This window comes from Halomonas sp. KM072, assembly GCF_050710315.1.
Taxonomy (GTDB): domain Bacteria; phylum Pseudomonadota; class Gammaproteobacteria; order Pseudomonadales; family Halomonadaceae; genus Vreelandella; species Vreelandella hamiltonii.
Map to the genome: position 1 here is coordinate 2,268,376 of NZ_CP136132.1, position 115,343 is coordinate 2,383,718.

The 115,343-nt window shown below is 58.2% G+C and carries 90 protein-coding genes and 3 pseudogenes (1 of these 93 running past the window's edge); 38 read left to right on the forward strand and 55 right to left on the reverse strand.

Features of this window, described 5'->3' with window-relative positions:
* Positions 1-25: 25 nt before the first annotated feature.
* Positions 26-412, forward strand: coding sequence for a nitrite reductase small subunit NirD (gene nirD, locus RVM26_RS10830; RefSeq protein WP_287808639.1), 387 nt, complete (start codon positions 26-28; stop codon positions 410-412).
* A 15-nt stretch (positions 413-427) separates the two neighbouring features.
* On the opposite strand, the gene RVM26_RS10835 is transcribed toward nirD, so the two are convergent.
* Positions 428-943, reverse strand: coding sequence for a GNAT family N-acetyltransferase (locus RVM26_RS10835; protein WP_498938589.1), 516 nt, complete (start codon positions 941-943; stop codon positions 428-430).
* Between the two features lie 119 nt (positions 944-1,062).
* Between RVM26_RS10835 and RVM26_RS10840 the strand changes: the two genes are divergently transcribed.
* On the forward strand, positions 1,063-2,001 hold the full coding sequence (locus tag RVM26_RS10840; RefSeq protein ID WP_193460850.1) for a cation diffusion facilitator family transporter: 939 nt from the start codon (positions 1,063-1,065) through the stop codon (positions 1,999-2,001).
* Between the two features lie 99 nt (positions 2,002-2,100).
* On the opposite strand, the gene RVM26_RS10845 is transcribed toward RVM26_RS10840, so the two are convergent.
* The 4 genes from RVM26_RS10845 to RVM26_RS10860 form a co-directional block, all read right to left on the reverse strand.
* Entirely contained in the window at positions 2,101-2,868 is a 768-nt protein-coding gene (locus RVM26_RS10845) for a metallophosphoesterase family protein (protein ID WP_498938591.1), read from the reverse strand.
* Between the two features lie 43 nt (positions 2,869-2,911).
* Positions 2,912-3,715, reverse strand: a complete 804-nt coding sequence (locus tag RVM26_RS10850) for an alpha/beta fold hydrolase (RefSeq protein ID WP_139525221.1) — start codon at positions 3,713-3,715, stop codon at positions 2,912-2,914.
* 63 nt (positions 3,716-3,778) lie between these two features.
* Entirely contained in the window at positions 3,779-5,119 is a 1,341-nt protein-coding gene (locus RVM26_RS10855; protein ID WP_323133918.1) for a thiamine pyrophosphate-dependent enzyme, read from the reverse strand.
* Between the two features lie 75 nt (positions 5,120-5,194).
* Entirely contained in the window at positions 5,195-5,491 is a 297-nt protein-coding gene (locus tag RVM26_RS10860; protein WP_288101585.1) for a thiamine pyrophosphate-binding protein, read from the reverse strand.
* 574 nt (positions 5,492-6,065) lie between these two features.
* Between RVM26_RS10860 and RVM26_RS10865 the strand changes: the two genes are divergently transcribed.
* Entirely contained in the window at positions 6,066-6,188 is a 123-nt protein-coding gene (locus RVM26_RS10865) for a hypothetical protein (protein WP_255303821.1), read from the forward strand.
* 54 nt (positions 6,189-6,242) lie between these two features.
* Here the strand turns inward: RVM26_RS10865 and speG are convergent, their stop codons facing one another.
* Together speG and RVM26_RS10875 are read right to left on the reverse strand one after the other, a co-directional pair.
* Complete coding sequence (gene speG, locus RVM26_RS10870; RefSeq protein WP_228169051.1) at positions 6,243-6,797, reverse strand: spermidine N1-acetyltransferase; 555 nt, start codon at positions 6,795-6,797, stop codon at positions 6,243-6,245.
* A 124-nt stretch (positions 6,798-6,921) separates the two neighbouring features.
* Complete coding sequence (locus RVM26_RS10875) at positions 6,922-8,154, reverse strand: NAD(P)/FAD-dependent oxidoreductase (protein WP_498938595.1); 1,233 nt, start codon at positions 8,152-8,154, stop codon at positions 6,922-6,924.
* Between the two features lie 124 nt (positions 8,155-8,278).
* On the opposite strand from RVM26_RS10875, the gene ltaE reads away from it, so the two are divergent.
* Entirely contained in the window at positions 8,279-9,289 is a 1,011-nt protein-coding gene (gene ltaE / locus RVM26_RS10880; protein WP_054641357.1) for a low-specificity L-threonine aldolase, read from the forward strand.
* 40 nt (positions 9,290-9,329) lie between these two features.
* Here ltaE and RVM26_RS10885 read toward each other — a convergent pair whose 3' ends face one another.
* From RVM26_RS10885 to fhuB, 3 genes are all read right to left on the reverse strand, one after another.
* Positions 9,330-9,941: a LysE/ArgO family amino acid transporter gene (locus tag RVM26_RS10885; protein WP_054645171.1), complete on the reverse strand. Its 612-nt coding sequence runs from the start codon at positions 9,939-9,941 to the stop codon at positions 9,330-9,332.
* Positions 9,942-10,095: 154 nt separating this feature from the next.
* Entirely contained in the window at positions 10,096-10,884 is a 789-nt protein-coding gene (gene fhuF, locus RVM26_RS10890) for a siderophore-iron reductase FhuF (protein ID WP_058578658.1), read from the reverse strand.
* Positions 10,881-12,872: a Fe(3+)-hydroxamate ABC transporter permease FhuB gene (fhuB, locus tag RVM26_RS10895; RefSeq protein WP_058578659.1), complete on the reverse strand. Its 1,992-nt coding sequence runs from the start codon at positions 12,870-12,872 to the stop codon at positions 10,881-10,883. The genes fhuF and fhuB overlap by 4 nt, the downstream gene beginning before the upstream one ends.
* Positions 12,873-13,070: 198 nt before the next feature.
* Between fhuB and RVM26_RS10900 the strand changes: the two genes are divergently transcribed.
* Both RVM26_RS10900 and RVM26_RS10905 read left to right on the forward strand, forming a co-directional pair.
* Entirely contained in the window at positions 13,071-14,015 is a 945-nt protein-coding gene (locus tag RVM26_RS10900; protein WP_058578660.1) for a siderophore-interacting protein, read from the forward strand.
* The gene (locus RVM26_RS10905; RefSeq protein ID WP_054641356.1) at positions 14,008-14,631 is read left to right on the forward strand and encodes a cytochrome b; all 624 of its coding nucleotides are present in this window, start codon (positions 14,008-14,010) and stop codon (positions 14,629-14,631) included. The genes RVM26_RS10900 and RVM26_RS10905 overlap by 8 nt, the downstream gene beginning before the upstream one ends.
* Positions 14,632-14,872: 241 nt before the next feature.
* Here RVM26_RS10905 and RVM26_RS10910 read toward each other — a convergent pair whose 3' ends face one another.
* From RVM26_RS10910 to RVM26_RS10920, 3 genes are read right to left on the reverse strand one after another with little or no spacing between them, the layout of a single operon-like run.
* The gene (locus RVM26_RS10910) at positions 14,873-15,148 is read right to left on the reverse strand and encodes a type II toxin-antitoxin system RelE/ParE family toxin (protein ID WP_054641355.1); all 276 of its coding nucleotides are present in this window, start codon (positions 15,146-15,148) and stop codon (positions 14,873-14,875) included.
* Complete coding sequence (gene relB / locus RVM26_RS10915; protein WP_054641354.1) at positions 15,145-15,342, reverse strand: type II toxin-antitoxin system RelB family antitoxin; 198 nt, start codon at positions 15,340-15,342, stop codon at positions 15,145-15,147. The genes RVM26_RS10910 and relB overlap by 4 nt, the downstream gene beginning before the upstream one ends.
* A 29-nt stretch (positions 15,343-15,371) precedes the next feature.
* Positions 15,372-17,060, reverse strand: a complete 1,689-nt coding sequence (locus RVM26_RS10920; protein ID WP_063744345.1) for a cyclic peptide export ABC transporter — start codon at positions 17,058-17,060, stop codon at positions 15,372-15,374.
* Between the two features lie 212 nt (positions 17,061-17,272).
* Between RVM26_RS10920 and RVM26_RS10925 the strand changes: the two genes are divergently transcribed.
* The 4 genes from RVM26_RS10925 (at position 17,273) to RVM26_RS10940 (ending at position 23,039) form a co-directional block, all read left to right on the forward strand.
* Positions 17,273-18,385 carry a GNAT family N-acetyltransferase gene (locus tag RVM26_RS10925; RefSeq protein WP_058578661.1) on the forward strand — a complete coding sequence of 371 codons (1,113 nt, stop codon included), beginning with the start codon at positions 17,273-17,275 and terminating at the stop codon, positions 18,383-18,385.
* Between the two features lie 23 nt (positions 18,386-18,408).
* Positions 18,409-19,701, forward strand: a complete 1,293-nt coding sequence (locus RVM26_RS10930) for a lysine N(6)-hydroxylase/L-ornithine N(5)-oxygenase family protein (RefSeq protein ID WP_054641353.1) — start codon at positions 18,409-18,411, stop codon at positions 19,699-19,701.
* A gap of 119 nt (positions 19,702-19,820) precedes the next feature.
* Complete coding sequence (locus tag RVM26_RS10935; protein WP_058578662.1) at positions 19,821-21,989, forward strand: TonB-dependent siderophore receptor; 2,169 nt, start codon at positions 19,821-19,823, stop codon at positions 21,987-21,989.
* Positions 21,990-22,151: 162 nt separating this feature from the next.
* A complete protein-coding gene (locus RVM26_RS10940; RefSeq protein WP_058578663.1) occupies positions 22,152-23,039 on the forward strand; it encodes an ABC transporter substrate-binding protein in 888 nt (295 codons plus the stop codon).
* Positions 23,040-23,175: 136 nt separating this feature from the next.
* Here the strand turns inward: RVM26_RS10940 and RVM26_RS10945 are convergent, their stop codons facing one another.
* The 10 genes from RVM26_RS10945 to RVM26_RS10990 all read right to left on the reverse strand — a co-directional run bounded on the left by RVM26_RS10945 (position 23,176) and on the right by RVM26_RS10990 (position 55,223).
* Entirely contained in the window at positions 23,176-37,002 is a 13,827-nt protein-coding gene (locus RVM26_RS10945) for a non-ribosomal peptide synthetase (protein ID WP_498938602.1), read from the reverse strand.
* Positions 36,999-43,511 carry a non-ribosomal peptide synthetase gene (locus tag RVM26_RS10950; protein WP_172415974.1) on the reverse strand — a complete coding sequence of 2,171 codons (6,513 nt, stop codon included), beginning with the start codon at positions 43,509-43,511 and terminating at the stop codon, positions 36,999-37,001. Before RVM26_RS10950 ends, RVM26_RS10945 begins: the two co-directional genes overlap by 4 nt.
* Before the next feature lie 58 nt (positions 43,512-43,569).
* Positions 43,570-46,746 (reverse strand): non-ribosomal peptide synthetase, encoded by a 3,177-nt coding sequence (locus tag RVM26_RS10955; RefSeq protein ID WP_498938604.1) that lies wholly within the window; start codon positions 46,744-46,746, stop codon positions 43,570-43,572.
* Positions 46,747-46,771: 25 nt separating this feature from the next.
* A complete protein-coding gene (locus RVM26_RS10960) occupies positions 46,772-51,379 on the reverse strand; it encodes a condensation domain-containing protein (protein ID WP_172415972.1) in 4,608 nt (1,535 codons plus the stop codon).
* 45 nt (positions 51,380-51,424) lie between these two features.
* A complete protein-coding gene (locus RVM26_RS10965; RefSeq protein ID WP_498938606.1) occupies positions 51,425-52,342 on the reverse strand; it encodes a Fe(II)-2OG oxygenase family protein in 918 nt (305 codons plus the stop codon).
* Positions 52,343-52,436: 94 nt separating this feature from the next.
* Positions 52,437-53,159 (reverse strand): 4'-phosphopantetheinyl transferase family protein, encoded by a 723-nt coding sequence (locus RVM26_RS10970; protein WP_054641601.1) that lies wholly within the window; start codon positions 53,157-53,159, stop codon positions 52,437-52,439.
* Positions 53,137-53,877 (reverse strand): thioesterase II family protein, encoded by a 741-nt coding sequence (locus RVM26_RS10975; protein WP_475317960.1) that lies wholly within the window; start codon positions 53,875-53,877, stop codon positions 53,137-53,139. Before RVM26_RS10975 ends, RVM26_RS10970 begins: the two co-directional genes overlap by 23 nt.
* On the reverse strand, positions 53,867-54,112 hold the full coding sequence (locus tag RVM26_RS10980; protein ID WP_230446157.1) for an MbtH family protein: 246 nt from the start codon (positions 54,110-54,112) through the stop codon (positions 53,867-53,869). The genes RVM26_RS10975 and RVM26_RS10980 overlap by 11 nt, the downstream gene beginning before the upstream one ends.
* 252 nt (positions 54,113-54,364) lie before the next feature.
* Positions 54,365-54,571: a FecR/PupR family sigma factor regulator gene (locus RVM26_RS10985; RefSeq protein ID WP_054641602.1), complete on the reverse strand. Its 207-nt coding sequence runs from the start codon at positions 54,569-54,571 to the stop codon at positions 54,365-54,367.
* 142 nt (positions 54,572-54,713) lie between these two features.
* On the reverse strand, positions 54,714-55,223 hold the full coding sequence (locus tag RVM26_RS10990) for an RNA polymerase factor sigma-70 (RefSeq protein WP_054641603.1): 510 nt from the start codon (positions 55,221-55,223) through the stop codon (positions 54,714-54,716).
* Positions 55,224-55,439: 216 nt separating this feature from the next.
* On the opposite strand from RVM26_RS10990, the gene RVM26_RS10995 reads away from it, so the two are divergent.
* Complete coding sequence (locus RVM26_RS10995; RefSeq protein ID WP_498938610.1) at positions 55,440-56,789, forward strand: glycerophosphodiester phosphodiesterase family protein; 1,350 nt, start codon at positions 55,440-55,442, stop codon at positions 56,787-56,789.
* 177 nt (positions 56,790-56,966) lie between these two features.
* Positions 56,967-57,734 (forward strand): ABC transporter ATP-binding protein, encoded by a 768-nt coding sequence (locus RVM26_RS11000; RefSeq protein WP_228168706.1) that lies wholly within the window; start codon positions 56,967-56,969, stop codon positions 57,732-57,734.
* A gap of 46 nt (positions 57,735-57,780) precedes the next feature.
* Here RVM26_RS11000 and RVM26_RS11005 read toward each other — a convergent pair whose 3' ends face one another.
* A complete protein-coding gene (locus tag RVM26_RS11005) occupies positions 57,781-59,436 on the reverse strand; it encodes a multidrug ABC transporter permease/ATP-binding protein (protein ID WP_287807420.1) in 1,656 nt (551 codons plus the stop codon).
* Between the two features lie 155 nt (positions 59,437-59,591).
* On the opposite strand from RVM26_RS11005, the gene RVM26_RS11010 reads away from it, so the two are divergent.
* Positions 59,592-60,458 (forward strand): LysR family transcriptional regulator ArgP, encoded by an 867-nt coding sequence (locus tag RVM26_RS11010; protein ID WP_153842196.1) that lies wholly within the window; start codon positions 59,592-59,594, stop codon positions 60,456-60,458.
* A gap of 160 nt (positions 60,459-60,618) precedes the next feature.
* A complete protein-coding gene (locus RVM26_RS11015; protein WP_286701864.1) occupies positions 60,619-62,412 on the forward strand; it encodes a 7TM diverse intracellular signaling domain-containing protein in 1,794 nt (597 codons plus the stop codon).
* Positions 62,413-62,432: 20 nt separating this feature from the next.
* Here the strand turns inward: RVM26_RS11015 and RVM26_RS11020 are convergent, their stop codons facing one another.
* Entirely contained in the window at positions 62,433-62,990 is a 558-nt protein-coding gene (locus RVM26_RS11020; protein ID WP_153842194.1) for a cytochrome b, read from the reverse strand.
* A gap of 88 nt (positions 62,991-63,078) precedes the next feature.
* Positions 63,079-63,951, reverse strand: coding sequence for a LysR substrate-binding domain-containing protein (locus RVM26_RS11025; protein ID WP_287806221.1), 873 nt, complete (start codon positions 63,949-63,951; stop codon positions 63,079-63,081).
* A gap of 134 nt (positions 63,952-64,085) precedes the next feature.
* Between RVM26_RS11025 and RVM26_RS11030 the strand changes: the two genes are divergently transcribed.
* On the forward strand, positions 64,086-64,964 hold the full coding sequence (locus tag RVM26_RS11030) for a DMT family transporter (protein WP_287806218.1): 879 nt from the start codon (positions 64,086-64,088) through the stop codon (positions 64,962-64,964).
* On the opposite strand, the gene RVM26_RS11035 is transcribed toward RVM26_RS11030, so the two are convergent.
* The 3 genes from RVM26_RS11035 to RVM26_RS11045 form a co-directional block, all read right to left on the reverse strand.
* Complete coding sequence (locus RVM26_RS11035; protein WP_287806216.1) at positions 64,947-65,435, reverse strand: NUDIX hydrolase; 489 nt, start codon at positions 65,433-65,435, stop codon at positions 64,947-64,949. The two genes, RVM26_RS11030 and RVM26_RS11035, sit on opposite strands and share 18 nt — an antisense overlap.
* Positions 65,436-65,573: 138 nt before the next feature.
* On the reverse strand, positions 65,574-66,362 hold the full coding sequence (locus RVM26_RS11040; protein ID WP_498938615.1) for an RsiV family protein: 789 nt from the start codon (positions 66,360-66,362) through the stop codon (positions 65,574-65,576).
* Positions 66,363-66,478: 116 nt separating this feature from the next.
* Positions 66,479-67,918: a hypothetical protein gene (locus tag RVM26_RS11045; RefSeq protein ID WP_287806210.1), complete on the reverse strand. Its 1,440-nt coding sequence runs from the start codon at positions 67,916-67,918 to the stop codon at positions 66,479-66,481.
* Positions 67,919-68,232: 314 nt separating this feature from the next.
* On the opposite strand from RVM26_RS11045, the gene RVM26_RS11050 reads away from it, so the two are divergent.
* Positions 68,233-68,625, forward strand: a complete 393-nt coding sequence (locus tag RVM26_RS11050) for a septal ring lytic transglycosylase RlpA family protein (protein ID WP_039176927.1) — start codon at positions 68,233-68,235, stop codon at positions 68,623-68,625.
* A 177-nt stretch (positions 68,626-68,802) separates the two neighbouring features.
* Positions 68,803-69,801, forward strand: a complete 999-nt coding sequence (locus RVM26_RS11055; RefSeq protein ID WP_287806242.1) for an NADP-dependent oxidoreductase — start codon at positions 68,803-68,805, stop codon at positions 69,799-69,801.
* 102 nt (positions 69,802-69,903) lie between these two features.
* Here the strand turns inward: RVM26_RS11055 and RVM26_RS11060 are convergent, their stop codons facing one another.
* Complete coding sequence (locus tag RVM26_RS11060; protein WP_498941735.1) at positions 69,904-71,901, reverse strand: TonB-dependent receptor family protein; 1,998 nt, start codon at positions 71,899-71,901, stop codon at positions 69,904-69,906.
* Between the two features lie 157 nt (positions 71,902-72,058).
* On the opposite strand from RVM26_RS11060, the gene RVM26_RS11065 reads away from it, so the two are divergent.
* Positions 72,059-72,232, forward strand: a complete 174-nt coding sequence (locus RVM26_RS11065) for a YqaE/Pmp3 family membrane protein (protein ID WP_498938618.1) — start codon at positions 72,059-72,061, stop codon at positions 72,230-72,232.
* A gap of 111 nt (positions 72,233-72,343) precedes the next feature.
* Here RVM26_RS11065 and RVM26_RS11070 read toward each other — a convergent pair whose 3' ends face one another.
* Entirely contained in the window at positions 72,344-73,612 is a 1,269-nt protein-coding gene (locus RVM26_RS11070; protein ID WP_189463806.1) for a dicarboxylate/amino acid:cation symporter, read from the reverse strand.
* A gap of 219 nt (positions 73,613-73,831) precedes the next feature.
* Between RVM26_RS11070 and RVM26_RS11075 the strand changes: the two genes are divergently transcribed.
* Positions 73,832-74,047, forward strand: a complete 216-nt coding sequence (locus tag RVM26_RS11075) for a TIGR02450 family Trp-rich protein (protein ID WP_039183856.1) — start codon at positions 73,832-73,834, stop codon at positions 74,045-74,047.
* Positions 74,048-74,269: 222 nt separating this feature from the next.
* The gene (locus tag RVM26_RS11080) at positions 74,270-74,476 is read left to right on the forward strand and encodes a cold-shock protein (protein WP_009095703.1); all 207 of its coding nucleotides are present in this window, start codon (positions 74,270-74,272) and stop codon (positions 74,474-74,476) included.
* 105 nt (positions 74,477-74,581) lie between these two features.
* Here RVM26_RS11080 and RVM26_RS11085 read toward each other — a convergent pair whose 3' ends face one another.
* On the reverse strand, positions 74,582-75,427 hold the full coding sequence (locus RVM26_RS11085) for a class I SAM-dependent methyltransferase (RefSeq protein WP_498938620.1): 846 nt from the start codon (positions 75,425-75,427) through the stop codon (positions 74,582-74,584).
* A gap of 163 nt (positions 75,428-75,590) precedes the next feature.
* Between RVM26_RS11085 and RVM26_RS11090 the strand changes: the two are divergent.
* Positions 75,591-77,024: pseudogene (locus RVM26_RS11090) on the forward strand (MFS transporter); the annotation flags it as partial.
* Positions 77,025-77,043: 19 nt separating this feature from the next.
* On the opposite strand, the gene RVM26_RS11095 reads toward RVM26_RS11090, so the two are convergent.
* Complete coding sequence (locus RVM26_RS11095; RefSeq protein ID WP_287804249.1) at positions 77,044-78,081, reverse strand: IS630 family transposase; 1,038 nt, start codon at positions 78,079-78,081, stop codon at positions 77,044-77,046.
* A gap of 53 nt (positions 78,082-78,134) precedes the next feature.
* Between RVM26_RS11095 and RVM26_RS11100 the strand changes: the two genes are divergently transcribed.
* Positions 78,135-80,162, forward strand: coding sequence for an AMP-binding protein (locus tag RVM26_RS11100; RefSeq protein ID WP_498941737.1), 2,028 nt, complete (start codon positions 78,135-78,137; stop codon positions 80,160-80,162).
* A 28-nt stretch (positions 80,163-80,190) separates the two neighbouring features.
* Here the strand turns inward: RVM26_RS11100 and RVM26_RS11105 are convergent, their stop codons facing one another.
* The 3 genes and pseudogenes from RVM26_RS11105 to RVM26_RS11115 form a co-directional block, all read right to left on the reverse strand.
* Entirely contained in the window at positions 80,191-80,976 is a 786-nt protein-coding gene (locus RVM26_RS11105) for an alpha/beta hydrolase family protein (protein ID WP_498938622.1), read from the reverse strand.
* A gap of 37 nt (positions 80,977-81,013) precedes the next feature.
* A pseudogene (locus RVM26_RS11110) lies at positions 81,014-82,833 on the reverse strand (mechanosensitive ion channel family protein).
* An 81-nt stretch (positions 82,834-82,914) separates the two neighbouring features.
* Complete coding sequence (locus RVM26_RS11115) at positions 82,915-83,733, reverse strand: GDYXXLXY domain-containing protein (protein WP_498941739.1); 819 nt, start codon at positions 83,731-83,733, stop codon at positions 82,915-82,917.
* Between the two features lie 230 nt (positions 83,734-83,963).
* On the opposite strand from RVM26_RS11115, the gene msrP reads away from it, so the two are divergent.
* The gene (gene msrP / locus RVM26_RS11120) at positions 83,964-84,980 is read left to right on the forward strand and encodes a protein-methionine-sulfoxide reductase catalytic subunit MsrP (RefSeq protein ID WP_498938624.1); all 1,017 of its coding nucleotides are present in this window, start codon (positions 83,964-83,966) and stop codon (positions 84,978-84,980) included.
* A complete protein-coding gene (gene msrQ, locus RVM26_RS11125; protein ID WP_498938626.1) occupies positions 84,980-85,603 on the forward strand; it encodes a protein-methionine-sulfoxide reductase heme-binding subunit MsrQ in 624 nt (207 codons plus the stop codon). The genes msrP and msrQ overlap by 1 nt, the downstream gene beginning before the upstream one ends.
* 2 nt (positions 85,604-85,605) lie before the next feature.
* Here msrQ and RVM26_RS11130 read toward each other — a convergent pair whose 3' ends face one another.
* Positions 85,606-86,184: an NAD(P)H-dependent oxidoreductase gene (locus RVM26_RS11130; RefSeq protein ID WP_039183470.1), complete on the reverse strand. Its 579-nt coding sequence runs from the start codon at positions 86,182-86,184 to the stop codon at positions 85,606-85,608.
* A gap of 165 nt (positions 86,185-86,349) precedes the next feature.
* Here RVM26_RS11130 and RVM26_RS11135 point away from each other — a divergent pair, with 165 nt between their 5' ends.
* From RVM26_RS11135 to RVM26_RS11145, 3 genes are all read left to right on the forward strand, one after another.
* Positions 86,350-87,246 carry a LysR substrate-binding domain-containing protein gene (locus tag RVM26_RS11135; RefSeq protein WP_498938629.1) on the forward strand — a complete coding sequence of 299 codons (897 nt, stop codon included), beginning with the start codon at positions 86,350-86,352 and terminating at the stop codon, positions 87,244-87,246.
* Positions 87,247-87,329: 83 nt separating this feature from the next.
* Positions 87,330-88,793, forward strand: coding sequence for a metal-dependent hydrolase family protein (locus RVM26_RS11140; protein ID WP_498938631.1), 1,464 nt, complete (start codon positions 87,330-87,332; stop codon positions 88,791-88,793).
* 30 nt (positions 88,794-88,823) lie between these two features.
* Complete coding sequence (locus RVM26_RS11145; RefSeq protein ID WP_498938633.1) at positions 88,824-89,015, forward strand: RidA family protein; 192 nt, start codon at positions 88,824-88,826, stop codon at positions 89,013-89,015.
* Positions 89,016-89,283: 268 nt separating this feature from the next.
* Here the strand turns inward: RVM26_RS11145 and RVM26_RS11150 are convergent, their stop codons facing one another.
* Positions 89,284-90,312: an SO_0444 family Cu/Zn efflux transporter gene (locus RVM26_RS11150; RefSeq protein ID WP_498938635.1), complete on the reverse strand. Its 1,029-nt coding sequence runs from the start codon at positions 90,310-90,312 to the stop codon at positions 89,284-89,286.
* Positions 90,313-90,383: 71 nt separating this feature from the next.
* On the opposite strand from RVM26_RS11150, the gene RVM26_RS11155 reads away from it, so the two are divergent.
* From RVM26_RS11155 to RVM26_RS11165, 3 genes are read left to right on the forward strand one after another with little or no spacing between them, the layout of a single operon-like run.
* Complete coding sequence (locus RVM26_RS11155) at positions 90,384-90,836, forward strand: MerR family transcriptional regulator (RefSeq protein WP_498938637.1); 453 nt, start codon at positions 90,384-90,386, stop codon at positions 90,834-90,836.
* Between the two features lie 29 nt (positions 90,837-90,865).
* A complete protein-coding gene (locus RVM26_RS11160; RefSeq protein ID WP_039183489.1) occupies positions 90,866-91,399 on the forward strand; it encodes a hypothetical protein in 534 nt (177 codons plus the stop codon).
* A gap of 22 nt (positions 91,400-91,421) precedes the next feature.
* Positions 91,422-91,718, forward strand: coding sequence for a DUF1330 domain-containing protein (locus tag RVM26_RS11165; RefSeq protein ID WP_016914775.1), 297 nt, complete (start codon positions 91,422-91,424; stop codon positions 91,716-91,718).
* Here RVM26_RS11165 and RVM26_RS11170 read toward each other — a convergent pair.
* The 6 genes from RVM26_RS11170 to RVM26_RS11195 all read right to left on the reverse strand — a co-directional run bounded on the left by RVM26_RS11170 (position 91,679) and on the right by RVM26_RS11195 (position 99,825).
* Complete coding sequence (locus RVM26_RS11170) at positions 91,679-92,203, reverse strand: LabA-like NYN domain-containing protein (protein WP_498938639.1); 525 nt, start codon at positions 92,201-92,203, stop codon at positions 91,679-91,681. The genes RVM26_RS11165 and RVM26_RS11170 overlap by 40 nt on opposite strands.
* Before the next feature lie 32 nt (positions 92,204-92,235).
* Complete coding sequence (locus RVM26_RS11175; RefSeq protein ID WP_497152607.1) at positions 92,236-93,372, reverse strand: RNA-guided endonuclease InsQ/TnpB family protein; 1,137 nt, start codon at positions 93,370-93,372, stop codon at positions 92,236-92,238.
* A 534-nt stretch (positions 93,373-93,906) separates the two neighbouring features.
* Positions 93,907-95,361, reverse strand: coding sequence for an NAD-dependent succinate-semialdehyde dehydrogenase (locus RVM26_RS11180; protein ID WP_498938642.1), 1,455 nt, complete (start codon positions 95,359-95,361; stop codon positions 93,907-93,909).
* 80 nt (positions 95,362-95,441) lie between these two features.
* Positions 95,442-97,064, reverse strand: coding sequence for a sigma 54-interacting transcriptional regulator (locus tag RVM26_RS11185; protein ID WP_498938644.1), 1,623 nt, complete (start codon positions 97,062-97,064; stop codon positions 95,442-95,444).
* 123 nt (positions 97,065-97,187) lie between these two features.
* A complete protein-coding gene (locus tag RVM26_RS11190) occupies positions 97,188-98,609 on the reverse strand; it encodes a hypothetical protein (RefSeq protein ID WP_193460871.1) in 1,422 nt (473 codons plus the stop codon).
* 52 nt (positions 98,610-98,661) lie between these two features.
* Positions 98,662-99,825, reverse strand: coding sequence for an iron-containing alcohol dehydrogenase (locus RVM26_RS11195; protein ID WP_498938646.1), 1,164 nt, complete (start codon positions 99,823-99,825; stop codon positions 98,662-98,664).
* A gap of 80 nt (positions 99,826-99,905) precedes the next feature.
* On the opposite strand from RVM26_RS11195, the pseudogene RVM26_RS11200 reads away from it, so the two are divergent.
* Positions 99,906-100,663: pseudogene (locus RVM26_RS11200) on the forward strand (IS3 family transposase); the annotation flags it as partial.
* Between the two features lie 118 nt (positions 100,664-100,781).
* Here RVM26_RS11200 and RVM26_RS11205 read toward each other — a convergent pair.
* From RVM26_RS11205 to phnC, 5 genes are read right to left on the reverse strand one after another with little or no spacing between them, the layout of a single operon-like run.
* On the reverse strand, positions 100,782-101,642 hold the full coding sequence (locus RVM26_RS11205; protein ID WP_133733740.1) for a LysR family transcriptional regulator: 861 nt from the start codon (positions 101,640-101,642) through the stop codon (positions 100,782-100,784).
* A complete protein-coding gene (locus RVM26_RS11210) occupies positions 101,636-102,646 on the reverse strand; it encodes a phosphonate dehydrogenase (protein WP_133733741.1) in 1,011 nt (336 codons plus the stop codon). Before RVM26_RS11210 ends, RVM26_RS11205 begins: the two co-directional genes overlap by 7 nt.
* Before the next feature lie 9 nt (positions 102,647-102,655).
* Positions 102,656-103,486 (reverse strand): phosphonate ABC transporter, permease protein PhnE, encoded by an 831-nt coding sequence (gene phnE / locus RVM26_RS11215; protein ID WP_133733742.1) that lies wholly within the window; start codon positions 103,484-103,486, stop codon positions 102,656-102,658.
* Positions 103,487-103,495: 9 nt separating this feature from the next.
* Positions 103,496-104,365, reverse strand: coding sequence for a phosphate/phosphite/phosphonate ABC transporter substrate-binding protein (gene phnD, locus RVM26_RS11220; RefSeq protein WP_133733743.1), 870 nt, complete (start codon positions 104,363-104,365; stop codon positions 103,496-103,498).
* Positions 104,362-105,207 (reverse strand): phosphonate ABC transporter ATP-binding protein, encoded by an 846-nt coding sequence (phnC, locus tag RVM26_RS11225; RefSeq protein WP_133733744.1) that lies wholly within the window; start codon positions 105,205-105,207, stop codon positions 104,362-104,364. The genes phnD and phnC overlap by 4 nt, the downstream gene beginning before the upstream one ends.
* Positions 105,208-105,509: 302 nt before the next feature.
* Here phnC and RVM26_RS11230 point away from each other — a divergent pair, with 302 nt between their 5' ends.
* The 4 genes from RVM26_RS11230 (at position 105,510) to RVM26_RS11245 (ending at position 109,510) form a co-directional block, all read left to right on the forward strand.
* A complete protein-coding gene (locus RVM26_RS11230) occupies positions 105,510-105,695 on the forward strand; it encodes an MCP four helix bundle domain-containing protein (RefSeq protein ID WP_498938651.1) in 186 nt (61 codons plus the stop codon).
* Between the two features lie 18 nt (positions 105,696-105,713).
* Positions 105,714-106,751 carry an IS630 family transposase gene (locus RVM26_RS11235; RefSeq protein ID WP_287804249.1) on the forward strand — a complete coding sequence of 346 codons (1,038 nt, stop codon included), beginning with the start codon at positions 105,714-105,716 and terminating at the stop codon, positions 106,749-106,751.
* A 39-nt stretch (positions 106,752-106,790) separates the two neighbouring features.
* Entirely contained in the window at positions 106,791-108,284 is a 1,494-nt protein-coding gene (locus tag RVM26_RS11240) for a methyl-accepting chemotaxis protein (RefSeq protein ID WP_498941741.1), read from the forward strand.
* Between the two features lie 122 nt (positions 108,285-108,406).
* Positions 108,407-109,510 (forward strand): DUF3541 domain-containing protein, encoded by a 1,104-nt coding sequence (locus tag RVM26_RS11245; RefSeq protein WP_498938653.1) that lies wholly within the window; start codon positions 108,407-108,409, stop codon positions 109,508-109,510.
* Here the strand turns inward: RVM26_RS11245 and RVM26_RS11250 are convergent.
* Positions 109,507-109,896 carry an ester cyclase gene (locus RVM26_RS11250; RefSeq protein WP_498938655.1) on the reverse strand — a complete coding sequence of 130 codons (390 nt, stop codon included), beginning with the start codon at positions 109,894-109,896 and terminating at the stop codon, positions 109,507-109,509. The two genes, RVM26_RS11245 and RVM26_RS11250, sit on opposite strands and share 4 nt — an antisense overlap.
* A 99-nt stretch (positions 109,897-109,995) precedes the next feature.
* Between RVM26_RS11250 and RVM26_RS11255 the strand changes: the two genes are divergently transcribed.
* On the forward strand, positions 109,996-110,331 hold the full coding sequence (locus RVM26_RS11255; RefSeq protein WP_339935700.1) for a zinc ribbon domain-containing protein YjdM: 336 nt from the start codon (positions 109,996-109,998) through the stop codon (positions 110,329-110,331).
* 68 nt (positions 110,332-110,399) lie between these two features.
* A complete protein-coding gene (locus RVM26_RS11260; RefSeq protein WP_498938657.1) occupies positions 110,400-111,095 on the forward strand; it encodes an HAD family hydrolase in 696 nt (231 codons plus the stop codon).
* A gap of 109 nt (positions 111,096-111,204) precedes the next feature.
* Here the strand turns inward: RVM26_RS11260 and RVM26_RS11265 are convergent, their stop codons facing one another.
* Genes RVM26_RS11265 through tnpA form a run of 4 tightly spaced genes read right to left on the reverse strand, consistent with a single transcriptional unit; the run spans position 111,205 to position 113,755 of the window.
* Positions 111,205-111,474 carry a hypothetical protein gene (locus RVM26_RS11265; RefSeq protein ID WP_113862548.1) on the reverse strand — a complete coding sequence of 90 codons (270 nt, stop codon included), beginning with the start codon at positions 111,472-111,474 and terminating at the stop codon, positions 111,205-111,207.
* Positions 111,464-113,170: an IS66 family transposase gene (gene tnpC, locus RVM26_RS11270; RefSeq protein ID WP_498938660.1), complete on the reverse strand. Its 1,707-nt coding sequence runs from the start codon at positions 113,168-113,170 to the stop codon at positions 111,464-111,466. The genes RVM26_RS11265 and tnpC overlap by 11 nt, the downstream gene beginning before the upstream one ends.
* Positions 113,124-113,468, reverse strand: a complete 345-nt coding sequence (gene tnpB / locus RVM26_RS11275; RefSeq protein WP_498938316.1) for an IS66 family insertion sequence element accessory protein TnpB — start codon at positions 113,466-113,468, stop codon at positions 113,124-113,126. Before tnpB ends, tnpC begins: the two co-directional genes overlap by 47 nt.
* Positions 113,465-113,755, reverse strand: coding sequence for an IS66 family insertion sequence element accessory protein TnpA (gene tnpA / locus RVM26_RS11280; protein WP_498938428.1), 291 nt, complete (start codon positions 113,753-113,755; stop codon positions 113,465-113,467). The genes tnpB and tnpA overlap by 4 nt, the downstream gene beginning before the upstream one ends.
* A gap of 97 nt (positions 113,756-113,852) precedes the next feature.
* On the opposite strand from tnpA, the gene RVM26_RS11285 reads away from it, so the two are divergent.
* Positions 113,853-114,065 carry a hypothetical protein gene (locus RVM26_RS11285; protein WP_498938662.1) on the forward strand — a complete coding sequence of 71 codons (213 nt, stop codon included), beginning with the start codon at positions 113,853-113,855 and terminating at the stop codon, positions 114,063-114,065.
* Between the two features lie 257 nt (positions 114,066-114,322).
* Here RVM26_RS11285 and RVM26_RS11290 read toward each other — a convergent pair whose 3' ends face one another.
* Positions 114,323-115,343, reverse strand: partial view of a Fic family protein gene (locus tag RVM26_RS11290; RefSeq protein ID WP_081137375.1) — the 3' portion only. Its footprint extends 122 nt past the window's final position; only the last 1,021 of its 1,143 coding nucleotides appear in the window; the start codon falls outside the window, past its right edge; it ends in the stop codon at positions 114,323-114,325.

Here is a 115,343-nt window from a genome sequence, read left to right on the forward strand (position 1 = left end):
AGACACCATGCCGAGTCCAGACACCATGCCGAGTACAGACACCAGCACTGATATAAGCACCACTGCCAGCGCGAATACCTGGCAGCCCTTGTGCACCAGGGCCGACCTGGTCGCTTTTTCAGGCGTGGCCGCCTGGCTGGACACGCCGGAAGGCCCCGCCCAGGTGGCGCTCTTCTACGTACCCGGCCACGGGCACGAACTCTATGCCCTGGACCACCGCGACCCCTTCTCAGGCGCCTATGTCATCGCCCGAGGTATCGTCGGCGACCTGCAGGGCAAGCCCGTCGTGGCCTCCCCGCTGTATAAACAGCACTTTCGCCTGGAGGATGGCCTGTGCGTGGAAGATGACACCATCAGGCTGCGTACCTGGCAGGTACGCTTCCAGGGGGAGGAGGTGTGGATAAAGGGGTAAGGTGAGACACACGCTTCACCAACGGCGGCAAAACACCTGGCAATCCCGAGGGCTGCCCAATACGGTCGAGTAAGCCGTCAAACGCTGTTCCGCACGGAAACCCGCCTTCTCCAGCACCCGCCTGGAGGCCGCGTTCTCCTCCGCCACGATGGCCTCCAGGCGGGTGATGCCATACAGGCAGCGGGCATCCTCGATCAGGCGGTGGAGCGCTTTATGGGCAAGCCCCTGACCGCAAGCCGCTTGCGCAATGCGATACCCGACGCGGGCTTGGCCGTTGTCGATATCACGCAGGTTTGCACGGCCCACGATTCTGCCGCGCCAGCGGACGATCAAGGGGCTCATCCGCCGCTGAGCATGGAGCGCCAGACACTCGACGATGTGCTGAGCCACGCCTTGCGGCGTGTAAAAGCGCTCTGGACGCGCTTCGATGTGCTGCTCGAACCAGTCGCGCTCGGCTAGCTCGAAATGCAGCAAGTCGATTGCATCTTCTGGGGTGAGCAGATCAAAGGCCACGTCATGGGCATGTTGCATGAGTATCACCTTCCTTGGGGGCGTACGGGCAATTCCGCAAGAAATCGCTGACATTGCCTGCCATCCTGTTGCTATGCTTGCCAGCCTCTTGATTAGGTAGGCATGGGAGCCATCAGTTCATGAAAACAGAAGCCTCGACCCTGGCTTTTTCCGCCTTCATGGCCCTCTTGATCGGCTGTGCGGGCATCATCGCCACGCTGGCCTCGAATTCTCAAGCCATTCTGTTGGACGGCCTGTTCAACCTTATCTACTTTAGCGTAGCGCTGGTGACCATCAAGGTCAGCAAACTCGCCAGCCGTCCGGATAGCGAGTCGTACCCGTTCGGCTACAGCTACTTCGAGTCGCTGGTTAATTTATGCAAAGGTTTGCTGATTTTGGGGGTATCGATATTCGCACTGGTGGATGCCGTGGCCGCACTGCTTACCGGTGGGCGAGAAATTTCCGCAGGGCTTGCGGTGATTTATGCGCTGTTCGCGACCGCCGCTTGCTCGCTCACTGCCTGGGTCATGCAGCGTAGTCAACGTCATGTGAATAGCCCCTTGGTGGCCGCCGACAAACTCAACTGGCTGGTCAATAGCGTGATTTCAGGGGCCGTACTGGTGGCTTTTTGCCTAGTGATGCTATTTGATCGTCTCGGCTGGCGGGCTGTTCTTCCCTACATCGATTCGGTCTTGGTCATTGCGGTCGTCGTTCTCTGCCTGGGGGTCCCCGTGCGCATGGCATCGCAAGCGCTCAGAGAGCTGCTCAACAAAACTCCGGAAGAAGCCGTCGCCGAACCGGTGCGCCAAGCCGTAGCCCGTGGCCTTGCCGATATCGACACCCTGGAGGTGCGCGTGCGTATGGTGCGCCCCGGCCGCCTGCTTTACGTCATCGTCCACGTGGTACTCCCCAAAGACCTCCCAGAGGCGACACTGGCAAACCAAGACGCGCTGCGTCAGCGCATCGATGAAGAAGTACGCCGCTACTACTCGCCAGTGGTGTGCGACGTGGTGTTCACCGCTGACAACCGCTGGGCAGCGCCCTCTTGTGGGCTGTTAGTGAAAAAGTACTCTAACTAAAAATTCCATCGCCTATCACTCCCTGTAGTTGTATGAGCAACTGTTATCGTCACAGGTAGGAGTGTAGCTAGGTTATAGAGCAGCGCGTCATTTCAGCCCTTATTCACCTACCGTGACCACCCAATCAGGTCGAAACAGCGGCGGCGAAAACTCCTCTGGATAACCGCCCGGGTTGGCGATAATGCGGGTGCCGCTGTGTCGTGTATCCACCGGTTCGTGAACGTGGCCGTGAATCCACAAGTCCATCTTGCCCATCAGTTGCGGTAGGTGGGAGGCAAAGGCGGGCGAGAGCGCGTCGCCTATATACTGTTCGGGAATGCAACCGTGCAGTGGGGCATGATGGCTCACCACGACGCGGGGGCCATCGAAAGGTTGTTGAAGCTCGCGACTCAACCACTCCAGCGCCTCACGGTGCATGTCTTGGCTGGCTTGGGGAGTGAACACTTGGCCGGGAGCCGTGGTAATGATGCGAAAATCGGGCATGTAGCGCAGTGCTTTCGCTTCGGTCTCTAATGGATTGCGGGTGGGGTCGTCGGCATAGAGCGCAAAATCTGTCCAGAGCGTCGTGCCGTAAAAGCGTACTTCGCCAATGGTCACGCTGCGATTATCTAGCAGCTCAATATCATACCGAGCAGCTTCTAGCGCTAGCTCTTGGCGCAGCAGCGGCATGCAGGTGCCGTAGAACTCATGGTTGCCCGGCACGTAGAGAATCGGCAGGTCGGGAAACTGCTGGCGTGCCCACGCCAGCCCTTCTGCTCTTCGATGAATATCCCCTGCCAGCACCACCACATCCGCGTCGGCAGGGGGCAGCTCGCGGTGACCATCAAAATGCTCTAAATGAAGATCGGATAAGACTCTTAAACGCATAGAACGTCTCACGTGGTGCCTACATGGGCTTGGTATCGGGTCGTCAATCGTCAAGGCGAAAAATAAACTGACGGATGAACTCCACCACGACGGCTTCGGCCTCCCGGTGTGGCACATGACCGATGCCGGGCAACATTTCGCAGTGGGCGGGGCCTTGGGTGTAGCGGGCAATGCGTTCAGGCTGACGGTGAGAGCCGTATTCATCCTTCTCGCCATGCAGCACGAGCGTAGGGCACCGCACACGTTCAAGCGCAGGAGTGAGGGACCACGCCGCAAATTCGGGGCTTAGCCAAGTATCCGTCCAGGCATCGAACACCCAACGGGCTTTGTTGCCGTGGTACTTGACCAGCTTAGCGAACTGTTCCGGCGTCTGAAACGTCGCTTTTGCCTCTTCGATCCCTTGTCGCGTGCGATTTTCATTGAACGCTTGGGCGGCGATAGTGACGAGCCCCTGGCACTGCGAAAAATAATATCCGGCGCAGTGCACGGCCATACAGCCACCCACGCTATGGCCTAACGCAATAAAGCGAGTCACCTGTAGCGCATGACAGATGGCCGCAAAGTTGCCCCTCGCTTCATCGTCGATAAAACTGAGCGGCAATGGTGTTGAAGATGCATCGGAGCGGCCAAAGCCGAGCCGGTCATAGGCAATGACCCGTTGCCGCGTTGCTGCGCATAATGCTTCGGGGAAGTTGCGCCACAAATCCACGCACCCGAGAGAGTCGTGAAACAGTAGGATAGGAACCTCTGATCGTATTCGATCTGGTTCCCAAGTGCGCGTAAATAAACGACCGTTGGGGGTACTCACCCAACGGTCATAGTGATGAATAGCTGGCGTTAGCGTCATAGCATTGCTCTTGATATTGTCAGTGTGTCATGCGCCACTGCCAACATAGCATGCGATAACCCACTAGCGTTTCAAGAAGTTGCTTTTGACTAAGTGAACGACCTCATCCATGCGCCCGCTCAACACGGCTTTAGCGGAGTAGAGGGCGGTCGAGGCTACCTGCCCGGCCTCGACCTTGGGGGGCATCACCAGCTCCATGGGATTCACCACCACATCCAACAAGGCAGGCCCCGGCTGGGCGAGCCACTGGCTAATCGCGACGTCCAGCTCGTCTTCTTGCTCGACTCGGCGGCCCCATAATCCCATGGCAGCGGCAACCTCGCCAAAGTTGGGGTTTTCGAGCTCGGTGTAGGCATCGAGCATTCCCTCTACTTTTTGTTCTAACTCCACAAAGCTCAAGGAACTGTTGTTATACACCACGATTTTTAGCGGAATTTGCTGCTGTACCAGGGTCAATAAATCCCCCATCAGCATGGTTAACCCGCCATCCCCGCACATGGCAATGACTTGGCGGTGGGGATGCGCGAGCTGAATACCCAATGCCTGAGGATACGCATTGGCCATGGTGCCATGCTGCAAGCTCGCGAGGGTGCGGCGCTGCTGGGAGGCGTGAATATGGCGCAGCATCCATACGTTGACACTGCCAGTGTCTGCCGTAAACAGTGCGTTCTCTGCCGCGTGACGGTCAATCGCCAACGTCAGCTCTTGTGGGTGGATCACTTGGCTATCATGACTTCCATGGGCAGACTTTTCCAACGACTTGGCGTAGCGCTTGCGGCACTTCTCTAGCCAGTGACTGCGCGTATTTTCCTTCACGACTTGAACGAGCGCCTCGCAAGTATCCCGCGTACTGCCGACGATGCCCACGTCCACCGGATAGCGCTTGCCAATTTGTGCGGGATCTCGATCTACCTGAATGATCGTAGCGCGCTCCGGATAGAACTGAGTGAACGCGAAATTACAGCCGAGTAGCAGCAGCGTGTCGCACTCGGCCACTGCATGGTAGCCGCCTTCAAGTCCATAAACGCCCGTCATTCCCACGTGATAGGGATTGTCGTGCTCCATGAAATCTTTTGCCCGGGATGTCCAGGCAATCGGTGCTTGCAGCTTTTCGGCAAGCGCGATCACCTGCTCCCGTGCATCGTCGCAGCCAGCGCCTGCAAAAATAGTGATGTTGCCGCCTTTATTGAGCTGCTCGACGGCGGGCACTAGCGTCTCTGCCGTCGGGCGTACCGAGTAGCTAAACCGGTGCGTGCGATAGCCCAGCTGATTCTCCGGGGTTTGTATCATCACATCACCTGGCACGATAAGGACCGCAACGCCACCTCTGGCAAGCGCCGCTTGGGCGGCTAACGCGGCCATGCGCCGCGCCTGCTCGGCGGAGACGACGGTTTCGCAAAACACGCTGTACTGCTTGAAAATAGCGCTTTGATCGACTTCCTGCGGGAACTGACTGCCCGTTTCGCCTAGCGCGATTTGCTAGGCGATAAGCACGACAGGTGAACCATTGCGATGCGCATCGAACAAACCGTTCACGAAGTGCAGGCTACCAGGGCCACAGGAGCCTGCGCAGAGCGCTAGCTCCTGTGTCATATAGGCTTCGCCACCGGCGGCAAAACCACCGACTTCCTCGTGGCGAACGCCCACCCACTGGATGTCACTTTGCCGTAGGGCGTCCGTAAAGTGGTTCAACGTATCGCCCACCACACCATAGCAGCGCTTGGCGCCGGCGCTTTGCAGGGTTTCGACGATGATCTCAGCAACGTTTGCGCTCATTTGCGACTCCTTTCGCGGGGGAAATGGCACGTCCACCACCAAGCCTAGACCGAGACGATGAGTTTTGCCGGGCAGTCAGAGAGTAGCACACCATGCTGCGTCGCAGCATAAATGGGTCTACACTGAAAAGGGTGCCCTATAGGAGGACCCTGCGATGACCAACTCGAGCGTCATCACACCCGTGAGCGATGAGGTGCTAGCGTTTTGGCAATGTCAGGCGTATTGGCTGCGCGCCGCCAACGATGCCATCGCCGATTTTTACGGATAGCCAGCGCTTATGCGCCTGTATTTGCCTACTTAGACGAAAAGATAACCTGCAAAGCCGACACAGCGTGTCGGCTTTTTTATATTATGAAAACCTTTTCCATTCAATGATCTAACAAGCATCTTCGTATTGACGCCCCTTTTTGTAAGCTATTTCTTACGCGACATGGCAAATCACTTACATCTTTTGGACTAGAAACGCTCTGCAAAAGCGCCTAGTATTCATATCACAGCTATCTTACTGCACTGCACAAAGCAAGCTGCGTATAACAAAAACGATTCCTCTACCTCTGCACCAGGAGTGTTCGCCATGAAGGATGCCATTACTCATAATGCGGCCATGGAAGTCGACGTCATGGAAGTCTGGGCAAAACGCGCGCAGCAGCAACGCGCCGCGTTCGACGCCCTCGCTGCCTATATGCGCCAGCAGTAAGGCACTGACTACGTCTTGGTCAGCGCCTTTGGCAAACGACCAAGACGTGGGGTGTCATGACTCCCAACCGCCCTCTTCAATGGGCTGCTGATCCAACTGCGCCAGATACGTCTCCTGCAGGATATACATACGTTTGACGTCACGGTATTGGCCGTTGATGAAGAATTCCTGTACCAAGTGGCCCTCTTCGATGAACCCGCTCTCCTCGTAGAGATGGATCGCTTTGACGTTCTGTACCGCTACGATCAAGTAGACCTTGTGCAGATTCAAAATCGTGAAGGAGTAGTGCAGCGCTTGGCGAATCAGTGAGCGTGCGAACCCTTTGCCCTGGTGCTCTGGGGTAATGATGATCTGAAACTCGGCGCTGCGGTGGATGTAGTCGATTTCGATCAGTTCCACCAAACCAATCGCGTTACCGGCGCTGTCTTCGGCTACGAAACGCCGTTCGGCGTTGTCGTGTATATGCTTGTTGTACAGCTCTTCGAGTTCATCGAAAGATTCGTAAGGCTCCTCGAACCAGTACGACATGATGCTCTGGTTGTTATTGAGTTCATGGACGAAGCGCAAATCATTGCGCTCCAGGGCACGAAGGAACAAAGCGGGACTCATGGTCGACACTCTCTTAATTCATCAAACGAGACAATGCCATCACACGGGCAATGTGGCAGGTCAGTCATTTTAACGACAGGATTGACGCAACTGGGTGTGTTAGCCCTCGTAGTGTAGCGTTTTATTAACGGCGCGTTGACGCCATCGAAGGCTCTCGCTGAAAGGAGAACAACGCCCCAAGGGGGTGCTCGCGACCTTCGATCAGTGCACGCAGCAGTTGGGCACCTATCATGCTATACGTGATGCCGTTACCGCCGTAGGCCATGGCGAAATGCACTCGAGGACCTAGCGCCTCGTGAGGCCCGAAATAGGGCAAACCGTCGTCGGTTTCCGCGAACGTGCCACCCCAGCAAAACGTCGGATTGATCTCAAGGTCAGGCCACAGTGCTTCTACCTTGGCCGCCAGCGTTCGCGCTTTTTCCATCACCCGTGCGTCCCGACGCTCGGCAATGTCTTCATCGTCATCCTCTCCGCCGATCAATAACCGCCCTTCTTGCGTGGAACGCAGGTAGAGATACGGTCGTGCGGACTCCCACACCAACGTGTGTCCCAGCTTGCCCAATACCTCGCGAGGCAAGGGGTCGGTCACAAACGCATAGCTACTACGATTGGCAGCCACTGGCGCTGGCAACCACGTTTGGCTTTCGTACCCAGAAGCGATAATGACCTGTTGGCAACGCAGCGTAGCCCCATTACGAAGCCGAACGTTGACGCCGTCGTCATCAGTTATCAGCTGCTCCACCTGGGTGCGATCGAACACTTGGCTGCCCCGACGGACGACGTTTTCCAGTAAGTGATATGCCATGCGGTATGGGTCGATACGGGCGGCCAACGAGGACAGGATCGCCCCTGGCGCTGAAAAGCCGTAGTCAGCCTCAATCGCACGCTGTTCCAGCCAAGCGACATCGAAGCCGAAGCGCTTGCGCATCGCAAGCTCAGCCTTCAACGCGTCGACATCCGCTTCTTGGTTCGCGAAGTAGAGGCTCTTCTGGCGACTGAAAGCGACATTACCCAGCTCGGCAGCCAAGCGCTCTAGCGAGACAATCGCCTCGGCGCAGCTTCGATAGGCCATCACGGCATTGGCCTCACCGTACTGCTCGGCCAAATGCACCATATGGGTGTCGATTTCATACTGCAGTAGCGCGGTACTGGCCGCAGAGCTTCCCCATCCTACATCACGCCTCTCGAGCACCACGACGCGATGGCCGTGGCGGCTTAGCTCGTCGGCGATCAAAGCACCGGTAATACCGCCGCCAATAATCACTGTTTCCGCTTGCAAATCCTGGTTAAGCTGCGGAAAAGGGGTCAATAATCCATTTTTTACCGTCCAGAACGGATAACCACTTTTAAGATCCATCTTATTGCCTATGCTGGATTGCCATACGGTCAGACCGGGCAGATAAACGTTGGGTGTCGCACCCATTAACCATAGTGGATGATTGGCAGCGTGCCCTGTCTCTGCCTCAACCAGGAGTCGTTCCATGAAGATTGATTTAAGAAGCGATACGGTGACACGCCCTACCGCCGCCATGCGAGACGCCATGATGGCGGCCCCGCTGGGCGACGACGTATGGGGCGACGACCCGACGGTGAACGCCTTTCAAGCCACGCTGGCCGAGCGTGCGGGTAAAGAAGCGGCGCTGCTGTTCCCCAGCGGCACCCAGAGCAACCTGGTGGCTTTGATGGCCCACTGCGAGCGGGGTGATGAGTACATCGTCGGCCAGAACGCCCACACCTATCGCTACGAAGGGGGCGGTGCCGCGGTATTGGGCAGCATTCAACCCCAGCCGATCGAAAACGCCCCAGACGGCAGCCTGCCCCTCGACAAAATCGCCGCCGCCGTCAAGGCCGATGACTTCCACTTTGCCCGTACTCGGCTCTTGGCGCTGGAGAACACCATAGGTGGCAAGGTACTGCCTGCCGAGTACGTGCAGCAGGCCACCGCGCTGGCCCGAGAACACGGCCTGGCTACCCACCTAGACGGTGCCCGGCTATTCAATGCCGCCGTGGCCACGGACACCTCTCTCAAACAGCTTTGTCAGCCTTTCGACAGCGTGTCGCTATGCTTCTCGAAGGGGTTAGGCACGCCCATGGGCTCGGCACTGGTGGGCTCTCAGGCATTGATCGACCGGGCTCGACGTTGGCGAAAGGTCGTGGGTGGCGGTATGCGCCAAGCAGGCCTCATCGCCGCCGCCTGCCAGCACGCCCTGGATCACCACGTGGCAGATTTGGCTCACGACCACCGTCGTGCGGCACGCTTGGCCGAAGGTTTGGCAGCCTTTTCCGCCATCGAGGTGACCTCCCAGGCCACCAATATGGTATTCGTGCGCATCGACCCAGCGCATGTCGCGCCGTTGGCTAAGTGGCTCAAGGCGAATGGCGTGCTGATAGAACTTCTTTACGCTACGCGCATGGTCGTGCATCGAGACATTAGCGACGACGATATCGAACAAGTGCTGACCATCGTCCAGCGCTACTTCGATCAGGCGTAGCCGGAGGATGCGTTTCTTGCACGTTGCTTAAACACGTTGCTTAAAACAGTACCGAGTCGAACGCAAGGTGCACTGCGATGGCCGCCATCATCAGGCCGATCAGCCCATCGATGGTGCGCCATGCGCCGGGACGGGAGAGCCATGGCGATAGCGCCGCCCCGCCCCAGGCCAACAGGCTGAACCAGAGAATCGACGCTGTCGACGCCCCCGCGACGAACACGCCAGCACTCTCCTGCTGGGCACCAATAGCGGGAATCAGCAGCAGCGTATCGAGGTAGACCTGCGGGTTGAGCACCGTCACCGCTAGTGTCGCCAGCAGCACACTGCGCAGGCTGCGGGCTTTGACGCCGTTGACTTTCAAGCCTTCACGGCCGCTGACTGCACGCCATAGCGCTTGTGCCGCCAGCCAACTCAAGAACAGCACGCCCACCCAGCGCATGGCTTCCATGGCGCTCGGCATGGTGAGCAAAAATGCGCTGGCACCAAACATGCCGGCCGTCAGTAGCACGACATCCGCACTCATGCACAGCCCCGCCGACCACCAGTGGTATTCGCGGCGAACGGCCAGCCCCAGCACGTAAGCGTTCTGCGCCCCAATCGCCATGATGATGCCGCCACACACCACTAACCCCGTTAGGTAGCTTTCCCACATTACCCCGTCCTCTTTATCAGTATCCGCGATTCACTGGCAATAAAGTAACGGAGCGTACTGATTACCAAAAATCATACTGCTAATGAGGCATTATTTTTTCTAATGAAAATCGGTCATCTTTGGCCACTACTTTCGCTCGATCGGCCATGCTCTCCTAACGGCGTTGCTTGCTCGGCTTGTTCTCAGGTTTGAGCGGGCAGCCGCCGCAAAGCGGCTCGCCGGGCAGCCGATACTTGATACAGCAGAGTCGTCTCACCCTGGACGGTGTCTCACCCCCCAGTTCCAGATAACGCACCGGCTGATAAAGAGGGTTTCGCCGCCCATCGGGAAGCGTCTTGGTATCGAGATAATCCAACAGTGGGTCACCGGCAGCCGAAAACTCCGGGTGCCGCGAGCAGGCCTTGCCCACAAATTCAACGTAGTGCCCCAGGTTGCTCCAGAACACTTTGGCAGAGAGTCCCGAGATCACCGCCAGCAGCTCGATCAGCGGCGCGCAATGGTCATCGAATAAACGACAAAATCGCGCCTGGGGTGCGCTGGACGACAATGGCACGCCCCCATGGGGCAGCCAGATACGCGCGGTCTGGCCCTGATCGCCAACCGCCAACCGCAACTCATCTCCAGCCAATGGCAACTCGTAGCCCAGTAGCAGATTGGCCACAAGCGTCGGGATCGCGACACTGCTGAAGTGAAATTTCGACCAAATCGACGCAATGGCTTTGCCGTCAGCATGGTCACCGTGGCTACGGCCATAGCGCGCCAGTTGCTCACTCAAGAAGCCTCGATCCAGCAATGCAGAGGCTGCCAGCGTCGGTTCGTCAGGCGGACCAAACGCTGGAGCTTTCAGGTTCTCCAGCGGCGGCTGGCGGTACAGCGCTATCAGCGCCTCCGCAGGGTTCGCTGTCGCCCAAAGCTCACTTGGTTTGGTCGCCACACACCTCATAGCCGCCGCAGCCCCCACATGAAATAAGCACCGCCAATCAAGGAGGCGACCAAGCCAGCCGGTATCTCATAAGGGAAAATGATCTGACGGCCGACCCAGTCCGCCAGCACCATCAGCAGCATACCGATCAACGCCGCCCCTAACAGATGCTGGCCCGCGCGCGAGAAGCCGACCAAGCGGGCCATGTGCGGTGCTAACAAACCAATAAACGATAACGGCCCCACCACCAAGGTGGCGCAAGCGGTGAGCAGTGCAACGAGCAGTAGCAGCGCTAAACGCGCGCGGTTGAGCGTGACGCCAAGCGCCTTGGCCGTCGCTGCGCCCAGTGGCAGGATATCCAGCCAGCGGGTAAAAGGCAGCGTGACGAGCGCCAGTACGGCGGCAATGCCCCCGACCACCACGGCGTTGGTGATATCCACGTAGTAGGTGGAGCCCGCCAGCCAGGCGATCACCTGCTGGCCACGCGGGTCACCGCCTGCCAGCATCACGCTGCGCACCGCATCAAACAGAGCGCTGACGGCCACCCCGGTGAGCAGCAAACGCTCGGGGAGATAGCCGCTTTTACGGTTAATCCCCACCAATACCAACAGCGTCGCAAAAGCGCCCAGGGTGCCGACCCCGATCAACGTGAAGTTGGTCGGCGCGGGCAGCAGGAAAATCCCCAGAATCAGCGCAATGGCACAACCACCGCTAATACCTAAGACTTCAGGGCTGGCCATGGGGTTGGCCGAAAGGCGCTGAAGAATCGTTCCGGCAATCGCCAGCATCAACCCGCTGGCGGCGGCCGCCATCACTCGCGGCAGGCGCCACTGCATCACGTTCCAGTTATCCGGCGACAGCCAATACCAGCCATCGACACCTTGGCCAACGAGCAGACCAAGCAGCGTGGCGCCTAGTAGCGCGAGGAGCAAACCAGCGGCCAAGCGGGAAGGCGCCGGGTGACGATGGGCGAACACTCCCGCCCCTTTTGGCGGTTGGTCGCCTTGCAATTTCAAGCGCGGAATCAGCCACATCAACAGCGGTGCCCCTAGGGCACCGGTAATCGCTCCGGTGGGAATAAAGGCTGCCACCATGCCCCCGAACTGCTGCAGCAGCAGATCCGTGGTCGCCAGCAGTACCGCCCCCAATAGCGTCGACCATATCAGCCGCGACCTCAATCGACGCGCCCCCGCCATGCGTACGATGTTGGGTGCAGCCAAGCCAATGAAGCCGATGATCCCCACCACGCTGACGATGCTGCCGGTAATGAACACCGCCAGCCCCATGCCCGCAAAGCGTAGGTAAGTCAGCGATACCCCTAGGCTCTTGGCGCTGGCATCGTCCAGTTCCAGCACCGCCAGAGGGCGCAGCAAAAACCAAGCGGCGACACAGCTAATTGCCAGCCGCGGCCAGAGAGTCGCCACGCCGTCCCAACCGTTTTGCGCCAGCGATCCCGCGCCCCAAATCAGCAGCCCGGAAAGCGCCTCGTGGTTAAACAGCAACAGCGCGGTGGAGAGTGCGCCCAGGTATAAATTAACGACCAGGCCCGCCAACACCACCACAACAGGGGCCAAACCGCGCCGCCAGGAGAGCAGGAACACCAGCCCCACCGCTAGCGCGCCACCCGACAAGGCGACCCACTCACGCCCCACCACCAGCAGCCCTGGCGCCAGCAAGGTAGCGGTCATCAGCGCCAGATTAGCGCCCGATGCCACCCCCAACGTGGTGGGTGACGCCAACGGGTTGCGCAGCACCTGCTGCATGAGCACGCCCGCCAGCCCCAAACCGCCCCCGGCCAACAGCGCGATCGAGAGGCGCGGCCACCAGGCGTAATGGAGCAGAAGCTCGTCGACATTCTCGAAAGAAGGGGCCACTAATGCCTCTAGGCCCAGCGCAAAACCGCCTTGGCTCTCTAGGCCGACCCAAAACAGCACGACCATCGGCAGGCTCAGCAACAGACAAGCTTTCGCGGGGGTCATTCCTCCCATTCGTTGAGCAGCGCCTAGCATGAGACCCCTCCGTTGGTGGTGGCGGGACGATTCACCAAAAGAGCGTGAGTAGGCGGCTGCGTCATGGGAGTGACCTTAGGATATAAGCAAACGAGTGGATGGAAATGAGCGCTTGAATGACTGTCGAAGATTCTAAATGATAATAATTAGCACTACAATTGACCCCTTGATTTATGTCTCCGCATGAGGAACCCCATCATGGCAGCCAAACCGAGCTATCGGCTTTTCGATATCACCCTAGCCAGACGCACCCAGGTCAGTGCCTCGCTCGTCAAGTTCACCTTTACGGGCCCAGACGTTGGCTACATGGCGACCTACGCGCCGGATCAACGCGTCAAACTGTTCTTTCCCAAAGACGGTGGCAGCCTCGACCCGCTGTTCGAAATCGCCAAGCTGGAAGAGCACGACTGGTACGGCGCTTATCGCGCACTGCCCGATACACAGCGCCCCGCCGCGCGCACCTACACCATCCGCGCCCTACGCCCAGAGAACGCTGAAGTCGATGTCGAATTCGTGCTCCACGGCGACAATGGCCCCGCCTCACGCTGGGCCATGCATGCCCAGCCCGGTGACCGGCTTGCCATGACGGCCCCCGACGCCACGGCAGAAGGCCCAGCGCAAGGTTACGAGTGGAAACCGCCCCAGGGTGTGCGCCGTATTCTACTCATCGCCGATGAAACCGCCCTCCCCGCTGCTGCCGGTATTCTGGAAACCCTCGATGACCTGCCGCTCAAACCCAAGGTCGAAGCGCTGCTCGAAGTGCCCCACCTCGACGACGTTCAGTCGCTCCCCCAAGCCGCTAAGCTACACTGGCTGGCCCGCGACACCGAGCCCAGTTGTCGGCACGGGGAGCTGCTGATGAGAGCGCTACGCGATATCGATTTGCATCGGGAAATTCAAGCGCTAGGTGGTGCGCCTGCCACCCCCACTACCAGCGCCACGACCCACGATGAAAGCGACGATGAGGACGGCCCCCTCTGGGAACCCGCCACTCTGGACGACAGCGCGCCCTTCTACGCCTGGATTGCCGCTGAAACCAAGGTCGCCATGAAGCTGCGCCGCTACTTGGTCAACGAGTGCGGGCTCCCCAAGCAGTACGTCACCAGCATGGGCTACTGGAGGCAGGGAAAGGCCAATGGTTAAGGAAATGGCAAACGACACGGCGTCAAACAAGGGTCTCACTAGCCAGCCAGCTCAGACGCCTATTGGCTGGCGAGACAGCCCCAACCGCTATGGACGAATCAGCCGTATACTTCACTGGCTGACCGCCGCGCTGGTCACGCTGCAATTCACCGTGTTGCTGGCTTGGCGTGGGATGGGCGAAAACGCTATCACGCTTTTCCTGGCCAGCATCGGGCCTCATGGCTCGTTAGGGTTTCTGATTCTCATCGTGACGCTGGCGCGCCTTGGCTGGGCATGGCTCAACCGCAAGCGGCGGCCTGCGCAGCCGCCTGGGTGGGGAGGTCGCATCGCGCGCCTGGTGCATATCACCTTTTACGCGCTGCTGCTGTGGCTACCCGCTTTCGCCATACTACGCCAGGTCGGCCGCGGCGGGGCGCTACGCTTTTATGGCATGGAGCTACTGCCCGAAGCAGAGCGCGAGATCCCCTGGATGATCGCCCCCGCCGATCTGCTTCACGGCCCACTCTCGTGGCTGCTATGTGGATTAATCATCGGCCATATCGCCATGGCGCTGATTCATAGGTTCTGGCTCAAGGACAAGGTACTGGCGCGTATGGTGGGGGGAAGTGGCAGGTAAGAGCTTAAGAAGTCATTAGATGAAGGCGCATACTCTGATGAGGAACTCGCTCAGCGTCATAGTGCTAAGGAGAGGTGCTCTTCGCCACTAGCCTGAATGGCATGTTTAAGCACTGACAGACATGACGCCTCCGGCAAACCCATTTATCTGACCGGCTCGAATTTTCCAGCGTCCAGCGCCAAATGGTGGCCTTTGAGGTGGAGACTCTGGGTTAGCAGTTCGTATGAGCGGCGAGTAGGCGTCAGGGATAATTTTGGCGAGAGTGAACCACTGATATGACCTCAATGCGATCCGTCACTTGGTAGACCACGATAAAGTTTGGGTGAGCAACAATTTCTCGCGTACCCGGCAAGCGGCCCACTTGGTGTAAGTAGGGGTGTTCAGCCACTGAGGAGACAGCTGCTTCAATACGAATACGCAGCCGCCGGGCGGCTTGAGGATCGCGCTCGGCGATGTATACGACAAGCTCAAACAAGTCGTTAATCGCCTCGTCATGCCAGTGGATAGGCAGGCTCACGAAACTCCGCCGCGTTGGCGTTGCTCCGCGTCGGCGATGATCGCATCAACCTTGGTCATAACTTGGTCATGAGGCATTCCTTGGCCCGGGTTGTCGATGCTGCGCTGAACTTTGGCCTTGAGCCAACGATCATAGCTATCGGCTTGTTCCTGCGTCTCGAATTCCGAAACGATAGGATCTAGCTGGGTATTCATGATCACCTCTCCTCGGTTACCTGTACAGTTTAATCGATACTCCCTATTTTGACATCTTCCTCTGAAGCTCCCACCTCCGCGCCAATCGACTGCTCGTCAGTCGTTTGCCCAGCCGCCAACAGCTTGCCACTCTCTAGCCGCACCAACCGATCCGCGAGGTGGAAATAGCGGTCATCGTGGGTGATCACCAGCACCGCTTTGCCCATGCGTTTTAGCTCGGGCAACACCTCGCAGTAAAACACCTCTTTGAATAACGGATCCTGATCCGCCGCCCACTCGTCAAACACCAAGAAGGGCCGATCCTCAAGGTAGGACACGACAAGCGCCAGACGCTTACGCTGGCCCTGGGAGAGTGCTTGGGTGGTAAACGCACCGTTTTCAACCCGCACCTTGTGCTGCAGGTGCAACTTGGCCAGCAGGCGGTTGCCTTCCTCGTCCAGGCCATCACGCGGTGCCTCTAACAGGCGCTCAAAGAGATGGAAGTCCGAGAACACCACCGAGAAGAGCTGCCGGTAGGCATCCCAGCCATCCGCTTCGACCCGCTCGCCATTGAGCAATACCTCGCCACCTTCCGGCGGGTAAAGCCCCACCACTACTTTGGCCAGCGTGGTCTTACCGCTACCGTTGCCCCCCACCAGGAACACCACTTCCCCCGGTGTGAAGTCAAGGTTGATCGGCCCCAGCTCGAAAAAGTCATCGCTCTGCTCGTGGTAGTACTGGTGGGTCACGTCACGCAACTCGAGCCGCTGAAAATCCGGCACCGGAGGTGATGTTTGCTTCTCCTGGCCTTGGGGCATCTCGCGGGTGATCTCATCGATTCGGCTAGCGGCCACCCGCGCCATGTTGATCCGCGGAATATTGATCAACAAACCTTCAAGGGGCGTCACCATGAACACGAACACCAGGGCAAAACCGGTCATGATCTGGGTTTGATTAGGCCCATCATCCGCCAATCCAAACAGCACCAGCCCGATGAAGGCGTACATCAGAAACTGCCCCCAGCTGGTCGAGATCACGAACAGCGACATGCCACGGGTACGCAATCGCCGCACGCCTTCAACCGACTCGCCGAGTACCCGATCCATGAAGACCCGGCTCTTGCGCCGGTGCAGACGCAGCTCTTTCGCACCATCGGTCAGCGCACGGAAATGTCCAAACAGGCGATCCTGCTCGGACGAGGCACTCTGGAGGTAACGAATAGCGCGTAAATGAACCAGATGGTAGCCAACAGCCCCCAGCCCAATCACGCCTAAAGCAAACAGGAACACCTGCCATGAGAGCATTGCCAGGTAGCCCAAGCACCCCACCACGATGACCGTATTGGTCAAAATCACCGGCAAGCTAACAAACAGTACCGCCACGTTGTTGCTGTGCTCGGTGAGTGCCGACTGGATCCGCGCACTGCCCACACGCTCGAACCGAGCAAAGGGGGTTTCGGCCACACACTGGGCGACAAAACTGCGCAACTCGGCCAGAGCACGCTGCCCCAATCGCTCAAACAGCGCCGTCGACACCATGCGACAGAGCATCAACGCCACGGCAATGCCCGCAAAGACCCAGGCAGGGTTGACATGAGAGTCGGCACGGCTGGCGGCATCGCCGGTCAACGCCGCATTGATTTGGGCAATCAGCAGCACGCTGAAAAGTCCCGAGAGAATACTGGCCAAGGCAGCGGCGGTCATCAGCCCGCGGGTTCGACGAAACAGATAGGAAAGCACATTCACCTCGTTGGAAAGCGATTGGAAGCCCATTGAAAACCGACAGCTACCTCTAAAGACGAATCGCTCCCGCAAAAAGTTAACCCACCATTACGTAAACAAGCCTCATTCTCATTCGTCCTTAGATAAAGAAGTCCGTCATACCGGCCCATGGCAGGTGATGTCGACGGCTGTTCCTTGTTTGATCCGTTCTCATCGATAGGAGCTTTGCGGTGTCCCGTTCTGTCCAGGCACAAACACAGGTAGACGCATCTTATGAAAGCCCCGCGGAAGCCGCGTTGCTCTCACGTCCCGAGGGCGTGGGCTATCACGTCATTGCGAATGCCACCACGCAGTCACTGCTCGTCAAGGGTGATCAAGAACGTCTTGAGTGGTCATTGGAGGACGATAGCAACACCTTGACGCTGCGCTGGCCGCAGCGCTCCGCCCCCCCACTCCCGGCGTTGCTCGCGGCGATCGAAGGGGCGTTTACCTTTCACCCGGCCACTGTGGCGATACGCCTTCGCTTACCCAGCGTCGTGCATGCCAACCTGTGTGCCGCCGGCATCGCCGTGAAAGATAACCAGGGAGAACTCTGGGCCTACGCGGAGCTATTTTGGCAGCTGCCCACCCTTTGGCTTACCTCCCCCTCCCTGCGCGCCTACCCCCAGCAGCCGATCCTTACGAATGGAAAACGCCATCCACGCCGCCCACCGCGCCCCAGTGGCACGGTCTATCAGCGCCATATTCCCTGGCTCGATGCCACGGTGAGCTTTCGCGTGCTTGACCTGGCGCTCGACCTGGAACGCTTCAACCGCTGGATGAACGACCCGGTCGTCGCCCACTTCTGGGAGGAGCAGGGCGACCTGGAACAGCACCGCGAGCGGCTAGAGAGCACCCTGCAAAACCCCAGCGTGTTACCGCTGATCGGCTGTATCGACGGCGAGCCCTTCGGCTATTTCGAGACCTATTGGGCCAAGGAGGATCGCATCGGTGCCTATTACGCAGCCGATGACTTTGACCGCGGCTGGCACGTACTCATCGGCGAAGCGGCTTTTCGAGGGCGGCCATATGTGGCGGCCTGGATGCCCTCCCTCTCGCACTATCTGTTTCTCGATGACTGCCGCACTCAGCGCCTGGTGATCGAACCCCGGGTGGATAACGCCAAAATGCTGCGCAACCTTGCCCAGTGCGGTTACGCCCACGTCAAGGCGTTCGATTTCCCCCATAAGCGGGCCATGCTCGGCATGCAGCTTCGCGAACACTTCTTCAACGAGCGCAGCTGGATTCCGCTGCCGCCCCACCCTGGGTCAGCGCCACGACCCGACCCACGCTTCACCTTATAAACACGTCAGCCACGAGGACCCTTATGCATATTCATGACTTGATCGGCATCGGCTTCGGCCCCTCCAACATTGCCCTGGCCATTGCGCTCGACGAACATCGTCAGACAGGGCAAGCGAAGGATGCCTTGTTCATTGAGCGCCAACCCTGCTTTGCCTGGCACCCGCATATGCTGCTGGACAACGCCCATATGCAGATCTCTTTCCTGAAAGATTTGGTCACGCCACGTAACCCTAAAAGCCGCTTCAGCTTCCTTAACTATCTGCACAGCAAAGGCCGCCTGCAGGACTTCATCAATCTGCAGACCTTCTTCCCCAGCCGTCACGAATTCAATGATTACCTGAGCTGGACGGCCAGCCACTTTGAACACCAGTGCGCCTATGGAGAGGAGGTATTTGAAGTACTGCCCGAAACGGACAGCGACGAGGTCGCCTACCTTCGCGTTCGCTCACGGGATGAGAGCGGCGCGGTACAGGAAAGGCTCACCCGCTCACTGGTGATCAGCGTGGGCGGGGCGCCCAACGTGCCGGAGTGCTTCACCGGGCTAAAAGACGACCCAAGGGTCTTCCACTCCAGCCACTACCTCAGAGAGCTGGCAAAGCAATACGCCCCCAAACGCATCGCCGTAATTGGTGCGGGCCAGAGCGCGGCTGAGATCTTCCTGGATCTGCACGGCCGTGAAGGCATCCAGGTGGATCTGATCAGTCGAGCCTGGGCCTTCAAACCCTCGGATGATAGCCCCTTCGTTAACGAAATCTTCAACCCCGAGTACACCGACTACGTGTTCAACAACCCCACCGGCCAGCGGGAAGCACTACTGCAGGAGTACAAAAGCACCAACTACTCGGCCCCTGATTTGGCACTGATTCAGGAGATTTACGATGTGTTCTACCAGCAAAAAGTCACCGGCCAGGCCCGCCACCGCTTCCGCCGCCGCCATGAGGTGATCGGCAGTGAAGCAGGCCCTGAAGGCGTCGAGCTCAAAGTGCGTGATTTGGAGACTGGCCATACGGATATCACCCGTTACGACGCCGTAGTGTTAGCCACCGGCTATGTACGCGACACCCATAAACGGCTGCTGGCTCCGGTGGCGGACTACCTGCCCGATTTTGCCGTCAATCGCCGCTATCAGCTCTATACCAAGCCTGAGTTCAAACCGGCTATTTTCCTGCAAGGCAGCTGCGAGCCCACCCATGGTTTAAGCGATACCCTGCTGTCGATTTTGGCAGCCAGGACAAGTGAGATTTGTGCTGCACTAGATCAGAAAACTGCCTTATATGCATCCTCGCCCTGTAAGCAAGAAGTCACCGCGCCATAGTGCTCGGCCACCCCGAGGCTCACTTGATGTTGACTTCGGGGTTCATATACTCATAATGCAAACAATAACAATTAAGATTTACACAAAATTAAAATGAACCTCATTTAAGGAGAACATTCGTGAACCAACCCACTTTCCGCAAGCGGTGGCTTACGGCCGCCATTGCTGTTGCTGCCTGCAGTACGTCGGCAGCTGTGCTTGCTCAGCAAAATGCTACGTCGACAAACCACTCGATTGACAATGATGGCAGCGAGCTGTCTACACTCACTGTCACCGGGGATCGCCTGCCCTACGGCATGACCGAAAACAGCAATTCCTACACTAGCGAAAGCACTAGCATTGGCTTAGTTTCACAATCTGTGCAGGAAACGCCGCAATCTATTAGCGTTGTTACACGAGATCGCCTCGATGATCAAGGGACTACCACGCTGTCTGAGGCCCTACGAAATGTCACAGGCATCACCGTAAATGAGTACGGTCCTAATCAGTATGTTATCAAGGCTCGAGGCTATAATATTGATTCCTTCCTTATGGATGGCAGTCCTGTTCAGAGCGCGGGCAGTGCCTGGGAAAGTGCCGGAGTATTTGACCCCGCACTACTTGATCGAATTGAAGTATTGCGCGGACCTGCGGGCATTCTCCATGGCGCCGGCGAACCCGGCGGCACTATCAACCTAGTTCGTAAGCGTGCTTTAGCTGAGAGCCAAGCCTCTGTATCTATTTCTGCAGGTACGGACGATGCCTATCGGGGTGTTGTTGATGTTACCGGCGCGTTAGACAGCGAAGGGCAAGTACGGGGCCGTTTCGTCGGTGTCTACGATGATCGAGACTCTTTTATTGATCACGTTTACTCAGAGAACCAAATCGGCTATGGCACGCTTGAGTTTGACTTGTCTCCCGAAACGACACTGTCAATGGGCGTTACTGTGCAAGATGAAGAGTTTAGACCGCACTCTGGATTACCAGCTTACAGTGATGGCACTCTACCCAATGTAGACCGCTCTACCTATATCGGATCTGACTGGGATAAGCAGACAGGAGACGCACAACGCTATTTTATAGAACTTGAGCATCGCCTAGCTAATGGAGGCGAAATAGTCTTTAAAGCTAATCGTTTGGATCGCGATGCAAGCCTAAGAAAAAGTAGTGAAGGAGTTCTAGTCGCTGATCAAAATACCGGCGAGTTTGCGATTCGTCAGATCGCTTGGGATCTGGAGAAGCAGGACGATTATTTGGAGGCCCAGTTTAGCACCCCATTCCAACTAGCTGGAGCAACTCATGAAGCCGTATTCGGCACCAGCTATCAGAGTAGTGAGCTAAGTAATCAATGGGTCTTCGGCGACCCTCAATATCTTCCTCAGAATCTGTTTGACCCAATACATAACCGTACAGAACCAGATTTCGATGGCACACCTGGTAGGACTGAGCTTAATATCGAACAATATGCCTCTTACGGCCAGTTTCGATTCAATCTTATGGATGATTTTACACTTGCGCTTGGTGGCCGTATAAATTGGTGGGAAACCAATAACTTTCTTGGTGGTGAAACGTCCGGTGATGATGGCACTGAGTTTATCCCCTACGCAGGATTGATCTATCGCCTCAACGAAGGGCTCAACTTATACACAAGCTACACTGGCATTTTTGAGCCACAAACGGCTGTAGGAAGTGACGGCAACCCTATCAAGCCAAGAGAGGGTGAGCAATACGAGGCCGGTATTAAAGGCTCACATGCCGAGGGTAGCTTGAACTGGCATGCTGCAGTTTTCCGTATCGAAGACACCAATCGCGCATATTCTGATCCTAATAATCCTGGCTTCTCGATTCCTATCGGCGAAGCAAAAAGTGAAGGCTTCGAGCTAGAAGTTAGCGGCGAACTGTTGCCTCGCTGGGATCTCAGCGCTGGTTATGCCTATACACAGACAGAGTTCGTAAGAGATGCTAATTCGGAAGGACTCACACTCTCGCCGGACACGCCGGAGCATAACTTCAACCTATGGTCACGCTATCGATTCAGCGATAATCCAAATCAGGGCTGGCGCCTTGGTGCTGGCATAAATACAGTCAGCAGTGTTTATGCCGAAAGCGGAGATACGCGTATAGAGCAAGGAGGCTATACCACCGTGTCAGCCATGGTCGGCTATCGAGTCAATGAGAACTTGGATATCTCTTTTAACGGCAACAACCTAACCGACAAAGAGTATTACTCCTCAGTTCGGGGAGAAACCCGACATAACTACTACGGTGCACCACGCAATTTCATGATGACGATGAAATATGACTTTTAAAAAATCAGCATAGCACTCCCCAACATCTCGATTTACATGTATTTTATTCGGCCCTGCTTAGGTAGGGCTGAATTTTTGATAGTGAGTATCTATCATTTTTTATACACTAATATTTAATCAGTCTTTTTTTGGGAATTTTTATTTTTTCTAAAGGAGTTCGCTGTGAGTTTTTTACGATTTCTGCCTAGGTCTTGGCGTACCCCTGTTTATTTAGTTGGTTTTATTTTAACCACTAACCCAGCACTGGCAACTAAATTGCCTCCATCTGTTGCAGTCTTTGACTGGACAATTGCAGAAACACTTCTCTCTCTTGATCCTAGCGCTGTCTCATTGGGCAATACCGCAGCCTTCCATAAATGGACTGGCGATAACTACAAAGATGTCGACATCATAGATATTGGAACACAGACATTTCCAAACATGGAACTACTAAGCAGCATCGAACCTCATCATATCCTTCTGTCTCCTAGCCAAGTTCGCCTCGGGCAAAGGTTAGCTAACATTGCACCTTATACCATCATCCAATCTTATCCTTATGTCGGAAATAGGAGTGGCCGTCTGTGGTCAAGCTTTGATGCATTTGCTCTTGAAATTGGTGTATCAGTCGATCAAAAAGCTGTAGCGGAACAGCTAATTATGGACACACGATCTCATCTTGAAGAATTGCGAAGTAACCTAAGCTCACAGCCACCACTGCTAGTTATTCAACTAGTAAATGAGCACTATGTCCGAGTATATGGCGAGAATAGTATGTTTCAGGAGGTGCTTCGGCAGTTAAATTTAAGCAATGCATGGACAGAAAAAACCAATCAGTGGGGCTATTCACTAGTAAGCATCAGAGAGCTTTTCAATGTGGAAGAAGCGAGACTGATTGTCATCGAAAGTGCATTCCCCATAGGTATAGAAAATAATATCGAGACTAGCGGCATGTGGCGTTACCTCCCCAGTGTCCAGCAAGGAGATTCTGTTGTTTTGTCGTCTTCTTTCTGGATAGCGGGTGCCCTCCCCTCCGCTCAACGCTTTGCCAATGCCTTGGTGAAAGCCCTATGATAGACACAATTTTAATGAGCATACTTTTTTTACTTTCATCCTAACCAGTTCACGCAAGTAGAATACTATAGATGAAATAACTGTAGCGGCATGCCGCTACAGTTATTCTATAGGCAAGAGGTCATAAAACCTTTACTCAAGCTGGCACCTGCTCACCGATATACCGATGAGCACTTGCTTCCAGTAGCTCCTCCACCTGAGATATCAGATCCTCATCCCCAACAATTGAGAAGTGGTCATGGGGAGTTTCAATTGAGGTTCTCGGGATTCGATTTAACTGGTTCGCTAACGCCTGTCGCTCTTCCCAACCTCTTTTCGATTCCCACCAGCAGTCCACGTCACAGTCCAATGCAGGCAAGGCATCAAGCTGTAGTGAAAGGTACTTCAAATGCCGCGCCACGCAGAATATTCTAGCAAGCTCCTCGCTACCCAATGTTGCGTAACCCTCACGACCATATGCATCGAATGACGCCATTAGCTTCGACAGCTTAAGGGCAACCTCCTCCTCACTCGGTTCCTCCTTGCTCTCCTCCTTACCATCCCGAGCTTCAAGCGAAACACTTGGCAATATAACCGATGCAAAGTTTGCAAAATCTCGCTGCCAGCTATCCTCGCTATGCAGACCACCGCCAGGTACATAGGGATCTATCAAAGCCAGTTGGCTCACGTCTTGCCCCACCCCTTCAAGACGTGCCGCGATCATCGCGGCCAATGCTCCACCAAGAGACCATCCCAATAGCCGATAGGGCCCCACGGGTTGTATGCGGCGTATCGTCTCCACATAGTCATCAGCCATTGTTTCAAGTGATGAATCTCGATGCTGTGGGTCGGTCAACATTCGGCAAGACAGACCGTAAACCGTGCATACTCCCTGCAAGCGCCGAGCCAACGGTTGATAGTCAAAAACCGTTCCCATCACGGCATGAATGCAGAATAGCGGCGGCTGAGTGCGACACTCGCCATTGAGCATGAGAGCCCCTTTGGGCAGAACCTCAGTGTGATTCCTCACTTCCAGCAGATCAGCAATGGTCGGCTTCTGCATCAGGTCGAATAGCTTGAAGTCGAGTTTAGGTTCCCGCAGCGCTTGCACATGGTTCATTACTTTTAGGCTTAGCAAAGAATCACCACCTAATTCGAAGAAATTATCAGTTTCGCCGACCCGCTCAATGCCCAGCACTTGCTGCCAAATCTCAGCGAGTTGGTGTGCCTCTGGTGTGGAAGGTGTCACGTAATCCCGGGGCTCTCCTGGATGAGGCTCAGGCAATGCTTTGCGCTCCACCTTACCGTTGGCATTCAGCGGCAGTGTGTCGAGCATGATCACGACACCCGGCACCATATAGTCTGGCAACTGTTGGCCCAGTCGATCATGTAATTTACTCGTGTCGAGTTCACTGTCGGCCTGGGGAACCACATAGGCCACCAACCTGGCGCCATTGGGGCCTTCTTGGGCGACCACCACCGCCTCGCGAATCTCCGGCTGAGCGAGCAGTTCGGCTTCGATCTCGCCCAGTTCGATCCGCAGACCGCGGATTTTTACTTGGTGGTCGAGGCGGCCCAGGTACTCGAGCTGACCATCCTCCCGCCAGCGCACCAGGTCACCGGTACGGTAGAGGCGTTCACCCTCTTTGAACGGATCGGCGATAAAGCGCTCCGCCGTCAGACCGCTGCGATTGAGATATCCACGGGCCAGGCTTACCCCGCCGAGATAGAGCTCTCCCGCAACGCCCTGTGGTACTAGGTTCAGCTCACCATCCAAGACGTAGGTGCGGGTATCGCTAATGGGTCGCCCAATAGGGATCTGGCGGTGATCGTCATCACGGCACCACCAGTGCGTGACATGAATGGTGGTTTCGGTGGGGCCATAAAGATCGTGAAGGTTAGCCCCATCGAGACACTCCGCCACGTCCTTCTGCAGCGAGGCGGGAACAGCCTCGCCACCGCACATGATATGTTTGAGACGCGTCTTGGCCTTGACGTCGGGATAGGCCAGGAAGGCTTTGAGCATTGAAGGCACGAAGTTGAGCGTGGTGACGCCGTGCCGCTGGATCAGCTCGATGATGCGTTCTGGATCTCGATGGTCGCCTGGCTGGGCGATCACCAAACGTGCCCCGACACTCAGCGGCCAGAAAATTTCCCATACCGACACATCGAAACCAAACGGCGCCTTGTGCAGTACGGCATCGGTCTCGGTGAGCCGGTAGGTCTCCTGCATCCAGACCATGCAGTTGATCAAGGCCTCATGGCGGATGGCGGCGCCCTTGGGCCGACCGGTGGAGCCGGAGGTATAAATCACATAGGCAAGATGCTCGCCGTGCAGCGCCACAGCTGGATTGGTAGAAACTTGATGCGCAACGTCCAACCGATCCAGTTCGATAACGCTTAGACTCTCAGCCACCGGCAATGAATCGCGCAAGTGGTGCTGAGTCAGCAGCAGCTCGATGCCACTATCGTCGGCGATGAAGGCCAGCCGCTCAGAGGGATACTCCGGATCCAGCGGTACATAGGCGCCGCCGGCCTTGAGAATCGCCAGTAACCCCACCACCATCTCCATGGAACGCTCCATGGCAATGCCCACTCGGGTCTCGGGTTGTACGCCTAGGCCAATCAAATAGTGGGCCAGCTGGTTGGCACGGGTATTGAGTTCGGCATAGCTGAGCGACTGATCGTCGAAGATGAGGGCCGTGAACTCTGGGGTTGCTTCCGCCTGTCGCTCTATCAACTGATGCACTGGAGAAGTGTCAGAACAGTGCTGAGCATTTTCTCCCCACTCGCTCAACAACTGTCGCTCACCCTTTCCAAGCAGGCTGATCTCACTGATCGCTTGGCGTGGTACCGTTTGCAGACTTTCCACGATGCCTGTCACGGCCGAGCACATGTAATCACATAGGCGCTGGGCGCCGATTGTACGGCTCACTTGCCCTACTAGTTGGAAGCCTTCTCCCGAATCATCTACCGCCATACCAATGGGGTAGTTGGTACGCTCCTGGCCGCTCAGCACTTCTATCCCTTCCCAGGTGTGGGTGGGCGTTCCTTCTTCCTGGAGAGCGCTGTAACGGTAGTTCAGCATGCTCGTGAATAGCGGCGATCCTCCAGACAACCCGCTGCATCGCTGAGCCAGTCCGAGGCTGGCATGCTCGTGATGCATGAGCTCAGAAAGGGCCTCGTGGGTTTGTCGCAAAGACTGCTCGATACCTTGAGTACCCGTTTTGATGCGCACCGGCAAGGTGTTGATAAACATCCCCAGCGCCCGCTCGGCACCTGCGATGCCCTGCATGCGGCCGAACAGCACGGTGCCAAATACCACATCGTCGCGACCCGTGGTCTTACTCAGTACCAAGGCCCAGGCCAGATGGAACAGGCTGGCCGTACTCACTCCGTAGCGCTGGGCCTGTTGCCGCACCTGCTGGGCTAGATCCGCAGTCAAAGGAACGCGCACTTCTTCGATATCGCGGCCATCGCCACGTACCTCCAGCAGCCCAAAGGGGGCGGTGGGCTCTTCGATATCCCCCAACTGCTCGCGGAAGAAGGCTTCATGTTGGTCTGAGTTTACCCCTATCCGAGCCTGCGCCACGAAGTTCCGGAATGGAATCGGCTTGGGTAGTTCGTCCTCGCGTCCTTGCTGGATCAGGGCTATTTCTTCCACCAGTAGCTCAAGGGTGGTGTGATCCAGGACGAGGTGGTGGCTGGGTAGCTGCAGCAGCCAGCGACCTAGTTCGCCATCATGGGCAGCCACTGCTCGCAGCATGGGGGCCCGGCGAACATCGAGGCGGTGGTGCTCAGGATCCACCTCGGCATTCAGTTGTTCGGCGACGCTCTGTGATGGGGCACCATCCAAGTCCAGCCACTCGAGCACCAATTCTGCATGCCTGCAGACCACCTGCACCGGTTCGCGAAGCCCTTCCCAGAGCACGGCGGTACGTAGAATATCGTGACGGGCGATCAGCTGGTTAAAACCGGCAATAAAGGCTTCCAGCCTCTCGCGACTATCGAAGCCCAGCAGTCGTGGCGTTACATAGGTATCACCCTCTTCTTGCAGCCGATGGTGGAAGAGAATGCCCTCCTGCAGTGGTGCCAGGGGGTAGATGTCCTGAATATTGCTGACACCACCGGGCACAGCGGCTTCGATCTCACGAAGTTCTTCGGCATTGAGCTCGATTAGCGTCAACATCTCGGGCTGGAGAGCCTGACAATAGTGAGGAATCAGATTGGGTGGGATGGTGATCTCAGTATGCTCGGGTGCCTGCGTCAACGCTTGAGCAAAGGCCGCCAGCTCTGGACATTGGAACAGCGTGCGCACCTCTGCCGTCAGTCCTCGATGCCGCATTTGCTCCAAAACTTTCAGAGCCAATAACGAATGGCCCCCCAGCTCGAAGAAGTTGTCGTGGCGGCCCACCCTTTCGACGCCCAGTATTTCTGACCAGATGTCTGCCAGCGCTTCTTCCACCGCACTCTGTGGAGGCGCGTACTGCGAGCCACTGGCCAACTCCGGCTCGGGCAGGGCCTTGCGATCCACTTTGCCGTTGGCATTCAGCGGCAATGCCTCGAGGGCGACCACGATGCCCGGTACCATATACTCCGGTAGCTTTTGTCCCAGCGTTTCACGTAGTGAGCTGGTGTCGAGTTCACTGTCGGCTTGGGGAACCACATAAGCGACCAGCCTCGAACCGCCGGGGCTTTCCTGGGCGGCCACCACCGCCTCGCGAACCTCCGGCTGAGATAATAGCTCGGCTTCGATCTCGCCTAGTTCGATACGCAAGCCACGTATCTTCACCTGGTGATCAAGGCGGCCCAGGTACTCGAGCTGGCCGTCCTCCCGCCAGCGCACCAGATCGCCGGTGCGGTAGAGGCGTTCGCCCTGCGCAAACGGATCAGCGACAAAACGTTCTGCGGTAAGGTCAGGCCGGTGCAGATAGCCCCGTGCCAAACCAATACCTCCGAGATAGAGTTCACCTGCGACTCCGGGCGGCGCCAAGTTAAGATCGCCATCCAATACGTAAGTGCGGATACCGGCGATCGGTTGGCCGATCGCTACCTGGTTGCGTCCATCGTCTTGGCAAGTCCAGTGGGCAACATCAATGGCCGCTTCGGTGGGGCCATAGAGGTTGTAGAGTGCCACTTGAGGTAAGCGGGCAAATACCTGATTCTGCAACTCTGCCGGTAGCGCTTCGCCGCTACACACCATGCGTGTCAGGCTGGTGCAGGCTTCTACCTCTCCATGCGCCAAGAAGGCCTGCAGCATTGAAGGTACAAAGTGCAGTGTAGTGATGTCATGGGTACGGATTAGCTCGACCAATTGTGACGGTTCGCGATGGGCTCCCGGCGGCGCCATCACCAGGCGCCCCCCCTGCATCAGCGGCCAGAAGAACTCCCACACCGAGACATCGAAGCTGAAGGGCGTCTTCTGCAGCACCGCATCGTCAGCCGTTAGGCCATAGGCATCCTGCATCCACCGTAAGCGATTAGTCAGTGCATGGTGACGGTTGGCCACTCCTTTGGGTCGCCCGGTGGAACCCGAGGTGTAAATCACGTAGGCGAGGTGCTCACCATGCAGGGCTACTCCGGGATTATTCGAGGCATAGTGCGCTACTTCTAGACGATCCAGCTCGATAACGCTCAGACTCTCAGCTATCGGCAACGTATCGCGAAGATGCTGCTGGGTGAGAAGCAACTCGATGCCGCTGTCTTCGACCATATAGGCCAGCCGCTCGGAGGGGTAATCCGGATCCAGTGGCACATAGGCGCCACCCGCCTTGAGAATCGCTAGTAGACCCACCACCATCTCGATGGAGCGTTCCATGGCGACACCCACCTGGGTTTCGGGCCTTACACCTAGGCCAATAAGATAATGAGCCAAGCGGTTGGCGCGGGTGTTGAGTTCGGCGTAGCTAAGTGACTGATCTTCGAATACTACTGCCGTGACCTCGGAAGTTGCCAAAGCCTGCTGCTCAATCAGATAATGGACTGGAGAAGTGTCAGAATACTGTTGCTTATCCTCTCCCCACTCTCTCAACAACTGCTGCTCGTCTGTTCTGAGTAGGCTGATCTCACTTAATGATTGTTGAGATGCAGCTTGCAGACTTTCTACGATGCCTGCAATTGCTGTACTCAGATAGTCACACAGCCGCTGAGCACCGACTATACGGCTCACCTGCCCTACCAACTGAAAGCCGTTACCTAGATCGTCCACCGACATCGTGATCGGGTAGTTGGTGCGCTCCTGACTATCCAGCAAAATCATGCCCGAGCTAGGCTGAGAGTCTTCATCCTTTGTCGGGCTATAGCGGTAGTTAAATAGAGTTGTGAACAGCGGTGTTCTTCCAGGCAGACCGCTGCAGCGTTGCGCCAGGGCGAGGCTCGCATGCTCGTGTTGCAACAGCGCAGACAGGGCCTCGTGGGCCTGGCGTAGGGAGTTCTCGATGCCTTGGGAACCCGTCTTAATACGTATGGGCAGCGTATTGATAAACATCCCCAAAGCCCGTTCGGCACCCTCGGCGCCTTGCATGCGCCCGAATAACAGGGTGCCAAACACCACATCGTCCCGCCCAGTGGTTTTGCTCAGCACCAACGCCCAGGCCAAATGGAACAGGCTAGCCGTGCTCACACCATAACGCTGTGACTGTTGCCTCACCTGCTGGGCCAGCTCCACTGGCAAAGGAAGGCGAACTTCCTCTATCTCACTGCCATCGCCGCGAACGTCTAACAGACCGAAGGGCGCGGTAGGTTCTTCAACATCGCCCAACCGCTCGCGGAAGAAGGCCTCATGCTCTTTCTGGCTTACCCCTAGTCGGGTCTGGGCAACGAAATTGCGGAATGGGAGCGGTTGGGGTAATTCATCTTCGCGGTCTTGCTGGATCAGGGTAATCTCTTCCACTAGTAGCTCAAGGGTAGTGTGATCCATCACCAAGTGATGACCAGGCAACTGCATTAGCCATCGATCCTGTCTAACATCGTACGCAGCCAGCGCCCGAAGCATCGGCGCTCGCCGCACATCAAGGCGATGATGCTCAGGATCCACTTTCGCATTCAGTTGTTCGGCAACGCTTTGTGATGAGGCGCCATCCACGTTTAGCCATTCGAGGGCTAATTCGGCATGCCGGTATACCACCTGTACCGGCTCGCGCAGGTTTTCCCACAACACCGCTGTACGTAAAATATCATGACGGGCAATCAGCTTATTGAAACAGGCTATAAAGGCTCCCAGTCGTTCTCGGCTGTCGAAGCCAAGCAGACGCGGGGTGACATAGGCATCGCCTTCTTCCTGCAGCCTATGGTGGAAGAGAATGCCCTCCTGCAGTGGTGCCAACGGATAAACATCCTGAATATTGCTAGTACCGCCGGGCACTGCCGCTTCGATGGCGCTGATCTCTTCGTCATCGAGTTCAATTAAGGGCAGCATCTCAGGCTGGAGAGCCTGACAATCTTGAGGGATCCGGTTGGGCGGGATGATTACCTCCTGCCGCTCTGATGTCTGCGTCAGTGCCTGGGCAAAGGTCGCCAATTCCGGGTATTGGAACAGCGTGCGTACCTGCGCCGTTAGTCCCCGATGCCGCATTTTCTCCAGCACTTTTAGAGCTAGCAGCGAATGCCCCCCCAGCTCAAAGAAGTTGTCATGACGGCCCACACATTTGACACCAATCACCTCTGACCAGACTTCCGCCATCGCTTCTTCCACTTCGCCCTGGGGCGGCTCATACTGCGAGCCACTGGCCAAATCCGGCACGGGCAGGGCCTTACGGTCTACCTTGCCATTGGCATTCAACGGAAGCGACTCCAATGGGATCACAACGCTCGGCACCATATAGTCCGGCAGTCGTTGCCCCAGCGCCTCACGTAGTGGGCTAGTGTCGAGCTTGATGTTAGCCTGGGGAACCACATAAGCGACTAACCTAGAGCCGCTAGAACCTTCCTGAGCTACCACTACCGCTTCGCGAACCTCTGGCTGGGATAATAGCTCGGCTTCGATCTCCCCCAGTTCGATACGTAGGCCACGTATTTTTACTTGATGGTCGAGGCGCCCCAGGTACTCGAGCTGGCCATCCTCCCGCCACCGCACCAGATCGCCGGTGCGGTAGAGGCGCTCGCCCTCTGTGAACGGATCAGCGATAAAGCGCTCCGCCGTAAGATCACTGCGATTGAGATAGCCACGGGCCAGACTGATCCCACCCAGGTATAACTCTCCAGCCACACCCGGTGGCGCCAGGTTGAGCTCACCATCCAAGACGTAGGTGCGGGTACCGCTAATAGGCCGCCCAATGGGGATCTGGCGATGAGCGTCATCACGACACCACCAGTGAGTGACATGAATGGTGGTTTCAGTGGGGCCATAGAGGTCATGCAGGTGGGCGCCGTCGAGGCACTCAGCTACGTCCTGCTGTAGAGTGGCGGGAACGGCTTCGCCACCGCACATGATATGCTTGAGCCGCGTCTTGGCCTTGACATCAGGATAGGCCAGGAAGGCCTTGAGCATAGAGGGCACGAAATTAAGCGTGGTGACTCCGTGCCGCTGAATCAGCTCAATGATGCGTTCTGGATCCCGGTGGTCGCCTGGTTGGGCGATCACCAAGCGTGCCCCAACACTCAGCGGCCAGAAAATCTCCCATACCGACACGTCGAACCCGAACGGCGCCTTGTGCAGTACTGCATCGGTATCGGTGAGTTGGTAGGTCTCCTGCATCCAGACCATGCAGTTGGTCAAGGCATCATGGCGAATGGCAGCGCCCTTGGGCCGCCCGGTGGATCCCGAGGTGTAAATCACGTAGGCGAGGTGCTCACCGTGCAGCGCCACCGCTGGATTGGTAGAGGTGTGATGTGCCACGTCCAGCCGATCCAACTCGATAACGCTAAGTCCATCCGCTACCGGCAATGACTCGTGCAAGTGGTGCTGAGTCAGCAGCAGCTCGATGCCACTATCTTCGGCGATGAACGCCAGCCGCTCTGAAGGATACTCGGGATCCAGCGGCACATAGGCGCCCCCCGACTTGAGAATCGCCAAGAGGCCCACCACCATATCGATGGAGCGCTCCATGGCGATGCCCACCCGGGTCTCCGGTTTTACACCAAGACCGATCAAATAGTGGGACAGACGATTGGCACGAGTATTGAATTCGGCGTAGCTGAGTGACTGCTCCTCAAATACTAATGCAGTAGCCTCGGGCGTTACCTCGGCCTGGCGCTCGATCAATTGATGGATTGACTGAGTATCGGGATGCCGGTGGGAATTCACTCCCCACTCGCTTAATAAACGCCGTTCTTCTTCTCCTAGTAGGCTGAACTCACTTATCGCTTGTTGCGGTGCCGTTTGCAGGCTTTCCACCATGCTGGCTACAGCGGCTTGCATGTAATTACATAACCTTCGTGCACCAATCGTGCGACTCACCTGCCCTACTAGCTGGAAGCCTTCTCCCAGATCATCTACCGCCATACCAATCGGGTAGTTGGTACGCTCCTGGCCGCCTATTACTTCCACCCCCTCCCAAATATGAGCGGAACTACCTTCGTGCTTCGGTGCACTATAGCGATAGTTAAGTAAACTGGTGAAGAGTGGCATGCCACTAGTTAGTCCACTACAGCGCTGCGCAAGACCAAGGCTAGCGTGTTCGTGATGCAGCAGCGCTGATAGGGACTCGTGGGTTTGTCGTAAGGACTGCTCGATACCTTGGGCCATTTTGATACGCACCGGAAGCGTATTGATAAACAACCCTAGTGCCCGCTCAGCGCCCTCAGTACCCTGCATACGGCCGAACAGCACTGTGCCAAATACCACGTCGTCCCGCCCGGTGGTTTTGCTTAGCACCAACGCCCAGGCCAAGTGGAACAGGCTGGCCGTGCTGACACCATGGCGCTGCGCCTGCTGCCGCACCTGCTGGGCTAGTTCCGCAGCCAAAGGAACGCGTACTTCTTCGATATCGCTGCCATCGCCACGAATGTCTAGTAGCCCGAAGGGCGCTGTCGGTTCTTCAACATCGCCCAACCGCTCTCTAAAGAAGGCTTCGTGCTCTTCCAGACTTACCCCCAGACGCGCCTGCGCTACGAAGTTGCGGAATGGGATCGGCTTGGGCAGTGCGTCCTCGCGGCCTTGCTGGATCAGGGCTATTTCTTCCACCAGTCGCTCGAGGGTGGTGTGATCCATGACGAGGTGATGGCTAGGTAGTTGCAACAGCCAGCGGTTTTGCTCAGCATCGTAGGCAGTCACCGCCCGTAGCATCGGCGCTCGGCGCACATCGAGGCGATGGCGCTCAGGATCCACCTCTGCATTCAGCCGTTCGGCAACACTTTGTGATGGGATACCATCCACGCTTAGCCATTCGAGGGCTAATTCAGCATGCCGGTAAACCACCTGAACCGACTCACGCAGGTTTTCCCAAAGCACAGCAGTGCGCAGGATATCGTGACGGGCAATCAGCTGATTAAAACCGGCTATAAAGGCTTCCAGCCGTTCTCGGCTGTCGAAGCCAAGCAGACGTGGAGTGACATAGGCATCACCCTCTTCCTGTAGCCGGTGGTGGAATAGAATACCCTCCTGTAACGGTGCTAGCGGGTAGATATCCTGGATATTGCTGGCCCCACCCGGCACGGCCGTTTCGATGGCGCTGATCTCTTCAGCATTGAGCTCGATGAGTGTCAACATCTCAGGTTGGAGAGTCTGACAATCGTGAGGGATCAGATTGGGCGGGATATTGATTTCCTGCTGTCCTGATGTCTGCGTCAATGCCCGGGCGAAGGCCGCCAGTTCCGGGCACTGGAACAGCGTGCGCACCTGCGCCGTCAAGCCCCGGTGCCGCATTTGCTCCAGCACTTTTAGAGCCAGAAGCGAATGCCCCCCCAGCTCAAAGAAGTTGTCATGACGGCCCACACGTTCGACGCCAATTACCTCTGACCAGATTCCCGCCAGCGCTTTTTCCACCTCTCCCTGGGGCGGCTCATAGTGCGTGTTACTGGCCAAGTCCGGCTTGGGCAGGGCCTTGCGATCCACCTTGCCGTTGGCATTCAGCGGCAGTGCTTCGAGCATGACCACGACGCCCGGCACCATATAGTCTGGCAGTCGTTGCCCCAGCACCTCACGTAGTGAGGTGCTATCGAGTTCACTGCCAGCCTGGGGAACCACATAGGCCACCAGTCTCGAACCAGTGGAGTCTTCTTGCGCTACCACTACCGCCTCGTGGACTGTCGGCTGAGAGAGTAGTTCGGCTTCGATCTCACCTAGCTCAATACGTAGGCCGTGGATCTTAACCTGGTGATCGAGGCGGCCCAGGTACTCAAGCTGGCCATCCTCCCGCCAGCGCACTAGATCGCCGGTACGGTAGAGGCGTTCTCCCTGCGCAAACGGATCAGCGATAAAACGTTCTGCTGTAAGGTCGGTACGATTCAAATAGCCCCTCGCTAGACCAGCGCCGCCCAGGTAAAGCTCACCTGCTATGCCGACCGGTACAAGATTCAGATCGGCATCCAGCACCAGTGCCTTACGTGCCCCAATTGGCTGGCCGATCGGCACTTGAGGCGACTGCCCCAACCCAGCATCGTCTGACCATAGCGTCGGCGAGATAACGGTTTCGGCCGGACCATAGGCATTGAACAGTCGCTCTGGCTGGCAAATTCGACGAACTCCCTCAAACTCATCTCGCGACCAGGCTTCGCCACCGGCAATGCATAGGCGCACCGGCAAGGAACCTGCCGGCAAGCTTTGATAGAGGTGGCGTAAATAAGCCGGCGGCAGATACAGCACGCTAACGGCATGCTGCCGCACCAGAGTGGCTAGCGTCTCGGTTCCTAGATGGCGTCCTTGTGGTAGCACAAGGGCTGCTCCTGCTAGCAGTGGAAGCAACCACTGTTCCCCAGCGGCGTCAAAACTGATCGAAGCGAACTGAAGTAGCCGGTCTTCGGGCGTCAGTCCATAGCGCGCGCCAATCGCTTGAAGATGCATCGACAGCGGGCCATGACTCACCCCAACGCCCTTGGGCCGCCCAGTGGAGCCCGAAGTGTAGATCAAATAGGCGAGGTGCTCGCCATGCAGCGTCACCTCAGGATTGGTCGAGGTATATTGCGTGACATCCAGCCTATCCAGATCCAGCTCGATAACGCTCAAGTTCTCAGCTACCGGCAACGTATCGCGAAAACGCTGCTGGGTGAGCAGCAACTCGATACCGCTGTCCTCAGCCATATAGGACAGCCGCTCAGCGGGGTAAGCCGGATCCAGCGGCACATAGGCCCCCCCCGCCTTGAGAATAGCCAGCAGCCCCACCACCATTTCGATAGAGCGCTCCACAGCGATGCCCACCCGCGTCTCAGGTTTTACGCCTAGGCCAATCAGGTAGTGAGCCAACTGGTTGGCGCGTGTATTGAGTTCGGCGTAGCTGAGTGACTCATCCTCAAACACTAATGCAGTAGCCTCTGGCGTTACAGCAGCCTGCTGCTCAATCAGTTGATGGGTGGGCTGGGCATTGGGATACCGCTGTGTGTTTACGCCCCATTCCTGTAATTTTAGCTGTTCATCTATATCTAACAGTTCGACATCGCTCAATGCGCGTTCCGGCATCTCTGCCAATGCCTGCAGAATAACCATATAGTGCTGAGCTAGGCGCTCTATGGTGGTTGCCTCAAACAACTCTTCTGCATAAACGAAGCTTGCCTCCAGGCAACCATCCTTGCGCTCGACCACATTGAGCGTCAGTTCGAACTGAGCTTTTCCCTGCTCCAGCGCCCAGGTACTCAGTTCCAGTCCTGGTAGCGTCTGCAGCGATCCATGATCTTGCCGCTGGTGGTTGAACATCACCTGGAACAGCGGCGTGTGGCTCAAGCTACGCTCGGGCTGCAGCGCTTCCACTAATTGCTCGAACGGCAGATCTTGATGCTCTTGTGCCCCCAGAGCTGCACGTTTGCTCTGTTCCAGCGCCTCAGCCAGGCTAAGGCGTCCACATAACATATTGCGCAGTACCTGGGTGTTGACGAAAAGCCCCACCACGCCTTGGGTTTCCGTCCGGTGGCGGTTGGCAATTGGCACGCCGACCCGGATATTTTCCTGCCCCGTATATCGATACAGCAGCGCTTGGAAACCGGTGAGTAACGTCATAAACAGGGTGGCGCCCTTCGCCTGAGCCTGATGACTCAATCCGCTCACCATCGAGCCAGGAAGCATTATTTCGTGGCTTGCTGCTTGATAGTGTCCATCGCTGCGACGTGGGTGATCGGTCGGCAACTGCAGTACCGGGTGTTCGTTGCCAAGTTCCACCTGCCAGTATGCGAGCTGGCGATCTTTCTCGCCCGCTTCCATCCATTGACGCTGCCAGAGTGCATAATCAGCGTACTGTATCGGCAGGGCTGGCGGCTGCCACGTCTCACCCGTTACCCGAGCGGAGTAGTCCGCTGCAAATTCATCGATGATCAACTGCATCGACCAACCATCGGAGACGATGTGGTGCATTACCACTACTAACAGGTACTCCTCTTCAGCTAAACGCAGTATCCCCACGCGCAAAAGTGGCCCCTGCTCCAAATCGAAAGGATCGTTGCAAAGCCGATCAACCTCATTTTCTATTGCCCCTTCTCGTTCAGCCTTCGGCATATGACCTAGGTCGACCTCATGCAATGCGAAGTTGCTATCAGCCTGCACCACCTGCATCAACCCACCCTCGCCATCGTCGCGGAACACCGTCCGCAATGTTTCATGACGAGATATTAAGGCGGAGAAGCTACCCCGCAGTGCTTCAGTATCCAGCGAGCCCTTAAGGGTCAGAGCACCAGTAATATGGTAAGCGCTGCTTTGAGGATCCATGCGCCACAGAAACCACTGGCGAAGTTGGGCATAAGAGGGTGAGCAAGCTGTCTGTTGTGATACAGGACGAGAAAGAATTGGGAACTGGCCAATGCCTAACCCCTGAGTGCGGATCTTGTCGTAAACTGCGCGACGCTGCTCGACAGGTAATCCGGCAAAGCGTTCCGCAATACGACGGGTATCTATGTTACTCATTGAACGGTATCCATGCTGTCGATAAAGGAATCAATATCGGAGAGCGACTGCTCTAAGGAGTGCCCGCTGCTTAGCGTGGCAATACACTCTGCCAGGTCGCGCAGCAGTGGTTTCCTAAACACCTCGGATAGTTGGAGCTCAACTTGCATATCAGCTTGAACGCGTGCCGCCATTTGCATCGCAAGTAGCGAGTGCCCCCCCAACTCGAAGAAATTGTCGTGACGTCCCACTTGATCCATGCCCAACACATCAGACCAGGTTTCCGCCAGGGCTTCTTCCACCTCGCCCTGAGGCGGCTCGTACTGCGTGCTACTGGCCAAATCCGGAGCGGGCAGGGCCTTGCGATCTACCTTGCCGTTAGCATTCAGCGGTAGTGCATCGAGGGTGACCACGACGCCCGGTACCATATAGTCCGGCAGTCGTTGCCCCAGCGCTTCACGTAATGAGCTGGTGTCGAGTTCACTGTCGGCTTGGGGAACCACATAAGCGACTAACCTAGAACCACCGGGGCTTTCTTGGGCGACCACTACTGCTTCGCGAACCTCCGACTGAGAGAGTAGTTCGGCTTCGATCTCGCCAAGCTCGATACGCAGGCCGCGGATCTTCACTTGGTGGTCGAGGCGGCCCAGGTACTCGAGCTGACCATCCTCCCGCCAGCGCACTAGGTCACCGGTGCGGTAGAGGCGTTCGCCCTGCGCAAATGGATCGGCGACAAAACGTTCTGCGGTAAGACCAGAGCGGTGCAGATAGCCCCGCGCCAAGCCCACGCCACCAAGATAGAGTTCACCTGCGACCCCGGGAGGCGCCATGTTGAGATCGCCGTCTAGTACGTAGGTGCGGATACCCGCAATCGGTTGGCCGATGGCTACGTGGTTGCGCCCATCGTCTTGGCACGTCCAGTGGGTAACGTCGATAGCTGCTTCGGTGGGGCCATAGAGGTTGTAGAGCGCCGCGTGAGTTAATCGAGCCAATACTTGGTTCTGCAGTTCAGCCGGTAGCGCCTCTCCGCTGCATACCAGACGCGTCAGGCTGGTACAGGTTTCGATCTCGCCATGAGCCAGGAAGGCCTGCAGCATTGAAGGTACGAAGTGCAGTGTAGTGATGTTATGCCTACGGATTAGCTCGACCAACTGTACCGGTTCACGATGGGCACCTGGTGGCGCCATCACCAGCCGGGCGCCCTGCATCAGCGGCCAGAAGAATTCCCATACTGAAACATCGAAACTGAAGGGGGTTTTCTGTAGCACCGAATCGTCGGTCGCTAAGCCATAGGCGTCCTGCATCCACTGTAGGCGATTGGTAAGGGCATGGTGACGGTTGACCGCGCCCTTGGGCCGCCCGGTGGAGCCCGAGGTGTAAATCACATAGGCGAGATGTTCACCGTGCAGTGCCACCTGAGGGTTGGTGGACGCATAATGCGTCACATCCAACTGATCCAGCTCAATAACGTTCAGGCTCCCCACCACCGGCAAGATGTCGCGCAGGTGCTGTTGGGTAAGCAGCAGCTCGATGCCACTGTCCTCGACCATATAGAACAGCCTCTCGGCGGGGTAATCCGGATCCAGCGGCACATAAGCCCCCCCCGCTTTGAGGATACCCAGCAGCCCCACCACCATTTCGATGGAGCGCTCCATGGCGATACCCACTCGGGTCTCGGGTTTTACGCCAAGTCCGATTAGATAGTGGGCCAAGCGATTGGCGTGGGTATTGAGTTCGGCGTAGCTGAGAGACTGATCTTCAAATACTAGCGCCGTAGCCGCTGGGGTTGCCGCAGCTTGGCGCTCAATCAGCTGATGGACTGGCTGAGCATCGGGATGGTGGGAGTTCACCCCCCACTCGTTTAACAACCGCTGCTCTTCTTTTCCTAGCAGGTTGATCTCGCTTAGTGCTTGCTGCGGTGCTGTTTGCAGGCTTTCCACAATGCCAGCTACAGCAGCTTCCATGTAATCACATAATCTTTGTGCACCAATCGTGCGACTCACCTGCCCTACTAGCTGGAAGCCCTCTCCCAGATCATCTACCGCTATACCGAATGGGTAATTGGTACGCTCCTGGCTACCCAGTATCTCCATTCCTTCCAAGCTATGAGCGGGGCTTCTTTCTTGTTGAGATGCGCTATAACGATAGTTCAGCAAACTGGTAAATAGCGGCGTTCCACCGGGCAACCCGCTGCAGCGCTGCGCAAGGCCAAGGCTGGCATGCTCGTGATGCAACAGGGCAGATAAAGCCTCGTGGGTTTTTCGCAAGGACTGATCGACACCTTGAGCGCCCATTTTGATACGCACAGGGAGCGTATTGATAAACATCCCCAGCGCCCGCTCGGCGCCCTCGGTGCCCTGCATGCGGCCGAACAGCACAGTGCCGAACACCACATCGTCCCGCCCAGTGGTTTTGCTCAATACCAAGGCCCAGGCCAGATGGAACAGGCTAGCCGTGCTCACACCATAGCTCTGGGCCTGTTGCCGCACCTGCCGGGCCAGTTCTGTATCCAGAGGAACGCGAACTTCCTCTATCTCGCTGCCATAGCCGCGAACGTCTAGTAGCCCGAAGGGCGCGGTCGGTTCTTCAATATCGCCCAACTGCTCACGGAAGAAGGCCTCATGCTCCTCCTGGCTTACCCCTAGCCGGGCCTGGGCAACGAAATTGCGGAATGGAAGTGGTTGGGGTAGCTCATCTTCGCGGCCTTGCTGGATCAGGGAAATTTCTTTCACTAATAGCTCAAGGGTAGTGTGATCCATGACGAGGTGGTGGCTAGGTAGCTGCAACAGCCAGCGATTTTGCTCGGCATCATATGCAGCAACTGCCCGTAGCATGGGGGCTCGACGCACATCGATACGATGATGTTCAGGGTTCACCTCGGCATTCAGCCGTTGAGCGACGCAGTGAGAACCATCTCCCTCCACGTCTAGCCATTCGAGGGCTAGTTCGGCATATCGGTAAACCACTTGTACCGGTTCACGACCTCCCTCCCAAAGTACCGCCGTACGTAAAATATCGTGGCGGGCAATGAGCTGGTTAAAACCGATAATAAAGGTTTCCAGCCGTTCTCGGCTGTCGAAGCCAAGCAGACGCGGGGTAACATAGGCATCGCCCTCTTCCTGCAAACGGTGGTGAAAGAGAATGCCCTCCTGCAGTGGTGCCAGCGGGTAAATATCCTGGATATTGCTGGCTCCACCCGGCACTGCCGCTTCGATGGCGCTGATCTCTTCGGCATTGAGTTCGATCAAAGTCAGCATCTCGGGCTGGATTGCCGAGCAGCCATCTGGAATGCGGTTAGGCGGGGTGATCATTTCTTGCTGCTCTGATGCCTGCGTCAATGCCCGGGCAAAGGCCGCCAGTTCCGGGCATTGGAACAGCGTGCGTACCTGCGCCTTCAGTCCTTGATGCCGCATTTGCTCCAACACCTTCAGAGCCAATAATGAATGCCCACCCAACTCAAAGAAATTATCGTGACGCCCTACCTGCTCCACCCCCAACACCTCGCTCCAGACCTTCGCCAAGGCTGCTTCCACCTCGCCTTGCGGTGGCTCATACTGCGAGCTACTGGCTAAATCCGGTTCAGGCAGTGCCTTGCGGTCTACTTTGCCGTTGGCATTCAGCGGCAGTGCATCGAGGGTGACCACTACTCCCGGTACCATATAGTCTGGTAGCCGCTGCCCCAGCACTTCACGTAGTGAGCTGGTGTCAAGTTCACTATCGGCTTGGGGAACCACATAAGCCACCAGCCTCGAACCGCCGGGGCCTTCCTGGGTGACCACCACCGCTTCGCGAACCGCCGGCTGAGCTAATAGCTCGGCTTCGATCTCGCCTAGTTCGATACGTAAGCCACGTATCTTCACCTGATGATCAAGGCGGCCCAGGTACTCGAGCTGGCCATCGTCACGCCAGCGCACCAGGTCACCGGTGCGGTAGAGGCGCTCGCCCTGCGCAAACGGATCAGCGACAAAACGTTCTGCGGTAAGGTCAGACCGGTGCAGATAGCCCCGCGCCAAACCAATACCTCCGAGATAGAGTTCACCTGCGACTCCGGGCGGCGCCAAGTTAAGATCGCTATCCAATACGTAAGTGCGGATACCGGCGATCGGTTGGCCGATAGCTACGTGGTTGCGCCCATCGTCTTGGCAAGTCCAGTGGGTAACATCAATGGCCGCTTCCGTGGGGCCATAGAGGTTGTAGAGTGTCACTTGAGGTAAGCGGACAAATACCTGATTCTGCAGCTCCGCAGGCAGCGCTTCACCGCTGCATACCAAGCGTGTCAGGCTGGTGCAGGCTTCTACCTCGCCATGGGTTAGGAAGGCTTGAAGCATCGATGGTACAAAGTGCAGAGTGGTGATCTTGTGGGTGCGAATCAGCTCAACCAGCTGTGTCGGTTCGCGATGGGCGCCTGGTGGCGCCATCACCAGTCGAGCCCCCTGTATCAGCGGCCAGAAGAACTCCCACACCGACACATCGAAGCTGAATGGCGTTTTCTGTAGCACCGCATCGTCGGCCGTTAATCCATAGGCCTCCTGCATCCACTGTAGGCGATTGGTCAGTGCATGGTGACGGTTGGCGGCGCCCTTGGGGCGCCCGGTGGAACCGGAGGTGTAGATCACATAAGCAAGACTTTCGCCGTGCAGGGCCACGTTCGGATTGGTCGGCGCGTGGTGAGCAACCTCCAACCGATCCAAATCAATGACGTTCAGCCCATCGGCCACCGGCAACGCATCGCAAAGATGCTGCTGGGTTAGCAGTAGCTCGATGCCGCTGTCTTTGACCATATAGGTCAACCGATCACTCGGATAATCTGGATCTAGTGGCACATAAGCACCACCCGCCTTGAGAATAGCCAGCAGCCCTACCACCATCTCAATGGAGCGCTCAACAGCAATACCCACCCGGGTCTCAGGTTTTACGCCTAGACCGATCAGGTAGTGGGCCAACTGGTTGGCGCGGGTATTGAGTTCGGTGTAGTTGAGCGACTGATCTTCGAATACTAGTGCCGTAGCCTCTGGGGTTGCCGCAGCTTGGCGCTCTATCAGGTGATGGATGGGTTCGACCGGACTATCGGTTGCTGCGCGGCTTCCCCAGTCGAGCAGCAATGCTTTTTCCGCGTTGTCAGGTAGTTCGATAGTGGTGAGCTGTGTTTCCGGCTTTTCTAATAGGATTCTCAGTACTTTCTGGTAGTAACCGATTAAACGTTGAATTGTCTGATCATCGAACAGATCCGAATTGAACTCTAGAGCGCCAACCACTTGCTCCTGCTCGATGAAAATATCCAGCGACAGCTCAAACTTTGCACTCGTCTGAGGAAGATCGATCAGTTCGACAGACACATCATCTAACTGAAGCTGCTCCTCATCAGACCTAAACTGGAGACCAAACATAACCTGAAACAGCGGCTGTCGAACGGGATCCCGCTTTACTTTCCGTTGTTCGAGCAAGACCTCCAATGGCATATCAGCATAATTGAGGGATCCCACTGCATCTTTTTTAGCCTGCTGACATACGTCACCCAGCGTCATGGCTGGATTCACTCGTACTCGAAAAGGCAGTGTCGTGATGAAAAAGCCAACGACCTCCTGAAAATCCTCTTGCTGGCGACCTGACGACGGCACACCAATAGCGAAGTCTTGTTGTCCACAGTAGCGGGCCAGCACAACTTGCCAGGCGGCGAAAAGTGGCACGAAAGGAGTAAATCGATTTTGGTGGCAAAAGGTTTTTAGGGAACTGGCTAGGCTGCTATCCAACACGAAACGCTTTGCGGCGCCCCTAAATTCTTGCTGCTTGGGATAGACACGATCCGTAGTGATTTCCAGCGGCGGGACATCGTCACCAAGATGCTCATTCCAATACGTAAGTTCCTTGTCAATCTCGCCCGACGCCACTCTCTTCTGTTGCTGTCGAACGTAGTCGCCATATTGCACGGGCAAGCTTGGAAGCTGCGCATCTTCGTTTTGGCCCAACGCCTGACGATAGGCTTCACTCAGATCGGATTCGATGATCCGGTTAGACCAGGCATCCGAGACAATGTGATGAAGACATACAACTAATACATAGCTGTTTTCCGCCAGCTTGATTAAACGGGCTACCAGCAACGGCGGCGCGCCTAAATCGAAGACATGCTGCGCGATATTCTGGATAGAACGCGCCAGCCTTTCGTCCTGTTCTGGTGCAGCCAGTTCAGAGAGATCTTCTCTACGAATAGAAAAAGGGACGCTAGGGAGCACGGACTGGTGTGGTACACCGTTGCGCTCAAAGAATCGCGTTCTCAATACGCTATGGCGTTGAATCAGCGCTTGAAAAGCACATTCTAAAGCCCTCGCATCCACATTTCCGGTAAACCGGTAAGCACGCGGCTGGTTGTAGGCGGTAAGATCCGGCGAATAACGATGCAGGAACCAAAGCTGCTGCTGAGAATATGACAGAGGCAATGCCTCACCTTCACGAACTGCTTCCGGTACTCCAGTTTGCACTTCCCTGTCATCAATAGGTGCTGCCACATCTTGTGGATGAGCCAATTCCTTCATCGCTAAATCCTCTTCCTGTACCGCGTTACAAATGATGTTACTAGGCAAGTTTGTCTACTCAGTTGCTATCAAGCTCGGCTAGACCGCTCGTGCTGGCCTCAGCACAACTCTCCCGTAGAGCGGCACCCAGCTCAGCGACGGTGGGATGATCGAACACCACACCGGGGGCTATCTCGATCCCGAACTGCTTACGGATGCGGGCCACCAGTTTGATCACCAGCAAGGAGTGCCCACCCAGCTCGAAGAAGTCGTCATCAATGCCTACCTCATCACGACCAAGCAGCTCAGCCATGGCCTGACACAGGTTGGCTTCCACGGCATCCCGGGGCTTCACCAAGGTTTTTCTTTTCGCGGTTTTTTGGGCCAAGGCTTCCAGCGCGAAGGTGTCTACCTTGCCGTTACCTAGGCGAGGGAAATGCTCAACAGAGATAAAACAAGAAGGACGCATGGGCTCAGGCAGTAGCACAGCCAGCTGCTCGCGAAGCTGGGCTTGGCCCTCAACGGACGTTACCTCGGCGTCAGCGATCAGGAACGCCACGAGTTCCTGGGTATCACTGCCCCGACCCATCAGGCGAACCAGGCTCTGTTTAACCCCTGGCTGCGCTCGCAGCATGCTTTCTATTTCCGCCGGTTCGATCCGGAAACCACGCAGCTTGATCTGGTCATCGGCTCGCCCAATAAGGCGTACGCCACCCTCGGGCAGCACGCACGCCAGATCGCCTGTGCGATAGAGCCGTTCACCGGCAATAAAGGGATCTTCGACAAACGCGGAAGCATCGCTATTAAGATAACCCCGCGCCAGTTGGGCGCCGCCCAGATACAGCTCACCCACGGCACCGGTGGGGGTCGCGTGCAAGTTATCGTCAAGCACTCGATAGCGGCAATTCGGTAGCGGCTGGGTTAGTGGCAACGGGCCTGCAATATCTTGGGCCAGCGATGCCGGGTGCACCATAACGCCCACCGTGGCTTCTGTGGGGCCATAGTGGTTGTATAACTGGCACTCGTGTGAGATCCGCGCGATGCTCGAAAGTAAGAAAGGTGAAGGCGCCTCGCCGCCTAGAATCACTGTTTTCGGCAACCGGGGAGCGTCGCACTCCAGCAGGGCCTCCAGGTGGGACGGCACTATCTTGAGTGCATCGATACCGGCCGCCGACATAAAGTGCGCAAAGTGATCGCCATCCTGCATATCGTCAGGTGCGGCGATCACCAGGCGAGCTCCATTGAACAAGGCGCCGAACAGCGCCGTATTGCCCAGGTCGGTGGCCAGCGACCCGGTCAATGCCCAGCGCTGACATACCGATAGCCCCATGGCCTTTGTGGCTCCGGCGACGTAATTGAGCAGTTGGCCATGCTCGATCACCACACCTTTGGGCGTGCCCGTGGAGCCAGAAGTATAGAGAAGGTAAGCCACGTCGCCGAGGTCTGGCTCTGGAAACGACAAGGCACTACCCGCTTCATCCACTTCTTGTGGCAGCCCCACACTGCGGATGCCGGGAAGGGCCAGTGAAGTGGGTTCCGCCTCGGCTTTTTCAGCGCTCACTACTAGTACGGGCTGGGCATCCTCAAGCACCCGCCGTTTACGGGCTTCGGGCCACTCTGGATCAAGCGGCAGGTAGGCGGCACCTGCACGCCATACTGCCAGTAGCAGCACGACCAAATCGGTGGAACGGGGCAAATTAAGCGCTACGTAGTCTCCACGCTTGACACCCTGACCATCCAGCCATCGAGCTATATCATTAACGCGGGCTTCTAGTTGGACGTAACTCAGCGTGCGCCCCTGCTCCTCAATGGCAATGGCATCCGGCGTCAAAGCAGCCCAAGCGGCGGTATGGGCCGCTACGCTACGCTCGCCCACGTCGAGCTCACAGTCCTCGATCGACTGTAATCCCTGCTGTTGTTCAGAAGAAATAAGCGGCACCGAAAATAGCTTTTGCGCTGGGTCGGCTAGACCTGCCTGCAGCAGCGTCTGGTACTGATCCAGCAAGCACTCGGCCACCGCTCGGCTATAGCGTGATGGGTCGGTGTAGAGCGTTGCCACTGACCCCCTCTCACTGCGGCTAATCTGCAAGGCAAGTTCAAACTCTGCCGATGGCCCTGGCAGTTCTCGCAAGCACCACTGCAAACCCGCTGACTTTAACCCACTCACTCCCTCCGAAAATGCGAACCCCGCGACTAGGTGGCGCTTATCGGGCAGCGCATCAATCGACCAATACTCCTGGGCCTGGGTATGCGCCTCTAACTGCTCCGCTAGACGGGCGATCCAACTAGAGAAATCGCTATCAACAATACCTTCAACTAGCACCGGCAGTACCTTGTCGAAGAGACCAAGCGCCCCTTGCATCACCTCGTAATCCTGGCGGCAGTCGTGTTGCCAGCCGCCCAGCACACACTCGTTGCCGCTAATCCTGGCGAGTAGCGCCCACCACGCCGCCTGCAATACTGCCTCTGCGGATACTTGAAGCTCATCTGCTAGGCTATCGATACGCGCTACGAGGTCTGGTTCGAGCTGCAAGGCCACATATTCATGCTCTGCCCGCACGTCATGGCGATGCGCTTGCCTTGCAGGTAAACGGCATGCGCCTGCCTGCTCGGCATGCTGCTGGTGATTTTGCCAATACTCACGGCCTTCTTCGGCATCATCGTCACTTTCGAGGGAAGCGCGCCATTCGATGAATTGGGAATACTGAAGCGCCGACTCATCATCGGCGCCTCCGCTCTGATCGTAAGCATCCGCCAACTCTGAGAACAGCGACTGCAGACTGCCGCGATCCGCCACCAACGCCGAAACGGCCAGTACTAACATCCAGGTTGTTTCGCCAGTTCGCAGCAGCGCTGGACGCAGTAACTCGCCACTCTCGACGGCCATGGGCCGGAGCTTTAATGCCTCGCTATAGTCACGAACACCATTGGCTTTGTCATCGCTGCCGCGTAAGTCCTCATACCGCCACTCAATAGCAGGTAGTTCTTCAAGCGCCTGGTGTCGCAGTCCGCGGTACCCGGCCACGCTCTTCAGAGCTGTCGATAGGGCTTCATGCTGTTGCCTAAGGTCGCTCAGTGCGTGCTCCAACCGCGAGCTATCAAGCGCCCCTTGGATATCGACCACCATGACATTAGCCTGCACCAATGCCGCCTGCTGGGTGTCACTTTCATTAGCTTCCGCAGCCATCAACACTGCGCGCTGCTCAGGGCTAAGCGGCCAATGGGCAAGGTTCTGCTGTTCCGTTATCGCATTCATTTATTGACTCCCAAACCCCGTGACTTTATTGATCGACCAACTCGGCATCGGCACTTGCTCCTTGAGCCTCTTCCAGCGCCGAACGCTCATAGATGTCTCCCATCGCTACCACGATCTTGCGTGGCCCCTCGTAGGGATCACGGGCATGGGCCGCTAACATGTTGTCGACCATCACCACATCGCCCCGGCGCCAGTCGAAGCGCACGGCACAGGCTTCGTAGGCCTCGCCGACAACCTTCATCATCTCGTCGCTAATCACGGAGCCGTCGCCGAAATAGACATTACGCGGCAGGCGCTCCTGGCCCACCATGCCAAGCAGGTCTTCTTTCACATCAGGCTCAAGGCAACTGACGTGGTGGAGCTGCACCTGATTGAAGAACACCCGGTCACCGGTCACTGGATGAGTGACTACCGCTGGGCAGCGCGTGCGTGTCTGCAGCTCGTCATCACCCAACCACTGCCACTCGATGCCCGCTTCTTCGAGCCGCGTCTCAACCTCCTCCTTGCTATCGGTTTTGAAAAAGTCTCGCCAGCTCACGTCCAGGTTGCGTGTAAAGGTGCGCACATAAAGCAGCCCTTTGCGCTCGAACTCCTCCACCACATCGGCGGGCAGTTGGCGCAACATCTCGCGGCAGTCAACGATCGGGGTGGCGCCCCCCACGGAAGAGGGAAATTCGCAGAAGAACAGTTGCTTGCGCGGCCAGCGCTCCAAATGCGAACTTTCGTTGTGATAGAGAATCATCTGGCGCTCGGGATAGGGGGTTGAACGGTAGGTATTGCGCCCCCCTTCTTTTTTAGGCAGGTCACCATAGCTGCCGTAAAGACCCGGCTGGATAGCCTCGGCAAAGGCTTCAAACTCTTGCGGCGTGGTCAGCCCAAAGTTACGGAACAGAATGCCTGCATGCTTGCGCAAGTGTTGCTCGATAAAGTCACGCTGGGAGGTTGCCCACGCCACCGCATCAAGGTCAGCGTCCGTCGCTTCGATCACCAGGGGAAAGACCCTTTTTTCGTCGAGCAATGCCGTTCGTATCGGTGAGTTACTGTTGGTCGAGGGGCGCGCACCTGGCTGGGATTTCAGGCTGCCAAGCTTGTTGAGTTTGGCATCTTTTGAAAACTTGTTCTGCATGGCGTGTTTCTCCATTAGGGGTAAGCGAAACTCCTCAACGAGCGTGCTGGGAGCTTCCACGATCTGCGCTAGTAGCGACTGCCAGGCACCGGTCAACTGCTCAATGGTTTCGCGTCGGTACAAAGCAGTGGCGTAGACCCACTCGACTGATAGTCCGGTATCGCTCTCATTGACGAATACCGCCATATCGAACTTCGACTCTTGCCGGGGCTGGGGCATTACCTCCACTTCCAAGCCCGGAAGTGAGAACCGCTCGGTTGGCGTGTTTTGTAGTACGAAGAGGGTTTGTATTAGGGGGGAACGATCCCGCTCACGGCCGATGCCCGAGAGCTCGACGATTCTGTCGAAGGGGACGTCTTGATGATCGAATGCATCCAGTACGCTGGTCTGTACGTGCTCGAGCCAACGGCCGAAATCCACCTGGTCATCCGCCAAGCGAGACCGCAGTGGGATGACATTGACGAAAAAGCCAATCAACGGCTCGACATCGGGATGGCTACGGCCAGCGACATCGGTTCCCACAACCAGGTCATGTTGACCCGTCTGGCGATGCATCAACAGCTGAAAACTCGCCAGTAGAAGCGTAAATAGCGTGGTGCCACGCTGTGCGGCAAGCTTGTTCAACGCGTGTGATAGGTCTGGACTCAGTGCCATGCGCTGGGAGCTCCCAGCATGTGATACTTGACTGGGCCTGGCGAAGTCCGCTGGAAGTGATGAGAGCGGAGGAGCACTGTTTAGATAGCGACGCCAGAAGGTTGCGCTTTGCTCGAAGGCCTCTCCCGACAGTGCTTTCTCATGCCAAGCGGCATAGTCCACGTACTGAATACCCACTTCGGGTAACCCAGATTCCTTCCCTTCCAGCAATTCCCCGTACAGAGAGGCAAATTCCCGGATGAATACGCTCGTGGACCAGCCGTCGAAGACGATGTGGTGAATCACCAGGATCAGGGCGTGCTCTTGTGCACCAAAACGCAGTAACCCCGCCTTAATTAAAGGCCCAGTGGCAAGATCTAACGGTGTGTTCGCATACTCGGTGAAAGTATCTTGCAGATATCGCTGTTGCTCCTGCTCTGCAAGATCGCTGCAGTCCAAAACAGGAAGTTCGATGTTGCGCTGATCCTCTACAACCGCGATGGGATCACCGCTCTCGCTTTCAGGGTAGTGGGTACGCAATGCTTCATGCCGCGCAACGATGGCATTAACGGTTCTTTCTAGAACCTCTATATTCAATTCCCCTTTCAGGGAAAATAGCGCAGGAAGGTTATAGGCGGCACGCTCACGGTCGCCCGCCTGACTCGCCAAACGATCAACTAACCAGAGCCGACGCTGGACAGGTGCTAAAGGTAGTTCCGCATGGCGGGAAATAGGTATCAGTGGATTCTGGGCACCTCCCTGATAGGAGGCCAAAGGAGTCGCCAACCGGCGCTCTACTTCATCAACCACGTCACCAAAGCGCGGCTTTTCCATGACGGCTCTAGTAGGAAAATCAATCGCCCAATGATCGCTAATACGCGAAGCCAACTGCACCGCCGCCAGAGAATTACCACCGCTGGCGAAGAAGTGGGCATCTCTTCCCAACGGCTTTTCCTTGCCGTCCCCCAGCACCTGGCACCAGAGCTTCGCCAACGCCTGCTCCGTTTCGCTCCCTGCTTCCGCAGTAGATTGCGATGACTTTCCACCACTAGCATCCCCATCGCTGCCGCCACTGACAAAATCCCCAAAGGCGTGAATGGCGTAGGCATCCAGGCTACCCGCTTCCCAGCCTTGGCGGCAGGCGCTGCGCTGCAGTTTGCCGCTAGAGGTTTTGGGAAGGCCTCCAGGGTTGAGGAGTAGCGCGACAGAAAGCGGCTCACGGCAAGCGCTCCCCACCGTCTCGCTTAGCGCTTCGACTAACTTCTCGGCGGGCACTAGTTTCTGCATACCGCGGGAGACTTCTGCCGCCACACCGATTCCTTCAGCGCCTTCGGGGGTGGTCACTGCAAAGGCCGCCACGCGCCCTTTGCGCACTGCTTCCACTTCCGCCTCGACAGCGCACTCGATATCCTGGGGATAGACGTTATGGCCGCGCAAAATGATCAGATCCTTGATACGCCCAGCGATATACAGCTGCCCTTCGTGCAGAAACCCCAGATCGCCGGTGCGCAGCCAGCGATCATCGCGAGCATCGTGGTTCTGGGCATCACTCCCATCGGTGCGCTGCCAACGGACCCCATCGCGGGTAACAAAGGCTTGCGCTGTTGCTTCTGGGTTCTGCCAATACCCGTGCGCCACGCTAGGCCCATTGACCCATATCTCGCCGACGTCGCCTTCGGTCAGCGAGTGCAGTCCCTCGGGATCGACGATATCGATGGTGTGCCCTGGCTCCGGTGTACCGCAGCCCACCAGGGTGTTGCCTTCCACCGCGGAAGCGGCCTTCCCCTCGGCCAGCGACTGCTGTGAAAAAGCCGTGCCCACGACGCCCGTTCCGCGCGAATTGCAGCTAACCAATAGCGTGGCTTCCGCCAATCCATAGCAGGGGGCGGCGGCATCAGCGGCAAAGCCCGCCGGGCGGAAGCGTTCGATAAATCCAGTGAGGGTATCGTGGCGCACCGGCTCGGCGCCTGAGAACGCGACCCGCCAGCTGGAGAGATCCAGTGCCTTGAGCTGATCGTCGCGGATGCGCTCGAGGCAAAGGCGATAGGCGAAATCGGGTCCCCCGCTGACCGTGCCCCGATGGCGGGAGATCGCCTCCAGCCAGCGTACCGGCCGCTGCAGGAAGAAGGAGGGACTCATCAAAACCACAGGGATACCGCGATAGAGGGGCTGCAGCAGGCCGCCGATCAGGCCCATATCATGGTACAACGGCAGCCAGCTCACGAAGACATCGTCGGCACCAATCGAAAAGCCCGTTTCGATAGCCCGCTCGTTGGCCATCAGATTGCCATGGCTGACCATCACTCCTTTGGGTGTGGCGGTGGAGCCTGAGGTGTACTGCAAAAAGGCGATGTCATCACGCTGGGGGTGGTGCTCAACCCAACACTCGGCGCGTCGCTCATCCAAGGCATCGACGGGGATCAGTTCAGCGCTACCGAAGTCCTTCCCCGCCGCAGCGACCAGCTCGATCACCGCCGAAGAAGTGAGCACACAGGCAGCCTGAGAATCGTCGGCGATGGCAAAAAGACGAGCCAAATGCTGCTGCTTGGCCGACTCCGGCGGGAAAACGGGTACCGCAATCACCCCGGCGTACAGACAGGCTAAGAACGCCACCACGTAGTGTTCGTCGTTATCCAGCAAGATCAGAGCGCGCTCACCCACCGGAAACCGCTGCTGGAGCTCGCTGGCCAGGGCACGTGAACGCCGCTCCAGCGTGGCGTAGTCGAGGATGGTCTCGCCTTGAGCATTGACGGTGACCAGCGCTCTGTCGCCGGGTCTTTCCTGGGACAGACGGCTCAAGTGCTCGACATAGCTTATAAAAACATCGTGATGGGCCGAATGGCTGTTCATTGCCTGAGCGTGCCTTGTAGTCATGGGTATACCTGCTGAAATTCCTGGCCGAGGGATGAGGCGTCAAAGTCAGTCGTTGGGGAGATTGCCGTGGCCTTCCGCCATGGCAACGACGACTTTGCGCGACCCTTTAAACGGTGTGCGTGCGTGGGCGACCAGCATGTTGTCGAGCATCAGCACATCACCCGCCTGCCAGGGGAACATCACCGTTTCCTCGGCTAGCACGCCGCGAATCTCATCGAAAATGTCGTCGTCAATGGAGCTGCCATCGGCAAAGAAGACGTTGCGCGGCATGTCTTCGGGGTCGAGAAGCTCCTCCAAGGATTCGCGCACTTCAGGCTGCAGGTTGGAGACATGGAACAGGTGGCCCTGGTTGAACCACACCTGCTCACCGGTGACCGGATGGGTCTCGATGCTTTGGCACAGCTGGGTAGTGCGCAGGTCGCCGTCGGGTTTCCACTCACAGCGAATCCCTGCGCGCTGGCAGAACGCCTCCACTTCGGCGCGGTCTTCGGTGTTAAACACCTGTTGCCAAGGCATATCGAAATCGCCGTAGTTGCGCACGTAGAGAATGCCGGGGGCAAAGCGCTCGCGGATCTCTGCGGGCATACGGCGGTAGATGGCGCGGCTATCGGCAATCGGCGTTTCTCCTCCTTCAGCGGAGGCGGTGACACAGTGGAACCAGATTTTCATCGGCCACTCGCGGGTATAGGCCTGCTCGTTATGGAGAGGGATATGTTGGTGAGCGGGGTATTCGGTGGAGGTATAAATGCCCGAAGACACCGCTGAGCGTGGCGTAGAAGCAAACTCGTAACTCAGCAGCGGATGCCCAAAGGCGGCGGCAAACTGCTGAAAATCGTCCACGGAGGGAACATCGAAGCCTCTTAGCAGTACCCCACCGACTCTGGCCACCAGCGACTCAATATCAGCACGCAACTCGCCAAAGGCTTCCAGTAGTGGCTGCCCTGGGTAAGAGGGAGAAATCATAATGGGCAGCTCTGAATCAGCAGGCCCCTGACGTTGGGATATGACGTTGGTTGGTTGCGTTAGTGTTGCGCTTTGGCTGTCCATGATTGATCTCCTAAAAAGTCGTTGAGTAGCGTTGGCCCTGGTCGACATAGGCATAACAGGTACAGTCCGCGTCGAAATAACTCAGGGCAGCGGCGTAGCCGCTTGGCGCAGCCAGCGACCATGCTTGCAAAGAGGATGAAACGGGGATCGAGTGCTCAAGGTGATAGGTGCCTGATGGCCCAGGAGCGGGCATAACCGAGAGCGCCTGCAAATGCTCTGCAATGCCCAGGCCCAAGGCTTTGAGCACCGCTTCTTTAACCACCCAGCGCTCCATAAAGGGCAGCGAGGCGCTGCCAATGTGGTCGCGCCGCTCGCTCGGCGAGAGCACCAGCCCGTGCAGCGGCGCCAATTCCACCTCGGGTCGGCAGCGTTCGATATCGACCCCCACCGCTCCGCCGGGAGCCAGCGCGATCAGGGCGACACGGCCAGAGTGGGAGACATTGAAAGCAGGCCCCTCAGCGTTTTCCAGCTCGGGCTTGCCGTAAGCATTCTGTGTGAACACCAGCTTTTCTGGCGCTATACCGGTGTGCGCAGATAGCAGCCGCCGCAGAGCAGCGCGTGTTGCCATGGCCCGGACGGCATCGGCGCGATGGCGAAACCGCTGGGCGCGCTGCCACTCGGCTCGGCTTAGCAGCCGATCATCGTCGTCGGCTATTGGGGCGGTCAGATCGAGCGCCAAGTGCCACACCTCGAGCCCTTCGGGGGTTCCTTCAGCAAGCGGCAGGCGCTGCATGGGACACCTCCTCTAGCCGTCGTCCCAGCGCCCGTTCGATGGTCGCTAGCACCTGAGCCTGCTGCTGGCGAATGAAGAAGTGGCCTCCTTCGAACCAGCTCAACGAGAACGCTCCGCCCGCCATCTGCTGCCAAGCCTCCAGGCGTGTACTGTCGATATCGTCATCGCGCCCGGCCAGCACGTGCAGGGGGTGTGCCAGCGGCGCCCGACCGCGATAACGGAAACGACGGCAAAGACGATAGTCCGCTGCCAGCACGTCCAGCGTCAGGCGCAAGAGTTCAGGGCTTTCGAAGACTTCCTGTGGAGTGCCCCCCTGTTGGCGTAAATCCGCTATCAAGGCGCGGTCGTTATCCAGTCCCGCCAGGCGTTCCGGATCGCGCATCGAAGGCGCCGCGCTGCCCGAGACAAACAGCATGTGTGGTTGCGGGCGGCCCACATCGCGCAAGCGTGCCGCCATGCCATAGGCCAGCAACGCCCCCATGCTGTGGCCGAACAGGGCAAAATCACCGCGCATCCGCGTTGCCTGCTCTTCGCACAGTTGCACCACCAGGGTTTCGAAGTCATCGATCAGCGGCTCACCCAGGCGTTCGCCACGCCCAGACAGCTCGACGGGATAGATCTCGATCCAGGCGGGTAAGTGGCGCTTCCAGCGTAGGTACATGGTGGCGCTAGCCCCAGCACAGGGCAGGCAGAGCAGCCTCAAGCGCTTAACCTGCATTCACCTGCTCCGCCTCGGCGCTCGCTTGCTCATCCATCCATTGGCGCAGCGACAGTGGTCGCATATCGGTCCATGTTTTCTCGACGTAGTCTAAGCACGTGGGCTTATCGCCAAGCACGCCGGTATCCGTCCAGCCAGCAGGAATCGCCTTCCATTCCGGCCAGAGGGAGTACTGCTCTTCATGGTTGACCAGTACGCGGAAGACAGCATCTTCACGATCAAAACAGCTTGTCATGGGAACACCTCACCGGTTCATAAGGAACAAGAAACAAAACGATAGTGCTTCTCATTCCATAATGACGAGTGAGGGACGGGACAATTTAATGCGGGAAGGGGAGAAAGACGAAAAAATCGGGATGGGGCCGCGAGGACGTCGTCATCGCATGACGCGAGTCAAGCGATTGCTGACTCCTGCGGCAGTCAGCAATCGCTGAAGACCTTTGAGTCCGCCTGGAAATCGACGGAGGCGATTAAAAACGGTGACTGGTCAGCTACGCTCATCACCGTTGGGGATCAGTCCCGTTAGCAGCCAGAGTCGTTCTGCCTCATGGAATACGTCCCGGTGCTGGGAGGAGGCCGCTAGCCACGCATGCAGCGCGGAGCGATCCGCATCGCTCAATCCCTCTTCATGCTCGCGCATCAGCCACTCCAGCGCGGCTTGCCAAACGGCATCGTCGCCGCTGTGATTATCCATCGTGACTGTGACACCTCGCCATTGCTAGTCATTGAACTAATGGAGTCGACCGGCGTACCGTACCGGCAGCAACACTGCCTCACAGTGTAACAAAGCAGCCGCAAGGAGGGGATGGAACCGGCCCTTCGCCATCGAGCAACGCTTAGCTCCGAACCGATTGGCGGCAATGTGTCAATGCATCACGAATCATGAAGTTTACAGAGGTGGGAGAGACGTCCAACAGCTGCGCTATCTCTCGCTGTGTATGGCTTCCCGAGCGGTAGAGTTCGAACGCGAGGCGCGTTCGCTTGGGCAACTCGTCCAGCGCACCGACCACCTGCGCCAAGGCCTGGCGGTCAATCGCCATCACTTCTGGGGAATCTGATGCATAAAAGGCGTTGTCGCCCTCCTCCTCTTTGGCGAACAGCATCGACTCGAAGGCCGAACGCCGGTAGCGATCGATGGCGAGGTTGCGCACGACGCGAGTGACATAGGAGATGGGCCGTTTTACTTCAAAGACGGTGGTCGCTTCTGAAATTTTCAGATAAGCATCCTGAACCACATCATCGGCTTGGTCGGCACTGCCCAAGACCTTCGCAGCGACACTACAGAGCACAGGCCGCTGATTGACGAAGATATCCTCTAACTCAGCGCTCCAGGTCTGGGTATTCACCGTTTGGCCTCCTGCCGTGTTCAATGTCTATATTGCAAACAATTATTGTTATCTTTTGAAAAAGGCAAGTCAATCGGCTCTGCAAAACGAGGTCGTTCTAACGATATACCGCATCGACAAAGCCACGGCCCCATCAGCACACCCTAAGGTCGACTCGATAACCCGCGACACTCACCTACACTCAACTAGACGCCTTTTGCGCCCACGAGAGACTCGATGATGACGACGACCGGCCTTCTCACCCGCACACTGCTGCTAGGTAGCCTGCTGGCTCCTGCCCTAGCCATTGCTGAAGAGAGCGAGAAGACGCCCCGCTGGAACGAAGCGCTGATCGAGGCGGCGCAGGCAGTGACGCTGGGGCCCCGCCCGCTCTTTCTGGTCAACGATATGAGTGCGGGCAATGCCCATGAGCAGGCACTCAAAGCGTCGCTACTGAGCTGTGCCGCCGAGCAAACCACCTGGCACCGCTCGCCGCTGTCGATAGGACATCGTGGCACACCGCTGCAGTTTCCCGAACACACGTTAGAGTCGTATATCGCAGGCGCTCAGGGCGGCGCCGGCATCTTGGAGTGCGACGTCGCCTTCACCGCCGACGAAGCGCTGGTCTGCCGCCACTCGCAGTGTGATCTCCACGCGACCACCAATATCGTCGAAACGGCGCTGGCCGAGCAGTGCAGCGTGCCGCCAGCGTTCGATGACGTCACTGGCGCCTTGACCAACGCGGCCGATATACGTTGCTGCACCAGTGACATAACGCTCGCGGAGTTTCATACGCTGCAAGGCAAAATGGAGGGCGTGAATAGCGATGCCACGAGTATCGAGGCGTACGTGGCGGGCACTCCAGGGTGGCGCACGGACCTCTATGCATCCCGTGGTACCTTGATGAGCCATGCCGACAGTATTGCGCTCTTCCAGCAGTTGGGAGTCATGATGGCGCCGGAACTGAAATCCCCCGAGGTCGACATGCCGTTCACCGAGCATACCCCCGAGGGGTTCACGCAGCAGGCCTACGCACAAAAGATGATCGATGAGTACAAGGCGGCTGGCGTCTCCCCCGACGACGTATTTCCGCAGTCGTTCGACATCGACGACGTGCTCTACTGGATCGAGCATGAACCGGCCTTTGGCCGTCAAGGGGTCTATCTGGAGGGTCGCTACGGCGATGAAGGCTTCGACCACACTCGGCCCGAGACCTGGCAGCCAAGCATGGCCTCCCTGGTGGAGCACGGCGTGCGCATCATTGCCCCGCCCACCTGGATGCTGGTCGAACCGAACCCCGCGTTTGGCAACGACGCGCAGGCAAGACGCCTACAGGCATCGCGCTATGCCCGCCGTGCAAGGGAAGCAGGCCTGGACATCATCGCCTGGACCTTCGAACGTTCCGGCCCCCTCGAGGAGGGCGGGCAGTGGTACCACCGCACCACCGAGGACGTGATCCAGCGTGATGGCGACAAACTGCTGACGCTGGATACGCTGGTCAATGACGTCGGCGCCATCGGCGTGTTCAGCGATTGGCCCGCGACGGTCACCTTCTACGATAACTGTGTCGCGCGCAACGCGCCTTGACGGCCCGCGCGGATGATCCAAGCCCTCAGCCGAGTCGCATGCCCCTTGCGTGCGGATCGGCTTTCACGATCTCTCTCTAGCGGTCGGCTATTTTTTTCATTTTTTCATTAAAAATGAGAACCATTAGCACTAGAATGGCAGCATGATGATTGATGCATTCGCCACTAGGAGTCGTCCATGTTCGAGATCAAAGGCGCTACGTTTGAAGTCAATGGCAAACCCATCCTCAATCCCATCGAGCACACGTTTCACGAAGGCAAGGTGTATGGCCTGATTGGCCATAATGGTTCCGGCAAGTCGACGCTCATCAAGCTGATGGCACAGCAGCAGCCGGTCGCTCGGGGCGCGATCCATTTCGATCAGCGACCGCTGAGTGACTGGGGGCATCGTGAGTTTGCCCGTCAGGTGGCCTACCTTCCCCAACACCTGCCGAGCGCCGAGAGCTTGACCGGGCGCGAGCTGGTCGGCTTTGGCCGCTACCCGTGGCACGGCCTCTTAGGGCGCCACACCCAGGCCGACAAAGAAGCCGTGGAGCGCGCCATTGCGCTCACGCATACGGAAGCCTTCGCCGACCGCCTGGTCGACACCCTCTCCGGCGGCGAACGCCAGCGGGTTTGGCTGGCGATGCTGCTTGCCCAGGGCAGCCGCTTCCTGCTGTTGGACGAGCCGTTGGCAGCGCTGGATATTGCCCATCAAATCGAAGTGCTGGCGCTGATTCGCAAGCTGTGCGACGAGCTCGATCTGGGCGTGGTGATCGTGCTGCACGATATCAACATGGCCTCCCGCTACTGCGATGAGCTGATGGCCCTGCACAGCGGTCGCCTCCTGGCACACGGGTCTCCCCACGAGCTAATGCGCGACAGCACCCTGGAAGCCATTTACGGGTTGCCGATGCAAGTCATACGCCACCCCAATGGAGAGCACAATATCGCCGTTGCCCAGTAGCTGGCCGCTGAAAAGTGGCCACCCTGCGTCGGTGGCTACTGTAGGCTCACGAGCTAATCTGCGCGACCGCATCTTCACTGGCCTGGGCGCGCTGTGCTCCCGTCAGCTCGTTTAGCTGCCCCTTGGACATTTCCAGCAAACGGTCCGCATGGACGAAGTAGCTGTCGTCATGGCTAATGGCAAACACGGTTTTGCCCAACGCTTTCAAATGGGGGAGCAGCTCACGATAAAAGAGCCGCCGGAACTGCGGATCTTGGTCGGCCGCCCACTCATCCAGCAGCAAAATATCCCGCTCTTCGGCAATCGCCAGTAGCAGCGCCAAGCGCTTACGCTGCCCTTGCGAGAGCTGCGTATTCACTACGCGATCACCCTGCCACTCCAGTTTCTGCTGCATCTGCAACCGTTCGAGCCAGGTTTCGACCAGTCGCGGGTCGGCTGCTTTGCCGCCTGGCCCCATGGCTTGGTCGAACTGATGAAAGTCGGTGAAGACACTGGCAAAGCGCGCTCGAAACGCGGTCCACTCCTCCCGGTTAAGCTCCCTACCATCCACGCTAATCTGCCCGCTTTGCGGTCGATAAAGCCCCGAGAGCAAGCGTGCAAGCGTCGATTTACCGCTGCCGTTGCCGCCGATCAAAAACACCTGCTCACCACGCGCCAGCGTGAGGGTGAGCGGCCCCACCTGAAAACCCTCGCCACCCGCCGCTGGGGTATAGCGATACACCACGTTGGTGAGCGCCAAGCGCTGCCAACCCTCGAAACGATCCTCGACGTCGAAGCCCGGCCGATGCTCGGCTAGCGCCAGACTGGCCAGTTTATCGAAAGCGACTTGGGCACTGATCAGCGTCGGCCATGCGCCCACGGCTTGGATCAAGGGCGTGCGTAAAAACAGCAGGGTCAAAGCAAAGGTGGCCGCCACCGCGGGGCTTGCCCACCCCAGCACGTTGGCCATGAAAAAGACCACGCCAATGGCGCCCAGCATCATGATGTTGGACCAGTTATTGGCGCTGAGGTGGTAGGTGTCTGCGCGGATGATATGGTGACGATACGCTTTGGCGTTCGCGGTGTAGGATTCATCAAAAAAGCGCCGTGCCCGGTCACGATTGAGCGCTAGCTCCTTGCGTCCCTCGATGGCCGACTGGTAATCCCTATACAGCCGATCCTCGCTTTCGCGCACCTGATGGAAATGACGATACACCTTCGACACCAGTACCCAGCCGATCCCCATGGTGAACGCCATCCATAGCACGGTAATCACCACCATCTGCGGTGAGAGCCACGCAAGATACGCCACCGAAGCGAGCGTGAGCACCACGCCCTGCACCAGCTCCGGCAACCGCACGAAGCCGATGGTGATATTGCGTACGTCGCTCGAGAGACTCGCCAGCAGCGTGGCGTTGCCAAGCTGCTCTAAGCGCTCGATATCGGTATCCAGAATCCGCTTCACCAACCGAGAGCGCAGATCGAAGACGAAATGGTGGCCCAGCAAGGTAAGCGCTAGCTGCGTACACAGCGTCACCGCCAGCAGCAGCGCCAATAATCCCAAAAACTGTGGCAGTGCAGCGAGGGCACTGCCCGCTTCGATCAACCGCTGGTTGATGAACGCAATCACGCCCACCCCCAGCCCAGCACTCACCAGGCTCAATGCCAGCGCGCCTAAAAACGGCCAGCGATAGTGACGGAAAACCACCCGCAATAATTCCATGATGCCTCCCCTTTACGCATAGGCGGCGAATTGTGACGCACTTATCCGATAAATCAAACAAAGAGACTGATTTTCATTTACGAAAATTGCGTACACGCCTTTACGCATCGTTTCGGGATTGATTAACTGCCCTAGCCAACAACAGAGAGAGCGTCATGGTGGATTACAAACTACTTCACGCACTAGCCACCGTGGTGGAGTGCGGCGGCTTCGAGCGGGCAGGCGACATGATGGGCCTCTCGCAGTCGGCCATTTCACAGCGGATAAAGGCGCTGGAAGTCCGCTTGGGCCAGCCGGTGCTGGTGCGCCACCCCACGCTAGCACCCACGCCCGCAGGCCAGCGGTTGCTTGCCCATTATCAGCAAGTGCAGCTGCTAGAACGGGACTTACACGAGGCGCTTCCGACCTTGGAAAAAGCCGCGCCGCGACTGCGCATCGCCATCAATGCCGACAGCGTCGTGACTTGGTGGGCCGATGCCGTGGCGGATATTTGTCAGTCGGAAGGGGTGCTGATGGACTTGGTCATCGAAGACCAGGACGTTGGACTGAAGCGACTGCGCGATGGCGACGTGGCAGCCTGCCTGTGCGCCACTCCCCAGCCCATCGCCGGCGCTCGCTGCCTGCACGTCGGTGACATGCACTATCAGCCGTTGGCATCGCCCTCCTACGTGGCACGCTATTTCCCGGACGGCCCAAGCCTGAATGCGTTTCAACACGCACCGGCCATCGTATTTGGCCCACACGACCAGCTACAGCATCAGTTTTTAGCGCAGTGGGGCTATCAGGGATATTTCCCCTACCATTTATGCCCCTCATCAGAGGGCTTCGTTCGGCTGGCAGCCGCCGGCATTGGCTATGGCATGATTCCCCAGCGGCAGGCCGCCGAGTCGCTACAGTCAGGTCAGTTGGTGAGCATTGCACCAGGGCATGGATTGACCGTCCCCCTATATTGGCACTTTTGGCGACACAGTGGGCAGTTGATACAACGGCTGACCGAAAGGCTGAGCCATCTCACGCTTTAGCATCATTCTCATCTACTTGGGGACAAACGCGTCTACAATCAAAATGTTTTTAGAACGTTGTCATGCTGTTTGATAGGACGGGGCGTCATTATCTCGCCTTTTCGTTAGCGATCAGGGTTGCCTGAGCGGAGTAACAACAAACATCAAGAAAGCGAACGCTATGGATGCTAACGGTTGTTTGAAGCGCCTATTTGCCACTTTTCTTACGCTCTTACTCATTGCAGGCAGTCAGGTCAACGCTGCTGATACGCTGTCGGCATCTCCCGAACACGACCGTTACTCGCTTAATGACGTGACCCGCTATTGGCATACCGATACCCCCCTGACGCTGCGTGATGTGCTAGCCCGCACGGACGATTTTCAACCCGTTACAAGTGAATCTGATTTGCACTTTGGCTATACGCAAGGCGACACTTGGCTAACCACGCGCTTGCATAATCCCTCCCCACGCCCTGCCACGTGGCTGGTCACGTTCGAATACCCTTTTTTGGATCACGTCACGCTCTATACGCTGAGGGCGCACTTTACCGACGTGCAGCAAAGCGGCAGTGCCCTGCCGCTATCAGAGCGCGCCCTCGCTCATCGTCAGGCCATTTTTCCTGTGACCTTAGCAGGCGACGAAACCGTCACGCTGTATAGTCAAGTCTCGGCTGCCGGTAGCAAGGTATTGAATTACAGCGTCATGACGCCCGAAGCGTTCTACGCCCAAAACGACCGCCACAATTTTTGGCTCGCCACGTACTTCGGCATGTTGCTTGCGTTGGGGCTGTATAACTTTTTGCTTTTCTTTGGCCTCAAAGAACGCGTCTTCCTCTACTACTCGCTGTTTGCCTTCGGCTTCACGTTGGCGATTTTGACCTTCAACGGTTTGGGGACGCTGATTTTCTGGAGCTTTCTTGGTGAGCAGACTGCCCGGCTCGTCGCCATTGGTTTTACGTTTGCTTCGGCTATGGCCACGCTGTTTGCCCAAAGTTTTCTGAATACGTGGCGTTATAGCCCACGTTGGCACCGGACGCTCACGCGATTTCGCTTTATGTGCTGGGGGGTGCTCATCACGGTATTCGTCATCCCTATCCAACCGGCGCTGATATTGATGGATATCGCAGGCTTTACAGCTGCCCTACTACTACTGGTTTGCGGACTCTATTGCTCATGGCGACGCGTCCCCAGTGCTCGCCTATTCGTTGTGGCATGGTCGATCTTTTTACTTGGCGTAGCCGTGTTTGCACTGCGCAACATGAGTATATTGCCCGCCAACTTCGTCACGCTCCACGGCATTCAGATTGGCTCCGCCATCGAAATGTTGCTGCTCTCCTTTGCCTTGGCGGCACGTTTCAATAAATTGAAGAGGCAAAAAGAGCAAGCGCAAGCCGATACCGTGGCGATGCTGAAAAAACAAGAGGCCATTTTAGAAGCCAAAGTGGCGACTCGGACCGAAGCACTAGAGAAGCTCGCCAATTACGACATGCTGACAGGGCTACTCAACCGGCACGGTTTAGTTCGGCATGCCGATGCTGCCCTGGCGCGTAGCCATACTCACGGGGAGCCACTCGCGCTCATCATGTGCGACTTGGATCGCTTCAAACCGATCAATGACCAGTATGGGCATGAGGCAGGGGATTTCGTGCTTCAGCAAGTAGCCAAGCGGTTAGAACATATTGCACGCGAGGGAGATCACTGTGCTCGCTTTGGTGGCGACGAATTCATTTTGCTGCTGGAGCAAATTCAACACCCCAGCTTGCTGGAGGACATCTGCAGCCGCATCACTCAAGCCCTGAGCGACCCCATCAAACTACCCTGCGGAACCATGATCCACGTAGGGATCAGCATCGGCGTCACTCTTAGCCGCGACGGCAACGCCACTTTCGCCCAACTGCTCAAAGAGGCCGATCGTCAGATGTATGCCCAAAAATCACGCCAAACCAAGCGTTTTTATGGCTACGGTTCAGCGTGACATTTGCAGGGATGGGGCATTCAATCAAACAGGCTCATGCGTTTCATTACGTTATCGCGCTTGATTCGCCAATGAAATAGCGCGCCCGCCACGTGCAGTGTGATCAATACGACCAGTGCCCAGCCCAAACGCTCGTGCCACATGAAGAGGGTGTCTGAGAGTGCTTCGTTCTTGCCTAGCAGTCCCGGCAAATGCCAGTGAAAGAACTCCACGGGAAAACCGCCCGTTGCCGTGGCGGCCCAGCCGATCAACGGCATCGCTACCAGCCCCGCGTAAAGCAAGTGATGAACGCTGGTACTGAGGACACGCTCGAAAGCGTTCAAAGGCGGGTCATGGTCCGGCACCACGAAGGCGACCCGCGTGATGATGCGAAGCGTCATCAGCAGCAGAATCGCTACTCCCAGCGTCTTATGGCTGGTATAGAGCATGTTGGTCAGCGTATTCCCGACCAACGCCAAGGTGCGTTCATAGCCCAAAAACCCCAGTGTCAGGCCGCTCGCCAGCGAGAGCAGCACCGCCAGTGCCACCAGCCAGTGCAGCACCCGGTGTGGATAGATGTAGTGATCTAACTCGTGCATTCAAGACTCCCTGCCCAGCCATGTCGTCACCGTCAGCATAGTGCAACGTCGACCCGTTAGAAAAATAATGATTAGCCAGCGGTTTACCTTATAACGCTTCGCTGGGAGCCGCTAGCTGTTCGCGGATCAATTCTCCAAGCCGACGAGCGGGCTCGGAAGGCCGATGAGGTGCCCGGTGGAGCGCCAGCTCGATCATCGGCAGTGCAGGCAACCCGCTGCTCTCATCCAGCGGGCGCAGCATAGGCGTGAGCATGCTGCGCGTGACCACCACTACCGCCAGCCCTGCCGTGACAATCGGCGCTAGCCCCGCCATGGATTGGCTCGTATAGGCCACACGCCAATCTCGCCCGGCGGCTTGCAGCGCCTGCTCGGCCACTTCGCGAAATACATCCGCGCCTGGGATGTAAAGCGCCAGTGGAATAGGGTCACTCATGGAGGGCTGCTGATGCACCCCCACCGCCCAGACCAGCGGCTCACGGCGAATCACATCGCCCCCGGGCGAGTGCCGCTGGCGCGTCACCAGCGCCAAATCCAACGCCGAGGCTTTCACCTGTTCGACCAAATGCGCGCTGGTACCACACTGAACCGTCAGCCCCACGGCCGGGTAGAGCTGATGAAAATACGCGAATACCGACGGCAGCAACGAGGCGTAATCCTCAGGAATGCCCAGCGTAAGATCGCCGGTAATCTGGCGGGCCTGCATATCGCTCCAGGCGTCATCATTGAGGGCGAGCAGTTTTCGCGCATGGGCTAGCAGACGCTCTCCTTCTGGGGTAAAGCGCAGCCGCCGCCCTTCTCGTTCATGCAAGCTGACCGTCAACTGCGCCTCCAACCGCTGTAGCTGCATGCTGACGGTGGACTGCGTATACGCCAGCCGTTTGGCCGCAGCAGTAACGCTGCCGGTATCTGCAATGGCCACCAGCGTTCTCAACAGCGTTAGGTCAAAGGTAGGCGCCCTCATATATCACCATTGTCGATGTTATCGATCAAAAAAGATCGTTATCTTGATGTGTTTGTGATGAGTATGCTGCGCGTCATGAAGGTATTTCAAGGCTCGCTGCCACCAGGGTGAGTCAACACACAAGGAGACGCGCGATGCAGACCCGTCACTCATCGATTTTGCAATCCCCGTCCTACAGTATCGGTGCGGCCCTGGTGGCCGTCACATTATGGAGCATGGCACCCCTGATGGCGGAGCTTGCCCGTGCCACCGCCCCCCTTCAGCTAACCGCGCTGACACTGTTGGCAGGCGCACTGGCTACCCTCCCGCTGAGTCGCCGCGTGCCGATGGCACGCGGCGCGCTGAGCTGGAAGCTGGGCGTTTGGCTAGGTATTCCGCTGCTGATCGTAGGCGCCGTCAGTAGCTACTTCATTGGTATGCGTCTTGCTCCCGCCGCAGAGGCGGCGCTGATCACCTATACATGGCCTGTACTGTTCGTCTTGTTGAGCCAGTGGAGCCGCTGGGGCCGATTGCATTGGGCCAGTGTGGCTGGGGCGCTGATTGCTTTTTCGGGCGCTGCTATATTGCTGCTGCCCCAAGCGCTCAACGGCGGCTTCGGTGGTGTGGCCTCGGGCTATGGGTTGGCCTTGCTTGCGGCGTGCTGCTGGGCACTCTACTCATGGCTGGGTCAAGCGGCTCCCATCGCATTGACGCCGCTACTACCGAGGTTGCTGCTAATAGCCTGCGCCTTCACCTGTCTTGGGAGTGTCTGGCTCGAGGGCGGCGTTGCGCTTCCTCGTGGTGAAGCGTTGGTGGCCGGTATCGCGTTGGGCTTGGGGCCCTACGGCATCGCCATGGTGGCGTGGGACAAAGCGCTGCGCTTTGGTCAGGCTAGCCTCGTGGGCAGCTTGGCTTACGGCGTGCCCATTCTGGCAGCGCTGTTGCTGGTCTTGGCCGGCATGAGCGTGCTTGACTGGCGGCTTCCCACCGCCGCGCTACTGGTGGTAGTGGGCTGCTTAAAGGCGGGCCGCTGAGGTGGGCATCATCATCTCGCTAAACAGCACGCTGGCCAGTAGCTCGGGCAACCAGGAGGGCGAAAAGGCCTCCTTTTCGGCGCTTTCGGCGCTCTGCATCTGCGCGAGCGACCACCATGCAAAACGAGGCGCAGTGCCGCCGCCGTGGGCCAATAACCGCGTGCCTTGAAGGCTTCTGTGGGGGGTCGGCTGAGTGTCGGGGCAGCGCACCAGGAAAAAGCGCTCCTCGAAGGGCTGGCCTGCGCTATCGGTTTGTCGGCGCTGACGAAGTAATGGCCCCAAAGGACAGATAAGCCCGACATCTGCATAAAGCAGGCGTATCGCTGCGGCTGGATAATCATCATCGTGTGCTAATGCGCTACCCAATGGCGTCCAATGGTCAAGCGACTCATCGCGTTTGAGCAGCAAATGCCCCTTTGGGTCAACGACCAGTAGCTGCACCTGCCGAGCGGCTTGCGTATCGAGTGTCATAAGCGGTCCATGCCTATCGATCTAAGTGGATGAATAAAAAAGCAGCGGCCAGCACGTCTCATGCGGGCCGCTGCTTCTCAGCGTAGCCAATCATCGGCGATTTGTTTTAAGCCATTAGGCGCGATTGCTCGAGTCGCGTCATTGCCCTAGGTAGCGGGGCTTGGCTATCCCCGCCAACGCATCAAGAGGGAGGGTGAGCGTGGGTTGGCCCACTGCATAAGGCGCAATCTCATAGACGTTGTAGGTCACTTCCCAGCGATCCTCCAGCGGCGCAATGTTGCGACTCGGGCTAAGCGGCCAGGCAACGGCAAACTGCTCATCGAAGCCCGCCTCGGTGATCCAGCGCCGATGTGCCTCTGTCAACAGCGCATCGAAAGCAGCCGCTTGCCCCTCTAACAGCATCTCGTCGGGCTCGACGACACGATGTTCGCGCTCATCAATGACCATATAGTCCGTCAGCGGCAGTCCGTGAGCCTGGCCTGCGTGGTACACATAGCTGTTTAGCTCGATCACTAGTAGATCGTGGTGACGTGCGTAGACCGACGCTTCCAACAATGCCTCGCTGGTCATGTTGCCTGGCGCAACACGATTATCCTCCGCCGCCATGGCCAAGAAACGATTGGCGTACTCGTCCCAGCTCTGTGCAGGCTGCGCCGCTTCCTCGTCGCTGATGGCCATGCCTAGAGTGAGCAAGCGTGTTCGCAAGGCGTCACTCAGTGTGGACGATTGAGGAAACGTCAGTGCCGAGACAGTCACCGTCGAGCACTGCTCGTCCTGGCAACCTGACGCCACGTACTGTTTTTCCACGGCAAGCGAGGCCAGGGCAATCGGCTCGCGGGGAGATTTATCAGCGGCCAAACAGCCACCTAGTAATAGCGTTCCGGCGAGTGATAGTCCTGCTCCTAGCGTTTTGAACGTGCGTAACATCATAACCTCCTTGTGGATCATGCGTCCTGATAAGGCGGGCGGGTCGTGGTAGAACGGCAGCGCCCCTGCAGTATGGCAGGGGCGCTGTTGTAAACACCGGCACGCGTGGGCGATTCTTAGGTGTCGGGCTGCATTTCGGTAGGCTCTGCTTCCACTTGCAGTTCGAACATCCCACTGCCGCTGGCGCTGAAACCACGGGCGCTCACGGTGTAAGTACCCGGTAGCAGCGCCTGCTCCAGCAGGGCGTTGGTTCCCTGACCGCCGTCGTCGTCACTGTAGGAGACACCTTCGCCATACAGTTCGAGATAGGTATCGAAGTCAGTGGAGTTCATCGCCAGCGTTACCCGCGAACTCTCCGTCAAGGTTAGCTGATAGGTCAACGGTTCGCCGCTGTACCAGCCATTGATGGTTTCATCGGGGGTCAATTCGCCTTCGTTGCGCAGCTCTACGTCTTCTGGCAACTCACGTGTTGCCACTGACAGGGTAAACAGGCCGCTGTCGGTACCGTACGCCGTGCGGGCCGTGATCTGATAGCTGCCCGGTGCCAGGAAATCGGCAATACGGGCGTCCAGATTACCGGCACTGTCGTCGTCTTCACGGTAATAGCCGTTGGCGCCTTCCAGCACGAGATAAGCATCCACATCGCTGGAATTCATCTCGATCTGGTACATGCCGGCTTCTTCGATCTCGAGCTCGTAGCTCAAGGGCTGCCCGCTGAACCAGCCATTCAACGACTCACCCGACTGAATGGCACCGTCATTGCGCAGGTCGCCATCGCCCGGAAGCTCACGCGGTTCTGCCGCCAAGGTGAACAGGCCGCTGCCATCACCAAAAGCGCTTCTTGCGGTCACCGTGTAATCGCCCGGCTCCAGAAAATCGGCAATGCGGGCATTCAGGTTACCGGCGCTGTCATCGTCTTCCCGGTAATAGCCGTTGGGGCCACGTAGCTCCAGATAGGCGTCGAATTCATCGGCACGCATCTCGATCTGGTACATGCCCGCCTCTTCGACGGTCAACGTGACTTCGCGGGGAGTGCTCTCCAGCCAGCTATCCATGGGCGTGCCCACCGCCAATGTGTCGGAGTCGCTCAGTTCGATGGTGCGGGCTTCGACACTGAAGGGGCCATAGCTCTGGGCATTGGCTCCGCTGACCACGACCATGTAGTCGCCGCTCTCTTTCACCCTATAACGCACGGTATCGGCACTGGAGAGCAGCTCCAGCTGATCATCGTACAGCGCCACGATGCCTTGCAAGGCACCGCGCAGCGACACCTCCACCAGCGCATCTTCATCCAGCTGGATGACATAGCGGGTAAAGCGGCTACCGTCGTTACCGTTCAGCTCATTGGCAGAGGTGATTTCGCCTCGGCCACGCTCGCCAAGCGCCAGGGTCTCCAACCCTTCGAACCTGGAGCCTGAATCACTGGCAACCTCACCCGAAACTTCCACCGTGTCCGGTGTGGAGGGGGTTTGAGAGAGAGACTGTGCTGCGAAGTAACCCACCGCAACGCCGCCCACGGCGACCAGCAGCAGAGTAACAGGAGAGGATTTGGCCATAGGTGCATCCTTGATCGTAGGCAAAAACGCCGATATAGCGTCATCGGATTATAAGTCGCTTCGATCCATTAAAGTGAGCATTTCAATAAAAATAACCCACGCTTTTGACGCTCGATTCCACCTTGCACCGCCGCCGTTAACTTACTGAAACACAAAGGCATAATGATTCGTTACAAAAAACGCAATTATGGAGCTATTTGCACCGATCTTCTTAAAGCTTGCCGACTCGCCATACGCGGGCTACTATCACCTGGCCAATTTGGCGCCTCATCGATGAAAGCGGAGTCCGCGACACGAACCTCTGAGGTACTCCAATGGGAGCCCTAAAACACCTGGTACGAACGAGTTGCCTGGCCACACTGCTGGTATTTTCTACCGCTCACCAAGCAGTTGCCAGTCAATCAGCAGTAAACCTGGAGCTAGAAGAAGGCGTTGCGTCTTTCTACAGTGACCGCTTCCAGGGAGCCCTTACCGCTAGCGGTGAAACCTTTGATCAGCAAGCCCTCACGGCGGCTCACCCAAGCCTCCCGTTCGGTACCAAAGTGCTGGTCACTCGCCCCGATACAGGGCAGGAAGTAGAAGTGATGATCAATGATCGTGGTCCCTTCGTTCAGGGACGAGTCATCGATCTTTCAAAGCGAGCGGCGCGCGCACTAGGCATGGTACGCCGAGGCACCGCCCCAGTGATGATCACTCTGGTAGATTAACGGATAACACACCCGCGAGCGTGTGCTACCCCTTAAACGATCAGCGTTGCCATGCAACCTGCTGACTAAAAGCGGCCCCCAGCGGGGCCGCTTTTTTATGGCCTAATGAACCTGAAAGCAGGCTAATGGTCTTTATGAGGCAAGGATTACCGCATTCCCTGACAGCAGGAGGCTATGATGATTTCTCGTTTCTACACGCTCACGACCTACCCCGCAGGCCTACCCGACCTCTCTACGTTCGCGCTGGAAAGTGCCGAGCTGCCGGAACTGGAAGAAGGCGAGGTTCGCATCCAGAATCGCTGGCTATCGGTCGACCCTTACATGCGCGGCAGAATGACGGGGATACGCACTTACATTGCCCCTTTCGAGCTGGGCAAGCCCATGGAAGGCGGCGCCATTGGTGACGTCATCGCATCGAGGCATCCCGATATCAAGGAAGGCCAGCGCGTCAGTCACATGGGCGGCTGGCGAGACATTGCCCAACTGCCGGGCGAAAGCGTCACCCCGCTGCCGGAAGGCGACGCCCCCGAGCAAGCCTATCTGGGCGTGCTGGGCATGCCGGGCATGACCGCCTGGACAGGCCTGAACCTGATTGCCGAATGCAAACCCAGCGATAACGTGCTGGTCAGTGCCGCCAGCGGTGCCGTGGGGTCACTGGCGGTACAGCTGGCCAAGGCCAAGGGGTGCCATGTGGTGGGCATTGCCGGGGCGACCCACAAGCTGGCCTGGCTGGAATCCATCGGCGTCGAGCCAGTCACCTATCAGGACCGCACTGCGCAGGAGCTCAGTGACGCCATCAAGCTTGCCAGCCCGAACGGCATCGATGTCTACTTCGAAAACGTGGGGGGCATCTGCCTGGAAGCCGCGTTGGCTCAGCTCAACGAAGGGGCGCGTATCGCCGTCTGCGGCATGATCGAAGGCTACAATGCCGAGGCACCTGCGCCTGGCCCCCGCAACCTGTCACAACTGGTGGTCCGCAAGGCCAGGATGCAAGGCTTCATCGTGGCGGATCACTGGGCCAGCTATCGCTACTTCCTGAATGAAGTGACGCCTCAGGTGGCCGATGGTCGCATCGTCTACCAGGAGACCATCAAGGAAGGCCTGGAAAGTACCCCGGAGGCGTTTCTGGCGCTCTTCTCAGGCGCCAACACGGGCAAGATGCTGGTGAAGCTGTAACTCACCAAGCTTCGCTACCACCCCATCTTATGCTCAGGGGGCAGCCCAGGCTGCCCCCTGCTATCTACAGCGCTATCGTGTTGGCTTAGCGATCGGTTTGGCTTAAAAGCTCAGCTCGACGCCGCCATGAACACTGCGCCCCGGCGCAGGCTCGTAAAAACGCCCAAAGGTGCCGTTGATGCGCACGTTGTCGTTGTACTCCTCGTCGAACAGATTACGCAGCCCCAGATAAGCGCTCAGCCGCGTATCACCACTGAGCTGCCACTCATCGCCTACACGCAGGTTGACCAGCCAATAGCTGTCGACTTGGGTGGCATTGGCGTTGTCGGCCATCAGGCTGCCGATATATTCGGTTTCCAGCGTGGCAAAACGTTCCTGTTGCTGCCAGGTCAACTGGTTGATCCAGGTCTGCTCGGGCAAGCCGGGGAGCCGATTGCCATCAAAGTTCGCCCCTGAGTCGTCAAAGTTATCGAACTCGTAGCGCGCCAGCGTCAAGGCACTGTTCACCCGCCATGCATCGGCCAGCTGCCAGCCTAGCGCCAACTCGATCCCGTCACGCCGGGTATCGCTGGCATTCTCGTAGAAGGTGCGCCCTCCTTCATCGAAAGGCACCAGCTCATCGCGCACCCGCACGGAAAACAGCGCCAGATCGTAATCCAGGGCCAGCGGTTCGACATACCCGCGCAGCCCGATTTCTCGATTCCAGGCTTTTTGCGGCTCGATGGCTGGGTTGAAGCCCCCGCCCGCAGGGTTGGCGAATTCGGCAAAGGTCGGGGTTTCGAACGCGGTGCCGGTGTTCAAATAGAGTTGATGCTGCGGCAGGTAACGATAGCTCACCCCGGCCGAGCCGCTCCATTCACTGAAGGAGCGTCGACCACTCTGGTCGCCATCTGCCAGAAAGTCATCGTCTACCCTGAGCGCCACACGATCGAAGCGCGCGCCCAGCGAAAACGTCACCTGCTCGGAAAGCGCCAGGTCCCCTTGGGCAAAGACGCCGCTGGAGGTAGCGCGCTGGGTTTCGTCAGCCGAGGCGTCTCCCACCGCGCCCACGGCATTGACCCGATTGCGGTAGCGGTCATCCTCCTGGCGAGCAAGGTCGACGCCGACCACGTAATCGAGGGGCAGCTCGCCCAGCATGGCCGCCTGGTGATACTCGGCGCTGGCCCCCATGTAATCACGGCGATAGCCCAAACGGCTGTCACCGACAAACGGCAGCTGCTGTTCGAAATCACGACGAGCCACAAAACCGCGCAGGTACAAGGCGCCGTCCCCCAGCGCCAAGTCTTCGTATTGCAGCCCCAGCACCTGCTGTTCGGCCTGCTGCCGGGCATCCAGCGCCAGGGCGTTGGGCGCAGCCTGATCGCGCCCTTGCGCAACCTCAGTGGCCGTCAGGGCACCGGGGTCTTCCGAGCGCGGGTTATCCAACACGTTGATGATGGCCGTCAGTGCCCGTTCACTGCCCAACTCACGGCGCAGCTTGGCATTCAGCAGGTACTTTTCCGTGGCGCTCTGTTCGCGATAACCATCCACGTTGAGGGCCGTCAAGCTGACATGATGCGACCAATCCCCCTGCGCGCCACCGTGCTGCAGCGCCACTTTCTGATAGCCATGGCTGCCCGCCCCCAGGCGGATGCGAGTGCCAGGGTTGTCGCGCCCATCGGCCGTGGTCACGTCGATCACGCCCCCGGCAGCATTACCGTAGAGCACCGATGACGGGCCGCGAATCACCTCGATCCGTTCGGCGCTGTCCAGGTCGATGGCATCCAGCTGCGCTTGACCATCCGGCAGGGTATACGGAATGCCATCCACCATCACCGTAATCCCCCGTACGCCAAACGGCGCCCGGGCACCAAAACCACGAATGGCGATACGCTGGCCCTGGGCAAAATTATCGCGGTTCTGCAGCGATACCCCGGGCACCCTGTTCAGCGACTCATCCAGCCGCACCCGCTGCTGCCCCTGCTGGATCTCCTGGGCGTCGAGGGTCGAAACAGCCGCTGGGGTCGCATAGAGTTCACGGGCCAAACGGGGAGCGCTGACCTCCACGGCAGGCAGCACGGTACTGGCCTCGGGCGCAGTTTCCGCCGCCGCCGGGGTCATCACCACCGACCCCAACAACAGAGCCAGCGGTGTACGTGAAAACGGTAGTTGAAAACGATGCATGGATTCCCTTCCCAATGATTGGCGCTCAGCCTAAGCTGAACGATAGTGTAAGTGGTTGGTCTTATAGGTTAGCTAAAAAAGTAAAGGAGGCTTTATGGCGTTTACAGCGACAGACCCGATCAAGATGATTTTTGCGGTGATCTTCCCCCCTCTCGGGGTGTTTCTCGAAGTCGGGCTAAAAGGACATTTCTGGCTCAATATCCTGCTGACCCTGTTTGGTTTCATACCGGGCATCCTTCATGCGTTCTATGTCATCTTGAAGCACTAGCCCGCTCGTATCACCCCGTCTGACAAACGCCGCCTTGCCTCGTGCAAGGCGGCGTTTTTGCACCCGCCCTTTATCTTTCCAGCAGTTCTTTCCAGAGGTTCTTTCCGAAGGTCATGCCTGCTTGTTAACAGCGGGGCTATCCGTTTCGGGTGGCGCTTCGCTCAGGTCGTTCCCTTCACTGCGGCTGATCACGGACGAGCCGACCAGGTCTCCCGTCACGTTCAGTGCCGTGGCCCCCATGCCGACCAACGCATCGATTGCCGTCAATAGCGCCACGGTTTCAATGGGCAGGCCCACTTGAGCAAATACCGTCGCGATCATGATGATACCCGCCCCCGGCACACCCGCCGTCCCGACGGTCACTAACGTGCCGATCAGCACGATCTGGGCCATGCTCATGAAATCGAGCGGGGCACCAATGACGTTGGCGGCAAACACCGCCGAAATGGCAATACGAATTGCCGCGCCATCCATGTTCAGCGTTGCCCCAAGCGGCAAGCTGAAGCCATAGATGCTTTTCGGGATGCCCATGCGTTGGGCTGCATTGATGGTCAAGGGTAGCGTGCCTGCACTGCTTTGCGTCGCAAAAGCAGTCGCCATGGGCGTGCGCGCCTCACGAAAGAAGGTGCGTAACTTCACTCCGAAAAGCATCATGATCAGGCAATAAATTAGCAGCTGTACCCCCAGGGCGATATAGAGCACCATCACCATATCCCCCAGCGATACCAGGGTTGCCATTCCCTGCTGGCTGACCGTCTTGGCGACAATGGCAAAGACCCCTATCGGTACGAAATGCAGCACGCCAGCCATGACCTTGAGGGTGACTTCGTTCAGCCCTTCGATCACCTGATAAAGCTGTTCTCCCAGCACATGCTGTTGCTCGGATTGGCGCAACTTCAGCAGGGCAATGCCAAAGACCAAGGCGGTAAAAATGATGCCCAGCATGTTCAGCTCGGCAAAAGCCGTCACGATATTTCTGGGCACGATGTTCAGCAAAGCATCGACCACGCCAGGGCTCTCGGGAACCGAAAAGCTCGCACTATCATTCAGCGTCATGCCGCTGCCAGGACTGAACAGCGTCGCCACGCTCAAGCCCACCATGATCGCCAAGGCGGAGGACCCCAAATAGTAGAAGAACACCTTGCCCCCTACCCGGCCGGCGCTCCCCTCACGCGATTGATTCACTCCCACCATGAGCGTGAACAGCACGATGGGCACGATGAGAAAGGTCAACAGACGCAGCAGCAAATCCCCGACCGGGCCTAGCCATGTGGCGACCCACTCGCCGCCCACCAGGCCGACCAGCACGCCCAAAACCAGCGCAATGGTCACGCGTAAAATAAGCGACGCCTGAAGATAGCGCTTCCATAGATATTTCATTGAGTGCCCTGTTGGTGTAAATGGTTGATGTAAATAGTTGGTGTGAATCGTTGGTAGGAATCAGCGATAGAAATCAGCGGTCTACATCGTGCGTCGCAACATCATTACGTGGCCTAGCTTAGCATGGCGCATGGGCCTCATTTTACAACGCGCATGAAGGCCCCGTTCTCCACCACCCTAGCCACGCCACAGGTTTTCTCTTCGATTGCCGGAGCTCCCATGAACAGCATCAACCCCAATAAGCTACACCACAGCAAATGGACCGCGGTCACGCCTCGCAACAAGGAAAAACATTTCATCGTGACCCAACTGCTGCGCGACGAGGAAGAACAGGTCGTCGATGTCGTGCTGGAAGCCGTGCATTCCCACCGTGAAACCACGCTGCCCTGGCAGGCGCTCAAGGATGACCAGACGTGGAAAATGGGCTGGAAATAGGCCATTCCATGGCAATACTCAAAAAATAATCACGAAAGGCTTTGACCCGGCAGCGCAAGCATGACACTGTAGCGTCAGTTGGTTAGTAAGCAAGCAGCATGGTTTCAGTTGCGTACGATCTTTTTCGTTAGCCTGAATATTGTATTCCTTGTTTCACCCGCTAATTCATCTGGGTCATACCAGGAATTTTATTAAGGCGCATCAGCGCAAAGGATCTACACAATGGCAACTGGCACAGTTAAATGGTTTAACGACACCAAAGGCTTCGGTTTCATCGCTCCTTCTGACGGTGGCGACGATCTGTTTGCACACTTCTCCGAAATCCAGTCTGACGGCTTCAAAACCCTGCAAGAAGGCGCTAACGTCTCTTTCGACGTTACCCAGGGTAAAAAAGGCCTGCAGGCTTCTAACATCAAGCAAATCTCCTAAGTCTTCGGACTTGAGCATTTGCTGGAACCCACGCCTCGTGTGATGGGTTCCACCAGAAAGGCCCGCTTCGGCGGGCCTTTTTGCGTTTGAGCGTTATATTCTGGACTACACTCGCTTCCAGACGATGAGCCGTGCATCCACGGTCAACGACAGCGCCTCCAGATTCGCCGCTCGCTCACGGCCTTCGGCACTGGCGCGGTAAAGGTGAGGCGTCATGGCCAGCAAATCGCCAATCGACTCGGCCCCCTTCAAAGTGACCACATAGCGCAGCTCATGCGCTGAATGCGCCACAAAGCCTGCGGGCATCTCGGGAGACTTTTCACGGGCGGGCTTCAGGGTCGGGTAGATGACCTCACGCAGCTCTCGCAAATGCTCAGGCCCCGCTTCCACCTGCAGCAGCTGCCCACCCGGCTTGAGTACCCGCGCAAACTCCGCATGCACCGGAAAGCCGAACAGGCACAGCACGCTGTCCAGCGTGGCCGACTGTACCGGCAGCTGCGCATTGCTTCCCACCACCCAACGGCACGTCTCGGCCCCCTGCCTGGCAGCCGCCAGCACCGCCCACTTGGAAATATCCAACCCCATCAGCGCCAGCGACTGTTCGGCAGGCCATCGCCCCGCCAGTTCACGCAGGTAGTACCCCTCGCCACACCCCGCATCCAGGCAGTGATACGCCTCCTGCCCATGCGCATGACGCTGGAGGATCTCGCTCACCGACTCGGCAATCGGCCGATAATGCCCCGCCGCCAGAAAACGCTGGCGGGCAGCCACCATGGGCTTGCTATCGCCAGGGTCCGTCGAGCGCTTCTGCTGCACCGGCAGCAGGTTCACATACCCCTGTCTGGCCACATCGAAAGCGTGGCGGGCGGCACATCGCCACGTATTGCCTTCCAGATAGAGCGGTTCGCCATCGAGCGGGCAGGCCAACGCCTGAAAGGGGGTGCTATTCATCAATGGGGATTCTCTTGGCAGCCTTGTCGAGCGTATGCGCAAGCACGCTATACTGCATCACCCTGCAAGACGATCAGTTTCAAAACCGACCACGATACCGGAAAGCCCGCACAACACAATGCGCGCAGGTGTATCAAGCATCCGGCAAACAAGGCGAGACACCATGCAAGCATTGCTGCGCAGCGCGGGCGCTTGGCCCTACCTGATGGCCATTTTCCTCAATGCGTTTGTGGATCTAGGGCACAAGATCGTTATCCAGAACACGATTTTCAAAAGCTACGACGGTACGCAACAGGTGGTGCTGACGGCGCTGGTGAATGGCCTGATTCTGCTGCCGTTCATTCTGCTGTTCAGCCCTGCGGGCCATCTTTCCGACCGGATCCCCCGCGTCAGCGTGCTGCGCGTCTCGGCCTGGGCGGCCGTGGCGGTGTCGCTCGGTATCACGGCGGCTTACTACCAGGGCTGGTTCTGGCTGGCGTTTGCCATGACGCTGCTGCTGGCCATTCAGTCGGCCTTCTACTCCCCTGCCAAGTACGGGTTGGTGAAAGGGCTGTTTGGCAAGCCACGTTTGGCAGAGGCCAATGGGCTGGTGCAAGCCGTCACCATCGCCGCGATACTGGCAGGCACCGTGGCCTTTACCGCGCTGTTCGAATACTGGGTGCCTGCGGGCGGCGGCTCCCCTGCCGAACTGCTGCGCCACATTGCTCCGCTGGGTTGGCTGCTGGTCCTCAACAGCGTCCTGCAGGTGGTCGCTCTGTACCGCTTGCCGCTGGACCCACCGCGCCCCGCGCCCACCCTCTTGACCTGGGCGCGCTACCGCAGCGGCACCGCCCTCAGGGAAAACCTGCGACTGATTGCCCAGCAGCCCGTACTGCGGTTGTCGATCATCGGCCTGGCCACGTTCTGGTCGGTGGGCCAGGTGCTGCTGGCCGCCTTTCCGTCCTATGCCAAGGATGCGCTTTCCATCGATAACACGCTGGTGCTGCAAGCCATCCTGGCCGCCAGCGGGATCGGGATTGCGCTGGGGTCGCTGCTGGCCAGCTCGCTGTCCCGCAACCGCATCGAAACCGGGCTGATTCCGGTGGGAGCCGTTGGGGTCGCCATCGGCCTGTGGTGCCTTCCCCTGTTCACGACGCCCACCAGCCAGGCGTTGAACTTCGTGTTCATCGGCATCATGGGCGGGCTGTTCATCGTGCCGCTGAACGCACTGATTCAGTTCCATGCGGCCGACCACCAGTTGGGCACCGTGATGGCCGCCAATAACTGGATCCAGAACCTGGCCATGCTGGGCTTTCTGGCGCTCACCGCGCTGTTCGCTCTGGCAGGGGTCGATAGCCACTATCTGCTGCTGTTGATTGCCAGCGTTGCCATGGCGGGCGGCGCTTACACTATCTTGAAGCTGCCGCAGAGCCTGGTGCGCTTCGTATTGGGATTTCTGCTCACCCGCCGCTACCGAGTAGAAGTGCATGGCCTGGAGAACCTGCCTGCCCAGGGGGGCGTACTGCTGCTGGGCAACCATATCAGCTGGATCGACTGGGCCATGGTGCAGATTGCCAGCCCACGCCCCGTGCGCTTCGTGATGCTGCGCTCCATTTATTAACCCGGCAATAAAATAGCTATGATGCGGCGTATCGAATTGACGGGGCTTTGAAGTATTTCGCGACTCGCCTCGGGAGCTTCTGAAGCTTCCGAAGGTGAGACATCGCCTTCCTCTTCAGCTGGTCTCTGCTGCGCGCCGGAGTACCGCTATGCACGCCGGCTTTGAGGTCGCAGTTCAGATACTCATCGGGGTTCAATTCCGGCGAGTAGGGTGGAAGGTAGAACACTTCAATCTCATCCCGATGCTCCGCCAGCCAGGCCTTGACGATCTTGGCGTGATGGACCTTGAGGTTGTCCAGGATCAGGAAGACCTTCCGCTTGGCATCACGAATCAAGCGCTTCATGAAGTCGATCAGAATTTGCGCATTCATGGTGCCGTCGAAAAACCGGAACCGTACCTTGCCCTGGTTAGTGACGGCGGAAATGAGATTGATCGTCGCTCTTCTCGCATTGAGCCGGAGGATGGGGGTGACGCCTTGAGGTGAGTAGCCACGCACATGCTGGCTATCGCTACGCAACCCGGTCTCATCGCCCCAGTAAATCTCGGCATCTTCGGCCTTGGCTCGGGCATGAATGGTTGGGTAGTCCTCCTCCAGCCAGCGCTTTACTTCGGCTGGACGCTGCTCATAGGCCTGCTTCTTGGGCTTCTGAACAGTGAACCCCCAGCGTTTCAGATATTCGCCAATGGTGCGAATTGGCACCCACTTCCCGGTTTCCAGCTTGATCAACTCCTGTACGGCCTTGCGTGTCCACAGGGCATACTGAAGCTTCAACTGGTCAGGTGTCTTGTCGACCAACATGGCCTGGAGTCGACTTTCTTCATCAGGGGTGAGCTGGCGGCCAGAGCCCTCTCTTCGCCCACGAACCTGGGCGAGCAAGGCCTTTAGACCGCCTTCACGGTATTTCGTAAGCCACCGGCCGACGGTGAGGGGGTGAACGCCAACCTCCTTGGCGATCTCTTTGTTCTTCATCCCACGCTTGGAAAGGCGAACCGCAAGTTTTCGCTTTTCTTCCTGAGCGGCGGGATGGAGTGTGCGAGCATCTTCTCTGTTCATGCCGGCATTATAGCATAGCTATTTGGATGCCGGGTTAATATCAACGCTGGTACCTGCGCTGGTTTTTCAAGGCACTGGGCTGCATCCCCATCGAACGCGGCGAGCAGGCCGACATTGCGCTGGCCAAAGTGGCCAACATGCTCAATGCAGGCGAGGTCGTGTGCCTGTTTCCAGAGGGTGCCATCAGCTATAACGGCCAACTGGGCGAGCTGCGCCGAGGCTACCAGCGCGCCTGCCAGCAGGCCGACCCGAGTGTGTGCATCGTGCCCTTCTATCTGCGCGGGCTGTGGGGCAGTCAGTTCTCCCGCTCCTCCAGCAAGCTGAAGGAACTGCGCAACGCGCCGCTGCACCGCTCCGTGGTGGTTGCCTTTGGCAAGCCGCTGCCGAAAGACACCTCCGCCGATGTGCTCAAGCGGCGCATTTTCGAACAGGCCACCCACTCCTGGCTGCACGCCATGGATACCTTGCCCAGCCTGCCCTGCGCCTGGATCAAAAGCGTCAAACGCCGCCCCGGCGCGCCTGCCGTGGCAGATACGTTGGGTAGCGCATTGAGTGCCGGCCAGGCGCTCACGGGCAGCCTGTTGATCGCCAAGCGTCTGATGCGCCACAGCGCCCAGGAGCCCGTCGTCGGGGTGTTGCTGCCCACCAGCTCGGCGGGGGTATTGGCCAATATGGCGACGCTGTTGGCGGGTAAAACGCTGGTCAACCTGAACTATACGGCCAGCCAGGAGGCCCTGGCCTTTGCACTTCAGCAGGCAGAGGTACGCACGCTGCTCACCTCCCGGCGCTTTGTCACCAGGCTGGAGCAGCGCGGCCTCGACGTCACACCGCTGTTGGCCAGCCTTCGCATTCTTTACCTGGAAGACCTGCAGGCCAGCATGACGCGCCGGGAGCGGCTGATGACCTGGCTGGCCGTTCGCTGCCTCCCCGGTTGGCTGCTGCAAACGCTCTTCTGCCGCGCACAGGATGCCCGCGCCACGGCGGCCATCCTGTTCTCCAGCGGCAGCGAAGGGATGCCCAAGGGCGTCATGCTCAGCCACCGCAACCTGATGGCCAATATCAAGCAAACCTCCGACGTACTGAACACCCAGCACGACGATGTGGTGATGGCCTCGCTGCCGACATTTCATGCGTTTGGGTTCACGGTGACTCAGCTGCTGCCACTGGTGGAAGGGCTGCCCCTGGTCTGCCACGCCGACCCGACCGACGTATCCGGGGTTGCCAAGGCCGTCAGCCAGCACCAGGCCACCATCATGTTCGGCACCTCCAGCCTGCTGCGGCTGTTCAACCGTCACCCCAAAGTGCAAGCCGAGCAGTTGCACAGCCTGCGCATCGTGGTCGCCGGTGCCGAGAAGCTGGATGAGCGCGTGCGAGAAGGCTTCATGGCCAGGTTCGGTAAGCCCATTTATGAAGGTTACGGGGCCACCGAAACCGCTCCGGTGGTCTCGGTCAACTTGCCCGACACGCTGGGCTCCCGTTCGCAGCCGCTGCAAAAGGGGCATCAGCCGGGCACGGTGGGCATGCCGCTGCCGGGCACCAGCGTGAAAGTGGTCGACCCGGAAAGCCTGGATGAACTGCCCACCGGGCAAGCCGGTATGGTGATCGTCAGTGGCCCTCAGGTCATGCAGGGCTACCTCCATGACCCCGAACGCACTGCCTCGGCCCTCAAGATGCTGGATGGGCAACGGTGGTACGTCACGGGCGATAAAGGATACATGGACGAAGACGGCTTCTTGACCCTCATCGACCGCTACACGCGCTTTGCCAAGATCGCTGGAGAGATGGTCAGCCTGACCGCCGTGGAAAACGCCGTCCGCGCAGCCCTCGAAGAGGCCGACACCCCGTTGATGGCAGTCAGCCTACCCGACGCACGCAAAGGCGAGCGGCTGGTACTGCTATCGGAAACACCCCTGGACCGCCAGGCAACCGTCTCGGCCATGCGCAGCCAGGGCACCCCCAACCTGATGATTCCAGACCACTGGCTCACGACGGCTGCCCTGCCCCGCCTCGGCTCCGGCAAAGCCGACTTCGCGAGCGCCAAGCGGTTGGCCAAGGAGCAGTTGGATATGACCAACAACTAATGCCAAGGAATGCATGCCTCGACTTCGATCAGCACTTACCAGGTTGCGTGGTATGCAGGTGCAACGCATGGGCAAAGAAGCCAAGCACCTTCTGGTAGTGGAGATTCTGCCCTTCACTACCAGGAATGTGGTCCTCGCCAGCGTAGTAATGAACCTCCGGTTCGCGACCATGGTGACGCAAGCGCTGCTCAAGGCGTTTTGTCATCTCTACCGACCACATTTGATCATCGGTTCCGTGAGAAATGAACAGCGGGCCTGGATAACGTTCGATCTCGATAGGCGTTGTGGGCAGTAGACCATCATGACGCCCACGCCATTGCCAGGCTCGCTGACGGGCGTCCCAGGCTTGCCAACCTGGGTCGCCTGCATCCCGAAAACTTCGCGCATCGAAGGCGCCGCACACTACATCGGGTGGGCTATGCACGGCGATGGCGTCAGGCAAGCCAGGCATTGCCTCACGTGCCATCAGGGTACCCAGCAGTAGGGCTTGCTCGGCACCGCGAGAAACGCCGTAGAGGCCGACCCAGTCAGCCGCATAACCAGAAGCGCGTAACGCTAGCAGCGCTTCAGCGCTGCGCTCCAAGGGATAATCAATGATGTGTCCCGCATTCCAGACGTTGCCACCCTGTGAATAACCCAATGGAAACGCCAGGTATCCATGTGCAGCCAACAGCATCGCATCTCGATGGCTCCATCCCGACCAGGCCCCTTCCGAACCATGCAGCAGCATCACGGCAGGAAACGGCCCTTCACCGGCAGGGCCATAGGTCACGCCCCAACCAGGCAGCATCCGTTGCACGATATTGAGTGTCATCTCGCTAATCTGTCTCCGTCATGTTCATGATATCGGCCTAGTCGGGGGCGCTGTTGCCTCCGGTTTCTGCGCTGCTTTCGCTGCTGGCGTCTCCGCGGTTGTCGCTGCTGCCTTCACCGGGCCCACGGCGGGTGCGTTCATGCGTTTCCTGGCGGGCGCTCGACGTGGTTCCCGAGCGCTGGCCGTGGCCCTTGGCCACGTCGTGGTGGCTGATGACCATGACCTCGCGGGGCCACCATTCGGGGTGCTCATCGCGGATGTAGGCCATGAGCTGCTCGCGGATGTTCATTTCGGCGGTCCAGCCCGATAGCGGGTCGGAGGTCATCAGGTAGCAGGTGACGGTCTGCGCATGTGCCGTTTGCCCTGTGACGTAGCACAGCAGCTTGTGGTGCTCGACTACGGACTCTTCGGCCTCGGCAAACTCGATAAACTTTTCACGAATTTTGGAGATGTCGGCACTCAAGTGCAGCGTCAGCTCCAGAAAGCGATACATCTTGGCACTTTTGACCGACAGGTTCTCGAAAGGCTTCGAGATGAAGTAGGTCACCGGCACGATCAAGCGACGCTCATCCCAGGAGCGCAGGCGGATGAAGGTATAGAAGATACCCTCTACGTAGCACCATTGGCCCTCGAAGATCACCAGGTCACCGATGCGCACCGGCTTGGCCAGCGAAAGCTGAAAAGAGGAGAGAATGTTGCCCAGCACTGCCTGGCCCGCAATGCCCACCAGCACGGCCAGCACGCTGGCCGAGGCCAACAGCGAAAGGCCCAGGGATTCGAACAGCTTGATCTGCCCCAGCACGTACACCGACACCGACACCACCGTGACCAGAATGATGCCACGCCGCAAGGCGTACAGGCTGGTCAGCAGACGGCGCTTGTCGCGGGGTTTGGTATCGTCGATTTCCCCACCAGGCGACGCGTCATGCGCAGCATGATGGTATCCACCAGGCGTAGCGCGATGGTGCCCGCGCCCCAGGCCATCACGGCAATCAGCAATACCCGGAAGGTGGTAGTGGCCACGGCGGAAAACGACACCACGTAATCCAGCAGTGCCTGAGTGAACAGCGCCATCACGATCAGCGCAACGGGCACCCCGATCTGGTCGGCGAAGATGGTCGACACACCGGAGGGCAACAGGCGCGCCACGAGCCTCACGGCATAGTAGGCCACGACGCCCACTCCGCTCACCGTCAGCAAAAACAGCGGAATGGCCAGCCACTCCCATACCTTCAGCATGCCGAACGAGGTCTTGAACCGCTCGGGGATATACTGCTCGATCACCGAAGGCCCGTACTCTTCATACAGCTCGGGAATCGCTGACACGCTCTCCGGCATCACCAGCCACACGGGGTCTTCATCGGGGATGCGGTAACGGCCCAGGCGCACATCGTACGCATCGCCATTGATCTGCAACGAGGCCAGCTCGATATTACGTCGGGGTTGGCCGGTCATCGGGTTCTGGCCGGACGGGTCTTCAATGGCCGCATCCTGACGCCCGGACAAGTTGGAGGCGTTGAGCCACTCGCCGCGCCGCAATACTTCGGCCAGCTGCTCGGCCAGTTCGGCCCCCCGGCCGGGCTGCTCACCCGAGTCGATATCCGCCAGGTTGAGCAGATGTGCGGCCGCCGCGTAGTCCCCCTCCTCGGTGAGCGTCAGGAAGCTGCGAATCGCTTCCCTGGGCGATAGCCGCTTGACCTCTTCCGGGACTTCGCCCAGTCCGGCATTCAGCGTGTCTGCGGTGAACCAGCGCTCATCTTCGCTTTCGTCGCCCTGGCTCTGCGCCAGGCCCATGTGCGAGAAACATAGCCCTACCAGCAGTACTAGCCAGTATCGCCATCCGTGTGCTTTCGTCATTCTCGCCTCTATCCGTGCTTATGGTTGGACCAAGTACAGACCACGATAGCCCGTGAAGCAAGTCACACCCCGACGGGCTAGTCACGGAGCCAACCCTCCCAGGCGCTGCAACGCCTCATCGTAAAGCCCCGTCAGCAGTAGCACCCCTTGGGCATTTACCCGGAACTGGCCATAGCGCGCCGCTTCGTAGCGCTCGGCATGTCCCTCCTGAAAGAAAAAGGCGTCGGTGGCAAAGCGCACCTGCCCATGGCGCAGGCGAAACGCCAGGCGGCGCTCGTCACTGGCCAAGGGTGAGCCATCGTCCAGGCGCTGAAAACGAGCGACCTGCGCATCGTCCAGACGCACCACGACCTCGCCATTCAGGGCGTCAGGAAGGGCCTGGGAGTGATCCTCGTAAAGCGCCTGCCGCAACCGCTGGGCCAGCGCAAAGTCGAGCGCCATGTAATCGCCCTGCATCAAGGAACGCGGGTCCACCGGTGCCAGCGCCAGGTAGACGATTTCTCCTTCGGCCAGGTGGCGCTCCTTCTGCCAGATGGCAGCATTGACGGCCGCCAGCACCAGCAGCGTGGAGAGCATCAGCGCCCAGCGGAAGCGACTGGCACGAGCACGGCGCTCCAGCGGTCTGGAGTCAGCCTCGTGTGCGCGCCTCGCCAGCAGCCCACGCGCCCCCAACACCGCTATTCCCAGTAACAGCAGCAGCCCTGATTTGGCCAGTAGCGAAAGGTCCAGCCAGTAGTAATAGTGCCCCAGAGCCACCAGCCACAGCACCACGCCTGCGCCCAACACCAGCCGCTGACCCAGGGCGTATCCGAGCAACAGCAGCGCCAGCCCGGCGCTCAGCCCCGGCACGTAGAAGGCCAGCCCAGCCAAGGCAGCAGCCGCATGAACAGCTGGTGCCAGTCCGCGCTCGTTGGGTAGCTCTGGGGGTTCTGCTCATCAACTCTTGAAGGCATACGCATGGAGTCCACAGGGGCCAAGGCCTTGGCCAGTAAGACATGACGCCAGTCAGCGTCAAAGCGATATAAAGGTTATACACTGACAAAGAAATGGAGAACTTCTCCTCTCCTCCATCGTCAAAGGTGACGCTCTTCTTGCACCTTGGACATGCTCTTCTACGCAGAGGCTCCCCCATGCTGATAAAAATTGCCAAGCCCAGTGATTTGAAAGAATCGGATGTCACCCCGGAATCCATCTATCTGTCGCGCCGACAATTCATGGGCGGCATGGCGGGGCTGGGGGCTGGGCTTGCGCTGTCGGGGCACGCCCGCGCCAATGCGGACTATTCGGATGTGCCAGCAGGCAGCGGCCCAGAGTGGCTGCAGCAAAAGATCGGCGATACCCAGTGGGGAGCCGTGACCCCCAGCGACCCCGACACAGACACCCTGACCCCCTTCGACGATGCCAGCGGCTATAACAACTTTTATGAGTTCGGCACCGGAAAAACCGACCCCGCCCGCCGGGCTGGCAGTTTAAAAACCGAACCCTGGAGCGTGGTGGTCGATGGCGAGGTGAACAACGGCGGCCGCTTTGCGCTGGAAGACCTCGTCAGCCCTACCCAGTTCGAAGAGCGCATCTACCGCTTGCGCTGCGTGGAGGCGTGGTCGATGGTCATTCCCTGGCTGGGCATTCCGCTGGCCGACATCATCACCCGCGCCGAGCCCACCAGCAAAGCCAAGTACGTGCGCTTCGAAACCCTGGTGGACCCAGAGCAGATGCCTGGCCAGCGCTCGTCGTTTTCGCTGATCGACTGGCCTTACGTGGAGGGCCTGCGCATGGATGAAGCCATGCACCCGCTGACCCTGATGGCGCTGGGCATGTATGGCCGCGAACTGCCCAACCAGAACGGCGCGCCGCTGCGCCTGGTGGTGCCCTGGAAATACGGGTTCAAGAGCATCAAGTCGATCGTGCGCATTTCGCTGGTCGAAGAGCAGCCGATGAACTCCTGGCAGCTGATTGCCCCCAATGAGTACGGCTTCTATGCCAACGTCAACCCGGAAGTGGATCACCCCCGCTGGAGCCAGGCCACCGAACGCCGCCTGCCCAACAGCCTGTTCAGCCCCAATACCATGGACACCCTGATGTTCAACGGCTACGCCGACGAAGTGGCCGAGCTGTATGCCGGCCTGGACTTGAGAGCCAACTACTGATGGCCACACCACGCACCTGGTGGCTATGGCGCGGCGGCGTGTTCCTGGCCGCGCTGGCCCCCCTGCTGTACTGGAGCGGTCAGGTGGCCAGCAACGCCGCTGGCCCGGAACCCGGGCGCTACCTGCTACTGAACCTGGGCATTGGCGCGCTTTGGCTATTGCTGATGACCCTGAGCCTGACCCCGCTGACCAAGCTCACCCGCTGGAAAGGCTTCAACCTGATCCGACGGCAGTTGGGGCTGTGGACCCTCGCTTACGCGACCCTTCACCTGCTGAGCTATGCCCTGTTCATTCTGGGGCTGAACTGGGCCCTGCTGGGCAGTGAGCTGGTCAAGCGGCCTTACATCGTGGTGGGCATGATCGCCCTGCTGGGGCTGGCCGTGCTGGGAGCAACCTCCAACCGCTGGTCGATGCAGCGACTGGGCAAACGCTGGAAGCCCCTGCACAAGTTTGCCTACGTCATCCTCGCCCTGGTACTGCTGCACTTCTTCTGGGTGGTACGCGCCGACCTGCGCGAATGGGCCGTGTATGCCGCCGCTTCCGCTCTGATCATGGCGACCCGCCTGCCGCCAGTGGCACGCACGCTGCCCAAGCTGCGACAGCGTGCCAGTCAGCTCAGGTAGCACTAACCGAACACGCGGCGCAGGTGGCGGCGATACTCCGCCTTGTCGCGCTCGACGTCCGGTGCCTTGATGACATCGTTGGCGATGAACGTGGGCTGGGCGGCCAGCCCGACGAACTCCTGGGATTTGTGGAACGCAAAGTAGACGCCATCGACCCCACGCCCTTCAAAGAAGTTGCCCGGCTCATCGAAGGCTTCGGCGGGGGCATTCCAGGTCAACGACAGCATGTAGTGGCGGCCCTGCAGCAGCCCGCCGCTGCCGTACTGTTTGGAAGGGTCCTGACGCGAACGGCCATCGCTTGCGTACAGCGCGCCATGCCCCTCGGTAAAGACTTCATCGATATAGCGCTTGACCGTCCAGGGCGCGCCCATCCACCAGCCGGGCATCTGGTACACGATGGTGTCGGCCCACAGGTAGTGCTGTACTTCGGCAGCAGTCTCGTAGCCTTGCTCGATGACCGTCTCGCGCACGTCATGCCCCAGTTCCAGCAGGGTTTCCTTTGCAACGGCATGCAGCGTATTGTTGAGTTCACCACCAGAGTGGGCAAACGCTTTACCGCCATTGATCAACAGTATCTTCATGGCTGACACCTCACTGTGTTGTCGATTGGCTCGCTTGATGTTTCACTGCGAGCCATTGAGTGGGCGATATTGTGCAGTGAACAATGCCTTGGAAACAGCGCTCACCCCGCAAGAGACTCTTGCACAAAAATCAACAATCACTTGCCACGACCAGGCCTGGTAGCCATGAAAAGTACTCTGGAAGAGCAGCAAGCCTTCATTACCGTCGTGGACTGTGGCTCGATCACCGCCGCCGCCGAGCAGTTGGACATGACGGTCTCCGGCGTCAGCCGCGCCCTGCATCGGCTGGAGCATAAGCTGGGCACCACGCTCCTGCGCCGCACCACCCGGCGGCTGGAGCTGACGGAGGAAGGCGACACCTTTCTGGCCCACTGCCGCAGCATCCTGGCCGCCGTGGAAGCGGCCGAAGAGGCCGTGCAGGACCGCCATCAGCAGCCCAGCGGGCGGCTGCGCATCAATGCCGCGCCCAGCTTCATGCAATTCGTGGTGGTGCCGCTGATCGAGGAGTTTCGCGCCCGCTACCCGCAAATCACCCTGGAGCTGGATACCCATGACCGCTTTGTAGACCTGCTGGAACAGCGGGTAGACCTGGCCATTCGCATTGGCGCGCTGGAAGATTCGTCGCTCCATGCGCGCCCCCTGGGCCACAGCGCCCTGCGCGTGCTGGCCAGCCCCGCCTACCTGGCGCGCCATGGCACCCCCTCTCAGGTAGCGGAACTGGCCCAGCACACCCTGCTCGGCTTCAGCCAGTTGGACCACCTCAACCGCTGGCCGTTGAACGGCGCCAATGGCCAGCCGCTGCACATCGCGCCCACCCTGGCGGCATCCAGCGGCACCACCCTGCTGGAGCTGGCAATCTCAGGCGTCGGTATCGTGTGCCTGGCCGATTTCATGACCCAAGCCCCACGCCAGCGTGGCGCGCTGGTGGAAGTGTTGCCCGACCACACCACGCTGATCACACAGCCCATCCATGCCGTCTACTATCGGCAGGCCACGCTTTCCCATCGCACGCGGCTGTTCATGGAGTTTCTGGCCGAGCGGCTGCCACCGCATTATGTCTAGCAGCGCGCTACGGGCCAACATCGCTTAATCCACACCGCTGCCCTAAGATGCAGAGATAGCACCCCACCCACACGAGGCTACCCATGACGGTTGCTGCGCTGAACGCCCCGCTCTTTGCCCCCCATGCCCACGGCGCCTGCTGCTGCGGTTCACCGCTACTGCAACAGTTTCACGAACGGGTAATGGCCGACGTGAGCCGTCGCCAGGTATTGGGGGGCACCGCAGCCGTCATGGCCATGTTCGTCGGTCTGCAACTGCCGTCGCTGGCCAGCGCCCAGCCGCGCACCGCGAATGGCCCGCTGCTGTTGACCCATCTACAGCTGTTCGATGGCAGCGGCAGCGCGCTGCAACGGGACGCGGCCGTACGGGTCGAAGAGGGCCGCATTCGCGCCATTCTGCCCGCAGATGCCGCCGCTGAAGGGGCCGAGGTCATCGATTGTGGAGGACGCACGCTGATGCCTGGGCTCATCGACGTCCATTGGCACACCACGCTGGCCGCCATCACCCAAACCACCGCCATGACCGCCGATGTGGGCTACCTTCACCTGGTGGCAGCTCAGGAGGCCCGGCGCACGCTGATGCGCGGCGTGACATCGGTGCGCGACGTGGGCGGCCCCGCCTTTGCCCTCCAGCGCGCCATCGATGAAGGCATCGTAGATGGCCCCCGCATCTTTCCGGCAGGCGCCATGATTTCCCAGACCTCCGGCCACGGCGACTTTCGCCTGCGTCACGAGGTGCCCAGAGGCAGCAACACGCCGCTCAGCGAACAGGAACGCCAAGGCGTCGCGGCCATTGCCGATGGTGAAGACGAAGTCCTGCGACGCACCCGGGAGCAGCTCATGCTGGGCGCGTCGCAAATCAAGCTGATGGCGGGCGGCGGCGTGGCTTCCCTCTACGACCCACTCGACAGCACCCAGTTTACCGAACGCGAACTGCGCGCCGCCGTGGAAGCCGCCGACGACTGGGGCACCTACGTGATGGTGCACGTCTACACCTCCAGAGGCATACAGCGAGCGCTGCGAGCCGGGGTGAAATCCATCGAACACGGCCAGCTGGCCGATGAAGAAGCCGCCCGCATGATGGCCGGTGAAGGTGCCTGGTGGAGCCTGCAGCCCTTTCTGCAAGACGAAGATGCCAACGTCTACCCAGACGCCGCCCGCCGAGAAGCCCAGCGGCAAGTCGCCGAAGGCACCGTCCGTGCCTACGAGCTGGCCCAGCGTTTCAACATCCACACCGCCTGGGGCACCGACATCCTGTTCAGCCCTCAGAATACGCCCAACCAATTGCGCCAGCTCGCCAAGCTCACGCGCTTCTACGACCCGCTTACCGTACTGGCCATGGCCACCGGGCGTAACGGCGAACTGCTGGCTCTTTCCGGCCCACGCAACCCCTACCCCGGCACGCTCGGCAAAATTGAGCCCGGCGCCTGGGCAGACCTGCTGTTGGTCGACGGCGACCCCAGCCGCAACCTGGACTTCCTGAACGACCCCGAGCAGAACCTGCGCCTGATCATGAAAGGCGGGCGTATTTATAAAGACACCCGATAGCCCCAGCGCCAACACAAGCGCTAGAACGCCATGACTTCGACCACCCAATCGATGAATACGCGCAGTTTGGCGCTGACGTGTCGGTTGGGGGGAAAGGCGATGTACATCGGCATGGGGGCGATTCCAGCAAAGCCCTACCCCAACTGGATGGCGGTCGGCGTCACATGGCTGGCGGGATTCGACTTTGAAATCAAGGTCATTGCAAGGCTGCCCACGACTTAGCCAATACACTTCAAATGATGCGTATCAAGCGAAGGGGCAGCACTCCCCCAACGCGATAGCTCCTCATTTTGGACTCCTGATGGATCAGCTAAATCTCGACTACACGGTGGTCATTTTTGCCTGTCTCGCCTTTACTGCCGGATTGGCAAGGTCCGGAAAGCCAATCCCAGTCAGTGAAAGGGCCAGCTAGTACGAACACTGAGGGTGTGAGTCGGCGATCACACCGCCCGCTGTCGACCCTTGCCTCACCGAACACCCGAAGCGGCGTTTAAAACCCCAACAAGCGGCGGCGTATCGGCCGAACAGCCACTATCATCAGCACTGCCAAGGCCAGCCACTCTAACCAGTGCGGTAGCAACTCTTGCACTTGTTTTGCCTGCTCCATTGGGCTCCAGCCAGCCATGCCAACGGCCACATCAAATAGCCAACCTACCAGCACCGTAACGCAGAGCACACTGGCAAGGTACACTGCCAGGGCAGGAGTGCCTAACTCACGGCGCAAGATAGCCAGCGTAGCCAAGCTGGTAATCGGCCCTGCCAGCAAGAACACCAGCGCCATTCCAGGGGAGATCCCCGCCAACAACAGCCCTGCTGCCACTGGCGTCGCCGCTGCTGCGCAAATGTAAAGCGGAATACCCACCACTGCCATCAGCATCAGCGCCCACAGGCCACCCGAAAAACGCACCAACGTATCCGGCGGCACCAGCGTGACCAGCACACCGGCCAGCAGCAACCCGGCAAACATCCACGCACTGATGTCGTCCAGCAGATCGCTAAACGCATAGCGTAACCCTGCCCTAAGGCCGCTCGGCTCATCGACATGTGCGCGTTGATCATGGCAACCGTTGGAAGCGCAGCAGCCACCGGAAACAGCGGGTGCGGATGCTGCTACGGCGGCTTCACGGGTCAAGCCTACTAGCAGGCCTGTCACAATCGCCGTTACCAACGCGCCACCAACACGCATCACTGCCATCAGCGGGCCTAGCAGTACGCTGGTGAGCAGAACCGAGTCCACGCCCACGCCTGGGGTGCTGATTAAAAACGAGGTGGTAGGCCCACGCCCCGCGCCACCACGGTGCAGCGCAATGGCAGTAGGAATGGCGCCACAGGAACACAGCGGCAGCGGCATGCCAATCACCGCCGCCCGGACGATGCTGCCAAGGCCGCGCCCCCCCATCCAACGCTGCAGCAGGCTTTCCGGCAGCCAAGCTTTAATCATCCCGGCAATGGCCAGCCCCAACAGCAGCCACGGGGCTGCCGTTAGCGCAATTTGCAGCAGCTCGGCTATCAACGTCATGTCATCACCTGCTTGTCCACTCTGGGAATAAGGGCTAGCCTAAACCCTGTCATCGTTACAAGGTCAAGCCAATGACACACGTCTACCGCATTGGAGAGGTGGCTACCCGCACAGGCTGCTCGCCGGAGAGTATTCGCCACTACGAAAAGCTTGGCCTACTGCCACCCCCGAAACGGGGCGAGCAGGGCTATCGTCACTACGACCAGGCAGCCCTGGAGCGCATCAGTTTCATTCGGCATGGCCGCAACCTGGGGCTGGACCTGCACAGCATCCAGGAGCTGCTAGCGCTCTCCGACCGCCCTGACACCGACTGCAGCGCCGCCGATGCTATCGCCAGCCGTCATTTGACGCACCTGGAAGCGCGCATTGCCAAACTGCAAGCGCTGGCAGATGAACTCCGCCAAGTGATTCATCAGTGCCGCGGCGGCAAAGCCGCCGACTGCCAAATCATTCAAACACTGTATGAGCACCAGCCTTCTTGCAGTGACACCACCTGTGGTGAAAGCCAATCTTTACTAAAATGACGCTCGGCCATCACCAAAAGGAATTGCATATGATCGAAACAAGGGAAGAGCTCGACGCCATCAAGAAGTCCTGCCATGCCATGGTGACGCGCAGCGCCGGCCTCTCTGCAGGTACGGCGATGATTCCCGTGCCGGGGCTGGACATTGGCTCGGATGTGGCGATCCTGATGCGCATCATCCCCAAGATCAACAGCCAGTTTGGGCTAACGCCGGAGCAGATCGACCGTCTGGATACCGAAAGCAAGCTGTTCGTCATGACCGCCATCTCCAATACCGGCAGCAAGATGGCGGGCAGGTACATCACCAAAAACCTAATCGTGACCCTGCTCGGCAAGATGGGCATCAAAGTTGCCGCCAAAGGCACCAGCAAATTCGTCCCACTGATTGGCAGCGCCGTGGCGGGCGGCATCAGTTTTACCGCCATGAAATACATGGGCAACAGCCACATCGAAGACTGCTACAAGGTCGCGTTGGCCGCCCTGGAAAACCGTCAAATCGAACCGATGGCCGACGCCGACCCCGAGGCGCCAGCCGATGACTCCCACCCGACCGAGACGCCGTAGCGTCGACCAACAAGGAAATCCAATGCCTGCTTATGTCGTTTTGACCCGTGAACACACCCACAACAGCGAAGAAATGCAGCGCTACAGCGAAAAGGCCAAAGCCGCTCGGGAAGGCCACGACCCGCAGCCGCTGGCCTTCTACGGAGACTTCGAAGTGCTGGAAGGCAGCGCCATGGAAGGCGCCGTGATCCTGCGCTTCCCCGACATGGCCGCCGCCCGCGCCTGGTACCAAAGCCCCGCCTACCAGGAAGCCCGTCAGCACCGCTTCCTGGGCGCCGATTACCGCGTCTTCTTGGTAGAGGGTATTGAAGAGGTGTGATGGCGCAACAAGTCACCCTCGATGGGAATGAACTGGCTGGCGGCGTTGATCAGGGAAGCGGCGGTGAGCTGGGGCACGCCGTAGACTTCCACCCGTTTGCCGTGGGCCTCACGGATCTTCTGCGCCAACCGGTCGAAGTCGCCATCGCCGGAGACCAGCACCACCACATCCGCCTTCTCGGCGTATTCGATGGCATCGAGGGTGATGCCTACGTCCCAATCACCCTTGGCCGAACCATCCGCGCGCTGAATGAACGGCTTTAACCTGACCTCGAAGCCAATCGAACGGAGGATATTCTGGAACTCACGCTGCTTGGCATCGCCCTTGTCGATGGCATAGCAGCGGGCGGCCAGCACCTCCCGGTTCGCCGTTGCCTTGGCCCAGAAACGACGGTAATCGAAGTGCCTTCCGTAGGCGTCGCGTACGGTGTACTGACACTCCCCGCCCGCCGCGCTTCGCGCTTTGGGCGAGGGTTCTGAGATCACCCCCAGAACCTTCCTGCTTCCACACGCCTTCACTAGATAGCAGCCAGGCCGCTGCCCTCCGCTCCGGTCGCTCCACAGGCTAACCCCGCCAGCCCGGCGGTTTGTATATTCCTGGCCGCGTTGATGTCGCGGTCAATGGGATAGCCGCAGCTTTCGCAGTGCCAGTGACGTTGCGACAGCGGCAGTTTCTCAACCTTGTAGCCACAGCCATGACACCGCTTGCTGCTGGGGAACCACTGGCTCACTTTCACCAGTTGGCGCCCCGCCCAGGCGGCCTTGTATTCCAGTTGCCGGACGAACTCACCCCACCCGGCATCGCTAATGGATTTAGAAAGCCGTCTATTCTTGATCATACCAATGATATTAAGTGACTCGACGCACAGGACTTGGTTTTCGTTAATGAGTGCGCGGGTCGCTTTGTGGGTAGCGTCACGGCGACAGTCGGCGATCTTGGCATGTAGCCGTGCCACTTTCCAACGGTGTTTGTTGCGGTTGTTTGAACCTGCCTGTTTTTTCGCCAACCGGCGCTGCAAGCAGGCCAGCTTCGCCTCGTAGCGTTTCAGATGACGCGGATTGCCCGATTTTGCGCCGTCACTGGTAATGAACAAATCGCTCAAGCCGAGGTCAATGCCGACCGTTTTGCGCGTGACCGGTAGCGCTTTTGGCACGAAATCACACAGGCAACTGATGAAGTAGCGTCCAGCACGATCGCGTGAAATCGTGATGGTAGAGGGTGCAGAGGGTAGTGACCGGCTCCATCGGATGGGTAACGGCGTCTTCGCTTTTGCGATAGTGATCTCACCATCCCGATAGCGGAACGCGGCCTTGGTCAGCCGGATCGACTGCCGGCAATCCTTGCGCTTGAAACGTGGGTAACGCGCCTTGAGCTTTGGGTTGAAGAAGTTGTCGAAGGCGGCTTTCTGGTCGCGGAGCGTTTGCTGCAGGATCACGCTGGAAACATCCCGCAACCACGGAAACTCCGCCTTTAAGCCCACCAGTCGCTTTTCCGCCGATGAGTGCGAGACCGATTCACCGCGCTGCTGATACGCCTCGGTGCGATAGGCCAGGGTATTATTCCAGACAAAACGGGCACACCCGAACGACTGCGCCAGCAGCTCAGCCTGTTCGGAGGTGGGGTAGAACCGTTCTTTGTAGGCACGCTTTGTCATGCTGTATAAATATCAGGGTAATGAGGCGAAGTCAATCTGGCACCGCTACGCGGTGCGCGCTTGTATCACCACCCGACTGGGCGATGCTTTACGCGCTGTTTGGTAAACGTTCTGAGTGTCTACGAAGATGGCAACGCGGGTCATGGCATGGGGGGCCTCGGCAGTGAGTGTGCCCCCATGGTACGCGATATATCTTGGCCCAGTGTTTTTGGCCGCTACAAGGATACTCCCCCGCCATTGCCTGGCCATGGGCAAATCACGTAACTGAGCGCCGGATGCTCGCCTGCAAATATCGCCGTCCGTTCGGGAAAGCGCTGCGCATTGACTGCTAGATAATTAGCCACATTCAAAGTGGGTAGTCTCCATGTTGTCATTGTTGTCACCTAATCAGGCTAGGCGGAGAAGCTACTGATACCTATACGTAGTAATACGCAGCTCACTAACCTAAACGTCTAGTAAGGGCCAAAAAAAAACCCCGCAGTGAGAGCACTCACCCGGGGCCTTGGAACTAAAAACAGGCTGCTAAAGTGAAGGCTACTCCGCCTGCTTGATACCCAGGCAGAGGTACTTCATCTCGGTATATTCATCGATCCCGTAACGCGAGCCTTCGCGGCCGATGCCTGAAGACTTGACCCCACCGAACGGAGCTGCCGCCGTTGAAATCAAACCGGTATTGATGCCCACCATGCCGTACTCCAGCGCCTCGGAAACGCGCCAGATGCGCGAGACACTTTCAGCATAGAAATAGGCCGCCAGCCCGAACTCCGTATCGTTTGCCAGGCGAATCACTTCAGCCTCGTCTTCGAAGCGGAATACCGGTGCCAGAGGGCCGAATGTCTCCTCGCGGGCACATGCCATGTCCGCTGTCGCCTCGGCCACCACCGTGGGTGCGTACCAGGTCCCCCCTAGCGCATGGCGCTGCCCTCCAGCCAGCACTCGCCCTCCTTTGGCCAAGGCATCCTGAAGGTGCTCTTCCACCTTGGCCACCGCCTTCTCGGAAATCAGCGGCCCGATATCCACCCCCTCCTCGCAGCCAGCGCCCACCTTCAAGGCCTGAGTACGCTGCGCCAGCCGCTCCACAAAAGTGTCGTAAACACCGCTTTGCACATAGATACGGTTAGCGCACACGCAAGTCTGCCCGGCATTGCGAAACTTGCTATCGATTGCCCCGGCCACGGCCTCGTCGATATCGGCATCATCGAACACAATAAACGGCGCATTACCTCCCAGCTCCAGCGACACTTTCTTCACCGTCGGCGCACAGGCCGCCATCAGCTTGGCTCCCACCGCCGTAGAACCGGTAAAACTCAGCTTGCGCACTACTGGGCTTTCGGTCAGCACTTGGCCGATGGTCTGTGCATCCCCAGTGACGATATTGATCACCCCGGCAGGTACCCCCGCCTGCTCGGCCAGCGCCGCCAAGGCCAGCGCGGTCAGCGGCGTCTCCATGGCAGGTTTCACCACGATGGTACAGCCTGCGGCCAGCGCAGGGGCCACCTTGCGAGTAATCATCGCCGCCGGAAAATTCCACGGCGTAATGGCCGCACAGACCCCCACCGGCTCACGAGTGACGATGATGCGCTTATCTGCCGCGTGGCCCGGAATGGTATCGCCATAAATCCGCTTGGCCTCCTCGGCAAACCACTCGATAAAGCTAGCGGCGTAGCCGATTTCACCCCGCGCCTCCCTCAGCGGCTTGCCCTGTTCCAGCGTCATCAGCTCGCCTAGGGCCTCCTCGTTCTCCATGATCAGCGCATGCCAGCGGCTCAAAACAGCCGCCCGCTGCGCAGCGGTTTTGCTCTTCCAGGCGGGCAGCGCTACGTTGGCCGCCTCGATGGCACTTGCCACTTGCTGGGCGCTCAGGGCAGGCACATGCCCAAGCGTCGCACCGTCTGCCGGGTTGGTCACCGCCACCTGCTCGCCACTCTCCGACGTCACCCACTCGCCGTTGATATAAGCCGCCTCATGAATCCACGACTGAATCTGCATCACCTACTCCTGTATTGTCATTGATAGAATTGAAACCGTGGGATAGGACCTGGCGTAGAACCTGGCGTGTCAGCGCTGCCTTACCCCAACGGTGAATCGCGCCAGCGGCGCTGCTTTTTCACCAACGTGGATTGGTCCACGCCCAATACTGCCGCTGCCGCGCGAGTAGACCCGTGCAAGGCCAGCGCATGCTCGATCACTTGCCGCTCGAATCGGCTCACCTGATGGCGCAAGGAATGTTGCTCGCAAAGTGCACGCGGCCCTTCCGGTGCCGCGGCTTGGCCGGGGCTGGGAAATAGCTCACGGGGCAAATCTGCCGAGGTCACCTCTTCCTGTTCCAGGGTCACGACCAGGCGTTCGGTGAGGTTCATCAGCTCGCGTATATTGCCCGGCCACGCATACCCCGCCAGCAGCTCCAACGCCTCGGGTGACCAGCGGTGCGACATACCGTGCAACTGATTAAAGTGCACTAAATAATGCTGCAGCAAAGGAATCACCTCCTCGCGCCGCTCCCGCAACGGTGGCAACCGCAGCGGCACCACACTCAGCCGATAGAAGAGATCCTCCCGAAAAGCCCCTTGCTGTACACGCTCCAACAACACCTGATGCGTCGCCGTAATCAGCCGCACGTTGGCTTGCCGAAATGCGGTATCACCCACAGGCAAATAGCGGTTTTCTTCCACCACCTTCAATAGCTTTACCTGCAAGGCCATGGGCAAGTCACCGATCTCATCCAGAAACAGCGTTCCCCCATGGGCCACATCCAGCAGCCCCTGCTTACCCTTGGGCGCAGCACCGGTAAATGCCCCGGCGGCATAGCCAAACAGCTCGGCCTCCAGTAGCCCTTCCGGAAACGCCGTACAGTTCAACTCCATGAACGGGCCATCAGAACGGTCACTGTGCTGATGGATATAACGCGCCAACAAGGTCTTTCCGGTACCGGTTTCACCCTGAATCAGAACCTTGGCCGTCGATTTTGCCACCCGGCGCGCCAGGTCGAAGCAAGGCTCCGTGCACGGGCTGGTAATCACCCCAGGAGCACTCAGCGCCGATACTTCTCGCACCTGATACGCCTCACGGATACGCTCGATCTGCTCAAGCTGCTCCTGGGCATGCTTGGCCAGCAGCAGCTCCGTGATATCGCGAACGCTGGTCACCACATAGGCTAACCTGCCGTCCTGACCAAACAGCGGGGTCCCCGTGACCACGATCTTGCGGCTACCATGGATCGTCTGCGCCAGCGTGATCGGGCGCAGCTCACGAATCACCTCCAGCGACGCCGATTTGGAAATGAACCCCGCCTTGACCAGATCCGCCATGTGGAAGCCCACCACCTCCTCTCGCTGAATACCGGTGATGCGTTCATAAGCCTGATTGATTGTCACCGTGATACCGTTGGCATCGGTGATATAGACCCCATCGTGCAAGGCATCCAGCAAAGAACGCATGGGCTCCTCATCGAACCCGAACGCCTCCACCTCTGCCGCCTCAAGGGCTGGCTTCGCACCGGTGACCCGGTAGCGCAAATGTGCCTCCACCGGCTGGTCGAGTGCCCCTTCCCGCTGAGCCTGCTCGATATCGGTACGGGTCAACACCCCAATCACCTGGCCCTGGCGATGAAACACCTCCACCGCATCCGTACCGTGCTGCTCAAACAAGGGCAATGCCGCCGCCAATGAAAGGCACGCCTCTATTCGCTGCATGATCTCCCTCCAGGGATAACTGCGAACCATCCCGCCATGGCTGGCCGAACCGCACGATTGGCCAGCACACGGCGCCGAACCCCAGCGTAACCCGGCGGCTCGGCCTGCACAGCGTCATGTCGACTACTTTTGCAGCGGGACCCGAGGCTCAGGGTCAGCAGAAGGCACGGATGCTTCCTCCCAATCCTTCACGAAGGTCTTGTCCACCTCGCCCGAGAAGAAACGGCGCCCGTAAATCAGCGCGCACAGCAGAATCCCCACGGCAAAGGCCCAGGTAGCGCCCTTGATGACCAGCATTGCCGCAATAATTCCGGCAATGCCAAGATCACGCTGGCTACGCGCCTCCATGATGCCGATGCGTACGCTGACATAGCCCTGAATCAATAGCGTCAGCGCCAGCGCAATGCCCAGAATAGGCTCTACCAGACTCACGATTGGCAGCAGCAGCAACCCCGTGTTGGTTCCCCAACGGAACGACCCCGAACCCCCGAAGATAGAGTTCATCGCCGCCTTGCCCTGCTTGTAACGCTCAACCGTGACCACATGCATTGCCGCCCACAGCGGGCCACACATCACCACGTCGGGGCCAAAAATGCTCATTCCGAAATTACGACCACCAAAGATCATGTGGGCACGGTTGGGGTTATAGTCGATCTTCTCGTCGCGGCGCTTCTCATCGGCCTCCTCCAGCAGCGCCTTGCTCTGCAACACATCGCCAAACAACACGATATACGCCGCCAACACCGTAGGAATCGCCGTCAGAAACATCATCAGCGGCGGCATGCCCACGCCGAACACCGTGTACTCACTGAACATCAACGCGAAGTCAGGCTGGCTGAACCCCCATTCCACATCTGGCCATGGAGCTTCCCCAAACAGCGGAGCCACCACGATAGCCAGCACGATGATCGGAAAGATTCCCAGTTTGCCTACCGCACCCCACACACCACCCTGGGCTTTCAGCTTATTGAAATGGCGGGAAAAAATAAGATAAAAGGCAACACCCACGGCAATCGTGATGGTAAAGGGATACTGCTCGAAGCGGCCACCCTCATCGAATACCACCACGATGGCCGCCAGACCAGCGCCCATGATCACCCCCGCCTTGATGGCCGAAGGAATCAGCCGCACCACCTTGCTGGCCATGCCCGTGACCCCCAGGCCGATGGCCAGGACCCCCAGCATCATCTGGAAAGCAATCAACGCATGCACCCTATCGACCCCCTCGGGGAAGGTCGCCACATACGCCATCAACAGCGGAATGGCCGGAGTAATCCAGCCAGGGATCACCGGGTCCCCCAGCAGATGGTGCAGCAGGTACAGCAAACCGTTCAAAATTACGATGGCCAGTGCCGCCTCGAAAGGCATCCCCAGCAACTGCATCATGAGCGGAATCGCCGCCAGATCGACGGCACACATCAATAGCCCCTGCAAATAGTCAGGCAGCTCGAAGCGGTAGTGATAGAAAGGCAAGCGAAGCTTGAACGGACCTAACGGCGTGTACGGGCTCTCCTCACCGTCAACGCGATGTTTCCAAGCGCTCATGGCATGAACTCCTGATCGATTTTATTGGTATTGTTAGTAACGCGTCACCGCGTCAGTAGGCGGCGCGATAGATGGCCTCGATATCCTCTAGGCTCAAGACCCTGGGATTATTGCGCAGCAGCCGCTCCACCTTGATAGCTTCGGCAGCCAGCTCGGGAATCGCTGACTCGGGGATATCGAACGAGCGCAAGCCAGACGGAATTTCCACCTCGGCACACAAGCGATGCATACGCGCAATCACGGCATCGGCCACCGCATGGTCGGAAAGCCCCGCCACCGGCTCGCCAAAAGCCTCGGCGATGCCCCGGAAACGCTCCACACACGCCAGCTTGTTCCACTCCATCACGAAGGGCAGCAGCAGCGCATTGGTCACCCCATGGGCCAACTGATAACGCCCGCCCAACGGATACGCCAACGCATGCACTGCCCCGACCCCCGCATTGCCGAACGCCAGCCCCGCCAGCAGGCTACCGGTCGCCATGTCCTCGCGGGCCTGAAGATGCTGAGGATTGGCAAACGCCTTCGGCAACGCCGAAACGATCAACCCCATGGCCTTGACCGCCAAGGCGTCCGTGATAGGCGTCGCAAAATTGGAAAGATACGCCTCCACCGCGTGCACCAGCGCGTCCACACCGCTGGCAGCCGTAACGCTGCGCGGGCAGCTCAGCGTCAGCTCGGGCGCCACGATCGCCACATCCGGCAGCAGGCAATCGCTCACGATGCCCTTCTTCATCTGCTGGACCTTGTCGGACAGAATGGCGATGTTAGTCACCTCCGACCCAGTCCCTGCGGTAGTGGGCATGGCAATCAAAGGCACCTCACGCTGGCGCACCTGCTGCTCGCCAAATAGCGCTTCCAGCGGCCCCTCATGGCGCGCATACACCGCCACGCATTTGGCGATATCCATGGCACTGCCGCCGCCCACGGCAATCACGCTATCGTGCTGGCCCGACACGAACACCTCCGTGCAGGTTTCCACGATAGCCACTTCCGGCTCTGGGGTTACACCATCGAACACACCACAGGAAAGCCCCAAGGCCTGCAACTGCCTGGTAACCCCCTCCAGCGTGCCTGAGGCCACCACCCCGGCATCCGTCACGATCAAGGGATTCTGCATGCCCAGTGCCTGTACATGCAGGCCCAACTGTTCACTGGCCCCCTGTCCGGTAATCAACTTACCCGCACTCTTGAAACTGCTCACCCGATTCAACTGCATAACGTGCTTCCTATTCTTGAAGTGGTCCAATTGGAGCGGACACCCCGATAAGCCTCATAATGGAGGCCATGGAGGTGTTCATGACCAAGAAGACTCGACGTCGGTTTTCCGATGAATTCAAGGCAGATGCGGTGAGCCTGGTGATCGATCAGGGGTATTCCGTATCCGAGGCCGCCCGGCGCCTGGGCGTGGAGCGCAGCGTGCTGAACCGCTGGTGCCGCAAGTACCGTCAGCAGGTCTCCGGCATCCCGGGACGGCAGGAGGACGATCGCGATGCCGAGATCAAGAAGCTCCGCGAAGAAGTTCGTAAGCTTCAGATTGAAAAGGATATTTTAAAAAAGGCGGCGGCCTTCTTCGCCAAAGAGTCGAGCTGAGATACCAGTTCATCGAGTCGGAGAAGGCCACTTATCCCGTGGCCGTGCTGTGTCGGGTTATGCAGGTCAGCCGGAGTGGTTTCTATGACTGGCGACGACGTGGCCCTGATGAGGCGCGCCAGGCCCTGCACCACGAAGTCAGAGAGATTCATCTCCAGAAGCGTGGCAGCTATGGCAGCCGCCGCATGGCCAGAGAACTGCGACGCCGAGGCAACGATGTCGGCCGTTACCAGGCTCGCAGCCTGATGCGGGAAGCTGGTGTAGAGGCACGGCAGCGGCGCCGCTGGCGTCATACAACCGACAGTGAGCATAGCCTACCGGTGGCGCCTAACTTGTTGAACCGCCAATTCATGGTGGCTGAACCGAACCGGGCCTGGGTGGCCGATATCACCGCGATCTGGACGCTGGAAGGGTGGCTCTATCTGGCGGCGGTGCTCGACCTCTACGACCGGCAGCTGGTGGGCTGAGTCTCACCCAACCCCACCCGCGTCTTCTAACGATTCTGCGAAGTTTGGGGTCTCAATGGCACCTATTCTTAGCCACCCACACGCCTTCCCTGGCTCTAAAGATGTCACTCGTTTTTCACTGACATATATGGCTGACGAAAGTGGAAACTGGCGGTTGCCGCGCAAGCGTCTCAGGGCAAATGACCATCAGTTTTTTTGCCAATGCGGCATCACTGACCGGGATGGCACACAAGGTGCCCGCTTGAATCTCCTCTTCGACGCAAGCTGCCAGCACCAGTGATACGCCAAGGCCAGCTTTGACAGCCTGTTTAACCGCTTCGGTACTGCCCAGTTGCATTGAAACCTTCGGAAACGGCCCTCTTTCGCCAAAGAAATTTGCCAGCAACCGGCCAGTACCTGTTCCGGGTTCACCACCAAGCAAGCTCATTCCGGCAAGGGTTTCCCGGTCTATTTCATGCCAGCCCGCATAGGGGTGATCTGGTCGGGTAATTAAAACCACGGGTTCCTGTCGCCAATCCATTGCCTGGAAGCCAGGTTTTGGGTGCCACCACTCCATCACCGCAATATCCAGCTCGCCGCTGGTCAATTGTCTGGCAATGTTTGGATTGTTATCAATCACAAGGTCCAGCTCAGGTACCGCCGGAATGTTCTTGAACGTGCTCACGTAGGGCTGGAGCATGTAAATACCGATGTTGGAACTTGCCCCTACGCGTAAACGCGTACCACTAACGACTTCTCGGGCACGCTCGTCCAGTTGCAACATACTAAGCGCTAGAGGCATAAGCGCCAGGGCTGCTTTGGTGGGCTCGCATCCCGTTTTACTGCGGCGTATCAACAGGGCACCTAGCTGCTCTTCGAGCTTTTGAATGTGCTGTGAAAGCGTGGGTTGTGCGATACCGAGAGCTTGGGCGGCGGCCTGAAAACGTCGATGCTGAACCAGTGTGGTAAAACTTTTCAGCCAGACCAAGTTCAGCATGGAGTTGTCTCAGTGATAGTGGGCGAATTAGCCGCATCCTGAGGGCGTTCTCCTTGTAACGCTTGCAGAATATTGTCGGCAGCACGCTGTTCAATCATCAGCCGCACATCCTCGACGGCAGAGCCAATGTGTGCCGTGAATAGTGTGTTGGGATGTGCTCGCAAAGTGGGGCAAATCTCTTGCGGACGATCCTCTCGAGCCCAATCTTCCATTTCAAAAACATCCGCTGCGTAGCCGCCCAACTGCCCTGACTCCAATGCTTCCAAAACGGCAGCTTCCTGCACTACAGAACCCCTGCATGGGTTGATCAAAAAGGCGCCTGGTTTCATCAGGGCCAAGCGCGCAGCGTTCATGGTATGCAGCGTTTGTTTATTGAGCGGCAGGGCCAAAATGACAATGTCGGCTTGCCCGAGCAGCTCTTCAAGCGACTTGCGCGCCACGCCGAGCGTTTCCTCCTCCGCAGCGGGCAAGGCGTCTGGCTGAGAATACAGTAAGGTGGCCCCCCAGCCTTTGAACCGCGTTGCCACAGCCTTGCCGATGGGGCCCATGCCGACGATACCCACAGTAGCGTCTGCAATACCAAGCCCATAGAACGTTGGCTGCCACCCCCTGAACTGGCCAGAACGAACGTACTCGTCGGCCGCCCGAACATGTCGGATTAGGCTAATGGTTAGCCCTATGGTGAGCTCAGCCGTTGGCACTGTCAGCAAATCCGGTACGAAGGTCAGCCAAACGCCATGACGTGTACAGGCCTCTACATCGAAATTATCGTATCCCTTCAAAGCGGCGCCAATGACTTTCAGCTTGGGGCAGCCAGCTAGAAATTCCTCGCTGACCTGGTCCGGCATAAACACCATCATGCCATCTGCGGTTGCCGCGCGGGCCTTTACCTCGGCGGCGGGCAAGGTAGTGTCTGACTGGTTGGTGATTAATTCACAGCTCTGTTCCAGCCTTTCCAGCACACTGTTATGTACCCGGTGGGTAATGAAAACCCTTGGTTTCATTTGATTTCCTTACTTGAATTTCTTACGAAGATGGCCGCTAAGGCTATCCACCATTGTCACCATAACGAGTATGACAATCAGGATGGCGCTGACTTCCTGGTACTGCATGATGCGTAAAGAGCCCATTAGCTCGAAGCCGATCCCGCCGGCCCCCACCATGCCCATGACCGTCGAGGCGCGAAAATTGTATTCCCAGCGATAGATGGAGACATCGGCAAACTGAGGAAGAACCTGCGGCAGCACCGCGTGCCAGTGAACCTGTAAGCGAGTCGCGCCAGCGGCATTGGCGGCTTCCACTGGGTCTGGGTCGACATGCTCAATCGCTTCGGCAAAGAATTTACCCACCATCCCAATGGAATGAAGGCCGAGCGCTAGCACGCCCGGCAAGGCGCCAAAACCCACTGCAGCAACGAAGATAATGCCCATAATCAACTCGGGCACCGAGCGCAGAGCATTTAGCAACGTGCGGGTTACGTGGAAGACCACGGGGTGGGGCGAGGTATTGCGAGCAGCCAGGAACGCCAGGGGCACGGAAGCGGTAACCGCTATCGCCGTACCGGCAATGCTCATGGCGAGGGTATCGACCAGCGGCGCTATCCAATCCATGGCGTTGGTGAAGTCAGGGGGTAGCGATTCACCCAGCAGGGTAGCGATGGCAGGAACCCCGTTGGCCAGGGTGAGAAAATCCAGCAGGTCCACGTACCAACTCGCCAGGAGAACCACTGCCAGCACCGAACCCGCCTGGAAGAGCTTGCTCCTCCAGCCGCGCGCGTGTTCGTCCAATACGGCGTCGGGAGAAAGCGATGAAAGATCTGGCGGCACTATTTTGGAATGATTCATAATGCCCCCTTACATCTTGGAGAAATCAAGATTGAGCAGGCTTCCCATTTCCCGGATCACATCGTAATCGGAGTCAGTGATAACGGCGAAACCTTCGGCTTTCAGGTTGCTCAGGATTTCTTCATCATCAATGCTAATGAAAGCGTCTTGTATCTCCTGCTTGAGTTCCGGGCTCAAGTTGGAACGCATCGCCCAGGGGTACTGCGGATACTCCCCACTGTGACCCAACACCCTAACCTTGCTGCGATCTATCAGGCCGCGGTCCATCACATGTTCAAAGATCACTTCCGATAGTCCCCCTGCATCTGCATTCCCATTGGCAACGTTCACCGCCACGGCATCATGGGAGCCAACAAAATGGGCTTCATAATCCTCTCCTGCTTCTAGTCCCGCCGATTCAAGCAGCACGGTTTTGGGAATCAGGTGGCTTGAAGTGGAGGCTCGGTCGCCATAGGCCATCTTCATGCCCTCGATATCGGCATAAGACTCAACGCCGGAATCGACATTGGCAATAATGATGGAGCGATAGGTGGGCTTGCCATCCACAATCATGGCCGCAAAGGCTTCGATCTCGCTTTTGCTTTTTGCCATTACATAGGAGAGGGGCCCGAAGTAGGCGAGGTCGATGCGACCAAAACGCATGGCTTCGATCATGGAGGAGTAATCTGTAGTGACAATTAGCTCAATTTCTTTGCCAAGCGTGCTTTCAAGATAGTCTTTCAATGGCTGGTTGCGTTTGATCAGTTCAGAAGCGTTTTCATCAGGGAGCAGTGCGACTTTTAACAGGTCTGGGTTTGGATCAGGATCCGCAGCTAAGGCCGACACGGTCATTCCAGCCATAAGACAGATAGCGAAGAAAAAGCTGAATAGCGGTTTCATTGTGCAATCTCCAGTTTTATCGAAGGGGTATTCGCGGATTGAGGGGTGGGGTTGGTGGTTTCATCGGCTTCGGGCAAAACCCCTGGCGCACCGTGGTAAATCTCATCCAGGTGGCATTGCTGTAACTGTGCCGGGGCTGCATCGAAAACGATTTGGGCATTCGCTAGTCCAATAATGCGGTCAGCAAACCGCTGGGCATATTCCAGCTGGTGCAGTGAAATGATGGCGGTAATACCATCTTCACGGCATATGTCTCGCAGTAACGTAAGCACTCGCTCAGAGGTTGCCGGGTCAAGGCTGGCCACTGGCTCGTCCGCCAGGATCATGGCGGGCTGCTGCGCCAAGGCACGCGCAATGCCCACGCGTTGCTGCTGCCCTCCGGACAGCTGATCGACCCTGGTAAGCGCCTTCTCAGCCAGGCCTACGCGATCCAGGCAGTGCAGGGCAAGCTCCTGTTCCTGCCTGGGTAGCGGAAACAAACTGCGCCAGGTGCTGTGGTAAGCAAGCCGACCCATCAGCACATTCTGGAGCGCCGTGTGGCGTTCAATGAGCTGATGGTGCTGGAAAACCATGGCGGTTTTGCACCGATGGCGGCGTACCGTAGTAATGGATTCGAGCGCACCTAGTTCAGCCGAGATCACTTTGCCGGTGCTGGGCCGCACCAAGTGGTTAAGGGAGCGCAGTAACGTAGATTTACCTGCACCGGAAAGACCGAGTAGAACCGTAAACTCGCCTTTGTGGAAATCAACGGTGGTGGGTCGGAGTGCGAGAACATTCCCAGGATATGTCACCCCCATTTTCTCGATGCGGAGCATTAAGTCAGAGGATTGAACAGGCTCCATTGGATCACCTTTTGCAATGTATGAGCTCACTTGATTGTGACTCACAATGCAACGTTAGCGCTCCTAGGTGACAAAGCTGTGTCATGCAGATGATAAGTTAATGACCATCAAAGGGGGCGGGTAGCATGTAATGACATAAGAAATTGGCGCTTTATAAGTTAAAAAAATTTAATGTTTCTGTGTGCGTGCCGATAATGCATTTTGCTTGGTATCAAGATGCGTTGGGTCTAAACGCTTGAAGTTACCGAGATGGCTTCCTCCTGCCCAATGCAACGCGCTGCGGGCTTTCACGAGATCCCCCCATGCTACTTCTGAATCGAAGCGTTAAACTGCGGCTTGCCGTGAGTTTAGGCGCGTGCATCTTGATGTTAATTGTTGTCGGTATTATCGGTCTCTACAGTCTCAGCAAAACCAACGATGCCCTCAACAGTACTTATGAGGGGAACGTACTCACCTTGGGTGATCTTATTAACCCGGCATCCAAATAGCTATGCTATAATGCCGGCATGAACAGAGAAGATGCTCGCACACTCCATCCCGCCGCTCAGGAAGAAAAGCGAAAACTTGCGGTTCGCCTTTCCAAGCGTGGGATGAAGAACAAAGAGATCGCCAAGGAGGTTGGCGTTCACCCCCTCACCGTCGGCCGGTGGCTTACGAAATACCGTGAAGGCGGTCTAAAGGCCTTGCTCGCCCAGGTTCGTGGGCGAAGAGAGGGCTCTGGCCGCCAGCTCACCCCTGATGAAGAAAGTCGACTCCAGGCCATGTTGGTCGACAAGACACCTGACCAGTTGAAGCTTCAGTATGCCCTGTGGACACGCAAGGCCGTACAGGAGTTGATCAAGCTGGAAACCGGGAAGTGGGTGCCAATTCGCACCATTGGCGAATATCTGAAACGCTGGGGGTTCACTGTTCAGAAGCCCAAGAAGCAGGCCTATGAGCAGCGTCCAGCCGAAGTAAAGCGCTGGCTGGAGGAGGACTACCCAACCATTCATGCCCGAGCCAAGGCCGAAGATGCCGAGATTTACTGGGGCGATGAGACCGGGTTGCGTAGCGATAGCCAGCATGTGCGTGGCTACTCACCTCAAGGCGTCACCCCCATCCTCCGGCTCAATGCGAGAAGAGCGACGATCAATCTCATTTCCGCCGTCACTAACCAGGGCAAGGTACGGTTCCGGTTTTTCGACGGCACCATGAATGCGCAAATTCTGATCGACTTCATGAAGCGCTTGATTCGTGATGCCAAGCGGAAGGTCTTCCTGATCCTGGACAACCTCAAGGTCCATCACGCCAAGATCGTCAAGGCCTGGCTGGCGGAGCATCGGGATGAGATTGAAGTGTTCTACCTTCCACCCTACTCGCCGGAATTGAACCCCGATGAGTATCTGAACTGCGACCTCAAAGCCGGCGTGCATAGCGGTACTCCGGCGCGCAGCAGAGACCAGCTGAAGAGGAAGGCGATGTCTCACCTTCGGAAGCTTCAGAAGCTCCCGAGGCGAGTCGCGAAATACTTCAAAGCCCCGTCAATTCGATACGCCGCATCATAGCTATTTTATTGCCGGGTTAATATTAAGGTCAACCAAGCACTGCTCGGCAACCGGGTTAAGATAACGGCAGAGCAGCGCGATCGAACCCCGGCATCTGCTATAACAACGAAACAAGAGGTTGCGGAAAACGATGCCATTATCGACGCCGCCTGGAATGATTACTTCCCTGAGCGTGTTTCTGGTGATCAAGAGCGTGCGGTAGCCGAAAGCTTTATCGTGTCGCTAGCCAGTCTGCGTGCCGGTATTGACGATATCAACGCGGCAATGATTGGCAATGATTATGACGCCGCCAGAGAGATAGCCACCACCACGCTACGTGCTGAATACCCTAAAGTGCTCACGGCGATTCAGGGCCTTATCGACCTTAACAGCGCCCAAGCCGCCGCCAATAACCAGCAGTCATCAAGCGACTATATTTGGACGCGCAACTTCGTTATAGGCGTTATGGTGGCGGCGATCATCTTCGGCGTTCTGCTCTCAATATGGTTGATTCGCGGCATCATGACACCGCTGGGCAAGGCACAAGCACTCGCCAACGCCATGGCTGAAGGCAGGCTCGATAACGACGTCGACGCTTCAGCCAAGGATGAGTTTGGTGTGATGCTCAGAGCGTTAAAGAGCATGGAAACCAAGTTCTCGCAGGTGGTCATGTCCGTGCGTAATAACGCCGAGTCCGTGAATGTGGCCGCCGACGAAATCGTGCTAGGCACTGACGACCTCAGCCGCCGGACGCAGGAGCAGGCCTCTAGCATCGAGCAGACTGCGGCATCGATGGACGAAATCACCTCCACCGTGCGCCAGAACGCCGACAACGCATCTGAAGCCGACAAGCTCGTGCACGATGTTAACCAGCAAGCTAATGCCGGGGGCGAGATCGCAGGTCAAGCCATCAAGGCAATGGAAGGTATCAACGCCTCAAGCCGCAAGATTGCTGGTATCGTCGGCTTGATCGATGAAATCGCCTTCCAGACCAATTTGCTGGCGCTGAACGCCTCGGTAGAAGCCGCCCGCGCGGGCGAGCAGGGTCGCGGCTTTGCGGTAGTGGCGAACGAAGTACGCAACCTGGCAGGGCGCAGTGCTGATGCCGCCAAAGATATCAAAAAGCTCGTTGAGGAAAGTATCGGCCAAGTCGACAACGGCTCAAGCCTGGTCAACCGAGCTGGCAAATCGCTCGAAGATATCGTTCATGGCGTTAAGCGCGTCTCGGTGTTGATGGGTGAGATTGCCACCGCCAGCCGCGAGCAGTCCCAAGGTATCGAGCAGGTAAACACCGCCGTCTCGCAAATGGACAGTGTCACCCAGCAGAACGCGAGCTTGGTGGAAGAGTCCAGTGCGGCAGGGCGTTCACTGCAAAGCCAGGCAGAGGCGTTGTTGAAGGAAGTATCGTTCTTTAGGGGAGCGACCACCGGCCAAAGCCAACGTGCGCTACCCGCTGCGCCAAGAGCGCGTGACAGTCAGCCGCGGGCCAACAAAGGCTTGCCGACTCACGTGATTGGTGGCAAGCAAGACACCGAGAAATGGACTTCTTTCTAATCGCTAGCCATTATGAAAAGCGCCCTCAGGGCGCTTTTTTTATGAGCAATCAGCTAACACCTAATTGCTCATCAACTGTGCAATGATGGCCTATCGATAGTGAACGCCACCAAGGGGCCGTCATGAAAAAGCTCTTTTCACTGATGATTGTGCTGGTGTTGGCGGGCTGCGCCGCCATGGAGCCGCATACGGAGCGTGACGTCCAGCGCGACGCCGGTCTGGCCATCCAGGAGATCTACGAGCAGGCGCTGCCGACGCTGTCCGATGACAAGCAGCGCCACTTTGCTCAGCGGCTTTACCGCCTGACTGGCGAGCAGCGCTGGCGGGCCCTCAATCACGCCTACGGCGAGCGACTACTGGCGCGACTCGAGGAGGACATCGTCGGCCTGGCTGAGCCCGGGTACGCGGCTGCCCGCAGCCGGGCGATCGTTGCCGACTATTCGCAGCGCACGGCCAAGCAGCGTGCCCGGCGCGCTATGCTGGGTGAGTGGGAGGAGATCGCCTTCGCCCGGGGGCTGCTGTTCAGGCTGGTCCAGGCCGAGTACCACGGCCTGCTGCCAGCCATTGAGGATCACGAACGGGCGCTGGGCTACCAGGCAGAAGTTGACTGGGCGGCCTTCCTGACCGACCCCGCGGTGATCGGGATCTATGCCGCTCAGGTGGCCAACTATAAGTACTTCCTGCACCAGCTCGGCGTGATGGACCTGCGCCGGGAGGTGGAAGAAGCCTTCCGACGCCACTACCCGCCTGATCGAGTCGCCGGGCTCGACGACGCCGAGTACCGTAACTGGCTCTATGGCCTGACCCACTTCGTCATCGCTGACAGTCGCTACTACCAGCGGAAGGTGGACCCGGAGGTGCACGCCTGGGTGCTGGAAGCGCTGGAACGGGAGACGGTCGGCATCATGGCCCGCGCCACGGCCGACATCCAGGCCGAGGTGGCATTGGCCTTCCTGCTGGCTGGCCGCGAGGACCACCCGTTGGTGGGACGGGTGCGCGAGGCGCTAATGGCGGCGATCGACCCGGCCAGCGGCATCATTCCCTCGCCCGAGGGGGAAAACGAGCTGGCGGGTGGTGAACACCGCAACGTTCTGGCGATCATGGTGCTGCGCTGGCCGGGCCGCCTGCATACAGGCCCCGACCTCTCGGACGCGCTTGGCGGGCGCTCAGCCGAATGCGATATTCTGCTCTATTCATTTGTGAATGGAGATAACCAGAACGTTTAACCAAGCTGCGCCTCAATCGCGACTTTATCGATCACCGTCCAGACTTCCTGAATCTTATTATCGTGGAAGCGGTAGAACGCGTTCTCGCAAAACGTTATTTTTTTGCCATTCACCGCAAGGCCGAGGAAGCTACCTTTGGGGGTGACATCGAATCGCAGCCTGCACGCAACATGCGGTGAATCAACGGCCAGCAGCTCAATGTTAAAGTGAAGATCTGGTATCTGCTCGTAATCGGCTTCTAGCATGGCGCGATAGCCATCAATGCCTAGGCGCTTGCCGTTGTGGTGGACATCGTCATGCACGAACTGGCCAAGTTTCATCCAGTCCTGATTATTGAGGCAGGTGATGTAATCACGGTAGGTCGCTTCCAGGTCACGTTTGTTCATCCTGGCTCTCCTTTCTTGGGCGGGCGTGAAGGCATTCGCCACGGTGCCTCTGGCTAAGTATTATCTTCAGCCTAAACCAAACCACAGAAGCCATCACTCATGCCGTGCCCACCTTGCCCACACTGCCAATCCGAATTCGTCTATCAGGATCAACGCCTGTTCATCTGCCCCGAATGCGCCCACGAATGGAACCCTGCTGAAGCTGCTGCGGAAGACACCGTCACGGTAAAAGATGCCCACGGCACGCTGTTAGCGGAAGGCGACAAGGTCACGATGATCAAAGACCTCAAGGTCAAAGGCAGCTCACTGGTACTCAAAGTGGGCACCAAAGCCGTGATCAAGCGATTAATGGACAGCAAAGATCACCAACTAGACTGTAAGGTCGACGGCGTCGGCGACATGATGGTGACCGCCCACTTTGTGAAAAAAGCCTAAATAAGCCCAGGATTCTTCTAGCCACCTCACGACGCCGTCAGCAATAACCATCCAACAAGGAGATACGAATGAAAGCCATCGTGTTTGACGTATTTGGCACTATTGTTGATTGGCGATCCAGCTTGATTCATCAGTTCAGGGAGCTTGAGCAAGAGCTGGGGATTGATCTACCCAGTGAAGAACTGGCGGATCAATGGCGGCTGCTTTATGCGCCTTCCATGGACAGGGTACGCAGAGGGGAAATCCCCTGGACGGTATTAGATGAGTTGCATCGAGAAAGCCTGGTCAAACTACTCGATCAACAGGGGATTGCGCTAGACGAAGCGACCATTGATCGCGTCAATCACTTTTGGCACCAACTAGAACCCTGGCCGGATGTACCACAGGGCCTACAGCGCCTGAAAGAGCACGTCATCATCGCCACGCTGACCAACGGGAATGTCTCATTAATGGTCGATGTTGCCCGTCACGCCAAGCTACCGTGGGATATGATTTTTTGCGCCGAGTTATTCGAGCACTACAAGCCTGACCCAGAGGTTTATTTAGGGGCTTGCCGGCTGCTACGCCTTCCGCCTGAAGAGGTAATGCTGTGCGCGGCGCATAATGCTGACCTGCGTGCTGCCCGTGCACAGGGAATGAAAACGGCGTTTATCCCCCGGCGCACAGAATATGGACTCCACCAGAGCAAAGATTTAGAAGCAGAAGAAGCATGGGATTTTGTGGCTGAAGACCTCGTCGCGTTGAGCGAGCAACTAGGGAAATAACAATGGAACTCTACTTAAATGCAACCTCGCCCTATGCGCGCCTGGTGCGCATCGTATTACTGGAAAAAGGCTTGGCGGACGTAAGCGTTCATTCCAAGACGTAGTTGACCTACTTCACGTCACGGAGGGGCCTTAATAACTCCGGCGAGACCTTGTATTGCTTCCTGCCATCCTCCCCCAGCACGATCACACTCTTGCGGTTGATCTTGGTGACGATCCCCAATACCGGGCCTTCCCGGCCCTCGAAGGTCACCTTCAAGCCAACCCGCAACTGACTCAGCGCCTGGAGATTTTCCTGATCCCGGAGCTCATCAATGCGTCGGCAGATATACTGGTTCAGTTCCAGCAACTGGTCGATGCTCATGTCTTCAATGCGCATGAACGGTGGCCTCCGGCTGTGGGTTCTGGCGATCAGGATGACGTGGATCGATCAGCGCCCGTAGTGGATTCTCGGCGAACCGGATTTTCCAGAGTCGGGGCGTCAGGTCGCTGACTTCAAGGGCCGGGTGCTGGCTGATGCGTTGCAGTACGTCCACCAGGTAAGTGTAGGGGTTAATATCGTGCAGCTTGCAGGTGCTGATCAGGCTCTGGATGATACCCAGGTGTTCCGCACCCAGTTCAGTCCAGCAGAACATCCAGTTTTTCTTGCCCATGGGAATGGGCCGCAAAGCCCGTTCCAGGTGGTTGGTGTCTGGCTGCACGTCCGGGTTTTCCAGGAACACGGTCAGGCTGGCTTCCCGGCTGAGAACGTAGTTCAGGGCCTTGGTCAGTGGGTCGCTGGGCACGAGGCCGCCTTGTGCCAACTGATCCCGGCACCACTGGAAGAAGTCGCTGACCACCGGCTTCGAGTGATCCAACCGGTACTGGCGTTTCTTCTCGCCAGTTAGCCCCTGAGCTTTGATGGCCTCTTCATTCCGATACAGCATCGCGATCCGTTGCAGGGCCTCGGTGACGGTCTCAGGATGATCTTTCTGTGCTTCGATAAAATAGCGGCGACCATGCACCCAACATTGGGCATGGGTGACGTTCTCCTGGGCCGCGGCATAACGGGCATAGGCCGCATAGCCGTCACTGATCAGGGTGCCGCTGAACGATTCGCTGAGTACCTGCTCAATGTGGGCGCGACCACGGCTGTTCGAGTAGGTGAACACCACCTCGTCGGCATCGCCGTATAACGGCCAGAACCAGCCAGTTTTCATCTTGCCCTTTTGCGGGCCGGCGCGCCCCTGGTGGCCGGCCTTGATGGGCGTTTCATCCATCGCCAGCACCCGGCTGCGCAACACGTTGTCGGTCTGGGCATCCACGATGGGTCGCAGCAGATCGATGGCACGCTTGACCAGGTTGGTCAGGGTGCTGCGACTGACGGTGATACCGGCTTGCCGGATGCGTTGGTGCTGACGATACAGCGGCAGGTGGAACTGGAATTTGTCCACCAACAGTCCGGCCAGCAGGCTGACATCGGCCAGGCTGTTGTCCAGCACGTTGAACGGGGCCGGTGTGGTGATGGGCTTCTCGGTGCCCTTGCGCCGGAACACTGGCCGCTCCACCTTTAACACCACGTAACTGGAGGCCCGCTGGGCCAGCCGGAAGGTAGTCTTGCTGCCAATCACTTCGTACTGATCGGCCTCCGGGCCGGTCAGCTCCGGTGGCAGGTGCTCAACCACTTCTACCGGCACATCGGCAGTAAAGCGCAGGCCGGTGTCGTTCAGGCAGTCGTCATCCCGCTGTTTCTTGCCAGTGCCGCGCTGATAGGCTTTAACCGTGCGCTTCTCATTTTTCGGCGGCTGCGCCGGAACCGGGGCGTCATCCGACGCGAACAGGCTATCCTGCCCAGGCAGGTCAAACACCTGCTTCTCGGACTTGGGACCGAACAGCTGCTTCTTGAACCAGTCCAACTGCCGCTGCATGACCTGAAGTTGTTCACGCAGCAATGCATTCTCCTCGGCCAGAGCCGAGTAAGAAGGCGTGTTGGAAGAGGTAGTGGAAGTCGTTGAACTCATGGCCGATATTATACCGGAAGTCCGTCTCCTATACCCCTCGAAAACGCTTGAACTGGCGGTATTTATGCACCTCAATGCCATCGATCAGCAGTTGCAGATCCGTCAGGGTCAGGGCTCGCTGCCCCGAGGCAGATAATGGCACCCGGAACTGCCCTTGTTCCAGGCGCTTGGCCCACAGGCAGTAACCGGTGGTCGTAAAATACAGCATCTTCATCTGAGTCTTGCGCCGATTAACGAAGACGAAATACTGGCCGCTGAGCGGGTCGTGCTTCAACTGATTCCGAACCAGGGCACTCAGGCCCCGGAACGATTTGCGCATGTCGGTGGGCTCGGTGCACAGCCAGATGCGGGCCTGGCTATCGAGTCCGATCATCCGTGCTGGCTCAGCCGGAGTTCAACGCCGTTGCCCAGGCTGAGCACAATGTGCCAGCCTGGGCCGGAGGATGGGGAGTTGCCCATCAACGACGAGAGATCCAGAAAACCGGCTTCACCGGATCCAGTCGAATCATTGGTCGACGGATCGGACAGACGCTTGCGCCAGTTGCAGAAACTGGCGTAACCAATGTTCCCTTGTTTGCAAAATTGCGAAGCCGAGAGGCCGCTGTCACGCTGCTGATCAACCAGGGTCTGCCACTGTTCGGGTGTGCGGTGCTTTCTCATGGGGGTAACCTCGTGTTGGAAAGTGTGAGGTTACTTTAGGGCGATTTTCAGCAGGTTGGCAGAACGTCGTGGAATGAACGCTTACATTGCGCCACCCATGCCCGAGCAGGAAGAACACCTGATCCGCCAGGAAAGCGCCCAAGGCAAGCGAGACCACCGCTTCACCAAACCCGATCAGGTGCCGATGCATCATGATGCCGCCCAGCATCGCGACGGCTTCGCCCTCCAGGCTCGCCCCCACGAACAAGCCGAGGCTGCCATAGTTCGCCACGAAATAATCAAGCGTCATGTGCATTCATCCATCAAGTAACCCCGCCAGGTGGGTGCCACGTAAACGCAATCTCTATCACGATTCAGGATGATGCTGATATGTCCATCGCCACACGTATATCGGGACGCCACGGCAGCCAGATGAAGGCCGACATCTCGTCTTCAAAGCACGTCAACAAGAGCGATGGCGTGTGCAGCGATTATACGTCTGCCAGCGTCGAGCTGGGTCATTTTTACTATGACACTTCTATGGCTTTCTGGGTTCGGGGTGGCCCACCGGGCAGTGACTCCTGGCCATCAGTATTCACCGGGCAGCCCTTTGCCATGCTCCACCAAGGCATAACGTGTGCTCCGCCCGCCGCCAGGCAGCCTGAAAAGGCAGCCTTTCTCTACCAGTTCAGCCAAATCCCGCGTGGCGGTCGCTTTGCTCACCTTGGCCAACGATTGGTACTTGCGGGCATTAATGCCCTGCGCAAACTCCTCTCCTGCGGTATCCAACAAACGGTTCAGCACCTTGATTTGTCGTTCGTTCAGTACCGTAGTGGCATGGTGCTGCCAAAAGGAAGCCTTGACCAATACACGGTCGATTCTTAACAACGCCTGCTCAAGCGCCTCTTTCAGCGTATCGAGGAACCACAACAACCAAGGCGTAATATCGAGACTGCCCTTCTGGGTACTTTCGAGGTAGTCGTAGTAAGCGCTTCGCCGCGCCATGATTGCCGCACTCAGAGAGTAGAAGCGCACCGACTGCCGTTCTGCCTGCGCAAGCGCCCGGTCGGTAACGGCGCGTGTGACCCGCCCATTGCCATCATCAAAGGGGTGCAAGGTGATCAACCATAGATGTGCAATACCCGCCCGCACCAGCCCATCCAGTCCCTCTAGCGGTTGGTTGAACCACGTTAGAAACGCATCCAATTCGGCTTCCAGCTGTTCACGGGGAGGCGCTTCAAAATGAACGGTAGGTCGATCCAGCCGCCCCGACACCACCTGCATGGGGTGGTCACCGCGTAGCTCGCCCACACGCACTTGACCCATCAGGCCAGGGCCTTTCACAAACAGCATGGACTGCCACAGGCACAGCCGCCCATGGGTCAACGGCTCATCCAGCTGACGCGTGGATTGCAGCAATAGATCGACCAATGCCTCGGACTCAGGGGTTGTTCTACCAGATATACCAGCCCGCTCGATGCCCAGCTGGCGAGCCACGGAAGACCTCACGGAGCCAACATCCAGACGCTCGCCTTCGATTTCGCTAGTACGAATGGCGTTCTGTATCAGCGCATCCATCTCCACCTCCAGATCCAGATCCGCCTGCCCA

Bases quoted from the DNA above. Each gene is read 5' to 3' on its own strand.
- RVM26_RS10955 (WP_498938604.1), bottom strand. From the start codon at position 46,746: ATGAATGCGATAACGGAACAGCAGAACCTTGCCCATTGGCCGCTTAGC.
- RVM26_RS11210 (WP_133733741.1), bottom strand. From the start codon at position 102,646: ATGAAACCAAGGGTTTTCATTACCCACCGGGTACATAACAGTGTGCTG.
- RVM26_RS11175 (WP_497152607.1), bottom strand. From the start codon at position 93,372: ATGACAAAGCGTGCCTACAAAGAACGGTTCTACCCCACCTCCGAACAG.
- RVM26_RS11000 (WP_228168706.1), top strand. From the start codon at position 56,967: ATGTTCGAGATCAAAGGCGCTACGTTTGAAGTCAATGGCAAACCCATC.
- RVM26_RS11165 (WP_016914775.1), top strand. From the start codon at position 91,422: ATGCCTGCTTATGTCGTTTTGACCCGTGAACACACCCACAACAGCGAA.
- nirD (WP_287808639.1), top strand. From the start codon at position 26: ATGCCGAGTACAGACACCAGCACTGATATAAGCACCACTGCCAGCGCG.
- RVM26_RS11265 (WP_113862548.1), bottom strand. From the start codon at position 111,474: ATGCGCATTGAAGACATGAGCATCGACCAGTTGCTGGAACTGAACCAG.
- RVM26_RS10965 (WP_498938606.1), bottom strand. From the start codon at position 52,342: ATGATTTCTCCCTCTTACCCAGGGCAGCCACTACTGGAAGCCTTTGGC.
- RVM26_RS10885 (WP_054645171.1), bottom strand. From the start codon at position 9,941: ATGTGGGAAAGCTACCTAACGGGGTTAGTGGTGTGTGGCGGCATCATC.
- RVM26_RS10980 (WP_230446157.1), bottom strand. From the start codon at position 54,112: ATGACAAGCTGTTTTGATCGTGAAGATGCTGTCTTCCGCGTACTGGTC.
- RVM26_RS11010 (WP_153842196.1), top strand. From the start codon at position 59,592: ATGGTGGATTACAAACTACTTCACGCACTAGCCACCGTGGTGGAGTGC.
- RVM26_RS11255 (WP_339935700.1), top strand. From the start codon at position 109,996: ATGCCGTGCCCACCTTGCCCACACTGCCAATCCGAATTCGTCTATCAG.
- RVM26_RS11150 (WP_498938635.1), bottom strand. From the start codon at position 90,312: ATGACGTTGATAGCCGAGCTGCTGCAAATTGCGCTAACGGCAGCCCCG.
- RVM26_RS11030 (WP_287806218.1), top strand. From the start codon at position 64,086: ATGCAGACCCGTCACTCATCGATTTTGCAATCCCCGTCCTACAGTATC.
- RVM26_RS10950 (WP_172415974.1), bottom strand. From the start codon at position 43,511: ATGAAGGAATTGGCTCATCCACAAGATGTGGCAGCACCTATTGATGAC.
- RVM26_RS11185 (WP_498938644.1), bottom strand. From the start codon at position 97,064: ATGCAGCGAATAGAGGCGTGCCTTTCATTGGCGGCGGCATTGCCCTTG.
- RVM26_RS11080 (WP_009095703.1), top strand. From the start codon at position 74,270: ATGGCAACTGGCACAGTTAAATGGTTTAACGACACCAAAGGCTTCGGT.
- RVM26_RS10860 (WP_288101585.1), bottom strand. From the start codon at position 5,491: ATGAGCGCAAACGTTGCTGAGATCATCGTCGAAACCCTGCAAAGCGCC.
- RVM26_RS11035 (WP_287806216.1), bottom strand. From the start codon at position 65,435: ATGACACTCGATACGCAAGCCGCTCGGCAGGTGCAGCTACTGGTCGTT.
- ltaE (WP_054641357.1), top strand. From the start codon at position 8,279: ATGAAGATTGATTTAAGAAGCGATACGGTGACACGCCCTACCGCCGCC.
- RVM26_RS10835 (WP_498938589.1), bottom strand. From the start codon at position 943: ATGCAACATGCCCATGACGTGGCCTTTGATCTGCTCACCCCAGAAGAT.
- RVM26_RS11005 (WP_287807420.1), bottom strand. From the start codon at position 59,436: ATGGAATTATTGCGGGTGGTTTTCCGTCACTATCGCTGGCCGTTTTTA.
- RVM26_RS11250 (WP_498938655.1), bottom strand. From the start codon at position 109,896: ATGAACAAACGTGACCTGGAAGCGACCTACCGTGATTACATCACCTGC.
- RVM26_RS11020 (WP_153842194.1), bottom strand. From the start codon at position 62,990: ATGCACGAGTTAGATCACTACATCTATCCACACCGGGTGCTGCACTGG.
- RVM26_RS11205 (WP_133733740.1), bottom strand. From the start codon at position 101,642: ATGCTGAACTTGGTCTGGCTGAAAAGTTTTACCACACTGGTTCAGCAT.
- phnD (WP_133733743.1), bottom strand. From the start codon at position 104,365: ATGAAACCGCTATTCAGCTTTTTCTTCGCTATCTGTCTTATGGCTGGA.
- RVM26_RS11075 (WP_039183856.1), top strand. From the start codon at position 73,832: ATGAACAGCATCAACCCCAATAAGCTACACCACAGCAAATGGACCGCG.
- tnpA (WP_498938428.1), bottom strand. From the start codon at position 113,755: ATGAGAAAGCACCGCACACCCGAACAGTGGCAGACCCTGGTTGATCAG.
- msrQ (WP_498938626.1), top strand. From the start codon at position 84,980: ATGGCCACACCACGCACCTGGTGGCTATGGCGCGGCGGCGTGTTCCTG.
- RVM26_RS10975 (WP_475317960.1), bottom strand. From the start codon at position 53,877: ATGCAGGTTAAGCGCTTGAGGCTGCTCTGCCTGCCCTGTGCTGGGGCT.
- RVM26_RS11235 (WP_287804249.1), top strand. From the start codon at position 105,714: ATGAACAGAGAAGATGCTCGCACACTCCATCCCGCCGCTCAGGAAGAA.
- RVM26_RS10930 (WP_054641353.1), top strand. From the start codon at position 18,409: ATGCATATTCATGACTTGATCGGCATCGGCTTCGGCCCCTCCAACATT.
- RVM26_RS10995 (WP_498938610.1), top strand. From the start codon at position 55,440: ATGATGACGACGACCGGCCTTCTCACCCGCACACTGCTGCTAGGTAGC.
- RVM26_RS11140 (WP_498938631.1), top strand. From the start codon at position 87,330: ATGACGGTTGCTGCGCTGAACGCCCCGCTCTTTGCCCCCCATGCCCAC.
- RVM26_RS11060 (WP_498941735.1), bottom strand. From the start codon at position 71,901: ATGACCCCGGCGGCGGCGGAAACTGCGCCCGAGGCCAGTACCGTGCTG.
- RVM26_RS11190 (WP_193460871.1), bottom strand. From the start codon at position 98,609: ATGAGCGCTTGGAAACATCGCGTTGACGGTGAGGAGAGCCCGTACACG.
- RVM26_RS10850 (WP_139525221.1), bottom strand. From the start codon at position 3,715: ATGACGCTAACGCCAGCTATTCATCACTATGACCGTTGGGTGAGTACC.
- RVM26_RS10985 (WP_054641602.1), bottom strand. From the start codon at position 54,571: ATGGATAATCACAGCGGCGACGATGCCGTTTGGCAAGCCGCGCTGGAG.
- phnC (WP_133733744.1), bottom strand. From the start codon at position 105,207: ATGGAGCCTGTTCAATCCTCTGACTTAATGCTCCGCATCGAGAAAATG.
- phnE (WP_133733742.1), bottom strand. From the start codon at position 103,486: ATGAATCATTCCAAAATAGTGCCGCCAGATCTTTCATCGCTTTCTCCC.
- RVM26_RS11095 (WP_287804249.1), bottom strand. From the start codon at position 78,081: ATGAACAGAGAAGATGCTCGCACACTCCATCCCGCCGCTCAGGAAGAA.
- RVM26_RS11015 (WP_286701864.1), top strand. From the start codon at position 60,619: ATGGATGCTAACGGTTGTTTGAAGCGCCTATTTGCCACTTTTCTTACG.
- RVM26_RS11065 (WP_498938618.1), top strand. From the start codon at position 72,059: ATGGCGTTTACAGCGACAGACCCGATCAAGATGATTTTTGCGGTGATC.
- RVM26_RS10845 (WP_498938591.1), bottom strand. From the start codon at position 2,868: ATGCGTTTAAGAGTCTTATCCGATCTTCATTTAGAGCATTTTGATGGT.
- RVM26_RS11025 (WP_287806221.1), bottom strand. From the start codon at position 63,951: ATGAGGGCGCCTACCTTTGACCTAACGCTGTTGAGAACGCTGGTGGCC.
- fhuF (WP_058578658.1), bottom strand. From the start codon at position 10,884: ATGAGGTGTGTGGCGACCAAACCAAGTGAGCTTTGGGCGACAGCGAAC.
- RVM26_RS11055 (WP_287806242.1), top strand. From the start codon at position 68,803: ATGATTTCTCGTTTCTACACGCTCACGACCTACCCCGCAGGCCTACCC.
- RVM26_RS11180 (WP_498938642.1), bottom strand. From the start codon at position 95,361: ATGCAGATTCAGTCGTGGATTCATGAGGCGGCTTATATCAACGGCGAG.
- RVM26_RS10865 (WP_255303821.1), top strand. From the start codon at position 6,066: ATGAAGGATGCCATTACTCATAATGCGGCCATGGAAGTCGACGTCATG.
- RVM26_RS11160 (WP_039183489.1), top strand. From the start codon at position 90,866: ATGATCGAAACAAGGGAAGAGCTCGACGCCATCAAGAAGTCCTGCCAT.
- RVM26_RS10900 (WP_058578660.1), top strand. From the start codon at position 13,071: ATGGCAGCCAAACCGAGCTATCGGCTTTTCGATATCACCCTAGCCAGA.
- RVM26_RS10840 (WP_193460850.1), top strand. From the start codon at position 1,063: ATGAAAACAGAAGCCTCGACCCTGGCTTTTTCCGCCTTCATGGCCCTC.
- relB (WP_054641354.1), bottom strand. From the start codon at position 15,342: ATGAATACCCAGCTAGATCCTATCGTTTCGGAATTCGAGACGCAGGAA.
- msrP (WP_498938624.1), top strand. From the start codon at position 83,964: ATGCTGATAAAAATTGCCAAGCCCAGTGATTTGAAAGAATCGGATGTC.
- RVM26_RS10905 (WP_054641356.1), top strand. From the start codon at position 14,008: ATGGTTAAGGAAATGGCAAACGACACGGCGTCAAACAAGGGTCTCACT.
- RVM26_RS11135 (WP_498938629.1), top strand. From the start codon at position 86,350: ATGAAAAGTACTCTGGAAGAGCAGCAAGCCTTCATTACCGTCGTGGAC.
- RVM26_RS10945 (WP_498938602.1), bottom strand. From the start codon at position 37,002: ATGAGTAACATAGATACCCGTCGTATTGCGGAACGCTTTGCCGGATTA.
- RVM26_RS11245 (WP_498938653.1), top strand. From the start codon at position 108,407: ATGAAAAAGCTCTTTTCACTGATGATTGTGCTGGTGTTGGCGGGCTGC.
- RVM26_RS10970 (WP_054641601.1), bottom strand. From the start codon at position 53,159: ATGCAGCGCCTGCCGCTTGCTGAAGGAACCCCCGAAGGGCTCGAGGTG.
- RVM26_RS10960 (WP_172415972.1), bottom strand. From the start codon at position 51,379: ATGACTACAAGGCACGCTCAGGCAATGAACAGCCATTCGGCCCATCAC.
- RVM26_RS11105 (WP_498938622.1), bottom strand. From the start codon at position 80,976: ATGACACTCAATATCGTGCAACGGATGCTGCCTGGTTGGGGCGTGACC.
- RVM26_RS10875 (WP_498938595.1), bottom strand. From the start codon at position 8,154: ATGGATCTTAAAAGTGGTTATCCGTTCTGGACGGTAAAAAATGGATTA.
- RVM26_RS11130 (WP_039183470.1), bottom strand. From the start codon at position 86,184: ATGAAGATACTGTTGATCAATGGCGGTAAAGCGTTTGCCCACTCTGGT.
- RVM26_RS11050 (WP_039176927.1), top strand. From the start codon at position 68,233: ATGGGAGCCCTAAAACACCTGGTACGAACGAGTTGCCTGGCCACACTG.
- speG (WP_228169051.1), bottom strand. From the start codon at position 6,797: ATGAGTCCCGCTTTGTTCCTTCGTGCCCTGGAGCGCAATGATTTGCGC.
- RVM26_RS11085 (WP_498938620.1), bottom strand. From the start codon at position 75,427: ATGAATAGCACCCCCTTTCAGGCGTTGGCCTGCCCGCTCGATGGCGAA.
- fhuB (WP_058578659.1), bottom strand. From the start codon at position 12,872: ATGCTAGGCGCTGCTCAACGAATGGGAGGAATGACCCCCGCGAAAGCT.
- RVM26_RS11070 (WP_189463806.1), bottom strand. From the start codon at position 73,612: ATGAAATATCTATGGAAGCGCTATCTTCAGGCGTCGCTTATTTTACGC.
- RVM26_RS11285 (WP_498938662.1), top strand. From the start codon at position 113,853: ATGCCCGAGCAGGAAGAACACCTGATCCGCCAGGAAAGCGCCCAAGGC.
- RVM26_RS11260 (WP_498938657.1), top strand. From the start codon at position 110,400: ATGAAAGCCATCGTGTTTGACGTATTTGGCACTATTGTTGATTGGCGA.
- RVM26_RS11040 (WP_498938615.1), bottom strand. From the start codon at position 66,362: ATGTTACGCACGTTCAAAACGCTAGGAGCAGGACTATCACTCGCCGGA.
- RVM26_RS11145 (WP_498938633.1), top strand. From the start codon at position 88,824: ATGACTTCGACCACCCAATCGATGAATACGCGCAGTTTGGCGCTGACG.
- RVM26_RS11155 (WP_498938637.1), top strand. From the start codon at position 90,384: ATGACACACGTCTACCGCATTGGAGAGGTGGCTACCCGCACAGGCTGC.
- RVM26_RS11045 (WP_287806210.1), bottom strand. From the start codon at position 67,918: ATGGCCAAATCCTCTCCTGTTACTCTGCTGCTGGTCGCCGTGGGCGGC.
- RVM26_RS11230 (WP_498938651.1), top strand. From the start codon at position 105,510: ATGCTACTTCTGAATCGAAGCGTTAAACTGCGGCTTGCCGTGAGTTTA.
- tnpB (WP_498938316.1), bottom strand. From the start codon at position 113,468: ATGATCGGACTCGATAGCCAGGCCCGCATCTGGCTGTGCACCGAGCCC.
- RVM26_RS11195 (WP_498938646.1), bottom strand. From the start codon at position 99,825: ATGCAGTTGAATCGGGTGAGCAGTTTCAAGAGTGCGGGTAAGTTGATT.